Here is a 94,261-nt window from a genome sequence, read left to right on the forward strand (position 1 = left end):
TAAGGTGCATTACAGAATTTAATCCCGCATAGTTACTGAGATAATCCACAGCTGGAATTTAGTTTTTCATTTAAGTTATCTATCCCGAGCTTCTGGATCGGCCTGATTCTTCTGAGCATCTTTGGAGTGCAGCTTCGCTGGATCAACGTAGCAGGAGGTACGACTGATTTCAAGGCAATGATCCTGCCGTCTGTGACACTGGCGCTTTCCATGTCTGCAAAATATACCAGACAGGTACGAAACGCAGTGCTGGAAGAACTCAGACAGGATTATGTCATTGGAGCCAGAATGAGAGGGATCAAAGAAAGCGTGATCCTCTGGAGACATGTACTTCCAAACGCAATGCTTCCTATTGTAACACTTCTTGGTCTTTCCCTCGGCTCTCTGCTCGGAGGAACAGCAGTTGTTGAGATCATTTACAACTGGCCTGGAATGGGAAGCATGGCGATCAAGGCGATCGCCTGTCGTGACTACCCGATGGTACAGGCATACGTACTTATGATCGCGATCATGTACATGGTCATCAATATCATCGTTGACCTGTCCTATACTTATCTGGACCCAAGAATAAAGGAGGTTAAGTAAATTGAAGAAACAGAAATTTTTCCTGGCTCACAAACAGTTTACCTTATTCTTTATTCTGGCTCTCGCTGTTGTAGGCGTGGCAGTTTTTGCCCCGTGGATCGCACCGAAGGATCCTCTGGAAGCAGTGATGATCGATTCACTCAAAGCCCCGTGTGCGGAATACCCTCTTGGCGCTGATAAACTCGGACGTGATCTTCTTTCCCGTGTGATCTATGGTACCAGAACTTCACTGGTGTCTACCCTGATCCTTGTGGCAACGATTTTTGTTGTAGGTACTTTCCTTGGAATCATTGCCGGATATTTTGGCGGCTGGATCGATCAGGTGATCATGCGAATCGCAGATATGATGATCTCTTTCCCGGGAATGATCCTGGCTATCGCAATTGCAGGTATGCTCGGACCAAGCCTTCGTAACGGAGTTATCGCGATCACAGCGGTAAGCTGGACAAAATACGCACGTCTGGCAAGAAGTATGGTTTTGAAAGTAAAACGTAATCTGTATGTGGAAGCCGCGATCGTAAACGGCACAAGCACATTCAAAATCTTATGGAAACATATTCTCCCGAACATGCTGACGATCATGACTGTAACAGCAGCGGCAGATATGGGAACCATGATGCTTGAACTTGCATCTCTTTCTTTCCTGGGATTCGGAGCCGTGGCACCGACACCGGAATGGGGACTGATGCTGAATGAAGGAAGAACTTATATGGCAAAAGCACCGTGGCTTATGATCGCACCGGGTATCGCCATCGTAATCGTAGTAATCGTATTTAACATGCTCGGCGACAGTATCCGTGATATTCTTGACCCGAGACAGGACTAACACAGATACCAGGGTGAAAAGAGCTGAATCCACATGAGCTTGCTCATAAGTGGATGAAGAATCTTGGAACCCGCCCCGATATGAGCATAAAAGTGGGATGATAATCCCGCGATATGCGAAGAGAGGGTAGAATTGCGAAAGTTACTTGGTAACGGAGCAATTCGTAGGTATCGTAAACTACCGAAAAATAAAGGAGAAAAATATATGAAAAACAGAATCGCAAAAAAAGTCTGTGCAGCAGCACTTGCAGGTCTCATGACAATGGCACTCGTTCCAACATCCGTATTTGCAGCAGGAACAATGACGATCGGTGTAACAAGCTTCGCTGATACACTGGAGCCGACAGAGCAGTACTTCAGCTGGGTTATCTCCCGTTACGGCGTTGGCCAGGGTCTTACCAGGTTTGATGAAGAAGGAAACATGGTACCATGTCTTGCAACAGAGTGGACCAACAGTGAAGATGGAAAAACATGGACATTTACGATTCGTGAGGGCGTTAAATTCTCAAACGGTAACGATATGACACCAGAGCTTGTAAAAGCATCTCTGGAGCGTACCATCGAAATGTCAAACCGTGTACCGGAGTTCTTTGATATTGACAGCATTGAAGTTGATGGACAGAACATCATATTCAACCTGAACAGAGCAAACGCAAACATGGCAGGATGTCTGGCAGACCCGCTGTTCCTGATCATGGACACCAGCATTGACAACTCCAACATCGCAATGGAAGGACCAGTTTGTACAGGACCGTATGCATTCCAGTCTTTTGACCCGTCAGGTGATACCGTTGTTGTACGCAACGAGTACTACTGGGATGGAGATGTTCCGAATGACAGCGTAACTCTTCGTATCATTGGCGACCAGACAACACGTTCCATGGCTCTTCAGTCCGGTGAGATCGATGTTGCTTACAACTTAAAGACAGAGAACGTTTTTGAATTTGACGGAAATGACAACTACAACATCCAGTCCCTGGAATCCCTTCGTTCTACTTATGCATTCATGAACCAGAACGGAGCACTCGGAGATCTGGCACTTCGTCAGGCAGTTCTTCGTGGACTTGACAAAGAAACTTACACAAGCGTTCTGCTTGAGGGCGGCGCAACACCAGGAAAAGCACCGGTACCGCCGACACTGGATTATGGCTATGATGATCTGAACGATGAGAACGCTTACGATCCGGATGGAGCAAAACAGGTTCTTGAAGATGCAGGATACAAAGATGTAGATGGTGACGGATATGTAGAAGATCCGGACGGAAACCCGGTAGAACTTACTTTTGTATACTATGACAGCCGTGCAGAACTCGGTGTATATGCACAGGCAGCACAGGCAAGCCTCAAAGAGATCGGAATCAACATCAAACTTGACTGCGTATCTTACGAGACACTTCTTGACCGCCGTGATTCCTCTCAGTACGATCTCCTGATCTGGAACGTACTCGTTGCAAACACAGGTGACCCGGAAAACTACCTTCGTGAGAACTGGTACAGCACATCTGCAAACAACACAGCAGGATATGCAAATGAAGATGTAGACAAATGGCTGGATGAGCTGGCAGAAACAATCGATACAGATGCAAGAAAAGAACTGATTGTAAAGATCCAGCAGGCGATCATGGACGATGCAGCTACTGTATTCTTCGGATATGAAAACACATTCCTTATCTCCAAAGCAAGCGTAGAAGGACTTGTAATGTATCCAATGGATTACTACTGGGTAACTGCTGACATGCAGATGGCTGAATAATAAAGGAGACTGTAAGAATGCTGGAAATTAAAGATCTGGCTGTACAGTATGGACATCATGATCCTACGATCGAGCATTTTAACCTTTCCATGAAAAAGGGTGAGATCATCAGTGTTGTAGGTGAGAGCGGAAGCGGTAAGACCACAGTGATCCGTGCCGTTCTGGGGGCTCTCCCCGGAGCGGGACAGGTTACTTCAGGAGATATCCTCTTTCACGGGGAATCTCTTCTGAAAAATTCCAAAAGCGACTGGAGAAAGATCCGTGGCAGCAAGATGTCAATGATCTTCCAGGACTGTGGCGGAACCCTGAACCCGATTCGTAAGATTGGCAGCCAATATGTAGAATATATTTGTACACATGAGGCTATGGCAAAAAAAGATGCCTGGCAGAGAGCAGTCACCATGCTTTCCAAAATGAGACTTCCGGATGCGGAAAACATCATGAACAGTTATCCGTATCAGTTATCCGGAGGTATGCGCCAGCGTGTCGGAATTGCTATGGCGATGACTTTTAACCCGGAACTTCTTCTGGCAGATGAGCCGACAAGTGCTCTGGACGTAACAACACAGGCACAGATCGTCCGTCAGATGATGGAGCTCCGCGATGATTTCGGAACAGGGATCATCATTGTTACACATAATATCGGAGTAGCAGCTTATATGGCAGATCAGCTGATCGTTATGCACCACGGCAAGGTGGTAGACCACGGAACCAGAGAAGAGGTCCTGAATAACCCGACCAGCGATTACACAAAGAAACTGCTTGATGCAGTTCCGGAAATGGAGGGAAAACGATATGTCTGAAAATCATGAGATCGTCATGCAGGCAAAGCATATTGTAAAACAGTTCCCTGCTTCCCGCGGAAGAACCCTGACTGCCTGCAATGATATCAACCTGACCATGTATAAAGGAAAGACTCTCGGGATCGTAGGAGAGAGTGGATGCGGTAAATCTACATTTGTCCGCATGGTGACTTTCCTGGAAAAACCGACCAGCGGTGAGATTCTTTATCACGGCAAAAACATCACAGGGCTTTCAAAGAAAGAAACCTGGGAAAACCGCCAGAACCTTCAGATGGTCTTCCAGGATCCGATGGCATCTTTTAACCCGAAGATGAAGATCAGGGATATTCTGACAGAGCCTCTGATGAACTACAAAAAGATCAAAAGAAACGAAAGAGATGCAAAAGCAAGAGAACTTCTCCGCATGGTAGAACTTCCGGAAGAGTTTGTAGACCGTTATCCGCACAACATGAGTGGTGGACAGCGTCAGAGGATCAGTATCGCAAGAGCACTTTCTCTGGAACCGGAGATCCTGGTCTGTGATGAAGCAACTTCTGCACTGGATGTTTCCGTACAGGAGTCTGTCATCGAGCTTCTGGTACGTCTGCAGAAAGAAAAAAATATCTGCATGATCTTTATCTGCCATGACCTGGCGCTGATCCGTTCTTTCGCGCATCAGATCGCAGTCATGTACCTGGGACATATCGTGGAAACGATTCCGGGCGAAGATGTTTCAGGAAATGCAGAACATCCATATACCAAAGCACTTGTCGGAGCACAGTTCTCTGTTCATATGGATCCAGCCAAAAAGATTGAAAGCATTGAAAGCGAAGCACCAAGTCCGCTCGATGTACCGGTAGGCTGCCCGTTCCAGAACCGCTGTGAACACTGTACGGAACAGTGCAAAAAAGAAATGCCGGAATTAAAAGAAATTGCACCGGGTCATGAAGTTGCCTGCTTTTATGTAGAAAATATCACAAAATAAACAGAAGGAGGCAAGTAGATGAAGAGAAGAATACTCACTCTGATGATGAGTGCGGCACTTATTGCCGGCACTCAGAGCACTGTATGGGCCGATGTGGAAGACTACTCAGACGGAGATGTTCATACGATCGGTGTAGTTGTATATGATCCGGACTCTGCGGAGATGGAAATGTTTGCGGACTATTACCGTGATTACATCCAGGAAGGTTTTCCTGTAAAATTTATTTTTTCAGGAAAAATTGCAGATTCTGAGGAAGAAAAGACATTTATTGAAGAAGCCAAAGCAGAAGGTGCAGAGGGGATCATTTCTTTTGCCGGATATGCAGATGGGCTTACAAACGTTATCAAAACCTGTGAAGAAGAGGAAATCTACTATGCACTGGGTTCCAATACGGTAAGCGATGAGAACTATGAGGTCATCAAAGATAATCCATGGTACATGGGAAGCGTCGGACCGGATCTTGAGACCGTTTATCAGGCCGGCTGCGACATGACAGAGTTTTTTCTGGATAAAGATGCCAGAAACATCGTGCTCATGTCAGGCGGTGCATCTTCTGGAAACAGACTTCATCAGGTAAGAACCTGGGGAATGCTGAACACTCTGGAAGAAAAAGCGGGACTTGTACTTGATGAAGATGCAGAAAAACTTTCTGCAACAGATAAAGTGACCGAACTCACAGACAAGGACGGAAATTTACACGTTACGATCTGCCCGGGATATACCGAGGGTGGAGAGGGACTTGACAATCTGGAGACCGCATTTGCGGAAGGCACCTGTGATACGCTTATGAGTGCGTTCCATGTATCTGCCTATCTGGACAAGATCTCCGATAAGGAAAAAGATCAGGACAGCAACATCATGGTCGGCGCGATCGACAGCTTTTCTGAGCAGAATTTTGAAATCTTCAAAGAAAAAGATTCTTTTGGAAATGCACCGATCGACTATGTACGCGGCAAATACGCTTCCATGGCAGGCCCGGCCTTCGCAATGATCTACAACGCGATCACCGGAACTCCGGATGTAGTCCGGGAAAACGGTGAGGCAGTACGCCTGTACCAGAATCTCTGGACTGCGAAGTCTGAGGAAGAATATGTTGAACTGTATGGGTATGCGACGGGGATTTATGAGAATGCGTATAGTTGTGATGACCTTATGCAGGTCATCGGGCAGTTTGATGTGGATGCGGATCCGCAGGGCTTTAAGGAGTTGACGGAAGCGTCTGATGTGGAGAGTGTGAAGGAGAGAATTTTTTCCAATTAAAAAATTGGGTAAAAGGGATGGAGTTTTTTGGCTCCATTCCTTTTTTTATCCCTTAAATTCGTGGGATTTATTTGCTTGGGAGCAGAGAAAACCGCCAGCCTCCTCTGCGGTCTTCTTAGTCTACCAGACAAAATAAAAGAAAAAATAGAAAGCAAATATCAAAAAAATGAAACAAACCTTTCATTTTTTGCAACGTTTTTATAAAACCATAAAAACCACCCCATTTTTTTGAGTCTTTTGTCAATGGAATTTTCAAATGAAGTCGGCTACAATAAGGACAGTTGAAAGATACGTAAAGAAACAACGAAATCAATATTGTAGAAGAATCAGGAGGAAATAACAATGAAAGTTGGATTTATTGGTCTTGGAATCATGGGAAAACCGATGTGCAAAAACCTCATGAAAGCAGGTTACGAAATGGTTGTAACCACACATAATAAAGAAACCCTCAAAGAAATGGAAGCACTCGGAGCCAAAACTGTAACATGCGGACGTGAAGTTGCAGAAGAAGCAGATGTGATCATCACCATGCTCCCGAACTCCCCACAGGTAAGAGAAGTTGCACTTGGCGAAGGCGGAATCATCGAGGGCGGCAAAGAAGGAAGTGTCCTGATCGACATGAGCTCCATTGATCCTACCGAGAGCAAAGCAATCTCCGCAGAGCTTGCAAAGAAAGGCATCGACATGTTGGACGCACCTGTTTCCGGTGGAGAACCGAAAGCAATCGATGGAACCATTTCTGTAATGGTTGGCGGAAAGAAAGAGACTTTTGATAAATACTATGACCTGATGATGGCTATGGCTGGTTCCGTTGTATACGTAGGACCGATCGGATCAGGAAACGTTGCAAAACTTGCAAACCAGATCATCGTTGCAGTCAACATTGCAGCAGTATCTGAAGCCCTCACCCTGGCAAAGAAAGCCGGAACAGATCCGGAGCTTGTATACCAGGCAATCCGCGGCGGACTTGCAGGATCTACAGTCCTCGATGCAAAAGCACCTATGATGATGGACAGAAACTTCAAACCGGGATTCCGTATTGAACTTCACATCAAAGACCTGAACAACGCCCTCAATGCAGGACATGCCGTAAGCGCACCGCTTCCGCTGACAGGAGAACTTATGGAGATCATGCAGGCACTCAAAGCAGACGGACACGAAAAAGAAGATCATTCCAGCATTGTAAAATTCTACGAAAAAATTGGTAATGTAACAGTTACAAGAGACTAAAATCCGGTATATAATAAGGTAAGACTTTTGCTAACCGTAAAGAAAGCCTCGACAGGTTGCCATGAGCCTGCCGGGGCTTTTTTGAGTGGAATGGAGGACCTTTTATGTCAAAAATAGCGATTTTACTTCCAAAGGAATATATGCTGGAACAGGCAAGAAATGTAATCCGGGAGGACGAACTGGATATCGACATCCTCAAAGTGATCAAGACTTCCGACTCTGTCTATGAAGCAAGACAGGCCGTAGAGCAGGGCGCGGAGGTGGTTCTTGCCCGAGGCGTGCAGGCAGCTTTTATCCGCCAGTACACAAATATTCCTGTTGCAGAACTGACACTTACAGGCCAGGAAATCGGTCTTATGATCGCCAGCGCCAAGAAAAAAGTCCCGGACAAAAAGTGCCCGCAGATCGCACTGATCGGTTTCAAAAACATGTTCAGCGATACAACTTATGCAGATGAGCTTTTTGATATCCGGCTGAAATTTTATGACATCACAGCCATTGAGCAGGCAGCAGAAAAAGTAGACCTTGCGATACAGGAAGGCGCAGATGTCCTGCTCGGCGGCGATACCGTCAATGCACTGGCGGCACAGAAAGGCATTCCGGCGCAGTTCATCGATTCCACAGAGGAGTCGATCCGTTCCGCTATCGGCGTGGCAAAAAAGATGATCCTGACTGCGGAGGCAGAGAAAAATTTTACCGCACAGTTTGAGACAGTGCTGGATAATTCCTACAACGGGATTCTGGAAATTGATGAAAACAAAGAGATCATGATCGTAAACCGTGCAGGAGAAGAACTTTTTCACAAAAAAGCTTCTCAGCTTGAAGGAACTGCCTTGGAAAAAGTGATCCCGGAACTGGAACAACGGTATATCGATGACGTTCTGAGCGGAAAAAGAGATTCATTTATGACCTCGGTCTATGTGGCTGGTGTTCCGATGATGCTCACGGCAGCGCCGATCCAGTATGAAAACAAGATTCGTGGCGCGATCATTTCACTCTATCGAAATGCTTCTGTCCGAAAAAATGATGCAGATGAGCTGCATTCCTATTACCTGAAGGGCTACGTGGCGCATGCTCATTTTTCTGATATCAGGATCACTGGTAAAGAAATGGAATACTGCGTGGAACTTTCCAAAATGTACGCCCTGTCAAAGAATCCTGTGCTGATCTGTGGAGAAGACGGAACAGATAAGGAAAAACTGGCACAGTGCATCCACAACAACAGTTCCTATAAAGCGGGGCCTTTTGTTGCAGTGAATTGCAGCGGTATGACAGAACAGATGCAGGTGGACAGGCTTTTTGGAAACCCGGATGCAGAAGACGAGAGCATGAAAAAAGGGGCACTTGCGATCAGCGATCATGGAACGATCGTAATCTCTGAAATAGAAAAACTTTCACTTCTGTGCCAGTATCGTCTGTACCGTGCGATACGGTATGATTCCCTGATCCAGAATGACCTGGAGCGAAGCCAGACGCTGGATAACCGTATCATAGCGATAACGGGAGCAGATCTTTACCAGTATGTAGAGCAGGGCAGATTCCGGCAGGATCTTTATTATCTCCTGAACAGCCTTACGGTGGAGATTCCTCCGCTTCGGAAGCGCCCGCAGGATATCCGTGCGATCGTGGAGGACTGCAGGGTAAGATTTACAAAAAGATATGCAAGATTTCCAAAAATCGCAGAGGATGCGATGGAGGCACTTGCCGGATTTGGATGGCAGGGGAATGAAATTCAACTGGAGTCGTTTTGTGAAAGACTTTTTCTGACTTCACCCAAGAAGACGATCACCAGTGACTATGTATATTTTCTTCTGGACACATTGTATCCTGTAAAAGAAAGAATTTCGGAAGATGGCACAACAGTGATCTATCAGCACCCGGAGGCCGCGCGTCTGACGGAACTTCTGGAAAAACACCAGGGAAACCGTTCTGCAGTGGCGAAGGAGCTTGGAATCAGCACAACGACGTTGTGGAGACGAATGAAAAAATATGGCGTGATAAATAAATATGATCTGACGTAAGGAGGAAACGCTATGGCGATCCATATCATGGATGCGGGGGCGGAGCTGTTTCAGAATAATCCGATGTCTGTGATCTGCTCGATCGTGTGTGACCATGAGCAGCAGTGTGCCGGTCACTGTGTACTTGGAAAGAAAGGCAATCCGGTGCATTTTTCCAGTATTGAGAACTATATTTCGGACACTTATCTGGATCGAATGAAACTTCAGATTCCAGAAGAAAAGAAAAAACCGGTGGCAGTGATCGGGGCAGGTCCGGCAGGATTGACGGTGGCGATCATTCTGGCACAGCATGGGTATAAGGTGACGATCTTTGAGCAGCAGGACAAGATTGGCGGTATCACACGTTACGGAATCCCGGAATTCCGTCTGCCGAAATCTATCCTGGATCGTCTGGAAAAGCAGATCCTTGCGATGGGTATCCGCATCCGTCCGCATACTGCGATCGGAACAGTTCTGACGATCGATGATCTTTTCCGCGACGGATATGCAAGCGTGTTTGTTGGAACAGGAGTGTGGAAAGCACGAAACCTGGGGATTCCGGGGGAATGTCTGGCGAATGTGCATTTCGGCATTGACTATCTGGAAAATCCGGCAGCATATGATCTGGGAGAAAAAGTCGCCATTATTGGAATGGGAAATGCGGCAATGGACGTTGCGCGGACAGCTCTTCGAAACGGTGCACTGCAGGTGACATTGTATGCCCGCGGAACGCATGTAGCGGCGAACTCGCATGAAATGGCGTATGCAGAGCTGGATGGCGCACAGTTTGTCTTTGGAAAAGCGATCGAGCGCATCACGGAAACCGGCCCGGTATTCAAGACTTCGGTCATTGATGAGAATAATAAAGTCGTCGGATACGAGGAAGGCGAAGACCAGGTGGAAGCAGATTCCACGATCATCGCCATCAGCCAGGGACCAAGAAACCGCCTGATCCGCACAACCGTAGGACTGGAAGGCTCCGACAAAGGTCTCCTCATCGTAGACGAAAACGAAATGACCACCAGAGAAGGCGTCTTCGCCGCAGGAGATGTCGTACACGGCTCCAAAACCGTCGTCCATGCCGTAGAACAGGCAAAGAAAGCGGCCGTGGCGATGATCGCGTATATGGAAAAAGAAAGTTGACTTTTACCAGGGAAAGACATATAATAAATAATAGCTAAGGAATGTGGTGAAATTCCAAGAGGCAAAACGAAAACCCCCAGAGTTGCCGCTCTGGGGGTTTTCTTGCTCGTTACGGTGAGCTATTCCGTTTAGGCTGTTGCTACCTATTGTCTACCGCTCAGCCATTTGCATATGTAATAGCTAATTACATTTGCTAACACGGTGACAAGAAGTGTGGTGAAAAAATCATCCAAGAGATACACCTCCTTTCTGCTGGAGGAGCGGCAGCAACATTATTATAACACAAAATCAGAACAAAATGTACAATCTGTAAAATTTAACTCCAGAATTCTTCAGCCAGGGATATGAAATCTCTGGCTGCTTTGCTGAGATAACGTTTTTTGTGGTGACATGCCATGATGTTCCAGGAGGGCTTGCCAGGGAGAGTGAAGAATCGGATCTTGTCCTCGTGTCCACGGGCATAAAAAGCAGGAATGATGCCACAGCACATTTCAGCCCCGACCATAGTGGTGATGGTTGCATTGCTGGAGGTCTCAAAGAGTACATGAGGCTTGAAACTGGCAGATTCGAAGATGTGGTCGGTCAGGTCGCGAAGCGTGGATTCTTTGTACGTGAGGACAAAAGGTTCCTCGCGTAGCGCGTAAAGGTTCAGTTCGGAAATCTCACCCTCGCGAACAGGGACAGCATTTGTCCATCCTTCCTCCGGTGGTGTGGCGATCGGATGGCGGATCGGAACGGCAGCAAAAATATCCTCGGAAGCTAAAGGAATATAACTCAGAGCAGGTTTCTGCTGTTCCGGAACAAGTGTCACGAATCCCAGATCCAACTCACCGGATATCAGGAGTTCCTGCTGTTTCTGGACACTGAGTTCCCGTGGAGTGACCTGGATATTAGGATGCAGGCGGTGAAATTTCGGATACACATTAGAAAACATGGCGATCCCACGCCCAGGCGTAAAGCCAACACTGAGTTCGCCCTGCTGGATCCTGGCGAGATCATGGATCCTGTGATAAGTATCCTTCTTAAGCAACAGCATTTCCCGTGCAGCCTTCAGATAAATCTCCCCAGCTTCCGTAGGATGCCAGTCCGTCCGCGAACGATGAAAAAGCTGCACACCGAGTTCCTTCTCAAGTTTAAGAAGCTGCTGGTTGAGCGCAGACTGCGTGATATAAAGCTTTTCCGCCGCACGGGTGATGTTGTTTTCTTCCGCGATTGCTACAATATATTGTATTTGACGTAAATCCATTGTGGGTACCTCCTTATCTCCATTCTACCCCAATCCCCTCCACATTCCAATATGTAAATTAGAAAAATTAAGAGAACTATAACTACAATGAATTTTACTTATACAACCTCCTGCGTTATAATAACCTCAACAAAGCAAAGGAGGAATCCAAAATGTCACTGCTAGTAAAAATAAACCAGTCTGACAACGTAGCCATCGCTGTTCAGCCACTGAGCGCAGGATCAGAAGTGGAAGGCATCCACATCAACCAGGACATCCCGCAGGCACACAAAGTCGCACTGGCTGACATTCCAAAAGGAAGCCCGGTCATCCGCTACGGCGTGATCCTCGGATACGCCATGAACCCGATCAAACGCGGCGACTGGATCAACGAATTCATGCTCGAACTCCCAACCCCGCCATCCGTAGATGACATGGAGTTCGGCAAAAACATCGTCACAGACCTGCCTGAACCGCCGGTAACTACCTTCGAAGGATATGCAAATCCAGACGGCGGCTACGCAGGAACCAGAAACATCCTCGGGATCAGCACCACCGTACAGTGCGTAACAGGAGTACTGAATGTCGCAGTAAAGAAAATGAAAGAAGAACTTCTTCCAAAATATCCAAACGTAGACGACATCGTCCCGATCAACCACGCATACGGCTGCGGCGTTGCCATCAACGCACCTGAGGCAAAAGTCCCGATCCGTGCACTCAGAAATCTCGTCAAACATCCAAACTTCGGCGGACAGCTCATGGTAGTCGGACTTGGCTGTGAGAAATTCACTGTACAGATGCTCCTCGATGAAGCCGATATTACACCTGAAAATGTCATTATTCTCCAGGAACAGAAAGGCTTCGATGCCATGGTTGACGCCCTCATGAAAATGGCAGACAAAAAACTCGCGATCCTCAACGAAAGAAAACGAGAAACACTTCCATTATCCAAACTCTGCATCGGTATGCAGTGCGGTGGAAGCGATGCATTCTCCGGCGTGACTGCAAACCCATCCGCAGGATATGCGGCAGACATGCTGGTAAAAGGCGGCGCAACCGTTATGTTCTCCGAAGTAACAGAAGTACGTGACGGAGTACATTACCTTGCAGAACGCTGCGTCAGCGCAGAAGTAAGAGACAAACTTGCAGCAGAAATGCGCTGGTACGATCATTACCTTGCAGAAGGAAACGTAGACAGAAGCGCTAACCCGACCCCGGGAAACAAAAAAGGCGGACTCTGCAACATCGTAGAAAAAGCCATGGGCTCCATTGCAAAATCAGGAAGCTCACCGATCGTGGAAGTACTTTCCCCGGCAGAAAAACCAACCAAACACGGTCTTATCTATGCAGCGACACCGGCAAGCGATATCGTCTGCGGTCCATGCCAGCTTGCATCAGGAATCACTCTGCAGGTATTTATGACAGGCCGCGGAACTCCATATGGACTCGCAGCAGCTCCGGTCATCAAAGTCTGTTCAAGAAATGAAATGAAAGCCATGTGGCAGGATCTGATCGATGTCAACGCCGGTCCGATCGCAACAGGCGAAGCAACGATCCAGGAAATCGGAACCCAGCTGTTCAACAAGATCATCGCAGTTGCAAGCGGCAAGGATCAGTCCTTCGCAGAGAAATACAAACTCCACAACGACCTCTGCATCTTCAACCCGGCACCGATCACCTGATATCCAGGTTTCAAAATTTCAACTGCATCTCATGCCTGCATGTGTATGCAGTTGAAATTGTAAATATCAAGCGACCCGCTTTTTTTTTACCCTAAATCGTCAAAAAACATGCATTTTACGCAATGTATGAAATAAAATGCGATTAAAATGAAACATATCATTTCAAAACCTGCAACATTAACGAAACCATAAAAATCACAAGAACCTTCTTGGGTATTCTGCGAATTGAACAAAAAGCCAGAATGTATATAATAAAATACATACAAAACAAACAAAGAAAAACATTGAGGCCGCAATGATTTCGAATATTCTAGGAGGAAGAAAAATGATACCTGTTGTAGAAAAAATGGAAGTTTTCCCGGTAGCCGGACATGACTGTATGGAATTAAACCTTTCCGGCGCACATGCACCTTACTTTACAAGAAACATCGTGATCCTGACAGATTCCAACGGAGTAGAAGGTGTTGGAGAAGTTCCGGGAGGAGAGAAGATCACAAATGCACTTGAGCAGGTAAAAGACCTGGTGATCGGAACAAGCATTGCAGATTACAAACAGACGCTCAACAAGGTTCGTAAATGGCTGGATGAAAATATCAAAGATGACGTGCGTGGCTTACAGACATTCGACCTTCGTACCGGAGTACATGTAGTAACAGCAATCGAAGCACCTCTGCTTGACCTTCTCGGAAAATTCCTTGATGTGCCGGCAGCAGCTCTGATGGGTGATGGAATCCAGAGAGAAAGAGTACAGTTCTTAAGCTACCTCTTCTACATTGGAGACCGCAAAAAAACAGATCTTCCGTACGAAGAAGAACCAGATGCAGAATGCGATTGGTACCGTCTCCGTCACGAAGAAGCCCTTACACCAGAAGCAATCGTAGCACTTGCAAAAGCGACCCATGAAAAATACGGCTTCGTAGATTTCAAACTCAAAGGCGGCGTACTTGCACCGAAGGAAGAACTCAAAGCAGTTCAGGCGATCAAAAAAGCATTCCCGGATGCAAGAGTTGATCTCGACCCGAACGGCTGCTGGAGCCTCAAAGAAGCACTGGAGATCGCTCCACAGCTCAAAGAATGTCTTGCTTACTGTGAAGACCCATGCGGCGCAGAAAACGGATTCTCCGGACGTGAAGTTATGGCAGAGTTCAGACAGCTCTCCGGAATGCCGACAGCAACCAACATGATCAACACAGACTGGCGCCAGATGCATCACTGCCTGTCCCTGCAGAGCGTAGATATTCCGCTTGCAGACCCGCATTTCTGGACTATGAACGGTTCCGTTCGAGTAGGTCAGATGTGCAACGATTTCGGCATGATGTGGGGATGTCATTCCAATAATCACTTCGATGTCAGCCTTGCAATGGTCGTGCAGTGTGCAGCAGCAATCCCAGGAAAGATGAACGGAATCGACACACACTGGATCTGGCAGGAAGGACGCGAGCGTCTCACAAAACAGCCGATGAAAATCGTTGACGGATGCATTGATCTTCCGAAAAAAGGTGGACTTGGAATCGAAGTTGACCGCGAACAGGTTCTCAAAGCACACAAACTTTACATGGACAACTGTCTGGGAGCACGTGACGATGCAAAAGGCATGCAGTATCTGATCCCGGGATGGAAATTCGATAACAAGCGTCCGTGTCTCGTAAGATAAGATTTTATCAGCAAAATAGGTTATGAGGGTCTGGCGACAGATCCTCCCCCTTAAAAACTTTAGTGAATGAATATATGGAAAGAGTATGAGGAAAAAACATGTCTGAATCAACAAGAATGTTATTAGGACTGGCATTAGGAATCATCGTAATGATCGTCCTGGTAATGAAAACAAAAGTACATTCCTTCATGGCACTGCTGATTGCAGCCATGATCACAGGAATCATCGGCGGAATGCCGATCTCAGATATTACCCTCGCTGACGGCACAACTCAGACTGGTCTGATCACGGCCATTCAGGAAGGATTTGGAAGCACATTAAAGAGCACCGGTATCATCATCGGTCTTGGCGTTATGATGGGCGGTATCCTGGAGAAATCCGGAGCTGCCGAAAAAATGGCATACAGCTTTATCAAACTGATCGGTCAGAAAAACGAAGAATGGGCTCTGGCGATCACAGGATGGTTCATTTCCATTCCGGTATTTGCAGACTCCGCGATCGTAATTTTTGCACCTCTTTGCAAGGCAATGTCCAAAGTAACCGGTAAATCTGTAGTTGGACTTGCACTTTCACTGGCAGTTGGTCTTCAGCTGACACACTGTCTGGTACCTCCGACACCTGGTCCGCTGACCGCAGCCGGAATGTTCAATGTCGATGTAGGCCAGATGATCATCGGTGGTGCACTGATCTCCATTCCGATGCTGATCGTAGTAGTTTTTTACACAAAATGGATCGGAAAGAAAATCTATCAGGTTCCGAACGATGAAGGTGGATTTGACAGAAAAGAATTCAAACAGGAATACATCAAATCCATGGATGAACTCAATGCAATGATGGATGCAAAACAGCTTCCGGGCTTCTGGGTATCTGTGGCACCGATCTTCATCCCGATCATTCTGATCCTTCTCAAAACTGTACTTGGTTTTGTTGGTATCAGCAACAGCGTAGTTGATTTCCTTGGTTCTCCGATCGTAGCACTTGGAATCGGTACACTTCTTGCAATCTACGGACTTGTTCCGAAGGAAGATAACAAAGCTGTTCTCAAGATGATGGATGACGCTATCAAAGATACCGGTATCATCATGCTGATCACAGGTGCCGGCGGATCTCTTGGAAACGTTGTAAAAGTAAGCGGTATCGGTACTGCACTTGGTGAAATGGTTACATCCTGGGCACTTCCGGCAGTTCTGATCCCGTTCATCATTGCAGCACTTATGAGGATCGCTCTCGGATCTGCAACCGTTGCAATCACAACAGCAGCATCCCTGACAGCACCACTTATGAGTGTTTTAAGCATCAGCCCGCTTCTTATGTCCCTTTCCTGCTGCGTAGGTGCGATTTCATTCTCCTACTTCAATGACAGTGGATTCTGGGTATTCAACGGAATGTTCGGACTGACAGAACTGAAAGACCAGGTTCGATGCAAGACGGCCGTATCGATGATCATGTCGGGCGTTGGTGTACTGGAACTGCTTATCGCACAGTTCTTTATCTAAAATCAATGAACAAAAATTAAAACATATAACAAGATCATTCAATCCAAAAAATATAGCAACAACGAGGAGGAAAAAACAATGGGATTTGTACCAAGAGGAATTATTCCACCAATCATCACACCACTTACAGATGACGGAGAAGTAAACTATCCAGTACTGCGTCAGATGGTCAATCATCTGATCGACAACGGCGTGCATGGTCTGTTTCCACTGGGAACGACCGGAGAGTTTTACGCATTCGATGACGATACCTATCGCAAGATCCTTGAAACAGTCAAAGATGAGACAAGAGGTCGTGTTCCGGTTTACGGCGGTGCAAACCATATCACAACAAGAGGCGTTATCCGTCTGGTAAAGATCTGCGAAGAAGTTGGCGTGGATGCAGTTTCCGTACTGACACCAATGTTTGTATCCCAGACACAGGACGAACTGTACGCTTACTATAAGGAAATCGCAGAAAGCACTTCACTTCCGATCATCCTTTACAACAACAAACCAAAAACAAATGTAACCATTACACCGGCAACTGTTGCTAAACTTGCTGAGATTGACAATATCGTTGCAGTCAAAGACAGCACCGGTGATATGACAAATGCAGCAGAGTACATCCGTCTGACAAGAGATAACGACAATTTCCACGTACTGATGGGAAGAGATACTCTGATCCATGCAGCTCTCTGCTATGGAGCAACAGGCGCGATCGCATCCTGTGCAAACGTAGCTCCACGTATCGCAGCTGATATCTACGACAAATTTATGGAAGGTGATCTCAAGGGATCTTTGGATGCACAGTTTGAACTGGCACCGCTCCGTATCGCATGTGGTATGGGTACTTTCCCGGCTGTTATTAAGGAAGGGCTTGTACAGCAGGGCATCCCGGTTGGCAAGTGCCTGGCACCGATCGGCGAGCTGACACCAGAAGAGAAGGAGAAACTTCATCAGGTTCTGGTTGACATGAAGCTTGTTTGATGATATAAAATCTCCAGATAAATAAAAAGGCAGGAATGTAAAATGCGAGTTTTCTACGAAGAAATGAAAGAAAAATTACAGAGCATTCTTGTGAAAAATGGTTTCGATGAGAAACGTGCAGAGGAATCGGCGAAGAATTTCGCCGATTCTTCTTTAGATGGAGTGTATTCTCATGGCTACCAGCGTTTTCCAAGAGTGATCGCTTATATTCAGAAAGGCTACATTGACGTAAATGCAGTGCCGGAAAAAATCACCGGCTTTGGTGCCGTGGAACGATGGGACGGCCATCTGGGAATGGGAAATCTCAATGCAAAAATGGCAATGCAGCGTGCGGTAGAACTGGCGGCACAGCTTGGGATCGGTATGGTGGCGATGTCCAATACCAATCACTGGATGCGCGGCGGTGCCTACGGATGGCAGGCAGCGGAAGCAGGATGTATCGGAATCTGCTGGACAAATACCTGTCCAAACATGCCGGCATGGGGAGCCATTGATGGAAGGATCGGAAATAATCCATTTGTTCTGGCTGTTCCGGATCAGAATGGAGAGCATGTTGTTGTTGATACTGCGATGGCACAGTATTCTTACGGCAAGCTTTCTGTATGCAGGCAGAATGGAGAAAAACTTCCTTATCCGGGTGGTTACGATGAGGAAGGCAGCCTGACCTGCGACCCGGCAGCCATCGAAAAAACAAGAAGAGTCGTCCCGATCGGCTACTGGAAAGGTTCTGGCCTCTCGATCGTACTGGATCTGATCGGCGGGATACTCACACTCGGAAGAACTGTGACAAAAGTAGGACAGGAATGCGAATCGGAATACGGCCTGACGCAGGTATTCATCGCGATCCGCCCGGAAGTCCTGAATCAGGATCCAGACAAAGCACAGGAAATCTTAAACGAGACACTGAAAGATATCCAGGCTTCCATTCCGGAAAAAGAAGGACATACCGTCCGATATCCAGGACAGGGAACACTCATCCGACGCAGGGAAAATCTGAAGAACGGAATCCCGGTCAACGAGGAAATATGGAAAAAGATATGTGAATTATAAATAGCACAATAAAACTCCGGTCATGAAGAAATTTGTGACCGGAGTAACTGTTTACAGGTAATATTCCGCAGTTTTTGAGTATAACAAAGACTTTCATGTCACGAATCTGATATTTTCAGCTTGTATTTTGTATATTCAAAATATGATATAGGGTATAGTGTAAGAAAAATCAGGCGAAGAATAGCTGGAACAGGAGATGAGAGATATGAGATATGGATATTTTGATGAAGCAAAAAAGGAATATGTGATCACACGTCCGGATACACCGGCACCGTGGGTAAACTATCTTGGCTCACCAGAGTATGGGGCAATCGTTTCAAATAATGCAGGAGGATACAGTTTTGCAAAATCCGGAGCAAATGGAAGAATCCTGAGATATATTTTCAATCAGTTTGATCAGCCGGGACGGTATATTTACCTTCGCGATAATGAAAGTAAAGATTACTGGTCTGCATCCTGGCAGCCGGTAGGCAAAGATCTGGAGACGTACAAAAGTGAATGTCATCATGGGACAGCATACACAAAAATGATGGCAGATTACAGTGAAATTCACTCAGAAGTAAGATATTATGTGCCGTTGGAGCGGTCTTATGAAGTATGGAGTCTGGCAGTAACAAACTATTCTGAGAAAAAACGTGAACTTACAGTAACAGGATATGCGGAATTTACCAACAACAGTAACTATGAACAGGATCAGGTAAATCTTCAGTATTCTCAGTATATCACACAGACGGTTTTCAGAGGGAACCGTGTACGTCAGATGATCCACGCAAACCTGGATCGTCTGGAAGAAGGTGAAAACATTGATAACAAAAATGTATTCAACAGATTCTTCGGACTGGCAGGAGCTGACGTGAATTCCTGGTGCGGAGACAAAGAAAGCTTTCTCGGAAGATATCACGGATATAACAATCCAGAGGGCGTGATCACGGGAAAACTCAGCAATAAGGGAAATTATAATGAGAATAGCTGTGGAGCACTTTCAACAGTTTTAAGCCTTGCTCCGGGGGAAACAAAAGAAATCACTTTTCTTGTTGGAATGAAAGGTGATGCAGAAGCGGGCGAGATCGTGGAGCATTACAAAAACTGCCAGGATGTATGTAAAAAAGAACTGGAAGAACTGATCGAATACTGGCATGGTCAGCTTTCTCACTTCCAGATCAGAACCCCAAGTCCGGAATTTAATACCATGATCAATACATGGAATGCATACAACTGTTTTATGACTTTTATCTGGTCACGGGCAGCTTCTTTTACCTACTGTGGACTCCGCAATGGATATGGATATCGCGATACAGTTCAGGATATTCAGGGAGTGATTCATCTGGCACCGGAGATGGCGGTGGAAAAAATCCGATTCATGCTTTCCGCACAGGTGGATAACGGCGGTGGACTTCCGCTTGTAAAATTTACACATAACCCGGGACATGAAGATACTCCGGACGATGCTTCCTATGTACAGGAAACAGGACATCCGGCTTATCGTGCAGATGATGCACTGTGGCTTTTCCCTACAGTCTATAAATATGTTTCAGAAACAGGCAATGTGGCATTCATGGATGAAGTGATTCCGTTTGCAAACAAAGGTGAGGCAACCGTATATGAACATCTGAAACGTGCAATTGCATTTTCTGAAAATCATCTTGGAAAACATGGAATGCCGGCAGGTCTTTATGCAGACTGGAATGACTGTCTCAGACTTGGAAAAGATGGAGAGTCAACTTTTGTAGCACTGCAGTATTATTATGCAATGACGATCCTTAGAGAATTTGCAGACTACAAAGAGGATAAAGAATATATTGAATATCTTAACGAAAGTCAGAAGAAACTTGGAAAACTGATCCAGGATCTCTGCTGGAATGAAGACCGCTTTATCCGTGGATTTACAGAAGATGGAGCTGTGATTGGAAAGCGCACAGATCCGGAAGCGAATATGTGGCTGAATCCGCAGAGCTGGGCGGTGATCAGTGGCCTTGCAGACGATGCACAGGCAGATCTTGCACTGGATATGGTTTATAAGAGACTGAATACGGAATATGGAGCAATCCTGATGGATCCTCCATATCATGCTCATGCATTCGAGGGTGCACTGGCTGTGATCTATAATGCAGGAACCAAGGAAAATGCAGGGATTTTCTCACAGTCACAGGGATGGATCATTCTTGCAGAAGCTCTGAGAGGACATGGAGAGAGAGCTTTTGGCTACTTTATGGAAAATGCGCCTGCGGCACAGAATGACAGGGCAGAGATCCGAAGGCTGGAACCATACTGCTATGGACAGTTTACAGAGGGAAAAGCAAGCCCGAATTTCGGACGCTCTCATGTACACTGGCTGACAGGAACAGCATCTACCGTTATGGTAGGGTGTGTAGAAGGTATCCTTGGTATGCGTCCTGACTTTGGCGGACTGCGAATTGCACCATCTGTTCCGAAAGAATGGGATAAATTTGAAATTGATAAAGATTTCCGCGGATGTAAACTTCATATTACAGTCCATAATCCGGGACACGTGGAATCTGGTTTCAAGAAGATGATCGTCAATGGAGAAGAACTGGGAGAAAATTATATTCCTCAGGAAAAGCTTACAGAGATTACAGAAGTAGAACTGTTCATGTCATAAAAAGGAGACAGCATGAAATATATAAAATTTCAGGATAAAAAAGGAACGTTTACCATTCAGAGTCCGGAAAACTACAGTGGTCTGTATTTTCCGCTGGCGGGTGATGGGGGACTGAAATCCAGTATCACTCCGAACCTTGGAGGAGACAGCAAGACAGATCAGAACCATTTTCTTTTGGAACCGGTAAGTATTGAAAATCTTCACAATAATCGCAGTACCAGAAATTTCTGGTGTCGTATAGAAGGTAAGGGATGCTGGTCTGCAACGGGAATTTCAGCAGAGCAGGAATTACAGAAATTTACAGAAGCTCAGGATAAAAGCATTCTGGAAGCCGGTTTTATGTGGCAGAAAGTGACCAGAACTTCTGCAAAATATGGTCTTCAGTCAGAAATCACTTCTTTTGTTGATGTGGACGGAGCAGCAGAGATTGAACTGGTCAGAATAAAAAATATATCTGAAGAAGTGACAAAAATAACTCCGATCGCTGCAATACCACTTTATGGAAGAAGCGCGGACAATATTCGAGATCATCGTCATGTGACATCGCTTCTTCACAGAATCAATACAACAGAATATGGTGTGGAAGTCACACCGGTTCTGTCTTTTGATGAAAGAGGTCATCAGAAGAATCATACCACCTATTTTGTATATGGATATTCAGAAAAAGGCGATGCGCCGGAGGCGTTTTATCCTACTGTGCAGGAGTTTATAGGAGAGGGCGGTACCTATCTGAATCCAGAAGCAGTAAGAGAGAACAAGCCAGGCAGAAAGGCAGGAAGCAGAGCTGAGGGAAAAGAGGCAATGGGAGGCATCCGCTTTGCGGATGTTGAGCTAAAGCCGCAGGAAACAGCAGGTTTTATCATACTGGCAGGACTGACAGAGAAGAAAGAGAGTATTGCCAAAACTGTCGCAAAATACAGGACAGAAGAACAGGTGGAGAACGTTCTTGAAGAGGTGAAATCCTACTGGCAGAAAAAAGTAAATGTATCTTATGAAACCGGTGATGCAGATGCTGATAACTATATGAAATGGATCAGCTTTCAGCCGGTACTGCGAAGAATCTATGGCTGTTCTTTTCTCCCATACCACGACTATGGAAAAGGCGGACGAGGATGGAGAGATCTCTGGCAGGACTGTCTTGCACTCCTGATCATGAATCCGGCTGTAGTGCGTCAGATGATTGTTGCCAACTATGGCGGTGTCCGCATTGACGGAACAAATGCCACGATTATTGGAAATAAACAGGGAGAATTTATCGCGGACAGAAATAATATTGCCCGTGTCTGGATGGATCATGCATTCTGGCCGTTTGGAACGACGAAGCTGTATATCGACCAGACCGGCGATATGGATATTCTGTTTGAAAAAGTTCCATATTTCAAAGATCTTCAGTCAGGAAGAGGAACAACACACGATGAAGAATGGAATACAGCTTACGGAAAACAGCAGAAAGTAGAGAGCGGAGATATTTATTTCGGAACAATTCTGGAGCATATTCTTCTGCAGAATTTAACTGCTTTTTATGATGTAGGTGAGCATAATGAAATGAAACTCCATGGAGCCGACTGGAACGATGCCATGGATATGGCGTGGGACAATGGTGAGAGTGTGGCGTTTACCTGTGCCTATGCAGGAAATATGAATAACATTGCAGACTGCCTGGAAAACCTGGAACGCATAAGCGGAATTAACCGGGTTGAGATTGCCAGTGAAATGGAATGTCTGTTTTCCTGTGGAAGAGATTTATATGAGAATGCAGACAAAAAAAGAAAACTGCTGGGTTCTTACACCAAAAAGTGTGCACACAACATCAGCGGCGACACAGTGATTGTCAGAATTGATGAGATAGTCAGAAATCTGCGTGAAAAAGCAGACTGGATGATGGAAAATATCCGAAAGAATGAATGGATCACAGATGGTGGAGACGGATGGTTCAATGGTTATTATGATGACCACAAGAATCCGGTAGAGTGCTGCGAAAAAGATCGTGTACGCATGATGCTGACCAGCCAGGTATTCGCGATCATGAGCGGAACTGCAACAAAAGAGCAGACTGCCGCGATCAGCAGAAGTGCAGATAAATATCTGTTCGATGAGAAAGCAGGCGGTTATCGACTGAATACAAATTTCAGAGAAGAGAAATTTGATCTCGGCAGAATGTTCGGCTTTGCCTATGGTGAAAAAGAAAACGGAGCTGTTTTCTCTCACATGGCAGTCATGTATGCAAATGCTCTGTACAGTCAGGGATTTGTAAAAGAAGGATATAAAGTGCTCAATACACTTCTTCATGCGGCAATGAACTTTGAAAGCAGCTATATGTATCCAGGACTTCCTGAATATTTTGACAGTGATGGAAGAGGGCTGTATGCATATCTTACCGGTGCAGCAAGCTGGTATATGCTGACCATGATTACAGAAGCTTTTGGAGTAAGAGGAGAGATTGGCAATCTTGTGATCGCACCAGCACTTATGGCAGAACAGTTTGATAAAGAAGGAAATGCATCACTCTATCTGGAATTTGCAGGAAAGAAATTTGAGGTTCACATTTCCAATCCAGACAAAAAGGAGTATGGAGAATATCAGATTGTTCAGGCGTACTGTGACGAAAAAGAAATAGAAAAAAGAGCAGGCGGAAGTGCCTGCATGAAAAAAGAGACGATTGAACAGTTGTCTTTAGATGAGACACATAATATTACTATAGTATTACAGTAAAAACAACCCGACATTATGTAGCAAAATGACATAATGCCGGGTTGTTTTCTGTTTTTCTCAATGCCGGAGAGAGACAGAGGCATGTCTGCTGGTCTACCACATGGATTTGTAGTATTTGTCGCGGTATTTCTTTGGTGTCAGTCCTGTATAGCCTTCAAAAATCTGTATAAAGTGACTCTGTGAGGAAAAGGAAAGATACGCCGCAATATCCACGATAGACTGATCAGAATATCTGAGAAGATGAGTGGCTTTTTCTATTTTCTGTTCACGGATGTAGTCACTGATCGATACACCAAGATTCTGCTTGAATATACGGGAAAGATAATTGCAGGACAGCCCTGTATGTTCAGCCAGATCCTGAATGGTGATTCTTTCTTTTATGTGACTGTAGATATAGTTGATGCATTCAATGACAGGTTTGGACAGAACAGAACTTTTTTTCTGAAGAAGCATTTTTCCGGTAAAATCTTTTGCCATAATATGGTGGAGGTCTGCAACTTCACGGACTGAAGTGCAGGAATCCATTTTTAAGATATAGAAGTCGCTGAGGCGATAGGCCTGCTCCGGTTCCAGTCCTCCGTCAATGCAATAACGGGTCAGCATGGCGGTAGTTACCACAAAATGATATTTGATATTGGTCAGAGGATTTCTTGAAAGGACACCAGTTCCTTCGAGATGAAGAAAGGAATCGTTTTTGCAGTTTGCAGTGACAGTCTCCATGTCTCCGCTTCGGACTGCATTATAAAAAGAGTATTCTACGGAGGGAGAACGGTGCAGGATCTCCATATCATCGTTTTTCATTTCAGTGTGGTACCAGTCTTTTGAAATTGCCATAAACATCACTCCTTAATGTGTTGATTTTTTATATTATGACATGAATCTGACATTTTGTTAAGATTAATAATATATTTTGAATGTCAAAAATGATATAGTATCATCATCAAAGAGAAAACAGTGAAAAATGCTTTGAACAAGGAGGAATTTTTAATGAAAAGAAAATTTGTATCTGTAATCCTGACAGCAGCAGTTGTTGCAGGAACACTCTCAGCAGCAACTGTAGTAAGTGCGGATTCCGGAGAAGGAAAAGTGATCAATATTTATTCCTGGAATGATGAATTTCGTCAGAGATTGGAAGCTGTATATCCGGAAGTAGAATCTACATCAAAGGATGGAACAGTTACAACACTGAAAGATGGAACAGAGATTCACTGGGTCATTAACCCGAATCAGGATGGCGTTTACCAGCAAAAACTGGATGAAGCATTGATGAACCAGGCGGATGCGGCAGACGATGACAAAGTAGATATTTTCCTGTCAGAGACAGACTATGTAAATAAATATACAGACAAAGATGCAGATGTGGCAATTCCGCTTAAAGACCTCGGAATTGATCCTGACAAAGATCTTGCAGATCAGTATGATTTTACAAAAACAACAGCATCTGACACTGATGGAGTACAGAGAGGTTCTACATGGCAGTGCTGCCCGGGAACTCTGGTATATCGTCGTGACATCGCAAAAGATGTATTTGGAACAGATGATCCGGAAGCAGTAGGCGAGAAATTAAAGGACTGGGATACAACAAAAGCAACAGCAGAAGAACTGAAAGCAAAAGGATACTACACATTTGCTTCTTATGCAGATACATTCCGTCTGTATGGAAACAGCATCGAAAATTCATGGGTAGAGCCGGGAAGCACAACGATCAAAGTTGACCAGAAGATCATGGATTGGATAAGTGATTCAAAAGAATGGCTGGATGCAGGATATCTGAACAAAACTGTAAAAGGTCAGTGGAACGATGACTGGAACAAAGCTATGAGCTCTGACTCCAAAGTATTCGCATTCCTGTTCCCGGCATGGGGAATTGACTTTACCCTGAAACCAAACTGGGATGGCGAAGACGGTGCCTGGGCTGTTACAAACCCACCGCAGGAATACAACTGGGGCGGATCTTATATCCATGTAGCAACAGGAACAGACAACACGGAACATGCAAAAGATATTATCCTTGCTCTGACTGGAAACAAAGACAACCTGTTAAAGATTTCCCAGGACTATGCTGACTTTACAAATACAAAATCCGGTATGCAGGAGGCTGCTTCTGACGATGCATTCGCTTCTGATTTCCTCGGTGGACAGAATCCATTTGAATATTTTGCACCGGTTGCAGAAAACATCAAAATTGCCCCGCTTTCCCCTTATGATCAGGGCTGTGTAGAACTGATCCAGAATGCTTTCAGCGATTATTTCCAGGGAAATGTTGAGTTTGACAAAGCAAAATCAAACTTTGAAACAGCAATCATGGAACGTTATCCGGAAATCACAGAAGTACAGTGGCCGGAATAAATGATCAGATCAGCAGGGTACAGAGTGCCCTGCTGTTTATTGGAAAGGAAAGGCATTTATGAAAAAAAAGAAAAAAAATATTGATTACGGAAAATGGGGCTTGTTATTTATTCTTCCATTTTTTATCGCGTATCTGATATTTTCTCTTATTCCTTTGATCGATACTGTAAGATACAGCTTTTTCGAATATTATCGTTCGGGTATCAAGGTAGTAGGTCCGAATTTTGTCGGCATGAAAAACTACATCAGTCTTTTGAAATCAGATATGTTCCTGTATGGAAAAAACACATTGATCCTGTGGCTGATCGGTTTTGTTCCGCAGATCGTGGTTGCACTTGTACTTGCCTGCTGGTTTACAGATCTTCGAATGAAGATCCACGGCAAACAGTTCTTTAAAGTAGTTATTTATCTGCCGAACCTGATCATGGCGTCTGCATTTGCCTTATTATTCTTTACGATGTTCTCTACCAATGGTCCGGTCAACTCTATTCTGCTGTCTCTGGGTGTTCTGAAAGCACCGATTGATTTCCTGGGTTCTGTTCTGGGAACAAGAGGACTGATCGGATTTATGAACTTTATGATGTGGTTTGGAAATACAACGATCATGCTGATGGCGGCAGTTATGGGTGTAAGTGTGGAGGTCTATGAGGCTGCTGATCTGGATGGATGCAATGGAATTCAGAGATTTTTCTATATTACACTGCCAATGATCCGTCCGATCCTTGCATACACACTGATCACATCTATCATCGGTGGTCTTCAGATGTTTGATGTTCCTCAGATCCTGACAAACGGACAGGGTAACCCGGACAGAACATCCATGACACTGATCATGTTCCTGAACAGTCATCTGAAGAGCAAGAATTATGGAATGGCAGGTGCATTATCTGTTTACCTGTTCATCATCAGTGGTATCCTCTGCTTCTTTGTTTACAGAATGACCAATGACAACGATCCAGATGGTTCAAAAAAGGCAGCTAAGAAACGTGCAAAAGAAGAAAGGAGAAGAGCAAGATCATGAAAACAAATTCAGGAAAACGTGTGATGAGCATTTTCGCACATATTGTACTCATTCTCTTATCTTTTATGTGTCTGTTTTTCTTTGCGATTCTGCTTATCAATGCAACGCATTCACATGCAGAACTGCAGAAAGGCTTTTCTATCATTCCGGGTAAACATTTTCTGGATAACCTGAGAAGTGTGGCAAATGATGGAAGCTTTCCAATGTTCAGAGGAATCATTAACAGTGTGATCGTGTCCGGATGCTCTGCAGCATTATGTACATACTTTTCTTCCCTGACTGCATATGGCATTTATGCTTATGATTTCAAGGGAAAGAAAGTTGCTTTTACTTTCATCATGGCAATCCTTGTTATGCCGACACAGGTAACTGCAATGGGATTCCTGAGACTGATCACAAAGATGGGAATGTATGATTCACTTCTTCCGCTGATTATTCCGTCCATTGCTTCACCGGCAGTATTTTACTTTATGTACAGTTATTTACAATCTTCTCTTCCGCTGTCACTGGTGGAAGCTGCCAGAATTGACGGATCTGGAGAGTTCCATACATTCAACCGTATTGTACTTCCAATCATGAAACCGGCGATCGCAGTTCAGGCAATCTTTACCTTTGTTGGATCATGGAACAACTACTTCGTACCGGCATTGGTTATCCAGTCCAAGAACAAGATGACGGTTCCGATCCTGATTGCAACATTACGAGGTGCTGATTACATGAACTTTGATATGGGTAAGATTTACATGATGATCACTGTTGCTATCGTACCGATCATTATTGTTTATCTGCTTCTGTCAAAATATATCATCGCAGGTGTTACGCTGGGTGGCGTAAAAGAGTAAAAAATAAAAGTTATCATCAATCAGAAGAACGCGGCAGGATATTCTTGCATAAAGGATAAAGAATGCTGTCGTTCTTTTGTTGTATAAAATAAATTCAAACGTTAGCAGGAGGATTATATATGAAAGATGTATGGGGACACAGTGGAAGTATGGATCAGAGTCTGTCTGAACTTGAAATCAGACACCGGACTCTGGCAAGAGAAGCGGCGGTGGAAGGTATTGTACTTCTGAAAAACGAAGGAGTACTTCCTCTTTCCACAGCTTCAGCTATTGCACTGCTTGGAAGTGGGGCAGAAAAGACTATTAAAGGCGGAATTGGTTCCGGTGATGTAAATAACAGAGAAAATATTTCCATTTATCAGGGAATGAAAGAAGCAGGTGTGACTATTACCAGCGAGGACTGGCTGGAGGATTATGAAGAACGTTATAAAAACGCACGAAATGTCTGGAAAGAAAAAATCCTTGAGGATGCAAAGCACGTAGATAATCCATTTGATGCATACGCAAGCAACCCTTTTATTCTTCCGGAAGGACGGGCTGTTGAAGCAAAGGATATAGCAGATGCAAAAGCAGCTGTGTATGTGCTCAGTCGTATTTCCGGAGAGGGTAAAGACCGCCGCAGGGTAAAAGGAGACTATTATCTGAGTGAAAGAGAAGCAGCAGATCTTTTTTTCCTGAATGAAAAAAAGATTCCGGTCATCCTGCTTCTGAATGCGGGTGGTCCGATCGAACTGACTGACATTCTGGAAAATACAGAGAACATAAAGGCAATCCTTAATATTTCCCAGCCGGGGCAGGAGAGTGGATATGCGGTTGCAGACATCCTGCTGGGAAACTGTGTACCAAGTGCGAAACTGACGACAACCTGGGCGAGAAGATATGAAGACTGCCCTTTTGCAGAGGATTACAGTTATCTGAATGGAAATCTGGATACCGAAGAGTACAAAGAAGGGATTTTTGTCGGATACCGTTATTTTGACAGCTTTGGCAAAAAGCCACTGTTTCCGTTTGGATTCGGACTGTCCTATACAGAGTTTAAAATAGAATTCAAAGGGATTGAGACTTCGGAGAAAGAACTTACAGTTGAAATGAAAGTTACTAATATCGGAGATACTTATGCAGGAAAAGAAGTTGTGCAGATTTATGCATCTCTTCCTCAGACAGAGGTAAAGAAAGAATATCGCCGTCTCGTTGGGTATGCAAAAACAAAGCTTTTGCAGCCGGGAGAAGCTGAAACATTGAAGATCACAGTTGGACAGAAAGAACTGGCATATTTTTCTGAGGAAAAACATCAGTGGATCGTAGAAAAAGGAACCTATGGTATCTGGACCGGAAACAGTTCTGTATCTCTCGAATACAGCAGCACTGTGAAAGTAGAGCAAAGTGTATCGTTGGAGGATACCTGTGTTCTGGAAAACACAGCAGAGATAGAAGAAGAACTGTGGAAAACGTACGAATGCAGAAAAACAACGGCAGATAACAGCCATTGTATTGTTTTTACACCGCATCCAGAAGAGAAAAAAATATACAGATCAGCTTATGCCACGGAACAGATGGCAGAAGATCTGCTTCCTCTTCTCTACGGAAATATTGCAGAAACAACAAGTACTCTGGGGGCAGCAGGAATCCGCGTTCCAGGAACCGCAGGTGAGACAACAGAAGGACTTCTTGACAAGTATGGTATTCCATCGCTGATCATGGCAGACGGGCCGGCAGGTATCCGATTGCAGCAGCACTATGAAGTGGACAGGGCAACAGATACCGTTTATGGAATTGGTGTACTGGGGGCACTGGAGAATGGCTTCCTGGTAGACAGAGAAGAGCATGAGGGTGCTGACCAGTATTATCAGTACTGCACTGCATTCCCGGTAGGAACTGTAATGGCTCAGACATGGAACAGAGATCTGATGCAGAGATTTGGAGAAGCGGTTGCACTTGAGATGGAAGCATTTCACGTCAATCTGTGGCTGGCACCGGGTCTGAATATCCACAGAAATCCTCTTTGTGGACGAAATTTTGAGTATTATTCAGAAGATCCGTTCCTCTCAGGAACGCTGGCAGCATCTGTAACAAAAGGTGTGCAGTGCCGTAAGGGATGCGGTGTTACAATTAAGCATTTTGCATGTAATAATCAGGAAGACAACCGCATGGGGGTGGATGTAAAGATTTCAGAGAGGACACTCAGAGAAATTTATCTTCGTGGATTTGAAATTGCAGTGAAAGAGGGTCAGCCGGCAGCAATCATGTCTTCTTACAATCTTGTCAATGGAGTGCATGCGGCGAACAGCAAAGATCTGTGTACCAGAATTGCCCGGAAAGAGTGGGGATTTGATGGAGTTATCATGTCTGACTGGAATACAACCGTACCGGAAGATGGAAGTGTTGCATGGAAATGTGCTGCGGCAGGAAATGACATTATCATGCCTGGAAATGCAGAAGATGCCGAGAGTATTCGTAAAGCATACAGAAACGGAGATCTTACAGAAGAAGAAATCCGTTCCTGTGCAGGCAGGATTCTTAAACTGATCAGTCAGCTGGCATAGAATTGTTACATCTTCAGTGCCAGATACAGCCGCACAGCATCCTGAAACTCCCGCGGGTTGTATCCGCATTTCTTATGGATATGATTGAGCCGATACTGGATCGTATTCTTATGCAGATACGTTTCCTCGCAGGTCTTTTTGAGGGACATGTCACAGGAAAAGTAAATACGAAGTAATTCAAGGTCTTCCGGAGAAAGCTTATCGAGGGTTTTCTCCAGGAAGACTTTTTTGTTGCGGGAGTTTATGGAGGCGAGGATCAGTTCCAGATCCAGGGAGGAAGCCTCTGCATAATTACATCCGGCGGGCATGGATTTCATCGCGATCTCGGCAGAAAAAGCAGAATCTGCGATCTCATGGATCAAGGACGGGTTTCCCACAGCTATGCACAGAGTGCCTGTATATTTCAGTGCGAAATCCACCAGAATCTGTCTTTGTCGGTGGAAAACTTTGTCCTCGATGACAGCAAGATACTCATCCGGGTACACAAAAGTAAAAAGCTGGCTGTCAAGCTTCTGAAAAAGCCGGGAGATGGCAGTGTCCAGAGAAGCGGAGAGTACAGGTCCATCGTCAGAATGGATTTTCAGGCGAAGAAGCTGCCAGGACTTTTTTTCACTGATGTTCCACCGGGTTAGATTTTCTCTGAGATAATCCGGGTGGATATCCTCATGGTCGATCAGCCCGCGCAGGATATAGCTTTTTTTGTCAGATTCTGTGCGGTTAAAAGCGTCCAGTTCCTTCTCACGGATCAAAAGCCGGGTGATCCGTTCAGCCAGTTTGGCATATTTGCGTACTTCATCGGGATTTCCGGTGATACCGATGACGGCGATCATCTTGTGATTATGGTAGACAGGAAGATTGACACCCTGCTGTGTGCCGGTAAAACGGTCATTTTCCCGAACTTCGATCACAGTACCGCGCTCGGCCGTCTGCTGTCCGATTTCATGAAAGGTCCCGATGCGTGTCGCATCTGTGCTGGCAAAAATCGTCCCGGAACAGTCAATGAAATTCACGTTCTGTCCGCACAGATCCCGGACGGTATCTACGATCTGCTGTGCGAGTGCTCTGGTGATGTAAGGTGTCATGGTGTTGCTCCTCGTGCTGCTTTGTGGGCTTTTTTAGTCTGGTACATTTTCTGGTCGGCGAGATTGATATAGTCATTGAGAGAGAATACAGGATCGTCAGCGATGACACTGCCAATGCTTGCTTCAATTGGAAACGAGAAATGACTGGCAGAAGAAAGTTCAGCCAGAGCGTGCTGGATATTTTGTTCCAGTTGATGAAGCTTTCTTATGTCAAGATCAGGAACGACACATACAAACTCGTCGCCACCATAGCGCATACATATGGAACCGACAGGACAGTTCTGCCGGAGAACGGAAGCAATGCGGCGGTATCCCTCTACCCAGGCATAGGTAACGTAACGTTTCCAGCCGTCTGTGATAAGTGCTATTTTTTTCATGATAAAATACCCCATTATTTTATATAGTAAAAAACCCGTTCTTCATATTATAACGAATCAGCCGCCAAAATACCAGTTTTATACGCAAAAAAGCCCGCTGGCATACGGGAGAGGGACCAGCGGGCAAAGGGAGAAAAGGGACAAAGTTAAAGCAGACGGAATACCTGTTCCACCGCTGCAGCCATATTGGCTTTGGCAGTAGCCGGATCCATGGCTTCACTGAGGGTGGAGATTCCACGGACGATCGGAAAAAATGCATCAATACCGGCTTCGTTGCAGGCAACGGCTTCTTTTGTGACGCTTCCTGCAAAAGCGACGGTTTTTGCACCATATTTTTTGCCGAGTTTTGCGACGCCTACAGGAGCTTTTCCCATGGCGGTCTGATGATCCAGACGACCCTCACCGGTTACGACAACATCGGCGTTTTTCATTTCGTCCTCAAGATGGACAGCATTCAGGATAAGCTGGATGCCAGGAGTCAGTTCTCCGTTTAAGTAGCTTAAGAATGCAAAACCAAGTCCGCCTGCGGCACCTGCACCGGATGCGTTCATGTTGTCTTTTCCGATGGTCTGTGAGGTAACTTTTGCATAGTTTTCCATTCCGGCATCGAGGACCGGAAGCATTTCGGAAGTAACGCCTTTCTGCGGACCATAGATGTAAGTGGCACCCTGGAAGCCGCAGAGCGGGTTTGTGACATCACATGCGATCTTGAAATTACACTGGGAGAGAAGCTCAGCATTGTCGGAAAGTCTGACGGAAGCCACTTTGGCAAGCGCCTGTCCGCCTTCGCCGGTGTCCTGACCGTCTTTGTCAAGGAAAGTAAATCCAAGAGCCTTAAGCATTCCGATCCCACCGTCATTGGTAGCACTGCCGCCGATTCCGATGATGAAATTGCGGATTCCCTTGTTGATGGCGTGAAGGATCATTTCACCGACACCGTAAGTGGTAGCGATCATAGGATCTTTCTGCTCGGAGATCGTGATCCCGGCGGCAGAAGCCATCTCCATGACAGCAGTGTTGGTGTCCTTGAGATAACCATAATATGCGTTGACCGGTTCATGATAAGGTCCGGTAACTGTGACATCGACACGTTCTCCATTCAGCCCTTCGATCAGGGCATCCGTAGTTCCCTCGCCGCCGTCAGCCAGTGGTTTGACGATCACTTCTGCATCTTTATGTGCGGCAAGAACGCCGGCTTTGACAGCCATGCCGGCTTCCATGGAAGTCATGCTTCCTTTAAATGAATCAACAGCAACTACAACTTTCATAACAAAACCCCCTGTTGGTAATGTGAATGTTTTTTTGAAAAAGCTGCTCAGGCAGTAAACGCAAATGTGTAAGGTGATTGGAGGAACTGAACAGCTTTGATGATGTTACTATAGCATGTGCGGGATGAAAAAGATATGTCTTTGATACTGAAAAATAAAGATAAATTTACGAAATATATATACTATATAACAAAATATTTGAAATGAAGCGGATAAAAGAATTGTAAAGTGCAGATCTGCATGATGAGTATAATGCGATAGTCTGAACGTGGTGTCTGCTTGTAAAAACAGATACCACGTTTGTCTATTCTTTATTTTGGTTCTTTTCCAGCAGCAAATACCATCATCATCTCGTTGGTAAGACTGCTGTTGTTGTCCTGACCGATAATTTGATCACGCTCAAACCACTGTGCTATGGAAAGCTCTTCGTGATCCACCGTGAGAGTATCATCTCCGTCTACATCACAGAAAAATCCGAAAAGTAAAGTGCCGGAGAAGGACCATGGCTGGCTCTTGTAATAACGAAGATTTTTGACTTTAAGGCCGACCTCTTCCATGACCTCACGCTGGACGGTCTCTTCAATGGTTTCCCCAATTTCTGCAAATCCGGCGATCAGAGCATATTGTTTAAAACTCCGGCCTTCATATTTGGAACAAATGATCTTGTCACCGTTTGTGATGCCGACGATGACAGCCGGCATAAGTACCGGGTATTCCCGACGGCCGCAGGAAGGGCAGTACATCATACGCTCTTTTGTGTCATGCTTCATTGGTTTTCCACAGCATCCGCAGAAACGCCGATTTTTGTACCAGAACCAGAGCTGATATCCAGTGACTGTGGCGAAAGCAAGATACTGTGGCTGGACATAACGAAGCTCTCTTGTTTCATGGAATTCATAGCCCGGCAGCAGGGATGTATCAAGTCCCGGGATCAGATAAAAACGTTCCTGATCAATGGAAAAAAGATAGATATAATTTTCGTACAGATCGCTTACATTTCCTTCCAGTTCGCGAAAACGTGGAAGAGAGATGGAAACGTCATCTTCTTTTTTATGGAAGAAACACTTTCCATTTTCGTAAGCGAGAATGATGCTGTTGCCATCCGGTGTGACTGGTTTATATTCATTGTGATAAGTATGCGGTGCGATATCCTGAATCATAAAAAATCCTCCTTTTGGTGATAACTACGTAGTGGTCATGCAGGACCGGAAAATATAATTCAGTATAGGACACACGCAGAAAAAATGCAACACAGAGAAAAAACGGGTGTGAAAAGAGATTATAACTTTTTACTTATGAATTTGTGAAAAAAGTATCAGATACTATTGACAATGACCAAAGGGTATGCTATTATAATGTCAGTATAATTCCATATTGAACATATGAAGTGCTGGCTGTGTCCGCGTAGCAGTCAGAAGAGGGAATCAGGTGAGAGTCCTGAGCGATCCGGTCACTGTAACAGAGGAGCGAACCTTCATTATCCCATTGTACATAGTATGAGAAGGGGAAGGCAAGCGATGATCCTGAAGTCAGGAAACCTGCTTTGTATGGCGAGGTTAAACTTCCGTGTAAAGTGTAACAACCAACTTAGGGATATCCGCAGTCCCAGAGTGTTGTCTGCTTATTGGAAGCAGGCATTTTTTTATGGAATTCGCCTGTTCGTATGAATTATACCTCATGCTTGTAATTGCGGTGGCCGCCGCAGAGCATGGTAACCCATTAAGGGTATGATTAAATGGCAGGCGATACTGCTTCGGATGCATTCGTTCCCTCCGCATATTTGAACGGATTCATTGTCTACCCCGGAGCAGCATCGCAAATCCTCTATAAGAATGTTTGAATGACAGCATGACATTGATCATAGCTGCTTTTTTTATATCTTCTTATAGGATATAATAGGATGAAAAGGGGATGGAGGTGAATATTATGGAGAAACCGTATTGGGAAGGGAAACATTATTCCTATTTCAGCAATAAGGAGTGTGAATATTTTCCATGCCATAAAGGGGCAGACCCGGAGAACTTTAATTGTCTGTTTTGTTATTGCCCGTTGTATGCACTGGGTGATAAATGTGGCGGGAATTTTAAGTTTACGGATAAGGGATTTAAGGACTGCACGGATTGTCAGCTGCCGCATAAGAGGAAGAATTATGGGTATGTGACTGGGAAGTATGCGGAGTTGGTGGAGTTGATGAAGAAGATGGGGTAGGTGAGGAATGGGGACGCCTACGGAGAAACACCTCCTGTACGGATGACATTCGCTCACCGGGGTGTGGCCCCTGAACGCCGCCCGTAGGGCGGCAGATTAGGGACCGGTGTGTGGGAGACTCATTATCTCTCTTCTAATATCATTTTCAACCTTGGAATCTGATTATTCAAGATCAGTTCCTCCGGGAACATTTCTTCATGCACGAATTCGGCGGCACAGGTGAAGTCTCCGATGTGTTCTGTGCCGTGGCTGTCGCTGGGGAGGACGATCGGGATGTTGTATTTGCGGCAGCAGCGCAGGATCTCGCGGTTGTTGGCTCGGGTGTCTCCTCGGTAGCCGTAGGGGGCGAGGGAGGCTTCGTTGATTTCAAAGATCACTCCGAATTCTTTTGCTGCGACTGCAAGTGTCTCATAATCTGCTGGAAAATGCGGATTATCGCAATGTCCGAGGATTTTGACGCAGGGATGCTTCATAGCGTTCAGGTAAGCACTTGTATTTTCTTTTACAGAACCACTCTTATAATTTTGCGCGTGCATGCTCGCGATCGCGTAATCCAGTTTGTCAAGAAGTTCATCACTTAAATCTACATGTCCATCAACATCAAGGATATTCAGTTCAACTCCAAACAATAATTCAATCCCAAAGCGTTTCTTGGGAGAATAAGAAAGACTTCTGAAATAAGAAGAAGTTCCCGCGGCAAGTGTGCCAGGTCCATGGTCTGTGATCCCGAGCAGTTTAAGGCCCTTCTTTGAAGCCGCTTTTGCCATATCAGAAACAGTACAGGTCGTTCCGTGCCCGCTTGCGATTGAATGTGTATGTACATCAGAAAGATACATTTTTGTTCCTCCTCTGATCAGAAAAAATTGTCACTGCCAACTTCATTTACAGCAACAAAAACTATACTGACTTCAGTATGGCAGTTCAAAATCCAAAAGTCAACTCAAAAATCAAATTCCAAATAAAAACCAACACAAAACAAACAAAAACCACAACAAAACCCGCACAAAAAACCGATAAATACTGTTGGATTCCGTTGACATGCGAGGGTGGGTAGAGTATAATGATTCTATATGAATCGTGGCGTCATAGCGCCTTTTGAAGGTGCCAGTGGCACATCCGCTGATACATATGAGATATGGCGTTTGAGACACCATAAGAAAGGAGAAGTGTGGAGATGTTTAATACCACAGATATTCCAAAGTCATCCAGAATTCCGAAACTGGTTGAGGCACTTTATGCCCACATGCCGGTTATCGAATCTGCAAGGGCGAAGCTTATCACAGAATCGTACAAGGCCACAGAGGGACAGCCTACGATCACCAGACGTGCAGAAGCTTTTGCCCACATTCTCCGTAATATCCCGATCATCATCCGTGACAACGAACTGATTGTTGGAAGCAGCACGATCGCACCGCGAGGATGTCAGACTTTCCCGGAATTTTCCTACCAGTGGCTGGAGGATGAACTGGATACGGTTGAAACGAGGAGCGCAGACCCGTTTTACATTGCTGAGGAGACCAAGCAGGAGTTAAGAGAAGTACATAAATACTGGAAGGGCAAAACCTCCAGCGAACTTGCAACCTCCTACATGGCGCCGGAAGCAATCAGAGCAATCGAACACAATATTTTTACACCAGGCAACTATTTTTACAACGGTGTCGGACATGTAACTGTTAAATATGAAGAAGTTCTTGCAATCGGTTACAAGGGAATCATCGACAAAGCACAGGCAGAACTCGACAGATGTCAGGTTGGAGACGGCAATTACGTCAAGAAATCACATTTTCTTAAGGCAGTCATCCTTTCCTGCCAGGCAGTCATCGAATACGCAGAGCGTTATGCAGAGCTTGCGTCCCAGATGGCAGCAGAGTGTACCGATCCTGCACGTAAACAGGAACTTCTGCAGATCTCACAGAACTGCAGCCGTGTTCCGGCAAATGGAGCAACAAGCTTCTATGAAGCATGCCAGTCCTTCTGGTTTGTACAGCAGCTCCTTCAGGTTGAATCCAGCGGACATTCCATTTCCCCTGGACGTTTTGACCAGTATATGTATCCTTATTATAAGGCAGATCTTGACAAGGGCATCATCACCAGAGAATCCGCACAGGAACTTCTTGACTGTATCTGGGTCAAACTGAATGACCTCAACAAAGTCCGTGATGCAGCTTCTGCAGAGGGATTTGCAGGATACAGCCTTTTCCAGAACCTGATCGTCGGTGGTCAGGACAAGGACGGAAATGATGTTACCAATGACCTTTCTGTTATGTGTATCCTTGCATCTATGCATGTACACCTGCCGATGCCTTCCCTTTCCATCCGTGTATGGAATGGCTCCCCGCACGAACTGCTGATCAAGGCAGCCGAGCTTACAAGAACAGGTATCGGACTTCCGGCCTACTATAATGATGAAGTTATCATCCCGGCACTTCTGAACAGAGGACTGACTCTTGCAGATGCCAGAGAATACAACATCATCGGATGTGTAGAACCGCAGAAAGCCGGCAAGACAGATGGATGGCATGACGCAGCATTCTTCAATATGTGCCGCCCGCTGGAACTTGTATTCTCCAATGGTATGGACAAGGGCGAGCTTGTTGGTATCCAGACAGGCGATGTCACCAAGATGACAACCTTCGAGGAATTTTATGACGCATACAAGAAACAGATGGAATACTGTATTTCCCTTCTTGTAAATGCAGATAATGCGATCGACGTTGCACACGCAGAACGTGTACCGCTTCCATTTGAATCCTGTATGGTAGATGACTGCATCAGCAGAGGACTTTCCGTTCAGGAAGGCGGCGCGATCTACAACTTCACAGGACCGCAGGGCTTCGGTATCGCAAATATGGCAGATTCCCTGTATGCGATCCGCAAACTTGTATACGAAGACAAGAAAGTTTCCATGGAAGAATACAAAGAAGCTCTTGCATGGAACTATGACAAAGGACTTGATGAGCAGTCAGTCAAAGATATCTCCGAGATGATCCTCAAGGGAATGCAGGACGGCGGCATGAATGTCACAGAAGACACAGCCAAAGCAGTCCTTACAACAGTCATGAGACTGAAACCTACAGAGGAGCAGCTTCGCAGATTCACAGAGATCCATCACATGATCGACGAAGTTCCGAAATACGGAAATGCGATCGACGATGTTGACTATTTTGCAAGAGACGTAGCTTATACATACACACGCCCGATGCAGAAATACCACAATCCACGTGGAGGACAGTATCAGGCAGGTCTTTATCCGGTATCAGCAAACGTACCGCTTGGTGGACAGACAGGTGCAACACCGGATGGCCGTTATGCACATACACCGGTTGCAGATGGCGTTTCTCCATCCGCAGGCAAGGATGTCAAGGGACCGACAGCGGCAGCAACTTCCGTTTCCAGACTGGATCACTTCATCGTATCCAACGGAACACTGTTCAACCAGAAATTCCATCCGTCAGCACTGGCAGGAAGGGAAGGACTGGAGAAGTTTGTTTCCCTGATCCAGACCTTCTTTGATCAGAAGGGAATGCATATGCAGTTCAACGTTGTTGACCGTGAGACTCTTCTCGACGCGCAGAAACATCCGGAGAAATATTCTCATCTGGTTGTACGTGTTGCAGGCTACAGTGCACTGTTTACAACACTTTCCCGTTCTCTTCAGGATGATATCATCAGAAGAACAGAGCAGGGCTTCTAAAAGGAAGATATTATGGATTATTTACAGACAAAAGGTCGTATTTTTGATATCCAGAGATATTCGGTCCACGATGGCCCGGGGATCCGTACGATCGTCTTTCTGAAGGGCTGTGTGCTCCGCTGCCGCTGGTGCTGTAATCCGGAATCACAGGAATACAAGATCCAGACCATGAAAGTCCTCGGTGAGGACAAGGTGATCGGCAGAGATGTTACAGTAGAAGAGATGATCCAGGTGGTTGAACAAGATCGCCCGTACTACCGGCGTTCCGGCGGCGGTCTGACCCTCTCCGGAGGTGAGAGCCTCTGCCAGCCGGAGTTCGCGAGAGACCTTCTCAGAGCTGCCAAGGAGCGGGGAATCAACACCGCCCTGGAGAGCATGGCATGTGCACCGTTTGAGGTGATCGAGGAAATCCTTCCATATCTTGATCTGTATCTGATGGATATGAAGCATACCAATCCGGCAAAACATAAGGAATTCACTGGTCGCCCGAATGATCTGATGATGGAAAATGCCCGTAAGGTTGCACTTTCCGGCAAATGCAAGCTGATCATCCGAGTTCCGGTTATTCCGACGTTCAATGCGACGGTAGAGGAGATCCAGGGAATCGCATCCTTTGCGAATACTCTGCCCGGAGTAGAGCAGCTTCACCTGCTTCCGTATCACCGTCTCGGACAGGATAAGTACACCGGACTTGGCAGAGAATATCTGATGGATGGCATCCTTCCACCGACCGCAGAGGAGATGAATACCCTCAAGAGAGCGGCAGAGGCAGTAAGCTCCCTGCACGTTCAGATCGGCGGCTGAGGACAATAAAGTTATGTTGCGAAAAACAACAAAAACAACATTCAAGAAACAATAAAAACAACATAAAACAACGATAATTTCTTGACAATCCAGGTTATAAGGAGTAAAATCTTCTTAGAAATAAAACAAAACCCAAGCTATGCCCTGAGGGCTATCCTAATCGCCTCCAGGGTACGGCAAACCACACTGCTTTAGGAGGAAAATAAGCATGGTAAACGAATTTGAAATCAAAAAACAGATCTGTGACATCGGAAGACGTATCTACAACCGTAACATGGTTGCAGCAAACGACGGAAACATTTCCGTAAAACTGAACGACAACGAATTCCTCTGCACACCAACAGGTGTATCCAAAGGATTCATGACACCAGAGTTCATCTGTAAAGTAGATGCTCAGGGTAACGTAATCCAGGCTAACCCGGGATTCAAACCATCTTCTGAGATTAAAATGCACATGAGAGTATATCAGAAGAGACCAGACGTAGGATCTGTTGTACATGCTCATCCGATCTATGCAACATCCTTCGCTATCGCTGGTATCCCGCTTACACAGCCGATCATGCCAGAAGCTGTTATCGCTCTTGGATGCGTTCCGATCGCTGAGTACGGTACACCTTCCACAATGGAGATTCCGGACAACCTTGAGAAATATCTGCCATACTTCGACGCAGTTCTTCTTGAGAACCACGGAGCTCTTACATGGAGCACAGACCTGAACGCTGCATACATGAAGATGGAATCCGTAGAATTCTACGCACAGCTTCTGTATCAGAGCAAACTCCTTGGCGGACCGAAGGAATTCGACAAAGAAAACATCAAGAAACTGTATGAGATCCGTCGTAAATTCGGTATGCCTGGCAAACATCCTGCAAACCTCTGCCAGAACAAAGACGGCGTAAACTGCCACAACTGCGGTGGAGCATGCCACAACGAAGAATACAAACAGTTCCCAGGATATCAGTATGATTTCGTAGGCGGAGCAGCACCGGCAGCAGAAACTACTACAGCAGCACCGGCAGCTAACGCAGACGCAGAACTGGTTGCAAACATCACAAAACAGGTTATGGCTCAGCTCGGACTGAAATAATCCATTCTATATAAACGGTAGACATTAAGGAGGAACAATCTCATGCCAATTAGTGAGAGCATGGTACAGGATATTGTACAGGAAGTAATGGCAAAAATGCAGATTGCAGATGCTCCAACTGGAAAACATGGTGTTTTCAAAGATATGAACGATGCGATCGAAGCTGCAAAGAAATCACAGCAGATCGTAAAGAAAATGTCCATGGATCAGAGAGAAAAAATCATCACCTGCATCCGTAAGAAAATCAAAGAAAATGCAGAAGTTCTGGCTCGTATGGGCGTTGATGAGACCGGAATGGGTAATGTAGGAGACAAGATCCTCAAACATCATCTGGTAGCAGACAAGACACCTGGTACAGAAGACATCACAACAACTGCATGGTCAGGAGACAGAGGACTGACACTGATCGAGATGGGACCGTTCGGCGTGATCGGTGCGATCACACCATGTACAAACCCGAGTGAAACAGTACTCTGCAATACAATGGGTATGCTGGCAGGCGGAAATACAGTAGTATTCAACCCGCATCCGGCAGCAGTCAAGACCTCTATTTACGCGATCAACCTGTTAAACGAAGCTTCCCTTGAAGCAGGCGGACCGGACAACATTGCAGTAACAGTAGAGAAACCTACCCTTGAAACAAGCAATATCATGATGAAACATAAAGATATCCCGCTGATCGCAGCAACAGGCGGCCCTGGCGTTGTTACAGCAGTTCTTTCCTCCGGTAAGAGAGGAATCGGAGCTGGTGCAGGTAATCCACCGGCAGTTGTTGATGAGACAGCAGATATCCGTAAGGCAGCACAGGACATCGTAAACGGATGTACTTTCGATAACAACCTTCCATGTATCGCAGAGAAGGAAGTTGTTGCAGTATCTTCTGTAGTAGATGAACTGATGCACTACATGCTGACAGAGAACGACTGTTACCTGGCTTCCAAGGAAGAACAGGACAAACTGACATCCGTAGTTCTGGCAGGCGGCAAACTGAACCGTAAATGTGTAGGACGTGATGCTAAGACTCTTCTTTCCATGATCGGAGTCAATGCACCGGCAAATACCCGATGCATCATCTTCGAGGGACCGAAGGAACATCCACTGATCACAACAGAGCTTATGATGCCGATCCTTGGTATTGTAAGAGCAAAAGACTTCGACGATGCTGTTGAGCAGGCTGTATGGCTTGAGCATGGCAACCGTCACTCTGCTCACATTCATTCCAAGAATGTGGACAACATCACCAAATATGCGAAAGCAATCGACACTGCGATCCTTGTTAAGAATGGCCCGTCCTACTCTGCACTTGGATTCGGTGGAGAAGGTTTCTGCACATTCACAATTGCAAGCCGTACAGGAGAGGGACTTACAAGTGCAAGCACCTTTACCAAGAGACGTCGCTGCGTAATGACAGACAGCCTTTGCATTCGCTGATCAGGAGGAAATTTTATAATGGATATGAATAACGTAAATATTGAAGAAATCGTAAAACAGGTCCTTTCCGGAATGACCGGAAACGCACCGGCTCAGACAGCAGCACCGGCTGCTCAGACTCCGGCAGCACCGGCTATCCCGAAAACTGCAAGAGTTGCAATGATGACTGAGAAAAAACATTTCGAACTTCAGGAGTACCCGCTTCCGGAAGTTGGAGATGATGACATCCTCGTTAAAGTAGAGGGATGCGGCGTTTGTGGTACAGACGCACACGAATACAAAAACGACCCGTTCGGACTTATTCCGGTTGTTCTCGGACACGAAGGAACTGGTGAGATCGTTGCCATGGGTAAAAACGTCAAAGTTGATACAGCTGGTAAACCGGTTAAGATCGGTGACAAAGTTGTTACCTGCATGATCTTCAAAGATGATCCGGAGATCACAATGTTCGACCTCAACAAGAAAAACGTTGGCGGAGCAGATGTCTATGGACTTCTTCCGGACGATGATGTAAAATTCAATGGATGGTTCTCTGACTACATCTTCATCAGAGGCGGAAACTTCGGTTCCACATTCTTCAACGTAAGTGATCTGGATCTGGATTCCCGTATTCTGATCGAGCCATGTGCAGTACTTGTACATGCAGTAGAAAGAGCAAAAACAACAGGCATCCTCAAATTCAACAGCAGAGTTGTTGTTCAGGGATGTGGACCGATCGGTCTGATCTGTATCGCAGTTCTCCACACCATGGGTGTTCAGAACATCTGTGCAGTAGACGGAAACGCACAGCGTCTTGAATTCGCTAAGAAAATGGGCGCAAACGCAACTGTAGACTTCACAGAGCACAAGGGAATCGAAGCCCTGACAGAAGCTGTTAAGGCAGCTCAGGACGGACATCTTGCAGACTTTGCATTCCAGTGCACAGGTAACCCGCACGCACATGCAAACATCTACAAATTCATCCGCAACGGCGGCGGTCTCTGCGAACTTGGTTTCTTCATCAACGGTGGAGATGCAACCATCAACCCGCACTTCGACCTCTGCTCCAAAGAGATCAACCTGGTTGGTTCCTGGGTATACAACCTCAGAGACTATGCTACAACATTTGATTTCCTTAAGAGAGCAAAAGCAATCGGACTGCCGATGTCTGATCTGATCACACACAAATTCCCGCTTGAGCAGATCAACGAAGCACTTGAAACAAACCTGGCAATGACTGGACTTAAGATTGCCATCGTTAATAAATAATCCGGTAAAGGAGAAGCAAAATGGCAGAAGCTGTAGGAATTTTAGAGGTATTTGGGCTGGCAACGGCCTTTGTAGCGGCAGATGCAGGGTGCAAGGCAGCCAATGTCCGCCTGGAGGTGTTCGATAAGAACAAACCTGCAAATGCTGACAGCCTGCCAGTACCGCTTCTGGTATGCATCAAGTTCCGCGGAAGTGTTGAGGATGTGACCGCAGCAGTAGAAGCAGGAATGGCAGAAGCAAGCCGGAGAACTGGTGTAGTGCAGCACTACGTGATCCCAAATCCGACAGAGGATACGGTGAAGATGCTGAAAATCAGCGCCCTGGATAAAAGCTGACGCAGCTTAGATCCTGGTACAGCAATAATTCAACAGAAATGAAATGATTCAGGAGGAATAAATCATGGCACAGGAAGCTTTAGGAATGGTAGAAACCAGAGGACTGACAGCTGCAATTGAAGCAGCCGATGCAATGACAAAGGCAGCAGAAGTTGCACTTGTAGGAACAGAGAAGATCGGATCCGGACTGGTAACAGTTATGGTACGTGGAGACGTAGGAGCTGTTAAGGCAGCAGTAGAGAGCGGAAGCGCAGCAGCATCCAGACTTGGAGAGCTCGTTGCTACACACGTAATCCCGAGACCGCACACAGACGTAGAGAAAATTCTTCCAAAGATCTGATCTTAGTGGAATACATACAGATCAGTCAAAAGGAGTTCGCTCATGAATAAAGCATATGGTTTTATTGAGATCACAGGTGTTGTTGCCGCAATCAACGCGCTCGACATTATGTGCAAAACTGCAGACGTTGAGCTGGCGTCATGGGAACGTAAGCTGGGCGGACGACTGGTAACTCTTATCATACAGGGCGATGTATCAGCGGTGAACGAAGCAGTTGAAGCCGCTGTTGCAGGCGCGATTAAGAAACCGGCAAGTTATGCAGTGATCGCACGGCCGCACGAGGAGATCGTCAAACTCGTAGAGCTGAGTGCGAGCCGATGGAAGAAGAAAACACAGGAAGTAGCAGACAATTAGTTACTGTTTATAGGGAATATCCCGCGAGGTGTTTTGCCATGAATATGGCAAAATCCCGAGACATGCAGGGCAAAATGCTATCACCGTAGGTGATTTGGAATGCATTTTGACCAAGTTGCTGTGAACGAAGTGAACAGTAACCAGAATTAATTTTTATTTATCCATAAGGAGGATATGATCATGACACAGGAAGCATTAGGAATGGTAGAAACCAGAGGACTTACAGCAGCTATCGAAGCAGCAGACCAGATGTGCAAAGCAGCTAACGTTGCACTTGTAGGAACAGAGAAGATCGGATCCGGACTGGTAACAGTTATGGTACGTGGAGACGTAGGAGCTGTTAAATCTGCAGTAGAGAGCGGAAGCGCAGCAGCATCCAGACTTGGAGAACTCGTTGCTACACACGTAATCCCGAGACCACACACAGACGTAGAAAAAATCCTTCCGTCAATCAAATAACCAAAGATCCTGAAAACGGAAGAAAGCAGGTGTAATCTTGGAATCAAAGAATATCGAACTGATCACAAAGATGGTCATTGACGCCATCAATCAGTCAGAAGAAAAAGGCAATGGCTTCATGGTTCCGATCGGAGTTTCCGCAAGACACGTTCACCTGACACAAGAGCACGTAGAGACATTATTCGGACCTGGATATCAGCTCACCAAGAAGAAAGATCTGATGGGCGGACAGTTCGCATCAAACGAAACTGTTACGATTATTGGTCTGAAACTCCGTGCGATCGAGAATGTCCGTGTACTCGGACCGGTCCGCAGTGCAACACAGGTTGAGGTATCAGCAACAGATGCCATCAAACTTGGAATGAATGTTCCGGTACGTATGTCCGGTGACATTGCAGGAAGCGCACCGATCGCGATCGTTGGACCGAAGGGTGCCATCTATCTCAAAGAGGGATGTATCGTGGCTATGCGTCACATCCATATGTCTCCTAAGGATGCACAGGCAGCCGGTGTCAAGAACGGTGATATCGTTTCTGTCAAGGCAGATAACGAGCGCGGAACTATTTTCAATCATGTTGCGATCCGTGTAGACGACAGCTTTACACTGGAAATGCACATTGATACAGATGAAGCGAATGCAGCAAAGATTGCCACAGGCAATACAGTTACCATCATAAAGTAAATACGAATCTCCTGGATCAGCCGGTGGCGTATGCCACCGGCATTAGGGGATTATATAATAATGCGGAGGCACACACATGATAGTAGGTAAAGTAGTTGGAAGCGTGGTTTCCACGCGGAAGAGTGACAAGTTAATAGGACAGAAATTCATGATTGTGGAGCCGGTGCATCATATGAAAACTGACTTATCCCAGATCGTTGCGATCGATATCATCGGCGCAGGAATCGGGGAATATGTATTGGTGGCACAAGGAAGCGCAGCAAGGATTGGCTGCGGTGAAGAAACAGCACCGATCGATGCCGCAATCGTCGGAATCATCGATGATGGTGCAGGATTGGAGTAACGCCATGGAAATCAAAGATTTACAGAAAATTATACAGGACAGTGGCGTCGTAGGTGCAGGTGGAGCCGGTTTCCCGACATACGCCAAGCTTACTGACAAGGCGGACACAATTCTTATGAACTGTGCAGAATGTGAACCATTGCTGAAACTTCACAGACAGTTACTTGAAAAACATGCATATGAGATCATGAAAACTTTCCATATGGTTATGGAAACCGTTGGTGCTTCACAGGCAATCATCGGAATCAAGAAATCCTATGTTCAGACGATCAAGGCACTGCAGCAGCACATTGAGGAATTCCCCGGCCTGAAGATCCATCTTCTTGATGAAGTGTATCCGATGGGCGATGAAGTTGTGCTGATCTATGAAGCTACAGGACGTGTTTGCAGACCTGGCGGACTGCCGATTGAGCAGGGCGTCATTGTATTCAACGTAGAGACGATCTACAATGTATATCAGGCAGTGACATCACAGAAGCCTGTAACAGAGAAATACGTGTCTGTAGTAGCAGAAGTCGGTCATCCTGTAACAGTCAAGGTTCCGCTGGGCTGTACACTGGATGAAGTAGTAGCACAGGCTGGTGACATTACCACAAAAGATCCTGTTTATTTTGTAGGCGGACCGATGATGGGACGCATTGGCAACGGATCAGATCCGGTGACCAAAACAACAAACGCAGTTCTCGTTCTTCCGCACGATCATCAGATCGTCATGAAGAAAAGAAGAACTTCAGCAATCGACTTAAAACGTGCAGCATCTATTTGCTGCCAGTGTAATACCTGTACAGACCTTTGCCCGAGACATAACCTCGGACACCCGATCGACCCGGCACGCTTTATGAGAGCAGCATCTGCCGGAGATTTCAGAGATGTAAATCCATACATCAATTCCGCATTCTGCAGTTCCTGCGGTGTATGCGAAATGTATGCCTGCCCGCAGAGTCTTGCACCAAGATCACTTCTTGCAGACATGAAGGGCGGACTTCGTAAAGCAGGTATCAGACCTCCTCAGGGAGTTCAGCCGGTACCGGTTAAACCTTCAAGAGAATATCGCAAGGTTCCGGAAGAACGTCTGATGGCCCGTTTAGGACTGACAAAATACGACAAGGACGCACCGATGGACGAGAACGTAGTTCCGGTATCCAAGGTTAAGATCCTTCTGAGCCAGCATATCGGAGCACCGGCACAGGCAATTGTGAAAACAGGCGACACAGTAACAAAGGGACAGATGATCGCGCAGCATGCTGACGGATTAAGCGTAAGCATCCATGCAAGTATCTCAGGAAGAGTAACTGAAGTAACAGATCGCCATATCATAATCGCAGCAAAGTAGAAAGGACGTGCAGAACATGAGTAAAGCAATCGGAATGATTGAATTTAAAACGACTGCCACAGGTATCACAGCAGCAGATACCATGGTAAAGACCTCTGATGTAGAGATCGTCGAGGCACAGACCGTATGTCCGGGAAAATATATTGCAATTATCACAGGCGATTTAAGTGCAGTAAAAGCCGCTGTTGACGCAGCAGTAACCACATATGAGGACAAATGTATCGACAGCTTTGTACTTGGTAACCCGCACGAATCCCTTTTCCCGGCAATGTATGGAACAACACAGGTAGAAGGAATCAGTGCTCTGGGAATTCTGGAGACATATGATGCCGCTTCCATTATCGAAGCAGCAGACCAGGCAGCCAAGACTGCGATCGTAGACGTTATCGAACTTCGTATCGCAAAAGGTATGTGTGGAAAATCCTACATGCTTCTTACAGGAGAAGTTTCAGCAGTAGAAGCTTCCATCGAGAAAGCAAAAGAATTCGTGGCAGAAAAAGGTATGTACCTGGATTCATCTGTCATTGCACATCCGGATAAACGAATGATGGATTCTCTTTTATAAAAAATAAATGTTCTCAAAAGGGGGCAAAGTAAATGCTGGCATTAGAAAGACGGAATTTAATTCTGGAGAAACTTCAGACAGAAAAGAAGGTCGTAGTAAGCGAACTCAGTCAGCTCTACGAAGTTTCAGAAGAAACGATCCGCCGCGATCTTGACAAGCTCGAAAAGGAAGGGCTTGCTATCAAAAGCTATGGCGGTGCAGTCATAAACGAGGATGTAAGTATCGATTTGCCCTTCAATATCCGCAAAAACCAGAACGTAAGCGGAAAACAAAAAATGGCGGAGATTGCCGCCTCTCTGGTGCAGGAGGGAGACCACATTTTTCTTGATGCAAGTACCACAGCTGTCTTTGTAGCAAAAGCACTTAAGGAGAAAGAGCGTCTCACTGTAATCACAAATTCCATGGAGATTCTTCTTGAACTTTCTGACGTATCCGGCTGGAATATTATTTCAACCGGAGGTGTCATGAAAGAAGGATATCTTGCATTCCTGGGCTCCAGAACAGAGGAGTCAATCCGGTCCTATTATGTAGACAAGGTCATTATCTCCTGCAAGGCACTGGATCATGAGTGGGGAATCATGGAATCAAAGGAATCCTTTGGCACAACAAAAAAAGCCATGATCGCATCAGGGCGTGAGAAGATTCTGGTTGTAGACAGCACAAAATTTGATCAGACCGCTTTTTCTGTAGCAGGAAAACTGCGGGATGTAGATGTGGTTGTAACGGACAGGAAACCATCAGACAAATGGATGGGTTATTTCAAAGATGCAGGCGTAAAATGTCTCTATCCTGACATGCAGCCATAGAAAGGGAGCAACAGATATGAAGACCTTTGAAATGAAAACAGCGATTCATTTTGGAGAGAATGCACTGGAACGTCTTGAGAACATTCCATACAAAAGAGTTCTGATCATTACAGACCCATTTGTAGTGCAGAGCAAAATGATTGATCTGATTACCAGACCTCTGGAAAAAGCTGGTAAGGAATATGATATTTTCCATAACGTTGTACCGGATGCACCGGTCGACAAAATCGCAGACGGAGTTAAGAAATTCCTGAGCTATCAGCCGGAAGCAATCATCGCAGTTGGCGGTGGTTCTGCAATTGACTCTTCCAAGGCAATCCGTGAGTTTGCCCTGAAGATCAACCATTACGGCGAGGTTGGACTGATCGCAATTCCGACCACAAGTGGAACAGGATCAGAAGTAACTTCTTTTGCAGTTGTAAATGATACCGAAGCAAAAGTTAAATACCCACTGGTTTCTGACAGCCTGACAGCTGATGAAGCGATTCTGGATGCAGAGCTTGTTAAGAGCGTACCTCCGGCGATTACAGCAGATACAGGAATGGATGTGTTCACACATGCACTGGAATCCTATGTAAGTACCGGACATAACGAATTCTCAGCAGCACTCGCAGAGAAAGCAATGGAAATCTGCGGAGTATTCCTCCTCAGAGCATATCTCGACGGAAGTGATATGCACGCAAGACAGAAGATGCACGTGGCCTCCTGTCTGGCAGGACTTTCCTTTAACACAGCGGGACTTGGTATCACACACAGCATGGCCCATCAGCTTGGTGCGATGTTCCATATTCCTCACGGAAGAGCAAACGCGATGCTCCTTCCTCACATTGTGGAATTCAATGCGAACATCAACAAGAGAAGCAGAAGCCAGAAGACATATCTTCCTGCAGTAGAACGATATGCGTTAGTTGCACACATCCTGGGACTGAGCAATTACAACCAGGTTATGAGTGTACGTTCTCTTGTGAACTGGATCCAGTTCATGCAGAAGGAAATGAATATTCCGATGACTATCCAGGAGCTTGGTACCATCACTCCAGATGCATATTTTGCAGCAGTGGATAAGATGGCTGAGGCGGCACTTGCGGATGCCTGCACACCAACGAACCCACGAACACCGACCAAAGAAGATATCATCAAGATCTACACCAAACTTTGGTCCTTCTAAATCAAAAATGACATGGGAGATGCCGAGATGAGCATTTATACAACAAACGGTGACAAGGGGACTACGAACCTTGTCCGTACAAAAAATGTCTCCAAGTCAGATGACCGTATTCAACTGGTAGGAACGATTGATGAGCTGACCAGTCATCTTGGACTTATCAAGACCATGATGGATAAAGCTGAGGATATCCACTTTCTTGAGGATATCCAGAAGAATCTGAATACGATCGTATCAGGCGTGGCAGATCCTTTTAACAGAGAGTTCAGGACAGAAGATGATCAGACAGGACAGCTTGAAGACGAGATCGATCGTCTGGATGGCCTGTTCAGCTGCCCGAAGGAAGAAAATATCCTTCCGGGCAGCAGCCGTCTGTCAGCAGAACTGGATATCGCAAGGGCAGTTGCAAGGAGAGCGGAGCGTGATCTGGCAGCTGTCAGTGTGAAATTCGGAGCAGACAACGGCGCAAAGAAATACATGAACCGTCTGAGTGATTATCTGTATATCATGGCCAGATATACAGAAACCACAGAGCAGCCGGTACAAAACCAGGAAGAAAGCAGACCTTCCGGTGGAAAAGAGGCAGAACCAGTGGCAGCAGTACAGACTCCGGCGACAAGCGAGGCAGTGATCCAGGAAGTTCTCAAACGAATGGGAATCCAGGGACGGATCACTCTGGACAGCGCAAAGCGCCTGATAGACAAAATCGAACAGGAAGCAGCGCGTCGTGGCAAGAAAGCGGTGATCGCGGTCTGCGGTCCGGATGGAAATCCGATCGCAGTCCATGTCATGGACGGAGCATTCCTTGTAAGTTTTGATGTAGCCACCAAGAAAGCCTACACAGCAGTCGCAGTCAAGATGTCTACGAAGGAACTCAGTATCCTGGCACAGCCGGGAGGAACTTTTTACGGCGTAGACAAGATGGATGGCGGCAGGATCGTGATCTTTGGCGGCGGTGTACCACTTAAGGTTGGAGATACGATCATCGGAGGCCTGGGAATCAGCGGAGGAACCGGTGAGGAGGATCACAGCCTGGCAGAGTATGCACTATCTGTTTTGAATGAAGTATTATGAATATCATAAAGTATTTTACATAAGATAAAGAATCTGTTTTCACTTTAAATGAGACAGATTCTTTATTGTGTTTATGAAAAGAAAAGGAGGAGCTATTTATGAAAAAAATTGGGATTGCATTACTGGTGTCTATATTACTGGTGCTGATGGCAGTTCCGGTGCAGGCAGATAACATCAATTATACTACAATTCGCGGCAAAGGCCGCACTTACTATCTTTCCATTGAATTTAACAGGAAATATCAGATGAGGAGCCGCCTCTACCAGAAAACATCATCCGGCAAAAAGGTTGTGGCTGCTACAGGATTTGCCAATGAAAACCGTCTCGAATATGTGGGAACGTATGGCAATAAACTGTACTTCAGTTATAAGTATAATACACGCATCAGAACTTACAGTTATACAATTGGAAAGAGCGGATTTAAACTGGAGAATGGAAGCCTTTATCTGCAGGCAATGCGTGGAAACTATGCATACGGGTACAGACAGATCCCAGATGACAACTCACCCACAAAGCTGTATATTTATAATGTTGCGACCAGAAAATCAACATACATTGGCCTGGGATACTTCTCTGATATCAAATATATTGGAGGTAAGATCTATTACGTGCGATACTCCAATCGCTACAGAACAGCGTATATTATGAGATGCAATCCGAACGGAACAGGAAAGAAGATTCTCAAAACGCTCAAAAATAAATACCCAATGTATGTATTTACAATAAGAAAAAACAGAGCAACTTACTACATTGACAGAAATGACGAATATCGCGAGGCGAGCGTTCGTTATTAAATAAAATATTCAGGAAAGCAGGTTTTGGATGACAGACGAGAAGTACGACATTTTAAAAAGATATTTTGGATATGATACCTTCCGTGAAGGACAGGAACAGGTGATTGACGAACTGCTTTCCGGCAGGGATGTGCTTGGTGTGATGCCGACAGGTGCAGGGAAATCTTTGTGCTATCAGATCCCGGCATTGATCTTTTCGGGGATCACGCTGGTCATTTCCCCGCTGATCTCTCTCATGAAAGATCAGGTGCGGGCGTTGAATGAGGCGGGTGTCCACGCGGCATATCTCAACAGTTCACTGACGCAGGGACAGTATTACAAGGCTTTGTCACTGGCAGTAGAGGGAAGATATCCGATCATCTACGTGGCACCGGAGCGGCTTCTGACAGATTCGTTCCTTTCATTTGCGGTGAATGCAGATATCGCGATGGTTGCTGTGGATGAGGCACACTGCGTTTCACAGTGGGGACAGGATTTCCGGCCAAGTTATCTCAAGATCACAGAATTTATTGAGAAACTTCCGAAGCGCCCGGTCGTGGCAGCATTTACGGCGACTGCAACGAAAGAAGTCAGGGGTGATATCCAGAATATCCTTATGTTAAAGACACCTTATGTCGTGACTACTGGATTTGACAGGAGCAATCTCTTTTTTCAGGTAGAATCACCGAAAGATAAATACGCAGAAGTGAAGAATTACATAGAGCAGCACCCGGACGAGAGCGGGATCATCTACTGCCTGACCAGAAAACTGGTGGAAGAAGTCTGTGGGAAACTGATCCGGGACGGATTCCGCGCGACGCGTTATCATGCCGGACTTTCCGATGAAGAACGACGCATCAATCAGGATGATTTTATCTATGACCGCAGTCCGATCATGGTGGCGACAAATGCGTTCGGAATGGGAATCGATAAGCCGGATGTCCGCTACGTCATCCACTACAATATGCCGAAAAACATGGAAAGTTATTACCAGGAGGCAGGAAGGGCAGGACGTGACGGAGAGTCGTCAAAATGCATCCTTCTGTACAGTGGACAGGATGTGATCACAAATCGCTTTTTCATTGAAAATAATCAGGACAATGAGGAACTGGATGATGCTACACAGGAACTGGTCATGCAGCGCGATGAAGAGCGACTGCGGCAGATGACTTTTTACTGCTTCACACATGACTGTCTGCGGTCCTATATTCTGAGATATTTCGGAGAATACGGTGCAGCCTACTGCGGAAACTGTTCCAACTGCCTGACAGAATTCGAAGAAAAAGATGTCACCGAAGAGGCAAAAGCAATCGCGGAGTGCATCAACAGCAGTCATCAGAGATACGGTGTGAATGTGATCCTGGACACCTTGCACGGCGCAAATACTGCCAAGATCCGACAATACCATATGGAAGAAAATCCTTCCTATGGAAAACTCTCCAAAGTCCCGGCCTATCGTCTGCGCCAGATCTTCAACGAACTTCTGGTGCAGGATTACCTGCGGCTCTCAGACGACGGCTATACGATCGTGAAGTTTGGCCCGCGGATCGGTGAACTTTTGGCGCAGGACAGTACGATACAGATGAAACTTCCAAAAGAACAGGAAAAGAAACCAAAAGAAAAGCTATCCCGGAAACGCAAAGCACCGGTCAGCGGACTCACCGAAGAAGACCAGCCGCTTTTCCAGAAACTCCGTGAACTCCGCACCGAGATCGCCCGCCGGGAGAAGATCCCGCCGTATATGGTATTTTCAGACAAGACACTGATCCACATGTGTATTCTGAAGCCAGTAGATAAGGAAAGAATGCTCCAGGTAACGGGAGTTGGAGAACATAAATATGAGAAGTACGGCAAAGAATTCGAAATCAGGATAAAAGAACTCATATAAAATGTAAAACTCAGGGTTATTATGTGCCCTGAGTTTTGTTACATCATGAGATAGAGTTAGGAACGCTTATATTTCCCAGGCGTCATCCCCTTGTACTTCTTGAATGTTCGAATAAAGTAGCTCAGATCATTGAACCCATTCCGATAAGCGATCTCCGTGATCGAATCATCCGTAGTCGACAACTGATAACACGCCTGCTCGATCCTCTGATGGTTCAGATAATCCATCGGCGTCTGATGTGTCATCTCAGAGAAAAATCTGCAGAAATACTTCGGCGACATGGATACGGAAGAGGAAAGCTGCTGAAGAGTAAGGGGGGAGGCATAGTTGTGTTCGATAAAGTCAAGTACCTGTTTCAGCTGCAGGATACGCTTGTAATCACGCCGCGTTCTGGTAACGCTTTCCAGGTAGTAATGATTGCCAAAAACAATACCGAAAAAGTGGTAAAATTGTCCAATAACGGTCATTTCATATCCGGATGGCCGCATCCAGAGAGCATCAAAAATACTGTTCACAGTGGCACAGATTTCCTCAGATGCCGGGGTGAAATGATGATAAATAAGGATTTCCTGATGAATAATTTTCTGCATATAGGTTGAACAGACAGAATTATATTTCAGAAAAGTATTTCCGTCAAAAACAATACACTGATACACACAATCCTCGGGAATCCCGCTGTGCAGGATGCCGCTGTGTATAAAAATGATATCTCCCGCTGTTGCTGTGAAGCTTTTTTCGTCTAAAGTGACAGAGAGAGAACCCTTCAGGATGCGTATGATCTCATATTCGACATGCCAGTGATAGGACATGACATAGCGGGGGTGATTCGGTTCTATATGATGAAATTCAAATGGAAATTCATAAGTTCCCCTCAGGCGGTCTTCGTTGTGGTCCAGATCATGCAAAAAAATCTCCTCCTTATATGGTTTTTGCTAAAAAATCATATTTACAGTCAAAAAAGTGAATATTGTACTACTTTTTGCCATTATAACACAAGTAATTATCACTTGGCAATTGTATACTATGAAGTATAGAAAACAAGGGAGCTTTTTGTGGACTGTTCACAGTTGTTGTCAGAAACTCCCAATAGACAATTACTTATAATGGAGGTAATTTAGCATGGCAAAGAGCAGATTAGTAGGCAGCTATCCGGTTATCGGTATCAGACCAACAATTGATGGACGTAGAGGAGCCCTGGACGTAAGAGGATCTCTTGAAGAGCAGACAATGAACATGGCTAAGTCCGCTGCAAAGCTTTTTGAAGAAAATTTAAAATATTCCAACGGTGAGCCGGTTAAGGTTGTTATCGCTGATACAACAATCGGACGTGTAGGTGAGAGTGCAGCATGTGCTGATAAATTCCGCAAAGAAGGCGTTGATATCACAGTTACAGTTACACCTTGCTGGTGCTATGGTGCAGAGACAATGGATATGGATCCGCAGACAATCAAAGCTGTATGGGGATTCAACGGAACAGAGAGACCTGGAGCAGTTTATCTTGCATCCGTTCTTGCTACACATGCACAGAAGGGACTTCCGGCATTCGGTATCTATGGACATGATGTTCAGGAAGCTGATGATACATCTATCCCGGAAGACGTTAAAGAAAAATTACTCAGATTTGGACGTGCAGCAGTTGCAGCAGCTTCCATGAGAGGAAAATCCTATCTGCAGATCGGTTCCGTTACAATGGGTATCGGCGGATCTATCATTGATTCCGATTTCATCGAATCCTATCTTGGAATGCGTGTTGAATCCGTTGATGAGGTAGAAATCATCCGTCGTATGACAGAAGGTATCTATGATCATGCAGAATTTGAAAAAGCTCTCAAATGGGCTAAAGAAACATGTAAGATCGGCTGGGACAAGAACCCGGAAGAACTGCAGTTCTCTCCAGAAAAGAAAGAAGAGCAGTTTGAATTCGTAGTTAAGATGGCAGTTATCATCAAAGAGCTGATGAACGGCTGCGATAACCTTGATCCTGCATTCTCTGAAGAAGCAATCGGACACAACGCTCTGGCAGCTGGTTTCCAGGGACAGAGACAGTGGACAGACTTCTATCCGAACGGTGACTTCGCAGAAGCAATGCTGAATACTTCATTTGACTGGAACGGAGCTCGTGAGCCGTATATCCTTGCTACAGAGAACGACGTTCTCAACGGTCTTGGAATGATGTTCATGAAACTCCTTACAAACAGAGCTCAGATCTTTGCTGACGTTCGTACATACTGGAGCCCTGAGGCAGTTAAGAAAGCTACAGGATATGACCTTGAAGGTGTTGCCAAAGAAGCTGGCGGATTCCTTCACCTGATCAACTCCGGTGCTGCCTGCCTTGACGCTAACGGCGAAGCAAAAGACGAAAACGGCAATGCTGTTATGAAACAGTGGTGGGATATCACAGAAGAAGACCAGAAAGCAATCATGGATAACACAGAATGGTGTATGGCTGACAACGGATACTTCCGTGGAGGCGGATACTCCAGCCGTTATGAAACAAAAGCTCAGATGCCTGCAACAATGATCCGTCTGAACCTTGTTAAAGGACTTGGACCGGTTCTGCAGATCGCAGAAGGATGGACAGTAGCCCTTCCGGAAGAAGTATCTGACAAACTTTGGAAACGTACAGACTACACATGGCCATGTACATGGTTCGCACCAAGATGCGATGGCAAAGAAGGACCGTTCAAGACAGCTTATGATGTAATGAATAACTGGGGAGCTAACCACGGTGCTATCTCCTATGGACATATCGGAGCTGACCTGATCACAATGTGCTCAATGCTTCGTATTCCGGTATCCATGCACAACGTTCCGGAAAAAGATATCTATCGTCCGGCAGCATGGAATGCATTCGGAATGGATAAAGAAGGTGCAGACTTCCGTGCTTGCAAGAACTACGGACCTCTGTATAAATAAATTAAACTGTTAAACTGATTTTAATCAAATGCCATGATTAAACGACATCCCCGAGGATTTCTTCGGGGATGTCCCTTTTTATCCACAGAGTTTCCTGTAAAAGTCGAAAAAATTCCCATTTTTTATGATAAAAAGGATTATCATTAGAACTTCACTATGGTATGATAGAAACAGAATTTGTGGATAAAGCCAAACCATACAGGAGAAGATAAAATGAAAAAGATAATAAAGAGTTTTCTGGTCGTTCTGATGGGATTCCTGATGAGCGTAAATGTTATGGCAGATGTACAGCAGGAGAAGCAAAATCCTGATTATACGACAGATTATTACATGATCGTAGAATCTAAAGCGGGAGGGATCGACATATATTCTCTGCCGGATCTGAGTTCTTCGAAGCTGAATGACAGTCAGATCCCGAACGGTACAGCCTTACATATCGAGGGCGAGACAGAGGATAAGGAGAATAACAGAACCTGGGGCTATACAGAATACCATGGCATGCATGGATACGTGCCGCTCGATGACTGTAAGCCGGCACAGTCCCGCAAGGAAGCAATAGATTCCGAACTGTATATCGCAGGAAGTGACAATGTGGATTACAATGCAGATTACGATGTCAAAGCTTACTCCGAGGACGGAAGTCAGAAACTCTATCAGGGTCCGGGAATCAAATACGGTGAAGTTCCAGGAGTTCGTGATATCCAGAATGGAGAGACTCTTCATATCACAGAGGATGCAGAACTTGTCGATGGAGGTCACTGGGGTGTTACAACGATCGACGACCAGGAAGGCTGGGTAGATCTTGAGAAGACAGAAGAATGGGCGAAGGAACATGGTACTTATGAGAACTCTGACGGGACAGAATTGCTGGATATGACACCGGTACCGGAAAATTCCGGCACAGCGGCAGCAATTTCCGAAAATACTGCCACACCATCGACAGCACCTTCAACGACAGAGAATCCACAGGTGACAGCAGTACCGTCCGTAACAGGAGCAGCAGATTCAGTTACACCAACGGAAGCACCGGAAGTGACTGATATACCAGAGGCAACCGACACACCGGTACCGACAGAGACATCAGCACCGACGGAAACTCCGGGGCCAACAAATACACCGGCATCGACAGAGAGCCCAGAGTCGACCGATGCACCAGATTCAGAGACCACCGGACAGCCAGAGAAGGACGATATTCAGACTTCAGGCCAGACTGTAACCACCAGCAAATCTTCCAAAAGCCAGAATCCACTCCTCTGGATTGCTGGAATTGCGGTACTTGCAGCAGTCGGAGTTATAATTTATCATTTCATGAAACGAAACTGAAAATTTATCCAGGTATAATGGCAGGCACTCAATCAGAAACTTTCTGGTTGGGTGCTTTTTATGTAAAAGTTTATCGTAAATTTGTACAAATGTGAAAAATCGGAATTGTGAAAGTTGTCGAAAATAAAAAAAATCTGTCATTAAATTTACGAAAATAAAAAAATACGATAAAATGATAAAAAGAACATCAGGAGGGGTGAAAATGAAGAAAAAAATAATAGGGATTTTGCTGGCAGTTACATTGACTGTATCACAGGCAGGAATTGTTGTTTATGCAGAAGATGTAACCTGGGAAGATGAATTTACGCAGATGGATGAAGCGGATGAATCAGAAACTCCTGAAGCGGATGTGACCTGGGATGGAGAATCAGAAATCTCAGAAACCGAAGATGATGAAGAACAGGTGGAAGTGACCGAAGAGGACACAGAAGCGGGCGAGGAGGAAACAAATACAGAAACCGAAGAATCACCTGTCAGTGAAGAAGAAAGCTTATTTTCAGATGGCGTAGGAGAACTTTTTTCTTCCGGGGACACAATCGTATACGATGCAGACGAAATGGAACCGTTCAAAAGCAGAACCTTAAAAGAGGTTGCTGATGAATATGCAAAGGCAAGATATGCCGGAGCAACTTATTCAAATTCAGACAGTTCCACATGGTATCAGGAACCGTGCTCTACTTCCGCGCCATATGCGGCAGGAGTGCTGACCCAGGATACACATACAGCGATGACAGCAATGACAAATTTCTATCGCTGGCTGTCAGGTCTGAATTCACTGAAGAATAGTTCCACACATTCGGATTCTCTTCAGGTGCAGGCTCTCGTTCGTAATTTTGAATTCAGCCATTGGGTGAGTGATTCCAGCAAGCCGGCTGATATGAGTGACGAGATGTGGAATGCAGGCGCTCCGTGCAGACATAACATTCTTGCGAGAGGATATACTCCTCAGGGAGCTATCACAGGCTGGATGAACGAGGGATATTCTCTCAGATCCCAGTCATGGGATACAACAGGACACAGATATGCATTGATCGAAGCTTCTCTGTCAGATGTTCAGTACGGATTCTCCGGAGGCATTGCAATCGGAGCAGGTGTAGCATCTGGAAATACTTCAGACCTGCCGTTCAGTGCGTTTCCGGCACCAGGATATATGCCGTCCCGGCTGGTGTCACCGTCTTCAAGTGCCTGGTCCGTACGAATAAACAAAAACACACTGAAAATTGCGGATTCCACGAAAGTAACCGCAGTGATCACAAACCTTAACACCGGAAATTCCTATGAATGCACGAAGGAGAACGGGAAACTGAGAGTATCAGGAGTCGAGATCGACATGGTACAGCCTTCTGATTATTCTGGTTCCAGATATACAGACAGCTATCGGGTGCAGATTACGGGACTTCAGGATGCAGCAACAGGTTCAGAGGCACAGATCAGTTATACAACCAGATTTGCGGACATCACAGAGGAAATGCCATCTTATGTGACGAGTGTGACGGCAGATGCCAGAGAATATGTTATTTATAAGACGATGGATAACATAGAAAGCATCAAAAAAGTTGCAGCAATTCTGCCGAAACAGGTATGGGCAACAGCAGAATCCGGAAAGAAGATCAGGGTATCTGTAAAAGGAGAATGGGAAATAAATGAAGCAGATAAATGCTTTGTAAACTCTGCAGATCCATCCGGACTTCCGGAAAACATAACCGACAAAAATCATCTGCTGGATGAAGTTAAGGTTCCGTACAAAATCTCGGATGATTACTATGATTCCTATAATACGCTGTATATTTCTCCGCAGAAGGTCAAGGAGGGAGAAAACATCGAACTGGGGGTATACAGAACCAATATTTCTACAGACACCAGCCAGATCTATAAACTTACCGCAAAAGAAGACGGAACCTATTCCGCAGTAAAGAAATACGATTCCTCAGAATCACCGGAATTTGACAAGGAAGCATCGGATGCGTCGGTATATTCTGCAACACACATATATAAGAAATCGGGTGTGACGCTGGACGATGCAGGAGAATATATTTCTGTGTACTACAGTTCCTCAAGTCAGAGCAGAATTTACGTCTGCAGAGCCACAAAGACCCTTGAGGTTGAACATACACACACCTGGGATGAAGGAAAGATCACAAAAGAAGCAACCTGCACCCAGAAAGGAGAAAAAACCTACACCTGCAGTGCATGCGGAGCAACAAAAACAGAAGAAATCCCACTGTCAGAGCATAAAGAAGTCAAGGACGCAGCTGTAGAGTCAACCTGTACAAAAGCAGGAAAGACAGAAGGAAGCCATTGCTCCGTATGTGGAAAGATCCTCAAAGAACAGAAAGAGACCCCACTCAAAGACCACACTTGGGATGAAGGAAAGATCACAAAAGAAGCAACCTGCACCCAGAAAGGAGAAAAAACCTACACCTGCAGTGCATGCGGAGCAACAAAAACAGAAGAAATCCCACTGTCAGAGCATAAAGAAGTCAAGGACGCAGCTGTAGAGTCAACCTGTACAAAAGCAGGAAAGACAGAAGGAAGCCACTGCTCCGTATGTGGAAAGATCCTCAAAGAACAGAAAGATACCCCACTCAAAGACCACACCTGGGATGAAGGAAAGATCACAACAGCAAGCACCTGTACAAAGAAAGGTACAAAAACATTTACCTGTACGGTATGCGGAAAAACCAAGAATCAGGAAGTATCGGTTGTGGCACATAAATTTACAACATGGAAAACGACAACAGCGGCTACTGCCCTGGCACCGGCAAAACAGACCCACAAATGCAGCACCTGTGGCAAAACAGAGACAAGAAATTACGGAAATAAACTGAAACCATCCATAAAAGTAAACATAAGCAGCATTCTCCTGAAAACCAGACAGAAAACAACACTTCTGAGAGTTTCAGGACTTGCAAAAGGAGATTCCATCGTATCCTGGAAATCCAGCAATACGAATATTGCAAAAGTTTACAGAAGAAGCAACGGAACCTGCACGATCCAGGCAGGAACCAGAAGTGGAAAGGCCATAATAACCATAGCACTGAGAAGCGGACTGAAGAAGAATATCACTGTGACAGTACAGAAAACAACTGTAAAAACCACGAAGATCACAGGCGTTGCCACTTCTCTGAAACTAAAAAGAAATCAAAAAGCAACACTCAAACCGGTCCTTCAGCCACTGACCAGCGGAGAAAAAATCACTTATAAATCCAGTAATACCAAAATAGCCATTGTAAACAGTAAAGGACAGATCACTGCCAGAAGTAAAGGCACAGCAACAATCACCGTTACATCCGGCAGAAAATCTGTCAGATGTAAAGTAATAGTTAATTAATCAAATAAAAAATAAAGAAAGACCTGAGTTCTGTTCAGCAGTGGAACTCAGGTCTTTCTTTCTCTTATACGGGAAAACAAATAAAATTTTCAATTTTGTTGCTACAAATGCGAAAATCTGTAGCCTTGACGCATTGCTGAATGGAAATCAATGTGCTATTATAGTGTATAAATGGGATTATCATGTAGAAAGAAGGGGAGGTGTCCATAATTTCCAATGTTATGGAACAGGTAAATAAATCAGACAAAAAACAGCTCAAAGGCAAATTAAGAACAGGCACAGTTGCGCTGCTTATCGCATTGCTTGCAGCCGCATCAGCAACATATGCCTGGTATATATATAATACCAGCCGCCATACAACAAAAGTCCGTATGGCAGCAGGCGCAGGCGTAAACCTGCAGATCAGCAATTCATATAATGGCACCTATGGTTCAGCCGCAGTCCTGGACAGCTTTTCCGGACAGCTGAATCCGGTTTCTACCAACAGGATCAGCGGCGGTTTCCAGAAAGTACTTGGCTTTACCAATGGAACCGAGAATCAGTCCAATCTGGTGGCAAATCTGTTTGGAAAGGGTGCATATACTGATTATTACAAGACAAGCCTTTTTCTTAAAAGCAACGGGGAGTCAACCGATATTTATATTGCGGATATCGGCTTTGAGGATAGCGATGAGAAGAATCCGATTTCTTCCGCGATCCGTGCAGGTTTTGTAGTACACAAAGCAGGCAGGAACCAGCCGACAGAAGCAGAATATATTTTTGCAATCAGCGATAAGAAAAACCCCGAGGCAGAATACAATACAGCAACAGGTAAGGAAGGAGATGTACTGGACTGCACCAAAACAGACGGAACAACCGTCTCCTTTACGCCATATACCTCAGCGGCTTATTGTACATATGACAAAAATACAGGAACTGTCAGTCTGAAGTCAGGCTCACTGAAATTATGTACAACAACCGGAAAGAATGGTTCCGCAGGAGATCCGGTACAGATCGATCTCTATATCTGGCTGGAAGGCTGTGACGAGGACTGTACCAGAAATCTTTGCAGCCAGACACTTAAGAACCTTTCTGTGTCTTTTGCAGGAGTCGTAAAAGAATCCTGAAAATAAGGAGGCAAGGCTTTGAATACAGAAGTTGATCAGTTAAAAAAATCATTTTCAAAAGCTGTGCTGTGGATTCTGCTTCTTCTGGCAGCAGCAACCGGTACTACATATGCCTGGTTTACACTTACAGGAATCAATTCCACCAATGTTACTCCAATGGCAGGAACTGTGAGTAAGGGTGATACCGTTTTACTGATATCGACAAGTGAGAGCGGTCCTTTTGACAAGACCTGCGATCTGGTTCTGAATGGAAATCCGGATTCACTGAAACCACTTTCAACAGAAAATCTGGAACATTTTTACAGATCGACTGCTCAGAACAAGAATGGAATTGCAGTACTTTACAGCAATGCAGACAGCAGAGTAGATCAGGATGCAGTGCATGGAACGGTTTATCTGCAATGCCAGAATGCACCATGTAAGGTATATTTTGACAGAGAGAAACTGAGCCTTGGAAGCGATGCGCAGGCACTGGCAGCAATGAGACTTGGAATGAAAATCACATCACATGAGGGAACCAGTACCTTTATCTGGAGACTGGATGAAATGGGCAGCACATCAGGTGCACAGTCTGTACTGACTGTTCCACGAAGCTCAACAGTTGTTTCCTCTGTTTCTGATAATGGACAGGCTTCTTATGCAGATGACCCGGCACAGGACATCACAGCCTATATGGCAGAGAATGGCGAGGCCGAAAATGAATACAAAGATGGAAGCCAGATTCTGGTGCAGTTAAATGCAGATGAAGTGGCTTCCGTAGAATACTGGCTGTATCTGGAGGGCTGTGATGAACAGTGTTCCAACCCGGTACAGAACAGAGATTCTGAGATACAGCTTGCTTTTGCAGGTGTTGATCTGGAAGAAAGTGAGAAGGGAGAACAGCCATGAAGCGTAGTTTCAGGACATGGTTCCTGACAGTAACAATCATTTTAATTTTGTTTGTAGTGGTATTTTTCACTTATGCATGGTTTACTTCCAACAGGGCAGTTTCGACCAACACTGTAACAGCAAGAACCGATGAAGAAAATCTGGAACTGCAGCTCAGCGGCACAGGAGGCAGCAGTTTTCGGGATTCACAGCCGGCATCCATTACGCAGGTCAATAAGACTGATGCAGAGTATCTGATTCCGGTTTCGACAAATGACCTTCAGAACTTTGTTTATTCACCGTTTACAGATTCCGGAATGGCATCTTCTTTCGAAAGAGTCCAGAATGAAGAATATTATTACCACGGACGGGTTTATATCCGTGCGGTTGGCGAAGGAATGGACGATGGAAGTACGATGAAGCTGTATCTGGACCAGAGCGATGGCATTCTGGGACAGAAAGTATCCGGTCAGATGCTGAATGCGGCAAGACTTGGGCTTGTATTTGACGAGAATTATTCTTCAGAAGTGATTTTTAAGTTGAGTGAAAGTCAGAATGCATCAGGTCAGCAGACATACAATACAGTCATTAACGGGCAGACACTTGGGAACAATCAGGTACTGTCATACACAAACGGGACAGTACGGGCGGCTTCCGACCCGTCTGTATCGGCAGATGGATATACCATCAGTTTTTCAGACGATTCTGTAGATTTTCCGCAGAATGCGCTTCTGACAATGCAGCTTAACAAAATATATACCGTAGATATTTATTTTTATCTGGAAGGCTGCGACCCGGACTGTTCCAACAGTATACAGTACAGTACGGTAGACCTGCAGCTTGGATTTTATGGCGTGCTTAGCCAGGAAGGGGCATGAGCATGAACAAAAAAGAAAACAACAAAACAGTCCGAAGCAGGCTGTATACATCAGTTTTGCTGGTTCTGCTGGCGCTGGTCGCAGTTACAGCAGCCACGGTAGCCTGGTTTTCCATTGCGGACAGGGCAAAAGTAAAGACCATGAGTCTGGATATCGTGACAGATGCCGATCTGAGAATGGATCTTGATCCGCACAGCACGATCGACCAGTATGTAAAGACTCTTTCGTTTGAGCAGATCGCGGCGAGGATCCAGCAGGAAAAGGGATTTTCCATGGAAACAACCCCGCTGGAACCGGTGACAACAATCGATTATGAGACTTTTACCTATGAGAATGGCACAACAGTCGAAAACACCAGCGGAGCATATCTTGAATTTACGCTTCATTTTATGGCAGCCAAGGATATGGTCGTCCACCTTACAAGTGCCAACAGCAGCTCCGGGGCAGAGGATGGAACGCTGGTCATGTCAGAGAATGCAGCACTGCCGGAATCCATGCGAATTGCTTTTTCCGCAGACGGAACGATATGGAATTACGATCCGGGCATGGGAAGCGCAAGCAGCACAGAAGGTACAGCAAAGACATTCGGGCTTCCGGAAGCTTCCACAATGCACATAAACGAAGACAATGCCATGTTTTCTCTGAAAGAAGGAGTGGACAAAGCAGTAACAGTCCATATCTGGATGGAAGGAACTGATGAGGCGTGTACAGATGAACTGAGAGGATCTGATTATTCAATCCGGCTGAGATTTACCGGGGATAAAACAGATGATCAAAATAAATAAAATAACCAGGGAGAAGAAACTATGAAAGCATTAAAGAAAACGGGAACAATTGTGATCAGCGTATTGCTGTGGCTGGTAATACTGGTAGCCGCGCTGTATGCCTTCACAACAATAGCAACAAGAGACAATCAGAATGTATCAAGCCTTCTGGGGTATACCCCGCTTGTCGTAAAATCAGATTCCATGGCACCGACATTCAGTGCAGGAGACCTGATCTTTATCAAAAAATGTGACACATCCACCCTCAAAGAAGGCGATATCATCTGTTTCCATACGATCATTGATAACGAATATGCACTGAATACCCACCGTATCCAGAAAATCGATACAGTTGGAGACGCAAGAAGCTATACAACACTCGGTGATAACAACAATGGTATAGCAGATGCACATATCATTTCCGATGGTGATATTGTAGGTAAATATGTCGGAGATCTGCCAAAGGCAGGAAAAGTCATGGATTTCCTTTCCAGCAGCATGGGATTTTTGATCGTGATCGTACTTCCGATGCTTTTGTTCTTTATCTATCAGGTTTACAATCTGATCATGATCGCTATCCGCCTCAAAAAAGCAGTTGCAGTAGAGACTGCCAGAGAAACAGCAATCGCACAGGAAGAGGCCGCACAGAAAGCAGCAGCACAGAGACCGGAACCTTCTGAAGCTCAGAATGAGGCAGAAGCAGCCAAAGCAGCACTGGAAGAAGCAAGAAAAATGCGTGAAGAAGCAGAAGCGATCCGTGCCAAAGCAGAAAAAGAACTTGCAGATGCCAGAAAACAGCAGGGTCAGAGCGATTCCGGCGATGACCAGACCAAAGAGGAGGGTACAGAGTCTTGAGCGAATTCCTGAAGTTTGCATTTGAGGTTCTTTCACAGGTCGTTTACAACATCGTAACCTGGCTGGTGGCTTTTGCCAAAGTGTTCGTTACCGGCTGGTTTGAATATTTTGTGATTTTCAAAACTTACTTCCCGACGCTGAGCATTGTAGGCAAAGTTCTTTCGGTTCTGCTAATGATCCTTCTTGCGGCAATTCCGATCGTGATCATTCTGCTTCTGATCCGCAGGGCGATTCTGAATTACCAGTTAAAGGCTGACAAATCAGACAATGCGGCATTGTACAGAGAAATCGGAAGACTGAACAAGCAGGTGCTGGATCTGATGGAAGAGAAGAACAGCATCCTTGCCCTCAAGGTAAATGCCATGGGAGGCACAGAGAGAATTCCATATATGGGAGCTTCTGCACTGACTGATGATGTGATTCCAAGTGTTGGAAACGTTACTGATCCAGGCAAGGCTGTACAGGGAGCGGCAGCAAAAGCAGGAGCTGCTGCGATCATCTCGGGAACTGACGATCCGAAGAAAGCACCTGTTGTACGTGCAGTAGTTTCTTCTGACCCGGGAGAAACCGTAGAACACCGTTTCCCGAAACTTACACTTGTCGATCAGAAATATGCAGCTTTCCAGTATCCGCAGTATAACAATGATATCACACTGGAAGAATTCGTAGAGGGCTACAGACTTTTTGCCGCAAGCCAGATGAAACTGTATTATACACCTGAGATCATCCGGCGATTTGTTGCAGGTATGGCAGCAAGTAAGCTTCTGATCCTCGAAGGTATTTCAGGTACCGGTAAAACAAGTCTTCCATATTCCTTCAGCCGATATATGGAAAACCCGGCAACGATCGTGTCTGTACAGCCATCCTACCGTGACCGTACAGAGATCCTTGGTTATTTTAATGAATTTTCAAAGAGATTTAATGAGACAGAATTCCTCCGTGCACTGTACGAGGCAAATTATCGTCTGGACCCGACTTTGATCGTACTCGACGAGATGAACCTTGCACGTATCGAGTATTATTTTGCAGAGATGCTTTCCGTACTGGAAATGCCGAACGAGGATGAGTGGGTACTTGACCTTGTGCCGACGGCATGGGAGGGAGATCCTGTCAAAATGGAAGGCGGCAAGATCCATGTAAGCACCGCTACCTGGTTTGTCGGAACCGCGAACAACGATGACTCCACCTTTACGATCACGGATAAGGTTTATGACCGTGCTATGCCGATTGAGCTGAATGAAAGAGCAGATGCTTTTGAATGTGAACTTCAGCCTCACTGCGATATCACAGCAGAGCATCTTCAGTACCTGTTCCAGAAAGCAAAAACAGAACATCCGATCAGCGAGGAATCCCTGGAGAAGCTGCAGAAGATGGACAATTACCTGGTTACCAGGTTCAAGCTTTCTTTCGGAAACCGTATTATGAAGCAGATGTACGACTTTATCCCGGTCTATGTTGCCTGCGGTGGCACAGAACTTGGCGGTATGGACTACATCATTGCACGTAAAGTACTCAAGAAATTTGAAAGTATGAACGTTACCTTTGTAAGAGATGAGATCACAGGTCTGATCAACTACATTGACAAAACATTTGGAAAAGCAGAGATGGAAGACAGCAAGTCATATCTGAGAAGAATCCAGAATTTGTATTAATCGCAGTAAGGGGATAAAACGATGGCAGAAACAACAATCAGTGATTTATATGAGAAATATACGAATCAGGTTGGCGAGGCTCTTGAGGATGACCGGTACTTCCAATATCTGTTTGAGATGGTTCAGGCAGGTGACAATACCCTCGAGCAGAAAAACAGGATTCTCCACAAAGTGATCGATGAGCAATGGCTCACCGTAGTAGAGGAAGGAATCGAAGCTATTTTTAACATTGTGGATAAACCACGTCGTTTTATTGCCACCTCAGAAGAAGTAGTACCGGTGGCACTTGCCAAGAAGATTACGGCTGACAGTGTGCGGCACTTAAGCCAGCATACGCAGTTCATCACAGAAAATGCAGCAGGAGAGATCCAGCCGACCAGGATCCTCAATGTCACGACCGAAGAAAGCTATGATCTGTATGAAAACCGCTTCGTATATCATCTGATCCAGCGGCTATTTGCATTTGTGGACAAGCGAACAGATGTAATCTTCTGGTCAACAGGAGATGAAACCTGTAATGTCATGAGCATGGAGAGTAAGATCGATGATGCTTACGAAGAAATTTCCTATAGGGTAGAAATGACGATCAAAAACCGTCAGAGCTATGTCGAAAACGACACCGACCATATGGACCTCTTCAAAAGGATCGACCGTGTACGAAGACTGTCAAGGACTTTGCGGACAAGTTCTTTCTGCGATATCATGAACGGCTGTGCCAAGGTGCGAAGCCCGATCCAGAGAACCAACCTTATGATGAAAGATCCGGATTACCGCACCTGTTACAAACTATGGCACTTCATTGAGAGCTATGATGAAGTGGGATATACCATTGAGGAACAGGATTCTGCGTTACAGTTCGATGAAGAATATCTCCTGCAGATGTACATCAACTTTATCACAAATTACACCGTATTCAAGAGTCTTCTGGAATCTGACCAGAGAAATGTGACAGAGCTTGCCAAAGAGAAGCGGGAACCTGTTAAGCCGAAATTTGTCAAAGAGATCAAGGAACAGATCGTAGAGGACAGAAACATTCCGGATGTTGAGATCCGACAGGTGTTTGTAGAGGAAGTCACACAGGCGCAGCTGGATGCAGAGGCGAAACTGGAAGAAGAAACGAATCGAAGAGAAGAACTGGAACGTTCCCTCTCAGAACTGGAATTTCAGATGGACTCCCTGAACCAGCAGATGGAATTCCTGGAGCAGACCAGAATGCAGATGGAGCAGGAGCGGGCAGAACTGGAAGAACAACTCCACAACGAACAGAAAGTCCGCCAGGAAACAGAAGCTGCGATGGCAGCAGTAGATATTGAGGCGAAAAATTCAATAGAGATTGCGCAGGCAGAGGCAAAGCGTTCTGTCGAGAATCTCCAGACGATACTTGACACTGTGCGAAAAGAGAAAGAACGGGAGCTGACAGCAGCACTGGATCGTGCAGAAAAAGCAGAAAAGGATGCAAAAAACTCCCGCAAAGAAAAAGAAAAGAAACAGAAAGCTGCATCAGAAGAAATCGACAGGATCCGAAAAGAAGCAGCAGACGCGGCAGCAAGATCAAAGAAAGAATCACGGGCAGCCGTTGCCGCAGCACAGCGCGAGGCAGCCAAAGCGATCGAAGAAGCCAGACGCAAGCAGGAAGAAGCCGAGGCAGCGATGCAGAAAGCCCTGCAAAAAGCAAAGTCTGCCAGCCTTTCCCATTATATTGTAAAGCGTTTACAGGAACGCCGTGACCGCAAAAACACAGACGAGGATGACAGCAACTCATGATAAAGAAATTTTTTCTGACATTGATAAATATTATTTCCGTAATGATCATTGCGGCGGCAGTCGTGGTTCTGTGCCTGGTAGTCTTTACAAAACAGGGGGAGGCTCCGAATCTTGGAGGGTATACGGTCTTTCGTATCACGACAGGAAGTATGCGGCCTTCTTATGATACAGACACCCTGATCCTTGTAAAGAAAACCGATCCGTCACAGATCCAGGTCGGAGATGTTATTTCCTTTTATTCCGCAGACCCGGCGCTGGATGGTGCTGTAAATACGCACAGAGTCATAGCAATAGAGCAGGATGGAACGGAATGGAAATACACAACACAGGGAGATGCGAACAATATCCCTGACCAGTACGGAACCGATTCCGAGGCTCTGATCGGAAAGGTAGTCGCGTCGTCCCTGGCACTTGGAAAACTCGCACGTCTGGTAGCGAATCCGCTTGTTTTCATACCAGTGATCCTCATACCACTCGCAGTGATCCTCATCAGTAATCTGGTTCGGACTATCAGACTGGCAGGTAAGATTGCCAAAGATGAGGAAGAGGCAGCGGTCAGAGAAGCAATCCGTGAGATCCAGGAAAAAAGACAGAAAGAAAAAGAAAATTCTTCAGATAAAGAACAATAAAACAGGATTTATTAGGAGGAAAATAACATGGCAGGAAGTATACAACTGAAGAAAGGTACCAAAATGCAGCTTGCATTTGACGTACCGGTAGGGCAGGAGCCTCAGTTCAATATGCTCTGCACATTTAACAAAGCATTAGATGAATCAGCATTTCTGGTGTCTGCACCTATGGTGGACGGTAAGAGGCTTGTGCCGGATGAAACTCAGAAATTACTGTTTAAATACACGGAGGGAGACGAGAGTAACATCCTTGCGGGCTATGTGGATGATGTTGTAAAAGAAGGAATCCGTCATTATCTCAAAGTCAGACGTGTGGCAGAACAGAGACAGTTCATCAAACGTATGGATGTCCGTATGAAAGTTGAGCTTCCGATTACCTATATGCAGGATACCTGGGAACTGAATTCCGAGGGAGAAGTGGATAAGGAAAAAGGACAGACCATGGATATCTCCAACAACGGTCTTGCGGTATACATGAACCGTTGGTTTGAAGTAGGAGAGTCCTGTATCTTCACCCTTCCAAGACTTGGAACGGCAGCCGAAGGACAGCCTTCCAGAGAAGTCGTGGGAGTCATCTGCTGGACGAGGGAAATGCCGAAAGGCAGCCCGTTCCGCTTCGTAGCAGGTATCCAGTTAAGATTTGCAGACCAGCAGGAATGTCAGGATATGCAGGATTACGTGGCATACGTAAAGAAAAGGTATAAACTGTGAAAAAGAAAACCGAAAAAAAGATAAAAAAGCTCGAAAACAAGGCAGAAAAAAAGAACAAACGACATTTTTTCAAAAAGAAAAAATCAAAGACGGACCAGATCATCCGAATTGAGGAACTGGAAGCCCTGATGGAGCAGGAGGGCGGAGATGTCGATCCGGAAAAGATCGTCAGTATGTACCGGCCTCACAGGAAACGGCGCCAGATCGGTGCGGCTCTGCTCCGACTGGATAAACTGAGCCTTGCGCTGCTTGCAATGCTTGTTACAGTCGGCGTTTTGTTTGCTGCCGCATTTATGCAGGAAAAAATGGGTAACTTCACGATTAACCTTGACCGTCTGGAAATGTACAGAAGAGGTATCAGTATTGCTGACAATGGTGATTTCAAGGGTGCAACTGCGAGACTTACCGCAGCCATGGTCAAAGATGCCACGAATATTTCGATCGAAGATCTTCCAGATGACCTGGACGATCATGAAGGTGCACACAATGGCAAGAACTATATGGCATATACATATTTTGTCAGAAATGCAGGAAAGATCGACCTGAGTTATAAGGCCAGGATCACTCTGGATTCCTGTTCCAAGGGAGCCGAGAACGCTGTCCGTATCGCAGTATGGCGAAACGGAGACAAAATGATCTATGCAGAACCGGCAAAAGATGGAAAACCTGAGAAAGACTGCACAAATTTCTTGTCAGATGATGTCGTATGTGAGTATAATGAAGATAGCTTCCTTGTGGGAAATGTCGATAAATATACCATTGTCATCTGGATGGAGGGCGATGATCCGGAATGTGTAGACTCCATTATCGGAGGCAGTGTGGAGATGAGCATGCACATCGACACAGACTTCGACGATGACACCAGTCTCCTGTGGAAATTTGTGACGGATATCAAGGATACCCTGAACAAGAACAAGCCGATCAATGCAGCAGGAAACGAAGCTCCAAATGACAGCTATTACACAGATAAAGAAGTAACCTGGAAAACCAGAAGAAATCAATAATATCGTTATAACCGGCGCCACAACCGCCGATTATATATATTACAGAGGGAATTCCCGTGGCAGGGAAGCAATTTTGTGGTTAGCTGAAAGCCTCACCGGAAACGGTAGAGGGAAACTCTCCTAACCGGGCCCGGTGGGAGTTTGATCTAAATACAAAAAAGAATTCTAACTGCAGGAAATTCCCAAAACTGTACGAGGGAGAGAATGATATGAACGAAACAAAAAACAACAGCGTGAAAGCGCTGAAAAAACAGATGGCAGCAGCTGTTGCCATGGTATGCGTAGCCGCTGTAGCACTCGGATCAAGTACATATGCTTGGTTTGCAAGTAACAATAGTGTAAAAGCTGAAAAGATGAACGTAACTGCAACAGCTGATGTTAAGTTTCTGGAAATTCAAAATGTTGGAACGAATTTTACAGGTGGAACAATTGCAGTTGATGCTGATAAAGCAGGTTCGAAAACAGACTACAAATTATCACCTGTTACTCCAATGCAGTTAACTGCTACGGATAAAACAGGAACAGAAACAACAGCACTTGATGTAAAAACTACAGGTACAAATGGTACAGATGGTTATGGTGATGGATTAGCTTGGAAATGGACAACAGCTTCTTCTGGTACAGCATCTGCAAAAGGTGCTGAAGCGGAATGGAAAAACGCTGATGTTACAAGTGATACTGCTAAATATTATCTGTTAAATAACTTTAAATTCCGCATGACTGTAAAAGATGTAACAACTACAAAACTGTATGCTTCAGAAGTAACACTTGATGATACGATCACAAGCAAAGCTATGGACGAAGCAGTTCGTGTTATGATTGTTGGTGCTAATGGTATACAGATTTATGATGCAGGAGCTAAAACATGGAGCTACTTTAATGCTGACGGTACTGCATACACTGGAGATACAGCAGAGTTTGGTCTGATTAACACTGTTGCTTATCAGGAAGTTAATGAAGATAATCAGGCTGTAAAAGTATTTGTATATTACGAAGGTGATGACGCTGAACTTTACACAGCAAATCTTAATTCTTTAAAAGGTGTAACGGCTAACATTACATTTACAACAAGATAATACATAGTAAGAACTCCTCAGATGGTTGTGGCATCTGGGGAATTTTTTTACCCATTTTCTCATATCTACTATCCCCAATTCCCACCACTCTTTTTCAGTACATCTGATGAATTGATATTTCCCCGACTTCTGGTATAGTCATGTAACTGAAAAGAAAACTTCAGAAGGGAGAAATGCAATATGCGAAAAAAACAGGATATCATATGGAAGCAAAGTACACTATGGGAATCGGTGGAGAAATGGGTGACTAAGTATCTGAAAAAGAATCACCCAGAATATCGTGAACTCCAGGTGAAAGCAATGAAAATTGTGGACGAAAATCCAGCACTGCGGATACTGATAAATAGTATGGAAGGTATAGTATTAACGCCGAAAGATCACAAAGCCTTACATAAATTAAAAAATGCCATAGATTGTTCCTTTTTTTGCACATAAACCGGACGTGCATCCAAATAAGACTTTGTAATGCGGAAGGATTCTTCAATCTTCCATAAACAATGGTAGGTTTGGTAGACTTGAAGTGGTTCCATATCCAGTTCAGAGGTGACCATGAGGTTGTATCCGGCATACTTCAGGTCTTCGTTGATTTTTTCTTTATCAATCTCTACCACAGGTTTTATCTTTTCCCCGTCCTTATCTTTGCTGATGATCTTCACGCATTTCGTGGAATCCCCTAATTCCTCTCTTGTCATGGCCTTGTGAGTAGCATAGTTGGAGGCTTTGTCTGCCATTTTCCGAATCTCGTTTTTGGCTTTCTTGCCAACGCAGGATTTATGGGGTAGGGGAAGTGCGCTTTCTTTGCGCATGATTTCAGTCATTTATACACAACAGGTACAAAAAGGGAGATGCGAAAAAACTCAATCGAGTTTTTTTACATCCCCTTTTTTTGAAAAAAAATAAACTCAAAATGAGAGCCTATGGTATAATAAGAAATGATTCGGCAGTTATCGCATTTTTGATCAATGCAGCCTGTATCGTAATGTATGAGCAGGTTCAGGAGAATGCCAATGTCGAGATCTATGCAAGAATGGCCTATATGGATACGATGACCGGTCTTGGAAACAGAACGGTCAGTGTTACAGAATCGGCGGTGATGAGTTCGTGATTATTCTGAAAAACAAGACAGCCGAAGAAACGGAAGAAATCATAAGGCAAGTCAGAGCGGAGATTGAATTTGCCGATGAACAAAGTGACATTCCTATCTCTGTTGCAATGGGATACGCCTGGACAGATGCAGAGGAAAAGAATCTGCCGGAGCTGATTCATTGTGCTGACGAGAAGATGTATAAAGACAAAAAGAGGATAAAAGAAAATACATCTTCTGCATAAATGATAGTTTGGAAATGATAGAAATGTGCAATATATGATTACGAGGTGACGTATGAAATTACTGGTGACCGGAAATATCGGATATATTACAACAGAATTTATCGAGGAGGCTTTCCCTGAGTGTCAGATCCTTCTTCTTGGAGAGATTGAACAAAAGTCAAATCGCAATAAGAGCTTATCGGTATACCCGATGCCGAAGACGGAGGAAGAATTCAAAGACATTTTCAAGACGTATGAATTTGAGGGAGTGATTTATTTTTCTAATTATCTTACATTTCATGGGACGATGGAGGGTGAGATTGAGACTTTACGCAAGATATTACATTACTATAAGGGGAATCTGAATTCCAGGCTTCTGTATATTACAGGACCGGATAGTTTATATAAAGATACAACAGGAAAGACGCTGATGGTCCGCTCGGCAGAAGAGTTCTGCAGGCAATACGGCGAGCTGCATCAGATCGCTGTCAAGATCCTGCGTGTGCCGTATCTTTATTCCGGTACTTATGAGGAGGATTATTTTTTCAAGCTGTTCTCAACTGTGATCAATAAGAAGCAGATTACATTTGAAGAAGCACCGGCACAGGAGATGCATTTTCTTGCTTTGAGGGATCTTGGGGATTTATTATACAAGATTTTTGATAACTGGGGAGAGGGGAGCGCCTGTCTTCAGGTTCCGCAGGTATTTCATTTTACTTTTCAACAGTTCGGGGAGAGACTGGCACAGATGTTTCCAGCTGCAAACATTACCTATTTGTCAGATGTGCTGATCCGGGATGGGATATCTGATGACCACGTTCTGAGAAATGAATACGGTTGGTTTCCGAAGATTTCTCTTTTGGAGGATCTCACAGAAATTTATGAGGATTATTGTGAGAAAACGAACCATAAGACACGGAAGATCGATGTAGTAAAAACTTTTTTGAAAGCACATGATAAAATCGTGAGAATCGCGGAATTGCTGCTCACATTTTTTGTTTTTGAAGCACTGAACCGGGTGGCGGGAAATCAGGTGCAGTTTCAGATGATCGATCTGAGACTTGTTTACATCGTGCTGTTCAGCAGTCTGTACGGCATTAATTACGGGCTTGCTGCAGCGGGGCTGGAAACACTTTCATTGCTGGCAGCATATACGAAAACCGGGATCGGCTGGACGACACTTTTCTACGAACCTTCGAACTGGATTCCGTTTATCTTCTATTTTGCAGTCGGCGCGATCTGTGGTTACATCCGACTGAAAAACAGAGATAATATTCAATTCATGAAAGAGGAGAATAAACTGATCCTGGATAAATTTCTGTTTATGAGAGAAATGTATCAGGAGACGCTTTCTGATAAACGGCAGTACAAGAAGCAGATTCTGGGAAGCCGTGACAGCCTTGGTAAGATTTTTGATATTACGAAAAAACTGGATATCATTCTTCCGCAGGAGCTTTTTATTGAAACTCTGCATGTGATGGAATCAGTTCTTGAGAATCATACATTTGCGATTTATTCAGTTGGAAAGAATCAGAGCTATGGACGTCTTGAGATCGCATCCCAGGGAATGACAGATGTGTTGAAAAAATCCATTTGTCTGGATGATTATCTGGAAGCGAAAGAGACGATTGTGTCCGGAAAGGTGTGGGTAAACCGGAATTTCCTGGACGGCTATCCGATGTATATGAACGGGATTCACAAGGATGGAGAGCTTGTGATGCTGATTTTCATTCAGGAAGTGGGAAATGAACAGCTTTCCCTCTATTATCTGAATCTGTTCCAGATTCTCTGCGGTCTGGTAGAAACAGCACTTTTGCGCGCACTGGAATATCAGGAGGCAATCAAGAACAGGCAGTACGTGCAGGGGACACGTATATTGAAGCAGGAGTATTTTGAAGAACGGCTGTATTCCTTCCATTCTATGAGGGAGGAGAATCGGGCATCCTATGTGCTTTTGAAGCTGGAGTATCCGAAGATGACACTGGAAGAGGCAGACACAGCGCTACAGGCTTCGGTCCGTGAAAATGATGTCAGGGGGATTTCTGAAAAAGGAGAGCTCTTCCTCATTCTTTCACAGACGGACAGAAGTTCCTTGCCGATCATTCTTGCAAGACTGGAAAATGACGGCTTCGTCTGTCATGAGATCGATACCGTGGAGAATGCAAATACAGGAGAAAAATTATGATTCAGACAGTGCTTGGAATATTCCTGATCCTGTTACATATTGTCTGCTGTGTGCTGGTCTGGCTGGGGATAAAGACACATCTGCTGAAGGTGAAAAAATATCTGATGGCACTTGTGATCTTCGTTCCTTTCTGGGGAACAGTGTGCGTGCTGCTTTTGCATTTGCAAATGCTGACCAGAAGAGACAATAGGATAGAACCGGGAGTGGAAAAGCTTCGTGTAAATGAAGAGATTTATAAAAATATTTTTCAGGCAGTTTCGGATACGGACAAAAAGATCGTTCCGTTAGAGGAAGCACTTTTGATTAACGAACCGAGAGTGCGCCGTGAACTGATCATGGATGTGTTAAATGATGATCCGGAAGAATATATGGATCTTCTGAAACAGGCCCGCATGAATGAAGATGTAGAGGTTGTCCATTATGCGATCACAGCCATGGTTGAACTTTCCAAGGAATATGATTTTCGTTTGCAGAAGATGGAGAAGCTGTATGCGGCATCACCGGACGATCCGGAGATCCTGGAGCAGTACTGTGATTTTATGGAAGAGTATCTGAATCAGGGGATTCTGGAAGCCCAGATGGAGAGAGAACAGAGGGAACGTTATATCCGTCTTTTAAGACAAAAGCTGAAGGTGAAAACGACGCTCTCCACATGTGTGCGTCTGTTCCAAAATCTGATGAAAACAGGAGATTATGTTCAGGCGAAAGAGATTCTAGGGCTGATGGATCAGAAATGGCATCGGAAAGAGGAGTTCTGGATTTTGAAGATCCGGTATCTGGCAGAACGAAAAAAGGGAGCGGAGTTGCAGCAGTGTTTAAGACAGATGAAAGAGGAGCAGATCTATCTGTCGTCTAAGAGTAAGGAGGTATTGGCTTTTTGGCTGGATTAAAATCATTGAAAACATTTCCGTTTAAAAGTATGTTGGTGATCCTGGGTGTATTTCTGATGATCGCGGTCGTCCTTTTTGCTGAACGAAGTGGAATTCAATATACTGAAAAAGACAGAAAAGTCGCATATCTCAGTCAGGAAGAAGTGGTTACGGAACAGATGGCTGCGAAATCACTGCCGAAGACCTGTCTGGTACTTCGTAACAGTGAAGATGAGGCGAGTGTGGCTGCATGGGAGCAGTTTCAACAAATTTTTAAAGATATGAAGGTTGGAACAGATGTGGTAGACCTGCAGAGTGCATCCTCTATTCCAGATTATCATGCTTATGAAACGGTTGTTGTATTACTGAGTGATGTAAGTCCGTTGAAAGAGAATCTTATGGAACTGTGTGATTGGGTGTCAGAAGGTGGGAATGTACTTTTTGCCCTGACACTTCAGAAAACAGTGTATTCATCAGTGATTGAGCAGAAGCTTGGAATCATTTCTTCCGGATATGACAATACACTTGTAGACAGTATTTATTTTGAACCGGAATTTATGCTTGGCGGGGGACAGGCTTATACGATCACAGATCCGTATGATGCTGCCTGGGCGGTCGAGTTGAGCGAAAAAGCACAGGTATATGCGAGAATCAGAGATGAAAAGGGAGCGCCGCTGATCTGGGAGAACCAATATGGAAAAGGGAAGTTTGTAGTAGACAACTTTGGACTGTATGAGAAAGCGGTGCGTGGATTCTATGCGGCTTCCTACAGTCTCCTTACTGATGTGGGGGTTTATCCGGTGATCAATGGATCAGCATTTTATCTGGATGACTTTCCATCACCGGTTCCGGAGGGAGATGCTACTTATGTGAAGCGGGACTATGGAATGAGCATTAGTGATTTCTATATGGATGTGTGGTGGCCGGATATGCAGGAGCTTGCATCCGATCACAACATTCGCTATACCGGTGTGATTATTGAAAATTATGAGGATGCGACGGATGGAACGATTAAGAAACAGAAGGATACCAGACGTTTTCAGTATTTTGGAAATATGCTGCTTCATCAAGGTGGAGAACTCGGGTATCATGGATACAATCATCAGCCGTTGAGTCTTTCAAATGTGGATTATGGTGACGTGCTTCCGTATGATACATGGAAAAATGAGGCGGCCATGAAAAAGGCTGTAAAAGAATTGATCCATTTTGGAGAGGATACATTTCCCAGTGTATCAATGTCAGTCTATGTACCGCCGTCCAATGTATTGTCAGCAGAAGGAAGAGAGATGCTCGCGAAAGATTTCCCGGAGATCCGGACGATCGCCAGTAATTATTTCACCGGTGAGTTTGCGTATGTGCAGGAATTTGAAGTTGCAAAGGATGGGATTGTAGAACAGCCGCGTATCATCTCCGGTGCAATTATCGATGATTATATGAAGATGGCGGCACTGTCGGAATTAAATATGCATTTTGTGAACAGTCATTTTATTCATCCGGATGATCTTCTGGACGAAGACCGCGGTGCAGCGCTTGGCTGGGAAAAGATGAAGAGCAACCTCGCTGAATATATGGACTGGCTGGTGGATTCGGCACCGTCCTTGAGACAACTCACCGGTTCGGAACTATCCGGTGCGATTCAGCGTTATGGAGCGGTTACATTTACAAAGACAGTGACAGAGCAGTCTATAGAATTGAAGCTTAAAAACTTCTATGATGAAGCATATTTTATGGTGAGGATCAATGAAGGAACACCGGGTGAAGTTTCGGGAGGAAAACTTACACATCTGACAGGAAATCTCTATCTGCTTCAGGCAAAGGAACCAACAGTAACTATTGAGAAATTAGAAGATTGAAATACAAAGCGGTAACACGCGACAGATAAGGAGTTAATTGTGAGAATCTGTCTCATATTGGAGGGGTGTTATCCCTACATATTTGGAGGTGTATCCACCTGGATGCACCAGTATATCAATGAAATGAAAGAGCATGAGTTTGTTCTGTGGGTGATTGGGGCAAATGCGAAGGATAAAGGGAAATTTGTCTACGAGCTTCCGAAAAATGTTGTAGAAGTTCACGAGGTCTTTCTGGATGACGCCTTGCGGCTGAAGGATTCAGGAAAAATGCTTCATGCCTTTACAGAGGAAGAGACGAACAGCCTGAAAGAGCTGATGCTGTGTAGACGCCCGAATTGGGAAATCTTGTTTCGGCTCTATCATGACCAGAAGCTGAATCCTATGTCTTTTTTAAGAAGTGAGGAATTCCTGAATATATTGACGGAGTGCTGTATAAAAGATTATCCATATACTCCGTTTGCGGATGCATTTCACACAATGCGTTCTATGCTGCTTCCGGTCCTTTATCTAATGGGAAGTGAAGTGCCCAAGGCAGATGTCTATCATGCAATCTGTACAGGATATGGCGGACTTCTTGCATGCCTAGGCGGGTATGCTTATAAGAAGAAAGTGCTGCTGACAGAGCATGGAATATACACAAGAGAGCGTGAAGAAGAGATCATTCGTGCAAAATGGGTACAGCCGGCATTTAAAAAGCAGTGGATTTCTTTCTTCTATATGCTGTCGGATATTATTTATACGAGAGCGTTTCTAGTCTCAGCATTATTTACCAATGCCATGCATGCACAGATCCAGATGGGATGTGACAAGGAGAAATGTCGTGTCGTTGAGAACGGAATCAACTATGAAAGGCTTTCCCCTATTCCATTGAAAGAGGAAGACGGATGGGTTGACATCGGTGCGATCGTGCGTCTGGCACCGATCAAGGATATCAAGACGATGATCTATGCGTTTTATGAGCTTTGCACGACAAGAGAGCATGTACGTCTCCACATTATGGGAGGCGTCGATGATGAGGAGTATGCGCAGGAGTGTTATGCGCTGGTCGATCAGCTTCATCTGGAAAATGTGATCTTTACAGGACGAGTGGATATCATCTCTTATATGGAGAAGCTGGATTTTACAATTTTGACGAGTATATCGGAAGGACAGCCGCTGTCTGTTTTAGAATCATTTGCTGCAAGGCGGCCTTGTGTGACTACAGATGTAGGATGCTGCAGGGAGCTTCTGAATGGTAATGAGGAGGATCGATACGGAACAGCAGGATATTGTGTTCCACCGATGTATCGAGAGGGGCTCGCGCAGGCAATGGATCAGATGTGCGCTTCCAGAACTCGGAGACTCCGCATGGGGAAGAATGCACAGAAACGAGTGAAAGCATATTATCGAAAAGAAGAAATGATTGAAAAGTACCGGAAGATGTATCAGGAGGTGGAAGAGGCAGATGGCCGGAATCGGATTTGAGTTAAAAAAATTATTCCAGAAGCGCGGACTTGCAGCGACGGCAAAAGCGTATGGGTATGCAGGAGTGATCTGTACAGGTCCGATGCTGCTCGGTATCGTGCTGTTGGTAGGAATCGCTTTTATCTGCGATCATACCGGTGCGACGAGACATAACCGGGAACTTCTGAACTGTATGATTACTTACACACTTCTCGCTTCGTTGACCGTGACCAGTTTCTTCTCTATGGTCGTGACGAGATATATTGCGGATATGCTGTATGAAGAACGCCACGAGGCGGTGCTTTCTTCTTTCTGGGGTTCAACAGCGATCCTGCTTTTAGTCGGCGGAATCATGTATGGGATTTTTCTTCTGTTTTCAGGAATCAATCTGATCGATCAGTTTTTGTGCCTGGAGTTTTTCGGAGAATTGATCGTCACCTGGAATGCGATGAGTTATCTGACAGCGATCAAGGATTACAAAGGGATTCTTATTTCATTTATTACAGCGGTAGCGGTATCATTGTTGGTCGGATTCCTATTGATCCTGATTGGGATTCCACATGTAGAGGCGTTGATGATCGCAGTTACGATCGGTTATGGAATCATGCTGCTTTGGGATGTGACGCTGTTGTACCGTTATTTTCCGCAGAGAGAGATCAGTGCATTTTTCTTTTTACGCTGGGTGGATCAGTTCCTTCCGCTTGCGTTTACAGGCTTGTTCACGAACATCGGACTATTTGCACATCTTGTTATCATGTGGTGCGGACCGATCCGTGTACATGTTCAGGGATTATTTTATGGTGCACCGTATCATGATGTACCTGCGATGATCGCCTATTTGACGATTCTTATTACAACCGTTAATTTCGTTGTATCTGTGGAAGTGAATTTCTATCCGAAATATCGGAATTATTATAGTTTGTTTAATGACAAGGGAGAAATCAAGGATATCCTGCAGGCGGGAAATGAGATGAGAAAGGTTTTAAACATGGAGCTGAAATATACGGCGTTAAAGCAGCTACTTACAACGGCACTGGCGATTTCGATCGGACAGCTGCTTCTGACATATCTTCCGCTTGGATTTAATGATCTTATGGAAGGATATTTCCGTACACTCTGTGTCGGCTATGGACTCTATGCAATTGCTAACACAATGATGTTGATCTTACTTTATTTTACAGATTACAAAGGAGCATTATTTGCAACAGGAATGTTCGCCGCGTGTACGACGACATTTACCTGTGTGTCTTTATTCTTCCCACAGGTGTATTATGGGTTTGGATTTTTACTGGGAAGTGCAGTGTTCTTTTTGATCTGTACACTGCGTCTTGGATATTTTATAAAAAAACTACCGTATTATATTTTGAGTGTACAGCCGATCGTAGCAGAGGATAAAACAGGTTTCTTCACACGGCTTGGATGCTTTTTGGAAGAGAAAATAGAGAGGGGAGATAAGCTTGAAAAAATATAAATTACTTGCGTTGGGATGTGCCCTTTTATTAGGAATGTCCTGTTGCCTGACGGGATGTACCACCCCGGAGAACACAGGGGATACTTCAAAGAAACAGACAGAACAACAGGAAGAGATAAAAAAGGCAGAGACACAGGATATCAACGACGTTCACCTCAGGGATAAGGATAGTCTCTATGAAAATGATGACGAGACGAGTGTTGTGACGATGTATCTCACCGTTTCCCGCGGAAATTCTTCAGAGGGAACGGATCACACCTGGAAGGAGATCAACAGTTATTCGGCCTATGATTATGACAAGATGGGAGTAGACCGTTACCAGACAGCGGCGCTTCTTCAGGTTGGTGATGAGTCAGGTCCGCAGAGAGGGGAGGTTGGATATGGTGAAAATGTGCCGAATGCTACTGTGCAGATCAGAGGACAGACATCAAGCCGTAATGCACAGAAAAACTACAAGATTGAGCTGAAGAAGAACAAAGGAACCTGGCGTGGACAGCGCACAATCAATCTGAATAAACATCAGACAGAGGGAATGCGTTTCCGTAATAAGCTGTCCTACGATCTTCTGAAAGGGATACCGCAGCTGATGTCTCTTAGAACTCAGTTCGTACATTTATATGTAAGAGATCTTACCGAGGGGGACAGCTCAGAATTCCAGGACTATGGATTGTACACACAGGTGGAACAGCTGAACAAGACAGGAATGAAGAACCATGGAATGGATTCGAAAGGACAGTTGTACAAAATTAATTCGTTTGAGTTTTTCCGCTATGAAGATGTAATAAAAAAAGAAGACGATCCGACCTATGACCAGAAAGCCTTTGAAAAGCTCCTGGAGATCAAAGGAAATTCAGATCATACGAAACTGATTCAAATGCTGACAGATCTGAATGATATTTCTCAACCGATTGCGGATATCCTGGATCAATATTTTGACAGAGAAAATCTGACGTACTGGATGGCGTATCAGATACTGACCGGAAATGTAGATACACAGAATCGTAATACATATTTATATAGTCCACAGAATTCGGACACATGGTATCTGATTGCGTGGGATAATGACGGCTCTTTCATGAGAACCGAATACAACATTCAGAATCGTTTCGATCAGGAAAGTTGGGAATGTGGAGTCAGCAATTACTGGGGAAATGTTCTTTTTCAAAGATGTCTGCAGTCCGAGGATTTCCGTGAGGAACTTGACGCGGCGATCCAGGATCTGAGATCCTATCTCAGTGTGGATCGGATCAGTAGTATGATAGAGGAATATCGTACAGTTACTCAGAAGTATTTAAATCAGATGCCGGACCAGATGTATGCACCGTTGACTGAAGCGAAGTATGAAACAATTGCATCGGCAATCCCTTCAGAGGTAGAACAAAATTATAAACTTTATAAGGAGAGCCTGGAAAAGCCAATGCCGTTTTATATCGGAAAACCGGTGATCGAGGGAAATATTTTGAAGTTCAACTGGGACGCATCGTATGACTTTGATGCAGAGACGATCACTTACACAGTTGAACTGGCAAAAGATTATAAGTTTAATGAGATTGTATTTCGTCAGGATAATATTCAAATTCCGGAAGCGGAGACTACAGTTCCGGCAGATGGTCAGTATTTTGTGCGTATCCGTGCGACAAATACATCTGGACAGACGCAGGATGCTTTTGATTATTATGTAACAGACGCTGGAAAGAATTATGGTATGAAATGTTTCTACATTACAGGCGGCCAAAATGTTGAGGAAGATATTTATGAGGAATGATTTATCAAAAGAACGCTTCCGTAATGAATGGAAATATCTGATCAGTACCAGTGAGAAAGAATTGCTGGAGCTGAGGATGAAGCATTTGCTGAAAAAGGATCCAAATGCAAAGGGAAATGGTTATATGATCCGCAGCCTCTATTTTGAAGATTATTTCAACAGCGCTTATGCGGAAAAGGAATCTGGTGTCCTGATGCGAAAAAAATACAGGATCCGTATTTATGATTGTAGTGACCGTTCGATCAAGCTGGAGCGGAAGAAGAAATTCGGAAGTTATATTTATAAAGAAAGTGCTCCGCTGACAAAGGAAGAATTCTATAAGATCCTTGATGGAGATTATAAATTTTTGTTAAGCAGTCCGTATTCATTGTGCAGAGAATTTTATGTGGAATGTGTCAGCAATCTCATGCGTCCACGCACGATCGTTGACTATGACCGTGTACCGTGGATCATGGATGAGGGGACAGTCAGGATTACATTTGACAGTGATGTGAGGGCTGCGGTCGGAAGTTATGACATCTTTGATCCGTCCCTTCCGACACTTCCGGTGCTTGAACCGGGGAAACTGGTTATGGAAGTGAAATTCACAGAGATGCTTCCACAGATCGTGCGTGACTTGCTTCCACCAAATGCACAAGAATTCACAGCAGTATCAAAATATGTACTCTGTTATGAAAAATCGCAGTATTTGCATGGGTTTGAATATTGGAATGAAACACAGGAGAGAAAACTATTATGAGTATACAAGATATGATTAAGAAGTCGGTGCTGGAATCCGGCGTATTTGACAGCTTTAATGCACCGAAGATGGCAATTTCGCTGATCATTGCATTGCTTCTTGGAGCGGTGATCTATATGGTTTACAGCAAATTTTATGTAGGGGTAATCTTTTCCAGAAGCTTTGCGGTTACTTTGGTCGGAATGACGCTTCTTACCTGTATGGTTACTCTGGCGATCAGTACGAACATTGTGATCTCACTTGGTATGGTCGGAGCGTTGTCTATCGTTCGTTTCCGTACAGCGGTGAAAGATCCGATGGATCTGCTATATCTTTTCTGGGCGATCACTACAGGAATCACAACCGGAGCAGGAATGTATGTGCTGGCTCTGATCGCGGCAGTTGTAATGATCGCAATGATCTTTTTGTTCTATCATAAGCAGCAGAAGGGCAGGATCTATATCGCAGTGATTCATTATCAGGGAGATGAGGCAGGTGATGAAATTATCCGCAACTTTGGAAAAATGAAATATTTCATAAAGTCAAAGACGATGCGTGGGGAGAAAACAGAGATGGCAGTTGAGGTATTCTGTCGGCAGAATGATCTCGATTTCACAGAGAGGATCCGGAAGATCACAAATGTAGAAGATATTACATTGATCCAGTATAATGGAGAGTATCACGGATAAAATGAAAAGATTATAACTGGTTGATTTATGCGGTAATCACAAGCCGAATAGATTCTTTGAATCGAAGAAAAACGCTTAGTAAGAGCCTTGCTTCGGCAAGGCTCTTATTTTGTGGAAAAGGAGATGGTGTAAAGGTTCCACATCTTGCAGCCAGTGAAATTGTAATAAATAATTTTATGGTGAGTGGTTTGGCGAGCCGATCGATAACTGACAATGCAGGCTGGCATACGCAAAATACACAGATTTTCTATCCAGCAATATTGACGTATGAAAAACTTTATGGTATTTTGTTTTTGATAAAAATAGAAATTATTTAAAGGCAAACCTGCTGAAAGGCAGGGACGCAAAGCCAGAAGGGGCTAAAGTCAAAAAGTTTGACCAGGTCAGCCGGTTGCCACTGTTTTCATATCATATATAGAAAAGATGTGAAAACGGAAGAGATTTCGATAACTTTTATACTATACGGATGTGTGATTTTGAAGAAATGTAGTAGGGACACTGGCATATTTTGGCATGTGTTCTTTTTTGTATGCCCAAATGGGTAAGAAAACTGGCAGGGACAGGTTCTCTGTATACAGATAAAAGCAGGATGAAGAAGGCATAAGACGGAGAGAGGATTTTTATAAAATGAAAAATTATGAAGACAAAATATATTCATTAGGTGAGAATGTAACGGGGCAGACACAGGCCATGTTACAGGCCGTACAGAAAACACTGGAAAATAATGGCGGGGTAGGTATAATGACAGGATCTTATGACCAAAACCTGTCTATTTTGTCTGTGAATAATCTGCTGTTGCATAGTACAGGATATACATTCGATACTTTCATGAAACAGACAAAAGGCTCATTGAAAAACTTCTTTTATAATGGGGAAGATATAATGAATCGAGACCGTTTTTCGCAGCTTCACGGAGCAGGGGAAGCACAGATCCTTACTGCGGACGGTACCGTGAATAATGTACGGCTTTATAAAGAGGATGCGACAGATGAAGCAGGCAGACAGATCTGGGTTATGTCCGTACAGGTCAACTGGGATCATGTAAATTTGGCACTGCTCAATGAGGCTATCTATTCCGGCTTCTGGTATTTTGACTGTGACGAAAACAGTGAGATTGTGAATGCAAACTGGAGTCATGAATTCCGAAAAATGCTTGGCTATCATGACACTCTGGACTTTCCGAATAAACTGGAATCCTGGTCAGACCTTCTGCATCCACAGGATAAAGAAAGAGTAATGGTGCAGCTTCAGGCGGCAATTAAGGATAAGACGAACCAGATAAAATACCAGGTAGAGTATCGTATGAGAATGAAGGATAATCAATACCAGTGGTTTCGGGCATCGGCAGAAGTGATACGCCGGCTGGATGGTTCTGCCAGCAGGATTGCCGGGATTTTTATTAATATTGATGCAGAGAAAAAAGAGGCCATGCAGGCACAAAAATCTGCTGCTTTCCATAGAGCATTCACGAAAGCAGATCTGTGCGAGTATTATGTGAATCTGGAAGCGAATACTTTTGATACCTTTAAGGTTGAACCGTCCCTGATGACGGTCTTTGAACAGAGTCATACATGGGATGAACTGATCCGGCATTTTGTGGATTCCTATGTCGTGGAAATAGATAAGAAGGCGGTATCCGCTTTTTACAATCGTGGTTATGTTGCAGAAAAGCTGAAGGGTCTGGAAACAGAACTGGCTTTGGAGTGCCGCATCACTCTGAATGGTGAAGAACGATGGGTCCGTAATGTGATCATACGTGGAGAGATAGAGGATTCAGAATATGCCATGATTTTCCTGCGGGATATTACAGAGGCAAAGGTGGAGAGCGCACGGCATCTGCAAATGGCAGCGGACAATGCTTCCATGGAGCAGCTGATCCAGAGCATTGTGCGTCTGGTTGACCGTTTTGTTGTCTGTGATCTGGAAAATGACAGATATGAATTCTACAACCTGAATGGACAGATGATATATAAACCTTTGGGATTCTATCATGATTTTCAGATACAGGTTCTTGAAAAATATAAGACACTGGAACCATTGGAGACTATGAATATCCTGACAGCACCGGAAAATATCCGGAAGAATCTGAAAAGTGAAAATGATATTTATAAGTTTGAGTACTGCAGCCTGGATGAAAAGATTTATAAAATCGCTTCTTATATTCCTCTGGAATGGGAGAATGGAAAGCTGGTAAAGGTATTGCTGGCATCCATGGATGTGACACAGGAGAAGAAAGCAGAGATTGAATCCCGTCAGGCACTGAAAGAGGCTTACCGATCCGCAGAAAATGCAAATCGTGCGAAAACAGAATTCCTTTCCAATATGTCCCATGATATCCGGACACCGATGAATGCCATTGTGGGTCTGACGGCAATCGCAGGAGCAAATATTGAGAGTCAGGACAGAGTCATTGAGTGTCTCAGCAAAATTACAAAATCAAGCCGTCATCTGCTGGGGCTGATTAATGAAGTGCTGGATATGGCACGTATTGAAAGTGGAAAAATGACGCTGGCACAGGAGGATTTCAATCTGCCAGATCTGGTGGATAATCTTATAACACTCACAAAACCGGTGATTGATGAACATAAACACAATTTAGATATACACATTAATCACATTGAACATGAGAGTGTCTGTGGTGATAGCCTGAGAATCCAGCAGGTATTTGTGAATCTGATGAGTAATGCGATCAAGTATACACCGGATGGTGGGAATATTACTTTTTCCATAGAGGAAAAGCCAAATGGATTTTCGGAACTTGGATGCTATGAATTTACGATTGAGGATAATGGGATCGGTATGTCACCGGAATTCCAGAAAATCATGTTTGATCCTTTCAGCCGCGCAGATGACCATCGGACAACCAGAGTTCAGGGAACCGGTCTTGGAATGGCAATCAGCAGAAATATTGTGAACCTGATGAATGGTAATATTAAAGTGGAAAGCACCTTACATAAGGGAACTAAAATTACAGTAACAATTTATCTGGAACTTCAGGAAAAAGAAAAAGAACAGGACAGAAATCTGATGAATCTGCCTGTTCTGGTTGTGGATGATGATAAGACATGTTGTGAAAGTACAGTTGCCACACTGAAAGAAATCGGTATTACAGGTGAATGGGTTCTTTCTGGCAGGGAAGCTGTTGAACGTTGTTATGCACGTCATGAGCTAAAAAATGATTATTTTGCTGTTATCCTGGACTGGAAGATGCCGGAAATGGATGGCATAGAGACAGCCAGACAGATCCGGAAACGGATAGGGAAAGAGATTACCATTATTGTACTGACATCTTATGAATTCAGCGAGATCGAAGAAGAAGCAAAGGCTGCAGGCGTAGATGCTTTTATTGCAAAACCGCTGTTCCGTTCCCGTTTGACGGCTACATTGCGGCAGTTTACTTCTGGCAGAAAAGAAAAAACAGCAAGAAATTATCTGGAGGAGCTGTCAGAGGCAGACTATACAGGAAAAAAGATCCTGCTGGTCGAGGATAATGAGTTAAACAGAGAAATTGCTGTTGAAATTTTGGAGATGACAGGGGCAGAAGTGGAAACAGCAGAAAATGGAAAAATCGCAGTTGAAAAAGTGGAAGCTTCTCCGGAAGGATTGTATGATCTTGTTTTTATGGATATCCAAATGCCTGTTATGAATGGTTATGAGGCAACAGCGGCAATCAGGAGCCTTCCGGGTGAACAGGGAAAACTGCCAATTGTTGCCATGACTGCCAATGCTTTTGCAGAAGATGTACAGCTGGCCAAGAACACAGGCATGAATGGACATATCGCGAAACCGCTGGATATGAATAAGCTGAATAATGTTCTGGAAAACTGGCTGTGATTCAATTCCAGGTGTGTATGGGAAAGAAAAGAGGCAGACGTACGGTCTGCCTCTTAGTTAATTAACTTCAGCTATAATCTCTACTGAATGAATAGCATGTCTGATCATGGACAATACATTGTGGCGATTGTTATTATCAGTGTGTGAATTCCAGATATCATGGAAAAAATTTTCGAAAATGCGATTCAGAGCGATCTTGTTTGGCATGCAGATATTGTATTCCAGAGTAAATCTTTTGCTTCTACATACGGGTTGGATTTCAGACAGAATAACACAATCGACCGCGGATTAAAGTATGTCGGGATCAATGCCGGAAATATGGATGTGACTGTCGTGTATTCCACAGACGGGCTGAATAAGCGGTTTGGACTGGTGACTCTGGAGGATGATCTGCACTTCTTCCCGGAATACAATGGTGTATATCTGCTCCGTGCAGACCTTTATGAAGATTTTCCGGAACTGGAAGAACATAATATGCGTTAAATTTTTATCCAAAGTCGTGGCGGGTATATGAGATGCGAAGATACCTGCCGCGACTTTATAACTAAGAGCATTCCTGATCAAATTCTATAACAAATGATATCATATGCTTCAGTTGTGCTAAACATCTGGTTATTAGTAATAAATTTTTATATTTCCCACAACAAATAAACAGATTTCCAATTGCTTCAAAAAATGATATACTCTTATTGATAATACTGTTTATGCAGTTCGATGTATTAAACAGTTAGGTAACTATTCAGAAAGCAGTATCCCGCGAGGCATTTTGACTCGTGACTGTGAGGGTGCTGAACAGTTACGAAATAGAATGGAACAGGAAAGGGGACTTTATGGGGGCACATTCATCAGGATATTACAGTATTGACGGGGATTACAATATTATTGGGTTTAACGAGACAGCGAAGGAAATCTATCCGAGCCTTCAGATGGGAATGAAATGTTACAAAGCACTGATGGGACTGGATGCACCATGTCCGCCGTGTCCGGTGGTCAATGGAATCTGTGGTCCAAAGACGTATCTGGATCCCATTCGTCATATTTACGAGACTGTGGATGCGGTGGATACCATCCTTCCAGACGGCGGCAGAGGGCATGCACTGGTTTTCAGTACCGTTGCAGAGGGAGAGAGACTGTCAAGTGCGATTCCTACAGGAGAGAAATCTCTGCGTCTTCTGGGGGCAGTCAATCGGCTTGCTTCGGACTATGTGGCAGTTTATTCTGTCAACCGTCAGCAGAAAACAATTTCTGTTTACCGCTCTGAATTTACAAATGATCCGGACAACAGTATTGTGAAAGATAATGCGGATTATGATACAGTGAGGGAATATCTTACCCGCTATATCCATCCGGATGACCGCAGCTACGTCCTGAAAAAAATGGAACTGGATTATCTGGAACAGAAACTTGCAAATTCATCGAGCTTCAGGGTGCATTTCAGGAGTGCAGGAGAAGAGACGCATTATTACTATCTTCTGGTTACCAGAAACGGTGAAACGGAGGATGAGCAGGATTTTGTAATCGCTGCCGCATGCGAGGATAATGATGTAAATGCACGCAAAATATATGAAAATCAACTGAATTCCCTGATCGGTTCCATTTCTCATGCGGCGGGATATTTTCATCTGGATATCACGGATGATAAGATACTCAAAACCGGTGGAACATCTGCGATCGTGGATACACTGGAGTCGGATTGTACGATTGATGCGTTTGTCCGGGATACGGCACAGTATATTCCGAAGGAGCAGGACAGACAGGATTTCATCGATGCTTTTTGTCGAAACTCCATGCTTGAGAACTACAATGCAGGACAGGTGGAGATAACGAGAATTTCGAAATGCTATTATGATGACAATATTGCACGTATTTCAAAGTACGTGGTACGGCTTTTGATAAATCCGTCGAATAATCATCTGGAGGGACTTTTGTATGGAGTGGATATTACCCGGTCACAGGAGGAATATGAGACGCAGGTCAGTATTGTCCGTACACTCAGCAGCAATTACAGGGATGTATATCTTCTGAATCTCCGAGAAAAAACGCTCTCGATCATCAAAGAGGAAGAGGGAAATGAAGATGGACTGAAGAAGAAAGAGGACGGCAGCTATTCTTATAAGAAGTTTCTTGCAAAATACATTGAAGAGCGGGTGCATCCGGATGACCGCGATATGCTGCATGAAGTACTGAGGCTTCGCAATGTGCGTAAGAGGATCAGGGAAAAAGAAGAGTACAAGGGCAACTACCGGGTAAAAAACGGAGATGAGATTCATTATTATCAGTTCCGCGTTATCAGAAACGAGGATTCAGGGATCATTGTGCTGGGATTCCTGAATGTAGATGATGTCGTGGAGGCTGAAATCCGACAGCAGAAGCTTCTGAAAGAAGCACTGGATACTGCAGAGCGTGCCAGTGAAGCCAAGACAAATTTCCTCAGGAGAATGAGTCATGATATCCGCACACCGATCAATGGAATCTGCGGGATGCTCGAGGTCGCGGATTATTACCATAATGATATAAATAAACTGGCAGAATGCAGAGAAAAGATCAGGGATGCCTCTCACCTTCTGCTGGAGCTGATCAATGAGGTTCTTGATATGGGAAAACTGGAATCCGGTGAGATTATGCTGGAGGAGGTTCCATTTAACCTTCATGATATAGAACAAAGTGTTCTTAAAGTAATCGAAAAAATGGCGGAGGAACGAAAAATAGAAATCACCCAGGACAACATTGGAGTTGCCCACTGGAATCTGATCGGCAGTCCGGTTTATGTAAAACGTATCATGATGAATTTTATAAGTAACGCAGTCAAGTATAATAAGGAGCATGGCAAGATTATGCTGAGATGCAGAGAGATTTCTACAGAGGGTGATACTGCAGTGTTCGAATTTACCTGCAGAGATACGGGAATTGGCATGAGCCGGGAATTCCAGGAACATCTTTTTGAACCGTTCACGCAGGAGAGGGTCGGCGGTTACAGCAAATATGGCAGTACGGGACTTGGAATGTCGATTACGATGGCGCTTGTAAAAAGAATGGGCGGAGATATTACTTTTGAGAGTGAGAAGGACAAGGGGACTACATTTGTGATAACGATACCGTTCAAAATTGATACGGAAAAAAGAGAGGCAGAACAGAAAGCAAAGAAATCTGTATGTTCCATTGCCGGGATGAATATCCTTCTGGTTGAGGACAATGAACTGAATATGGAAATCGTGGAATTTATCACACAGAATGCGGGGGCGGTTGTGACAAAGGCATGGAATGGCCGGGAAGCCCTTGAAATTTTTGAAAAATCTGCGGAAGGCTGCTTCGATGCGATCCTGATGGATGTCATGATGCCGGAGATGGATGGTTATGAAGCAACCGAAAGAATCCGCAGATTGAACAGAAAAGATGCCAGAACAATTCCCATCATTGCAATGACTGCAAATGCTTTTACGGAAGATAAAATAAGGTCAAAAGAAGCTGGGATGAACGAACACATTGCGAAGCCGCTGAATACGGAACTTGTACTTCGGGCAGTGGCAAAACTGGTTCAGCCACAGATGGTGGACTGATCAGAATCGTTTCACAAGGACTGTTCTGGAGTGTTTTCGCAGCAGGCGGTTATAGGCTGAATATTTTGCTTTTGGAACGCGGACGGTCATCTTTTTTTACACCCTGATCGATTTTAGAGGAAACGGTGGTAAGGCGGGTGCTTTTGATTGTGATGACGCATTTTGCTTTTACATTCCGGAATGCCTGGGAACCGATGCGTGTCAGTCCGGTACCGATCGTGACGGTCTTCAGATTTTTGCAGTTATAGAAAGCCTGGCTACCGATTGTTGTGACATTATTTCCGATTACGACACTGGTAAGATTTTTCTTTCCGGTAAAAGCTTTGGTCCATACAGAAGTTACTTTGTAGGTAACGCCTGTGCATTTGATGGTAAGAGGAATGACTACTCTGTTCAGGCGGCTGTTGGAAGTTCCGTAACAGGTGACGGTCTGCCTGCCGGTTACACGGTAGATCAGAGAAGAAGCTGTATAACTCAGGCTCCATTGTGCGTACAAAGTGATGTTCTGTTTGATCTTAAAGGTCTGTCCCGGTAAGTAACGTGTACCTTTTCCATCGGCTCTGGTATTCCAGCCGGTGAAGAAACGGGAAGTGCAGTAAGGTGCTTTCTGAACTTTGACATTTCGTCCGGAAGTGTATTTGGTCTTATCAGAAGGAAGACTTCCTACACTGAGCCGGGTATTTTTGACATATTTTACCTGGTAGGTACGCGGTTTCGGAGTGGCGGTCGGTTTTGGAGTAGCGGTTGGTTTTGGAGTAGCGGTTGGTTTTGGAGTAGCAGTCGGAGTTACAGTAACGGTTGGTGTCGGAGAAACAGTCGGAACTGGAGTTGCAGTAACAGTAGGCATCGGAGAAACAGTCGGAGTCACCGTAACGGTCGGCGTTGGCGTAGCCGTAGGAACAAAAGTTACAGTCTTCGTATGCGCCTTAATCGAAAAGCAATACGGATCTGCAAGCTTCCCAACATCAATCCAGGAAGATCCATTTCTGGAATAAAAGCTCTGGTTCGGGCTGGTGTCGGCAGAAACGGTGATCCAGCCGAGGTCTTGAGATTTTTCCACATAGTAGGAAACCGGGTTTCCGGTCACGGTGATGACAACGGAATACTGAGAACCCGGGGCAAGCAGAACCGGTTCCGGAAGGGGGATGGTATCAATTCCGGCGAGTGCCTGTGTGTATTCAAAAGGCTCTGCATAGGCAGGTGTTCCGCTGACTGGATTGGATGGATTTTTCAGGTCTGTGTAAATCTGAATCTGGTAGGAAGCGTAATCGTTTTTGGAGGCGGTTACGATCTCACCGAGTTCTTCATAGCTTCCATTTCCGGCTTTTGCGATAAAAATATTGGCAACAGAGTAACCGGCCGGGAGATTAAGGCTGGCGGTGCTGGCAGTGACTCCGTCATAAAAGTAATTATTCGGATAGGCCGGGGTGGTGACAGCGGTGTCACTGACAAGATTTTTTAATGATTTGTCTTCATAGGAAATATAAAAATATCCATCGTCTCCCCAGGAAGTTCCGTAGCTGTTTTTGACAATCCATGCGCCGTCTGTTGTTACACCGGAGTTGGAGGAGAAATTTTCTTTTTTGTAATTGTCGTCCCACCCAATAAGAGTAACTGCATGATTAACCACACCGTCAAAAGGATAGCAGGA

The 94,261-nt window shown here is 44.9% G+C and carries 76 protein-coding genes, 2 pseudogenes and 2 riboswitches; of the genes and pseudogenes, 67 read left to right on the forward strand and 11 right to left on the reverse strand.

Annotation, left to right across the window (positions count from 1 at the left end; translation table 11 throughout):
* The first annotated feature begins 51 nt into the window (after nt 1-51).
* Both WMO75_RS02715 and nikC read left to right on the forward strand, forming a co-directional pair.
* Complete coding sequence (locus WMO75_RS02715) at nt 52-585, forward strand: ABC transporter permease (protein ID WP_349077603.1); 534 nt, start codon at nt 52-54, stop codon at nt 583-585.
* 1 nt (nt 586) lies between these two features.
* Nucleotides 587-1,411, forward strand: a complete 825-nt coding sequence (gene nikC, locus WMO75_RS02720) for a nickel transporter permease (RefSeq protein ID WP_118697944.1) — start codon at nt 587-589, stop codon at nt 1,409-1,411.
* Here nikC and WMO75_RS20075 read toward each other — a convergent pair.
* Nucleotides 1,408-1,613 (reverse strand): annotated as a pseudogene (locus tag WMO75_RS20075) (hypothetical protein). The gene nikC and the pseudogene WMO75_RS20075 overlap by 4 nt on opposite strands.
* 2 nt (nt 1,614-1,615) lie before the next feature.
* Between WMO75_RS20075 and WMO75_RS02725 the strand changes: the two are divergent.
* The 7 genes from WMO75_RS02725 (at nt 1,616) to WMO75_RS02755 (ending at nt 10,563) form a co-directional block, all read left to right on the forward strand.
* The gene (locus WMO75_RS02725) at nt 1,616-3,163 is read left to right on the forward strand and encodes an ABC transporter substrate-binding protein (protein WP_022215727.1); all 1,548 of its coding nucleotides are present in this window, start codon (nt 1,616-1,618) and stop codon (nt 3,161-3,163) included.
* 17 nt (nt 3,164-3,180) lie between these two features.
* Nucleotides 3,181-3,966 carry an ABC transporter ATP-binding protein gene (locus WMO75_RS02730; protein ID WP_022215728.1) on the forward strand — a complete coding sequence of 262 codons (786 nt, stop codon included), beginning with the start codon at nt 3,181-3,183 and terminating at the stop codon, nt 3,964-3,966.
* Nucleotides 3,959-4,930 (forward strand): ABC transporter ATP-binding protein, encoded by a 972-nt coding sequence (locus WMO75_RS02735; RefSeq protein ID WP_022215729.1) that lies wholly within the window; start codon nt 3,959-3,961, stop codon nt 4,928-4,930. Before WMO75_RS02730 ends, WMO75_RS02735 begins: the two co-directional genes overlap by 8 nt.
* An 18-nt stretch (nt 4,931-4,948) precedes the next feature.
* Nucleotides 4,949-6,190, forward strand: coding sequence for a type 1 periplasmic-binding domain-containing protein (locus WMO75_RS02740; RefSeq protein WP_118697945.1), 1,242 nt, complete (start codon nt 4,949-4,951; stop codon nt 6,188-6,190).
* Nucleotides 6,191-6,532: 342 nt separating this feature from the next.
* Nucleotides 6,533-7,420, forward strand: a complete 888-nt coding sequence (gene garR, locus WMO75_RS02745) for a 2-hydroxy-3-oxopropionate reductase (RefSeq protein WP_022215731.1) — start codon at nt 6,533-6,535, stop codon at nt 7,418-7,420.
* Nucleotides 7,421-7,524: 104 nt separating this feature from the next.
* Complete coding sequence (locus WMO75_RS02750) at nt 7,525-9,441, forward strand: sigma 54-interacting transcriptional regulator (RefSeq protein ID WP_118697946.1); 1,917 nt, start codon at nt 7,525-7,527, stop codon at nt 9,439-9,441.
* 12 nt (nt 9,442-9,453) lie between these two features.
* On the forward strand, nt 9,454-10,563 hold the full coding sequence (locus WMO75_RS02755; RefSeq protein ID WP_118697947.1) for an FAD-dependent oxidoreductase: 1,110 nt from the start codon (nt 9,454-9,456) through the stop codon (nt 10,561-10,563).
* 316 nt (nt 10,564-10,879) lie between these two features.
* On the opposite strand, the gene WMO75_RS02760 is transcribed toward WMO75_RS02755, so the two are convergent.
* A complete protein-coding gene (locus tag WMO75_RS02760; protein WP_291580150.1) occupies nt 10,880-11,809 on the reverse strand; it encodes a LysR family transcriptional regulator in 930 nt (309 codons plus the stop codon).
* Nucleotides 11,810-11,961: 152 nt separating this feature from the next.
* Here WMO75_RS02760 and garD point away from each other — a divergent pair, with 152 nt between their 5' ends.
* The 7 genes from garD (at nt 11,962) to WMO75_RS02795 (ending at nt 23,971) form a co-directional block, all read left to right on the forward strand.
* Nucleotides 11,962-13,470: a galactarate dehydratase gene (garD, locus tag WMO75_RS02765; RefSeq protein ID WP_022215735.1), complete on the forward strand. Its 1,509-nt coding sequence runs from the start codon at nt 11,962-11,964 to the stop codon at nt 13,468-13,470.
* A gap of 325 nt (nt 13,471-13,795) precedes the next feature.
* On the forward strand, nt 13,796-15,124 hold the full coding sequence (locus WMO75_RS02770; RefSeq protein ID WP_118252046.1) for an enolase C-terminal domain-like protein: 1,329 nt from the start codon (nt 13,796-13,798) through the stop codon (nt 15,122-15,124).
* Nucleotides 15,125-15,222: 98 nt separating this feature from the next.
* Nucleotides 15,223-16,620: a GntP family permease gene (locus tag WMO75_RS02775; RefSeq protein ID WP_022215737.1), complete on the forward strand. Its 1,398-nt coding sequence runs from the start codon at nt 15,223-15,225 to the stop codon at nt 16,618-16,620.
* A 78-nt stretch (nt 16,621-16,698) separates the two neighbouring features.
* On the forward strand, nt 16,699-17,589 hold the full coding sequence (locus tag WMO75_RS02780) for a dihydrodipicolinate synthase family protein (RefSeq protein ID WP_022215738.1): 891 nt from the start codon (nt 16,699-16,701) through the stop codon (nt 17,587-17,589).
* A gap of 42 nt (nt 17,590-17,631) precedes the next feature.
* On the forward strand, nt 17,632-18,639 hold the full coding sequence (gene yiaK, locus WMO75_RS02785; RefSeq protein ID WP_291580155.1) for a 3-dehydro-L-gulonate 2-dehydrogenase: 1,008 nt from the start codon (nt 17,632-17,634) through the stop codon (nt 18,637-18,639).
* Between the two features lie 205 nt (nt 18,640-18,844).
* Nucleotides 18,845-21,259, forward strand: a complete 2,415-nt coding sequence (locus WMO75_RS02790) for a glycoside hydrolase family 94 protein (protein WP_173906770.1) — start codon at nt 18,845-18,847, stop codon at nt 21,257-21,259.
* 12 nt (nt 21,260-21,271) lie between these two features.
* Nucleotides 21,272-23,971: a GH36-type glycosyl hydrolase domain-containing protein gene (locus WMO75_RS02795; protein WP_349077566.1), complete on the forward strand. Its 2,700-nt coding sequence runs from the start codon at nt 21,272-21,274 to the stop codon at nt 23,969-23,971.
* Between the two features lie 93 nt (nt 23,972-24,064).
* Here the strand turns inward: WMO75_RS02795 and WMO75_RS02800 are convergent, their stop codons facing one another.
* Complete coding sequence (locus tag WMO75_RS02800) at nt 24,065-24,805, reverse strand: helix-turn-helix domain-containing protein (protein ID WP_022215749.1); 741 nt, start codon at nt 24,803-24,805, stop codon at nt 24,065-24,067.
* Between the two features lie 153 nt (nt 24,806-24,958).
* On the opposite strand from WMO75_RS02800, the gene WMO75_RS02805 reads away from it, so the two are divergent.
* From WMO75_RS02805 to WMO75_RS02820, 4 genes are all read left to right on the forward strand, one after another.
* Entirely contained in the window at nt 24,959-26,320 is a 1,362-nt protein-coding gene (locus tag WMO75_RS02805; protein ID WP_173906768.1) for an ABC transporter substrate-binding protein, read from the forward strand.
* Nucleotides 26,321-26,378: 58 nt separating this feature from the next.
* On the forward strand, nt 26,379-27,341 hold the full coding sequence (locus WMO75_RS02810; protein ID WP_022215751.1) for a carbohydrate ABC transporter permease: 963 nt from the start codon (nt 26,379-26,381) through the stop codon (nt 27,339-27,341).
* Entirely contained in the window at nt 27,338-28,183 is an 846-nt protein-coding gene (locus tag WMO75_RS02815; protein ID WP_118697955.1) for a carbohydrate ABC transporter permease, read from the forward strand. Before WMO75_RS02810 ends, WMO75_RS02815 begins: the two co-directional genes overlap by 4 nt.
* Nucleotides 28,184-28,302: 119 nt before the next feature.
* On the forward strand, nt 28,303-30,726 hold the full coding sequence (locus WMO75_RS02820; RefSeq protein WP_349077568.1) for a glycoside hydrolase family 3 protein: 2,424 nt from the start codon (nt 28,303-28,305) through the stop codon (nt 30,724-30,726).
* Between the two features lie 5 nt (nt 30,727-30,731).
* Here the strand turns inward: WMO75_RS02820 and WMO75_RS02825 are convergent, their stop codons facing one another.
* The 4 genes from WMO75_RS02825 to nudC form a co-directional block, all read right to left on the reverse strand.
* Nucleotides 30,732-31,808 (reverse strand): CdaR family transcriptional regulator, encoded by a 1,077-nt coding sequence (locus tag WMO75_RS02825; protein ID WP_291581929.1) that lies wholly within the window; start codon nt 31,806-31,808, stop codon nt 30,732-30,734.
* The gene (locus WMO75_RS02830) at nt 31,805-32,185 is read right to left on the reverse strand and encodes a diguanylate cyclase domain-containing protein (RefSeq protein ID WP_291581926.1); all 381 of its coding nucleotides are present in this window, start codon (nt 32,183-32,185) and stop codon (nt 31,805-31,807) included. The genes WMO75_RS02825 and WMO75_RS02830 overlap by 4 nt, the downstream gene beginning before the upstream one ends.
* 146 nt (nt 32,186-32,331) lie before the next feature.
* On the reverse strand, nt 32,332-33,453 hold the full coding sequence (locus WMO75_RS02835; RefSeq protein ID WP_022215758.1) for a glycerate kinase family protein: 1,122 nt from the start codon (nt 33,451-33,453) through the stop codon (nt 32,332-32,334).
* Nucleotides 33,454-33,764: 311 nt separating this feature from the next.
* Nucleotides 33,765-34,613 (reverse strand): NAD(+) diphosphatase, encoded by an 849-nt coding sequence (gene nudC, locus WMO75_RS02840; RefSeq protein ID WP_303217856.1) that lies wholly within the window; start codon nt 34,611-34,613, stop codon nt 33,765-33,767.
* Nucleotides 34,614-34,821: 208 nt separating this feature from the next.
* A riboswitch (cobalamin riboswitch) is annotated at nt 34,822-35,013 on the forward strand.
* Between the two features lie 366 nt (nt 35,014-35,379).
* On the opposite strand from nudC, the gene WMO75_RS02845 reads away from it, so the two are divergent.
* Nucleotides 35,380-35,661 carry a cysteine-rich small domain-containing protein gene (locus WMO75_RS02845; RefSeq protein WP_022215760.1) on the forward strand — a complete coding sequence of 94 codons (282 nt, stop codon included), beginning with the start codon at nt 35,380-35,382 and terminating at the stop codon, nt 35,659-35,661.
* Between the two features lie 122 nt (nt 35,662-35,783).
* Here WMO75_RS02845 and WMO75_RS02850 read toward each other — a convergent pair whose 3' ends face one another.
* A complete protein-coding gene (locus tag WMO75_RS02850; protein WP_349077569.1) occupies nt 35,784-36,497 on the reverse strand; it encodes a phosphatase in 714 nt (237 codons plus the stop codon).
* Nucleotides 36,498-36,835: 338 nt separating this feature from the next.
* Between WMO75_RS02850 and WMO75_RS02855 the strand changes: the two genes are divergently transcribed.
* The 18 genes from WMO75_RS02855 (at nt 36,836) to recQ (ending at nt 54,042) form a co-directional block, all read left to right on the forward strand.
* Nucleotides 36,836-39,355 (forward strand): glycyl radical protein, encoded by a 2,520-nt coding sequence (locus tag WMO75_RS02855; RefSeq protein WP_349077570.1) that lies wholly within the window; start codon nt 36,836-36,838, stop codon nt 39,353-39,355.
* Nucleotides 39,356-39,367: 12 nt separating this feature from the next.
* Nucleotides 39,368-40,159: a glycyl-radical enzyme activating protein gene (locus WMO75_RS02860; RefSeq protein WP_291581916.1), complete on the forward strand. Its 792-nt coding sequence runs from the start codon at nt 39,368-39,370 to the stop codon at nt 40,157-40,159.
* Nucleotides 40,160-40,367: 208 nt separating this feature from the next.
* Complete coding sequence (locus WMO75_RS02865) at nt 40,368-41,246, forward strand: class II aldolase/adducin family protein (protein WP_022215764.1); 879 nt, start codon at nt 40,368-40,370, stop codon at nt 41,244-41,246.
* A gap of 42 nt (nt 41,247-41,288) precedes the next feature.
* Nucleotides 41,289-42,677: an aldehyde dehydrogenase family protein gene (locus WMO75_RS02870; protein WP_291581912.1), complete on the forward strand. Its 1,389-nt coding sequence runs from the start codon at nt 41,289-41,291 to the stop codon at nt 42,675-42,677.
* 18 nt (nt 42,678-42,695) lie between these two features.
* Nucleotides 42,696-43,925 (forward strand): zinc-binding dehydrogenase, encoded by a 1,230-nt coding sequence (locus tag WMO75_RS02875; RefSeq protein ID WP_291581909.1) that lies wholly within the window; start codon nt 42,696-42,698, stop codon nt 43,923-43,925.
* Nucleotides 43,926-43,945: 20 nt separating this feature from the next.
* Nucleotides 43,946-44,260 (forward strand): BMC domain-containing protein, encoded by a 315-nt coding sequence (locus tag WMO75_RS02880; RefSeq protein ID WP_299319802.1) that lies wholly within the window; start codon nt 43,946-43,948, stop codon nt 44,258-44,260.
* Between the two features lie 64 nt (nt 44,261-44,324).
* Entirely contained in the window at nt 44,325-44,600 is a 276-nt protein-coding gene (gene pduA, locus WMO75_RS02885; RefSeq protein WP_022215767.1) for a propanediol utilization microcompartment protein PduA, read from the forward strand.
* 42 nt (nt 44,601-44,642) lie between these two features.
* Nucleotides 44,643-44,954, forward strand: a complete 312-nt coding sequence (locus WMO75_RS02890) for a BMC domain-containing protein (protein WP_022215768.1) — start codon at nt 44,643-44,645, stop codon at nt 44,952-44,954.
* A gap of 180 nt (nt 44,955-45,134) precedes the next feature.
* Entirely contained in the window at nt 45,135-45,413 is a 279-nt protein-coding gene (locus WMO75_RS02895; protein ID WP_118252026.1) for a BMC domain-containing protein, read from the forward strand.
* A gap of 70 nt (nt 45,414-45,483) precedes the next feature.
* Nucleotides 45,484-46,095, forward strand: a complete 612-nt coding sequence (locus WMO75_RS02900; protein ID WP_417192168.1) for a phosphate propanoyltransferase — start codon at nt 45,484-45,486, stop codon at nt 46,093-46,095.
* 76 nt (nt 46,096-46,171) lie between these two features.
* The gene (locus tag WMO75_RS02905; protein ID WP_118252025.1) at nt 46,172-46,438 is read left to right on the forward strand and encodes a EutN/CcmL family microcompartment protein; all 267 of its coding nucleotides are present in this window, start codon (nt 46,172-46,174) and stop codon (nt 46,436-46,438) included.
* Between the two features lie 4 nt (nt 46,439-46,442).
* Nucleotides 46,443-47,771: a 4Fe-4S dicluster domain-containing protein gene (locus tag WMO75_RS02910; RefSeq protein WP_022215772.1), complete on the forward strand. Its 1,329-nt coding sequence runs from the start codon at nt 46,443-46,445 to the stop codon at nt 47,769-47,771.
* 16 nt (nt 47,772-47,787) lie between these two features.
* Nucleotides 47,788-48,336, forward strand: coding sequence for a BMC domain-containing protein (locus tag WMO75_RS02915; RefSeq protein ID WP_022215773.1), 549 nt, complete (start codon nt 47,788-47,790; stop codon nt 48,334-48,336).
* Nucleotides 48,337-48,368: 32 nt separating this feature from the next.
* Nucleotides 48,369-49,142 carry a DeoR/GlpR family DNA-binding transcription regulator gene (locus WMO75_RS02920; RefSeq protein ID WP_022215774.1) on the forward strand — a complete coding sequence of 258 codons (774 nt, stop codon included), beginning with the start codon at nt 48,369-48,371 and terminating at the stop codon, nt 49,140-49,142.
* Nucleotides 49,143-49,158: 16 nt separating this feature from the next.
* Complete coding sequence (locus WMO75_RS02925; RefSeq protein ID WP_022215775.1) at nt 49,159-50,310, forward strand: 1-propanol dehydrogenase PduQ; 1,152 nt, start codon at nt 49,159-49,161, stop codon at nt 50,308-50,310.
* Nucleotides 50,311-50,337: 27 nt separating this feature from the next.
* Nucleotides 50,338-51,381: a cob(I)yrinic acid a,c-diamide adenosyltransferase gene (locus WMO75_RS02930; protein WP_291581901.1), complete on the forward strand. Its 1,044-nt coding sequence runs from the start codon at nt 50,338-50,340 to the stop codon at nt 51,379-51,381.
* A 98-nt stretch (nt 51,382-51,479) separates the two neighbouring features.
* Nucleotides 51,480-52,175: a hypothetical protein gene (locus WMO75_RS02935; protein ID WP_349077574.1), complete on the forward strand. Its 696-nt coding sequence runs from the start codon at nt 51,480-51,482 to the stop codon at nt 52,173-52,175.
* A 28-nt stretch (nt 52,176-52,203) separates the two neighbouring features.
* The gene (recQ, locus tag WMO75_RS02940; RefSeq protein WP_349077575.1) at nt 52,204-54,042 is read left to right on the forward strand and encodes a DNA helicase RecQ; all 1,839 of its coding nucleotides are present in this window, start codon (nt 52,204-52,206) and stop codon (nt 54,040-54,042) included.
* Nucleotides 54,043-54,098: 56 nt separating this feature from the next.
* On the opposite strand, the gene WMO75_RS02945 is transcribed toward recQ, so the two are convergent.
* Nucleotides 54,099-54,947, reverse strand: coding sequence for an AraC family transcriptional regulator (locus tag WMO75_RS02945; protein ID WP_022215778.1), 849 nt, complete (start codon nt 54,945-54,947; stop codon nt 54,099-54,101).
* 214 nt (nt 54,948-55,161) lie between these two features.
* Between WMO75_RS02945 and WMO75_RS02950 the strand changes: the two genes are divergently transcribed.
* The 14 genes from WMO75_RS02950 to WMO75_RS03015 all read left to right on the forward strand — a co-directional run bounded on the left by WMO75_RS02950 (nt 55,162) and on the right by WMO75_RS03015 (nt 72,918).
* On the forward strand, nt 55,162-56,958 hold the full coding sequence (locus WMO75_RS02950; protein WP_118252022.1) for an L-fucose isomerase: 1,797 nt from the start codon (nt 55,162-55,164) through the stop codon (nt 56,956-56,958).
* Between the two features lie 213 nt (nt 56,959-57,171).
* A complete protein-coding gene (locus WMO75_RS02955; protein ID WP_173906762.1) occupies nt 57,172-58,281 on the forward strand; it encodes a hypothetical protein in 1,110 nt (369 codons plus the stop codon).
* A 202-nt stretch (nt 58,282-58,483) separates the two neighbouring features.
* Nucleotides 58,484-61,612: an immunoglobulin-like domain-containing protein gene (locus WMO75_RS02960; protein WP_349077578.1), complete on the forward strand. Its 3,129-nt coding sequence runs from the start codon at nt 58,484-58,486 to the stop codon at nt 61,610-61,612.
* Between the two features lie 200 nt (nt 61,613-61,812).
* On the forward strand, nt 61,813-62,718 hold the full coding sequence (locus tag WMO75_RS02965) for a hypothetical protein (protein ID WP_147399618.1): 906 nt from the start codon (nt 61,813-61,815) through the stop codon (nt 62,716-62,718).
* A gap of 18 nt (nt 62,719-62,736) precedes the next feature.
* Nucleotides 62,737-63,606, forward strand: coding sequence for a hypothetical protein (locus WMO75_RS02970; protein ID WP_118697971.1), 870 nt, complete (start codon nt 62,737-62,739; stop codon nt 63,604-63,606).
* Nucleotides 63,603-64,463, forward strand: coding sequence for a hypothetical protein (locus WMO75_RS02975; protein ID WP_349077579.1), 861 nt, complete (start codon nt 63,603-63,605; stop codon nt 64,461-64,463). The genes WMO75_RS02970 and WMO75_RS02975 overlap by 4 nt, the downstream gene beginning before the upstream one ends.
* A 2-nt stretch (nt 64,464-64,465) precedes the next feature.
* A complete protein-coding gene (locus WMO75_RS02980; RefSeq protein WP_349077581.1) occupies nt 64,466-65,248 on the forward strand; it encodes a hypothetical protein in 783 nt (260 codons plus the stop codon).
* A gap of 21 nt (nt 65,249-65,269) precedes the next feature.
* Nucleotides 65,270-66,082 (forward strand): signal peptidase I, encoded by an 813-nt coding sequence (locus tag WMO75_RS02985; protein ID WP_291581874.1) that lies wholly within the window; start codon nt 65,270-65,272, stop codon nt 66,080-66,082.
* The gene (locus WMO75_RS02990) at nt 66,079-67,734 is read left to right on the forward strand and encodes a hypothetical protein (protein WP_349077582.1); all 1,656 of its coding nucleotides are present in this window, start codon (nt 66,079-66,081) and stop codon (nt 67,732-67,734) included. Before WMO75_RS02985 ends, WMO75_RS02990 begins: the two co-directional genes overlap by 4 nt.
* A gap of 21 nt (nt 67,735-67,755) precedes the next feature.
* Nucleotides 67,756-69,498 carry a DUF2357 domain-containing protein gene (locus WMO75_RS02995; RefSeq protein WP_291581870.1) on the forward strand — a complete coding sequence of 581 codons (1,743 nt, stop codon included), beginning with the start codon at nt 67,756-67,758 and terminating at the stop codon, nt 69,496-69,498.
* Nucleotides 69,495-70,127, forward strand: a complete 633-nt coding sequence (locus WMO75_RS03000; RefSeq protein WP_349077583.1) for a signal peptidase I — start codon at nt 69,495-69,497, stop codon at nt 70,125-70,127. Before WMO75_RS02995 ends, WMO75_RS03000 begins: the two co-directional genes overlap by 4 nt.
* Nucleotides 70,128-70,154: 27 nt before the next feature.
* A complete protein-coding gene (locus tag WMO75_RS03005) occupies nt 70,155-70,838 on the forward strand; it encodes a PilZ domain-containing protein (RefSeq protein ID WP_349077585.1) in 684 nt (227 codons plus the stop codon).
* Nucleotides 70,835-71,842, forward strand: a complete 1,008-nt coding sequence (locus WMO75_RS03010; RefSeq protein ID WP_349077586.1) for a hypothetical protein — start codon at nt 70,835-70,837, stop codon at nt 71,840-71,842. Before WMO75_RS03005 ends, WMO75_RS03010 begins: the two co-directional genes overlap by 4 nt.
* A 209-nt stretch (nt 71,843-72,051) precedes the next feature.
* Complete coding sequence (locus WMO75_RS03015; protein WP_349077587.1) at nt 72,052-72,918, forward strand: hypothetical protein; 867 nt, start codon at nt 72,052-72,054, stop codon at nt 72,916-72,918.
* A gap of 389 nt (nt 72,919-73,307) precedes the next feature.
* Here WMO75_RS03015 and WMO75_RS03020 read toward each other — a convergent pair.
* Nucleotides 73,308-73,682, reverse strand: a pseudogene (locus WMO75_RS03020) (IS1634 family transposase); the annotation flags it as partial.
* A 143-nt stretch (nt 73,683-73,825) separates the two neighbouring features.
* On the opposite strand from WMO75_RS03020, the gene WMO75_RS03025 reads away from it, so the two are divergent.
* The 14 genes from WMO75_RS03025 (at nt 73,826) to WMO75_RS03090 (ending at nt 92,610) form a co-directional block, all read left to right on the forward strand.
* On the forward strand, nt 73,826-74,023 hold the full coding sequence (locus WMO75_RS03025; protein ID WP_147399619.1) for a hypothetical protein: 198 nt from the start codon (nt 73,826-73,828) through the stop codon (nt 74,021-74,023).
* Complete coding sequence (locus tag WMO75_RS03030) at nt 74,020-74,247, forward strand: GGDEF domain-containing protein (protein WP_303223697.1); 228 nt, start codon at nt 74,020-74,022, stop codon at nt 74,245-74,247. The genes WMO75_RS03025 and WMO75_RS03030 overlap by 4 nt, the downstream gene beginning before the upstream one ends.
* A 52-nt stretch (nt 74,248-74,299) precedes the next feature.
* A complete protein-coding gene (locus WMO75_RS03035; protein ID WP_349077591.1) occupies nt 74,300-76,411 on the forward strand; it encodes an NAD-dependent epimerase/dehydratase family protein in 2,112 nt (703 codons plus the stop codon).
* Nucleotides 76,408-77,301 carry a hypothetical protein gene (locus tag WMO75_RS03040; protein WP_173906758.1) on the forward strand — a complete coding sequence of 298 codons (894 nt, stop codon included), beginning with the start codon at nt 76,408-76,410 and terminating at the stop codon, nt 77,299-77,301. Before WMO75_RS03035 ends, WMO75_RS03040 begins: the two co-directional genes overlap by 4 nt.
* Nucleotides 77,289-79,133 (forward strand): DUF2194 domain-containing protein, encoded by a 1,845-nt coding sequence (locus tag WMO75_RS03045; RefSeq protein WP_349077593.1) that lies wholly within the window; start codon nt 77,289-77,291, stop codon nt 79,131-79,133. The genes WMO75_RS03040 and WMO75_RS03045 overlap by 13 nt, the downstream gene beginning before the upstream one ends.
* Nucleotides 79,134-79,172: 39 nt before the next feature.
* Nucleotides 79,173-80,597 carry a GT4 family glycosyltransferase PelF gene (pelF, locus tag WMO75_RS03050; protein WP_349077595.1) on the forward strand — a complete coding sequence of 475 codons (1,425 nt, stop codon included), beginning with the start codon at nt 79,173-79,175 and terminating at the stop codon, nt 80,595-80,597.
* Nucleotides 80,578-82,047, forward strand: coding sequence for an exopolysaccharide Pel transporter PelG (gene pelG / locus WMO75_RS03055; RefSeq protein ID WP_118252003.1), 1,470 nt, complete (start codon nt 80,578-80,580; stop codon nt 82,045-82,047). The genes pelF and pelG overlap by 20 nt, the downstream gene beginning before the upstream one ends.
* Nucleotides 82,034-83,812 (forward strand): CotH kinase family protein, encoded by a 1,779-nt coding sequence (locus tag WMO75_RS03060; RefSeq protein WP_243111518.1) that lies wholly within the window; start codon nt 82,034-82,036, stop codon nt 83,810-83,812. Before pelG ends, WMO75_RS03060 begins: the two co-directional genes overlap by 14 nt.
* Nucleotides 83,802-84,551 carry a polyphosphate polymerase domain-containing protein gene (locus WMO75_RS03065; RefSeq protein ID WP_118697987.1) on the forward strand — a complete coding sequence of 250 codons (750 nt, stop codon included), beginning with the start codon at nt 83,802-83,804 and terminating at the stop codon, nt 84,549-84,551. The genes WMO75_RS03060 and WMO75_RS03065 overlap by 11 nt, the downstream gene beginning before the upstream one ends.
* Nucleotides 84,548-85,219 (forward strand): DUF4956 domain-containing protein, encoded by a 672-nt coding sequence (locus WMO75_RS03070; RefSeq protein WP_118252001.1) that lies wholly within the window; start codon nt 84,548-84,550, stop codon nt 85,217-85,219. Before WMO75_RS03065 ends, WMO75_RS03070 begins: the two co-directional genes overlap by 4 nt.
* A gap of 56 nt (nt 85,220-85,275) precedes the next feature.
* Complete coding sequence (locus WMO75_RS03075) at nt 85,276-85,536, forward strand: hypothetical protein (RefSeq protein ID WP_147399620.1); 261 nt, start codon at nt 85,276-85,278, stop codon at nt 85,534-85,536.
* A riboswitch (cyclic di-GMP riboswitch) is annotated at nt 85,528-85,618 on the forward strand. (Overlaps the previous gene by 9 nt.)
* A gap of 228 nt (nt 85,619-85,846) precedes the next feature.
* A complete protein-coding gene (locus WMO75_RS03080; protein ID WP_349077598.1) occupies nt 85,847-89,053 on the forward strand; it encodes a response regulator in 3,207 nt (1,068 codons plus the stop codon).
* A gap of 159 nt (nt 89,054-89,212) precedes the next feature.
* A complete protein-coding gene (locus tag WMO75_RS03085) occupies nt 89,213-89,536 on the forward strand; it encodes a glycine betaine ABC transporter substrate-binding protein (RefSeq protein WP_349077599.1) in 324 nt (107 codons plus the stop codon).
* A 347-nt stretch (nt 89,537-89,883) separates the two neighbouring features.
* The gene (locus WMO75_RS03090; RefSeq protein ID WP_349077600.1) at nt 89,884-92,610 is read left to right on the forward strand and encodes a hybrid sensor histidine kinase/response regulator; all 2,727 of its coding nucleotides are present in this window, start codon (nt 89,884-89,886) and stop codon (nt 92,608-92,610) included.
* Between the two features lie 49 nt (nt 92,611-92,659).
* On the opposite strand, the gene WMO75_RS03095 is transcribed toward WMO75_RS03090, so the two are convergent.
* Nucleotides 92,660-94,261: lectin like domain-containing protein (locus WMO75_RS03095; RefSeq protein WP_349077602.1), on the reverse strand; the 1,602-nt coding region annotated here is incomplete at its 5' end.

This window comes from Blautia intestinihominis (assembly GCF_040096655.1).
Lineage (GTDB): Bacteria > Bacillota > Clostridia > Lachnospirales > Lachnospiraceae > Blautia_A > Blautia_A intestinihominis.

Coding starts and splice junctions, on each gene's coding strand:
- WMO75_RS02725 (WP_022215727.1), top strand. CDS start 1,616: ATGAAAAACAGAATCGCAAAAAAAGTCTGTGCAGCAGCACTTGCAGGT.
- WMO75_RS02730 (WP_022215728.1), top strand. CDS start 3,181: ATGCTGGAAATTAAAGATCTGGCTGTACAGTATGGACATCATGATCCT.
- WMO75_RS02735 (WP_022215729.1), top strand. CDS start 3,959: ATGTCTGAAAATCATGAGATCGTCATGCAGGCAAAGCATATTGTAAAA.
- WMO75_RS02740 (WP_118697945.1), top strand. CDS start 4,949: ATGAAGAGAAGAATACTCACTCTGATGATGAGTGCGGCACTTATTGCC.
- garR (WP_022215731.1), top strand. CDS start 6,533: ATGAAAGTTGGATTTATTGGTCTTGGAATCATGGGAAAACCGATGTGC.
- WMO75_RS02750 (WP_118697946.1), top strand. CDS start 7,525: ATGTCAAAAATAGCGATTTTACTTCCAAAGGAATATATGCTGGAACAG.
- WMO75_RS02755 (WP_118697947.1), top strand. CDS start 9,454: ATGGCGATCCATATCATGGATGCGGGGGCGGAGCTGTTTCAGAATAAT.
- WMO75_RS02760 (WP_291580150.1), bottom strand. CDS start 11,809: ATGGATTTACGTCAAATACAATATATTGTAGCAATCGCGGAAGAAAAC.
- garD (WP_022215735.1), top strand. CDS start 11,962: ATGTCACTGCTAGTAAAAATAAACCAGTCTGACAACGTAGCCATCGCT.
- WMO75_RS02770 (WP_118252046.1), top strand. CDS start 13,796: ATGATACCTGTTGTAGAAAAAATGGAAGTTTTCCCGGTAGCCGGACAT.
- WMO75_RS02775 (WP_022215737.1), top strand. CDS start 15,223: ATGTCTGAATCAACAAGAATGTTATTAGGACTGGCATTAGGAATCATC.
- WMO75_RS02780 (WP_022215738.1), top strand. CDS start 16,699: ATGGGATTTGTACCAAGAGGAATTATTCCACCAATCATCACACCACTT.
- yiaK (WP_291580155.1), top strand. CDS start 17,632: ATGCGAGTTTTCTACGAAGAAATGAAAGAAAAATTACAGAGCATTCTT.
- WMO75_RS02790 (WP_173906770.1), top strand. CDS start 18,845: ATGAGATATGGATATTTTGATGAAGCAAAAAAGGAATATGTGATCACA.
- WMO75_RS02795 (WP_349077566.1), top strand. CDS start 21,272: ATGAAATATATAAAATTTCAGGATAAAAAAGGAACGTTTACCATTCAG.
- WMO75_RS02800 (WP_022215749.1), bottom strand. CDS start 24,805: ATGGCAATTTCAAAAGACTGGTACCACACTGAAATGAAAAACGATGAT.
- WMO75_RS02805 (WP_173906768.1), top strand. CDS start 24,959: ATGAAAAGAAAATTTGTATCTGTAATCCTGACAGCAGCAGTTGTTGCA.
- WMO75_RS02810 (WP_022215751.1), top strand. CDS start 26,379: ATGAAAAAAAAGAAAAAAAATATTGATTACGGAAAATGGGGCTTGTTA.
- WMO75_RS02815 (WP_118697955.1), top strand. CDS start 27,338: ATGAAAACAAATTCAGGAAAACGTGTGATGAGCATTTTCGCACATATT.
- WMO75_RS02820 (WP_349077568.1), top strand. CDS start 28,303: ATGAAAGATGTATGGGGACACAGTGGAAGTATGGATCAGAGTCTGTCT.
- WMO75_RS02825 (WP_291581929.1), bottom strand. CDS start 31,808: ATGACACCTTACATCACCAGAGCACTCGCACAGCAGATCGTAGATACC.
- WMO75_RS02830 (WP_291581926.1), bottom strand. CDS start 32,185: ATGAAAAAAATAGCACTTATCACAGACGGCTGGAAACGTTACGTTACC.
- WMO75_RS02835 (WP_022215758.1), bottom strand. CDS start 33,453: ATGAAAGTTGTAGTTGCTGTTGATTCATTTAAAGGAAGCATGACTTCC.
- nudC (WP_303217856.1), bottom strand. CDS start 34,613: ATGATTCAGGATATCGCACCGCATACTTATCACAATGAATATAAACCA.
- WMO75_RS02845 (WP_022215760.1), top strand. CDS start 35,380: ATGGAGAAACCGTATTGGGAAGGGAAACATTATTCCTATTTCAGCAAT.
- WMO75_RS02850 (WP_349077569.1), bottom strand. CDS start 36,497: ATGTATCTTTCTGATGTACATACACATTCAATCGCAAGCGGGCACGGA.
- WMO75_RS02855 (WP_349077570.1), top strand. CDS start 36,836: ATGTTTAATACCACAGATATTCCAAAGTCATCCAGAATTCCGAAACTG.
- WMO75_RS02860 (WP_291581916.1), top strand. CDS start 39,368: ATGGATTATTTACAGACAAAAGGTCGTATTTTTGATATCCAGAGATAT.
- WMO75_RS02865 (WP_022215764.1), top strand. CDS start 40,368: ATGGTAAACGAATTTGAAATCAAAAAACAGATCTGTGACATCGGAAGA.
- WMO75_RS02870 (WP_291581912.1), top strand. CDS start 41,289: ATGCCAATTAGTGAGAGCATGGTACAGGATATTGTACAGGAAGTAATG.
- WMO75_RS02875 (WP_291581909.1), top strand. CDS start 42,696: ATGGATATGAATAACGTAAATATTGAAGAAATCGTAAAACAGGTCCTT.
- WMO75_RS02880 (WP_299319802.1), top strand. CDS start 43,946: ATGGCAGAAGCTGTAGGAATTTTAGAGGTATTTGGGCTGGCAACGGCC.
- pduA (WP_022215767.1), top strand. CDS start 44,325: ATGGCACAGGAAGCTTTAGGAATGGTAGAAACCAGAGGACTGACAGCT.
- WMO75_RS02890 (WP_022215768.1), top strand. CDS start 44,643: ATGAATAAAGCATATGGTTTTATTGAGATCACAGGTGTTGTTGCCGCA.
- WMO75_RS02895 (WP_118252026.1), top strand. CDS start 45,135: ATGACACAGGAAGCATTAGGAATGGTAGAAACCAGAGGACTTACAGCA.
- WMO75_RS02900 (WP_417192168.1), top strand. CDS start 45,484: ATGGTCATTGACGCCATCAATCAGTCAGAAGAAAAAGGCAATGGCTTC.
- WMO75_RS02905 (WP_118252025.1), top strand. CDS start 46,172: ATGATAGTAGGTAAAGTAGTTGGAAGCGTGGTTTCCACGCGGAAGAGT.
- WMO75_RS02910 (WP_022215772.1), top strand. CDS start 46,443: ATGGAAATCAAAGATTTACAGAAAATTATACAGGACAGTGGCGTCGTA.
- WMO75_RS02915 (WP_022215773.1), top strand. CDS start 47,788: ATGAGTAAAGCAATCGGAATGATTGAATTTAAAACGACTGCCACAGGT.
- WMO75_RS02920 (WP_022215774.1), top strand. CDS start 48,369: ATGCTGGCATTAGAAAGACGGAATTTAATTCTGGAGAAACTTCAGACA.
- WMO75_RS02925 (WP_022215775.1), top strand. CDS start 49,159: ATGAAGACCTTTGAAATGAAAACAGCGATTCATTTTGGAGAGAATGCA.
- WMO75_RS02930 (WP_291581901.1), top strand. CDS start 50,338: ATGAGCATTTATACAACAAACGGTGACAAGGGGACTACGAACCTTGTC.
- WMO75_RS02935 (WP_349077574.1), top strand. CDS start 51,480: ATGAAAAAAATTGGGATTGCATTACTGGTGTCTATATTACTGGTGCTG.
- recQ (WP_349077575.1), top strand. CDS start 52,204: ATGACAGACGAGAAGTACGACATTTTAAAAAGATATTTTGGATATGAT.
- WMO75_RS02950 (WP_118252022.1), top strand. CDS start 55,162: ATGGCAAAGAGCAGATTAGTAGGCAGCTATCCGGTTATCGGTATCAGA.
- WMO75_RS02955 (WP_173906762.1), top strand. CDS start 57,172: ATGAAAAAGATAATAAAGAGTTTTCTGGTCGTTCTGATGGGATTCCTG.
- WMO75_RS02960 (WP_349077578.1), top strand. CDS start 58,484: ATGAAGAAAAAAATAATAGGGATTTTGCTGGCAGTTACATTGACTGTA.
- WMO75_RS02975 (WP_349077579.1), top strand. CDS start 63,603: ATGAAGCGTAGTTTCAGGACATGGTTCCTGACAGTAACAATCATTTTA.
- WMO75_RS02980 (WP_349077581.1), top strand. CDS start 64,466: ATGAACAAAAAAGAAAACAACAAAACAGTCCGAAGCAGGCTGTATACA.
- WMO75_RS02985 (WP_291581874.1), top strand. CDS start 65,270: ATGAAAGCATTAAAGAAAACGGGAACAATTGTGATCAGCGTATTGCTG.
- WMO75_RS02995 (WP_291581870.1), top strand. CDS start 67,756: ATGGCAGAAACAACAATCAGTGATTTATATGAGAAATATACGAATCAG.
- WMO75_RS03000 (WP_349077583.1), top strand. CDS start 69,495: ATGATAAAGAAATTTTTTCTGACATTGATAAATATTATTTCCGTAATG.
- WMO75_RS03005 (WP_349077585.1), top strand. CDS start 70,155: ATGGCAGGAAGTATACAACTGAAGAAAGGTACCAAAATGCAGCTTGCA.
- WMO75_RS03015 (WP_349077587.1), top strand. CDS start 72,052: ATGAACGAAACAAAAAACAACAGCGTGAAAGCGCTGAAAAAACAGATG.
- WMO75_RS03025 (WP_147399619.1), top strand. CDS start 73,826: ATGAGAGCCTATGGTATAATAAGAAATGATTCGGCAGTTATCGCATTT.
- WMO75_RS03035 (WP_349077591.1), top strand. CDS start 74,300: ATGAAATTACTGGTGACCGGAAATATCGGATATATTACAACAGAATTT.
- WMO75_RS03040 (WP_173906758.1), top strand. CDS start 76,408: ATGATTCAGACAGTGCTTGGAATATTCCTGATCCTGTTACATATTGTC.
- pelG (WP_118252003.1), top strand. CDS start 80,578: ATGGCCGGAATCGGATTTGAGTTAAAAAAATTATTCCAGAAGCGCGGA.
- WMO75_RS03065 (WP_118697987.1), top strand. CDS start 83,802: ATGAGGAATGATTTATCAAAAGAACGCTTCCGTAATGAATGGAAATAT.
- WMO75_RS03070 (WP_118252001.1), top strand. CDS start 84,548: ATGAGTATACAAGATATGATTAAGAAGTCGGTGCTGGAATCCGGCGTA.
- WMO75_RS03080 (WP_349077598.1), top strand. CDS start 85,847: ATGAAAAATTATGAAGACAAAATATATTCATTAGGTGAGAATGTAACG.
- WMO75_RS03085 (WP_349077599.1), top strand. CDS start 89,213: ATGGAAAAAATTTTCGAAAATGCGATTCAGAGCGATCTTGTTTGGCAT.
- WMO75_RS03090 (WP_349077600.1), top strand. CDS start 89,884: ATGGGGGCACATTCATCAGGATATTACAGTATTGACGGGGATTACAAT.